Annotated in this window: 103 protein-coding genes and 3 pseudogenes; 32 read left to right on the forward strand and 74 right to left on the reverse strand. The window is 73.3% G+C overall.

The window, feature by feature from the left end; all coding sequences use genetic code 11:
• The 4 genes and pseudogenes from CFP66_RS30510 to CFP66_RS47405 all read left to right on the forward strand — a co-directional run.
• Positions 1–349, forward strand: a pseudogene (locus CFP66_RS30510) (Asp/Glu racemase); the annotation flags it as partial.
• Between the two features lie 221 nt (positions 350–570).
• Positions 571–754: pseudogene (locus tag CFP66_RS49395) on the forward strand (Asp/Glu racemase); the annotation flags it as partial.
• A 991-nt stretch (positions 755–1,745) separates the two neighbouring features.
• Positions 1,746–2,093: a DUF4288 domain-containing protein gene (locus CFP66_RS30520; RefSeq protein ID WP_158228273.1), complete on the forward strand. Its 348-nt coding sequence runs from the start codon at positions 1,746–1,748 to the stop codon at positions 2,091–2,093.
• A gap of 578 nt (positions 2,094–2,671) precedes the next feature.
• Positions 2,672–3,346: a hypothetical protein gene (locus CFP66_RS47405; RefSeq protein WP_143517425.1), complete on the forward strand. Its 675-nt coding sequence runs from the start codon at positions 2,672–2,674 to the stop codon at positions 3,344–3,346.
• A 1,171-nt stretch (positions 3,347–4,517) separates the two neighbouring features.
• Here the strand turns inward: CFP66_RS47405 and CFP66_RS30535 are convergent.
• On the reverse strand, positions 4,518–5,810 hold the full coding sequence (locus tag CFP66_RS30535; RefSeq protein ID WP_094928683.1) for an RIP metalloprotease: 1,293 nt from the start codon (positions 5,808–5,810) through the stop codon (positions 4,518–4,520).
• A complete protein-coding gene (gene dxr / locus CFP66_RS30540; RefSeq protein ID WP_094928684.1) occupies positions 5,807–6,979 on the reverse strand; it encodes a 1-deoxy-D-xylulose-5-phosphate reductoisomerase in 1,173 nt (390 codons plus the stop codon). Before dxr ends, CFP66_RS30535 begins: the two co-directional genes overlap by 4 nt.
• A gap of 70 nt (positions 6,980–7,049) precedes the next feature.
• Between dxr and CFP66_RS30545 the strand changes: the two genes are divergently transcribed.
• Both CFP66_RS30545 and CFP66_RS30550 read left to right on the forward strand, forming a co-directional pair.
• Positions 7,050–7,310, forward strand: coding sequence for a DUF2631 domain-containing protein (locus tag CFP66_RS30545; protein WP_094928685.1), 261 nt, complete (start codon positions 7,050–7,052; stop codon positions 7,308–7,310).
• Between the two features lie 7 nt (positions 7,311–7,317).
• Positions 7,318–8,289 carry a DNA polymerase domain-containing protein gene (locus CFP66_RS30550; protein ID WP_094928686.1) on the forward strand — a complete coding sequence of 324 codons (972 nt, stop codon included), beginning with the start codon at positions 7,318–7,320 and terminating at the stop codon, positions 8,287–8,289.
• Between the two features lie 130 nt (positions 8,290–8,419).
• Here CFP66_RS30550 and mug read toward each other — a convergent pair whose 3' ends face one another.
• The 4 genes from mug to CFP66_RS30570 all read right to left on the reverse strand — a co-directional run bounded on the left by mug (position 8,420) and on the right by CFP66_RS30570 (position 10,579).
• Entirely contained in the window at positions 8,420–8,974 is a 555-nt protein-coding gene (gene mug / locus CFP66_RS30555; RefSeq protein WP_094928687.1) for a G/U mismatch-specific DNA glycosylase, read from the reverse strand.
• A complete protein-coding gene (locus tag CFP66_RS30560) occupies positions 8,975–9,262 on the reverse strand; it encodes a helix-turn-helix domain-containing protein (protein ID WP_094928688.1) in 288 nt (95 codons plus the stop codon).
• A 113-nt stretch (positions 9,263–9,375) separates the two neighbouring features.
• Entirely contained in the window at positions 9,376–9,804 is a 429-nt protein-coding gene (locus CFP66_RS30565; RefSeq protein ID WP_094928689.1) for a hypothetical protein, read from the reverse strand.
• Positions 9,805–10,051: 247 nt separating this feature from the next.
• Positions 10,052–10,579, reverse strand: coding sequence for a MarR family winged helix-turn-helix transcriptional regulator (locus tag CFP66_RS30570; RefSeq protein ID WP_094928690.1), 528 nt, complete (start codon positions 10,577–10,579; stop codon positions 10,052–10,054).
• A 49-nt stretch (positions 10,580–10,628) separates the two neighbouring features.
• On the opposite strand from CFP66_RS30570, the gene CFP66_RS30575 reads away from it, so the two are divergent.
• Both CFP66_RS30575 and CFP66_RS30580 read left to right on the forward strand, forming a co-directional pair.
• The gene (locus CFP66_RS30575) at positions 10,629–11,696 is read left to right on the forward strand and encodes an ATP-dependent DNA ligase (RefSeq protein WP_094928691.1); all 1,068 of its coding nucleotides are present in this window, start codon (positions 10,629–10,631) and stop codon (positions 11,694–11,696) included.
• 15 nt (positions 11,697–11,711) lie between these two features.
• Positions 11,712–12,761, forward strand: coding sequence for a tellurite resistance/C4-dicarboxylate transporter family protein (locus CFP66_RS30580; protein WP_198961773.1), 1,050 nt, complete (start codon positions 11,712–11,714; stop codon positions 12,759–12,761).
• Here CFP66_RS30580 and rlmN read toward each other — a convergent pair whose 3' ends face one another.
• Together rlmN and CFP66_RS30590 are read right to left on the reverse strand one after the other, a co-directional pair.
• Positions 12,762–13,868: a 23S rRNA (adenine(2503)-C(2))-methyltransferase RlmN gene (gene rlmN, locus CFP66_RS30585; protein ID WP_094928693.1), complete on the reverse strand. Its 1,107-nt coding sequence runs from the start codon at positions 13,866–13,868 to the stop codon at positions 12,762–12,764.
• Positions 13,865–15,091, reverse strand: coding sequence for a hypothetical protein (locus CFP66_RS30590; protein WP_094928694.1), 1,227 nt, complete (start codon positions 15,089–15,091; stop codon positions 13,865–13,867). The genes rlmN and CFP66_RS30590 overlap by 4 nt, the downstream gene beginning before the upstream one ends.
• A 240-nt stretch (positions 15,092–15,331) precedes the next feature.
• On the opposite strand from CFP66_RS30590, the gene rph reads away from it, so the two are divergent.
• On the forward strand, positions 15,332–17,956 hold the full coding sequence (gene rph / locus CFP66_RS30595; RefSeq protein ID WP_233159847.1) for a rifamycin-inactivating phosphotransferase: 2,625 nt from the start codon (positions 15,332–15,334) through the stop codon (positions 17,954–17,956).
• Between the two features lie 24 nt (positions 17,957–17,980).
• On the opposite strand, the gene CFP66_RS30600 is transcribed toward rph, so the two are convergent.
• The gene (locus CFP66_RS30600) at positions 17,981–18,511 is read right to left on the reverse strand and encodes a hypothetical protein (RefSeq protein WP_094928695.1); all 531 of its coding nucleotides are present in this window, start codon (positions 18,509–18,511) and stop codon (positions 17,981–17,983) included.
• Between the two features lie 113 nt (positions 18,512–18,624).
• Here CFP66_RS30600 and CFP66_RS30605 point away from each other — a divergent pair, with 113 nt between their 5' ends.
• Positions 18,625–19,041 (forward strand): ubiquinol-cytochrome c reductase iron-sulfur subunit, encoded by a 417-nt coding sequence (locus tag CFP66_RS30605; protein WP_094928696.1) that lies wholly within the window; start codon positions 18,625–18,627, stop codon positions 19,039–19,041.
• Here CFP66_RS30605 and CFP66_RS30610 read toward each other — a convergent pair.
• The 6 genes from CFP66_RS30610 to rpsB form a co-directional block, all read right to left on the reverse strand.
• Positions 19,028–19,762, reverse strand: a complete 735-nt coding sequence (locus CFP66_RS30610) for a class I SAM-dependent methyltransferase (protein ID WP_233159848.1) — start codon at positions 19,760–19,762, stop codon at positions 19,028–19,030. The genes CFP66_RS30605 and CFP66_RS30610 overlap by 14 nt on opposite strands.
• On the reverse strand, positions 19,759–20,592 hold the full coding sequence (locus CFP66_RS30615) for a phosphatidate cytidylyltransferase (RefSeq protein ID WP_094928813.1): 834 nt from the start codon (positions 20,590–20,592) through the stop codon (positions 19,759–19,761). Before CFP66_RS30615 ends, CFP66_RS30610 begins: the two co-directional genes overlap by 4 nt.
• Before the next feature lie 35 nt (positions 20,593–20,627).
• Positions 20,628–21,185 carry a ribosome recycling factor gene (frr, locus tag CFP66_RS30620; protein ID WP_094928697.1) on the reverse strand — a complete coding sequence of 186 codons (558 nt, stop codon included), beginning with the start codon at positions 21,183–21,185 and terminating at the stop codon, positions 20,628–20,630.
• Positions 21,182–21,970: a UMP kinase gene (gene pyrH, locus CFP66_RS30625; protein WP_094928698.1), complete on the reverse strand. Its 789-nt coding sequence runs from the start codon at positions 21,968–21,970 to the stop codon at positions 21,182–21,184. The genes frr and pyrH overlap by 4 nt, the downstream gene beginning before the upstream one ends.
• Before the next feature lie 31 nt (positions 21,971–22,001).
• Positions 22,002–22,820: a translation elongation factor Ts gene (gene tsf, locus CFP66_RS30630; protein WP_094928699.1), complete on the reverse strand. Its 819-nt coding sequence runs from the start codon at positions 22,818–22,820 to the stop codon at positions 22,002–22,004.
• A gap of 89 nt (positions 22,821–22,909) precedes the next feature.
• The gene (gene rpsB / locus CFP66_RS30635; protein WP_094928700.1) at positions 22,910–23,812 is read right to left on the reverse strand and encodes a 30S ribosomal protein S2; all 903 of its coding nucleotides are present in this window, start codon (positions 23,810–23,812) and stop codon (positions 22,910–22,912) included.
• 322 nt (positions 23,813–24,134) lie between these two features.
• Here rpsB and CFP66_RS49400 point away from each other — a divergent pair, with 322 nt between their 5' ends.
• The gene (locus tag CFP66_RS49400; RefSeq protein WP_233159849.1) at positions 24,135–24,743 is read left to right on the forward strand and encodes a M23 family metallopeptidase; all 609 of its coding nucleotides are present in this window, start codon (positions 24,135–24,137) and stop codon (positions 24,741–24,743) included.
• 9 nt (positions 24,744–24,752) lie between these two features.
• Here the strand turns inward: CFP66_RS49400 and CFP66_RS30645 are convergent, their stop codons facing one another.
• The 12 genes from CFP66_RS30645 to CFP66_RS30700 form a co-directional block, all read right to left on the reverse strand.
• Positions 24,753–25,592 carry a FliA/WhiG family RNA polymerase sigma factor gene (locus CFP66_RS30645; RefSeq protein WP_094928702.1) on the reverse strand — a complete coding sequence of 280 codons (840 nt, stop codon included), beginning with the start codon at positions 25,590–25,592 and terminating at the stop codon, positions 24,753–24,755.
• Positions 25,567–26,481 (reverse strand): tyrosine-type recombinase/integrase, encoded by a 915-nt coding sequence (locus CFP66_RS30650; RefSeq protein ID WP_094928703.1) that lies wholly within the window; start codon positions 26,479–26,481, stop codon positions 25,567–25,569. Before CFP66_RS30650 ends, CFP66_RS30645 begins: the two co-directional genes overlap by 26 nt.
• Before the next feature lie 31 nt (positions 26,482–26,512).
• Positions 26,513–27,667, reverse strand: a complete 1,155-nt coding sequence (gene dprA / locus CFP66_RS30655; protein WP_094928704.1) for a DNA-processing protein DprA — start codon at positions 27,665–27,667, stop codon at positions 26,513–26,515.
• Positions 27,664–29,172 (reverse strand): YifB family Mg chelatase-like AAA ATPase, encoded by a 1,509-nt coding sequence (locus tag CFP66_RS30660; RefSeq protein ID WP_094928705.1) that lies wholly within the window; start codon positions 29,170–29,172, stop codon positions 27,664–27,666. The genes dprA and CFP66_RS30660 overlap by 4 nt, the downstream gene beginning before the upstream one ends.
• Positions 29,172–29,528 carry a YraN family protein gene (locus tag CFP66_RS30665; protein WP_094928706.1) on the reverse strand — a complete coding sequence of 119 codons (357 nt, stop codon included), beginning with the start codon at positions 29,526–29,528 and terminating at the stop codon, positions 29,172–29,174. Before CFP66_RS30665 ends, CFP66_RS30660 begins: the two co-directional genes overlap by 1 nt.
• A 112-nt stretch (positions 29,529–29,640) precedes the next feature.
• Positions 29,641–29,964: a DUF2469 domain-containing protein gene (locus CFP66_RS30670; protein WP_094928707.1), complete on the reverse strand. Its 324-nt coding sequence runs from the start codon at positions 29,962–29,964 to the stop codon at positions 29,641–29,643.
• Complete coding sequence (locus tag CFP66_RS30675) at positions 29,961–30,830, reverse strand: ribonuclease HII (RefSeq protein WP_094928708.1); 870 nt, start codon at positions 30,828–30,830, stop codon at positions 29,961–29,963. Before CFP66_RS30675 ends, CFP66_RS30670 begins: the two co-directional genes overlap by 4 nt.
• A 39-nt stretch (positions 30,831–30,869) precedes the next feature.
• Entirely contained in the window at positions 30,870–31,787 is a 918-nt protein-coding gene (gene lepB / locus CFP66_RS30680; RefSeq protein ID WP_369805214.1) for a signal peptidase I, read from the reverse strand.
• Positions 31,788–32,087: 300 nt separating this feature from the next.
• Entirely contained in the window at positions 32,088–32,447 is a 360-nt protein-coding gene (rplS, locus tag CFP66_RS30685) for a 50S ribosomal protein L19 (RefSeq protein ID WP_094928709.1), read from the reverse strand.
• A 134-nt stretch (positions 32,448–32,581) separates the two neighbouring features.
• Positions 32,582–33,334, reverse strand: a complete 753-nt coding sequence (gene trmD, locus CFP66_RS30690) for a tRNA (guanosine(37)-N1)-methyltransferase TrmD (protein WP_094928710.1) — start codon at positions 33,332–33,334, stop codon at positions 32,582–32,584.
• A gap of 158 nt (positions 33,335–33,492) precedes the next feature.
• Entirely contained in the window at positions 33,493–34,065 is a 573-nt protein-coding gene (locus CFP66_RS30695) for a Clp protease N-terminal domain-containing protein (RefSeq protein WP_094928711.1), read from the reverse strand.
• An 11-nt stretch (positions 34,066–34,076) separates the two neighbouring features.
• On the reverse strand, positions 34,077–34,292 hold the full coding sequence (locus tag CFP66_RS30700) for a helix-turn-helix domain-containing protein (RefSeq protein WP_094928712.1): 216 nt from the start codon (positions 34,290–34,292) through the stop codon (positions 34,077–34,079).
• 138 nt (positions 34,293–34,430) lie between these two features.
• On the opposite strand from CFP66_RS30700, the gene CFP66_RS30705 reads away from it, so the two are divergent.
• Together CFP66_RS30705 and CFP66_RS30710 are read left to right on the forward strand one after the other, a co-directional pair.
• Positions 34,431–37,526, forward strand: coding sequence for an AAA family ATPase (locus CFP66_RS30705; RefSeq protein WP_094928713.1), 3,096 nt, complete (start codon positions 34,431–34,433; stop codon positions 37,524–37,526).
• A gap of 93 nt (positions 37,527–37,619) precedes the next feature.
• Positions 37,620–38,990 (forward strand): FAD-binding oxidoreductase, encoded by a 1,371-nt coding sequence (locus CFP66_RS30710; protein ID WP_094928714.1) that lies wholly within the window; start codon positions 37,620–37,622, stop codon positions 38,988–38,990.
• Here the strand turns inward: CFP66_RS30710 and CFP66_RS30715 are convergent.
• Positions 38,962–39,687 (reverse strand): TetR/AcrR family transcriptional regulator C-terminal domain-containing protein, encoded by a 726-nt coding sequence (locus tag CFP66_RS30715; protein ID WP_094928715.1) that lies wholly within the window; start codon positions 39,685–39,687, stop codon positions 38,962–38,964. The two genes, CFP66_RS30710 and CFP66_RS30715, sit on opposite strands and share 29 nt — an antisense overlap.
• Positions 39,688–39,722: 35 nt before the next feature.
• Between CFP66_RS30715 and CFP66_RS30720 the strand changes: the two genes are divergently transcribed.
• Positions 39,723–41,189, forward strand: coding sequence for an FAD-dependent monooxygenase (locus CFP66_RS30720; protein WP_094928716.1), 1,467 nt, complete (start codon positions 39,723–39,725; stop codon positions 41,187–41,189).
• A gap of 319 nt (positions 41,190–41,508) precedes the next feature.
• Here CFP66_RS30720 and rimM read toward each other — a convergent pair whose 3' ends face one another.
• The 7 genes from rimM to CFP66_RS30755 all read right to left on the reverse strand — a co-directional run bounded on the left by rimM (position 41,509) and on the right by CFP66_RS30755 (position 47,590).
• Entirely contained in the window at positions 41,509–42,057 is a 549-nt protein-coding gene (gene rimM, locus CFP66_RS30725) for a ribosome maturation factor RimM (RefSeq protein WP_094928717.1), read from the reverse strand.
• Positions 42,035–42,274 carry an RNA-binding protein gene (locus tag CFP66_RS30730; protein WP_094928718.1) on the reverse strand — a complete coding sequence of 80 codons (240 nt, stop codon included), beginning with the start codon at positions 42,272–42,274 and terminating at the stop codon, positions 42,035–42,037. The genes rimM and CFP66_RS30730 overlap by 23 nt, the downstream gene beginning before the upstream one ends.
• On the reverse strand, positions 42,271–42,717 hold the full coding sequence (rpsP, locus tag CFP66_RS30735) for a 30S ribosomal protein S16 (protein ID WP_094928719.1): 447 nt from the start codon (positions 42,715–42,717) through the stop codon (positions 42,271–42,273). Before rpsP ends, CFP66_RS30730 begins: the two co-directional genes overlap by 4 nt.
• A 190-nt stretch (positions 42,718–42,907) precedes the next feature.
• Complete coding sequence (locus CFP66_RS30740; RefSeq protein WP_233159850.1) at positions 42,908–43,981, reverse strand: CPBP family intramembrane glutamic endopeptidase; 1,074 nt, start codon at positions 43,979–43,981, stop codon at positions 42,908–42,910.
• A gap of 137 nt (positions 43,982–44,118) precedes the next feature.
• A complete protein-coding gene (locus CFP66_RS30745; protein WP_094928720.1) occupies positions 44,119–45,195 on the reverse strand; it encodes an amidohydrolase family protein in 1,077 nt (358 codons plus the stop codon).
• Positions 45,196–46,761: a signal recognition particle protein gene (gene ffh, locus CFP66_RS30750; protein WP_094928816.1), complete on the reverse strand. Its 1,566-nt coding sequence runs from the start codon at positions 46,759–46,761 to the stop codon at positions 45,196–45,198.
• 10 nt (positions 46,762–46,771) lie between these two features.
• Complete coding sequence (locus CFP66_RS30755; RefSeq protein ID WP_233159851.1) at positions 46,772–47,590, reverse strand: helix-turn-helix domain-containing protein; 819 nt, start codon at positions 47,588–47,590, stop codon at positions 46,772–46,774.
• A gap of 103 nt (positions 47,591–47,693) precedes the next feature.
• Here CFP66_RS30755 and CFP66_RS30760 point away from each other — a divergent pair, with 103 nt between their 5' ends.
• Positions 47,694–48,455, forward strand: a complete 762-nt coding sequence (locus CFP66_RS30760) for an SDR family oxidoreductase (protein ID WP_233159852.1) — start codon at positions 47,694–47,696, stop codon at positions 48,453–48,455.
• Positions 48,456–48,464: 9 nt separating this feature from the next.
• On the opposite strand, the gene CFP66_RS30765 is transcribed toward CFP66_RS30760, so the two are convergent.
• From CFP66_RS30765 to CFP66_RS30800, 8 genes are all read right to left on the reverse strand, one after another.
• Complete coding sequence (locus tag CFP66_RS30765) at positions 48,465–49,076, reverse strand: AAA family ATPase (RefSeq protein ID WP_158228274.1); 612 nt, start codon at positions 49,074–49,076, stop codon at positions 48,465–48,467.
• 73 nt (positions 49,077–49,149) lie between these two features.
• The gene (locus CFP66_RS30770; protein ID WP_094928724.1) at positions 49,150–49,488 is read right to left on the reverse strand and encodes a P-II family nitrogen regulator; all 339 of its coding nucleotides are present in this window, start codon (positions 49,486–49,488) and stop codon (positions 49,150–49,152) included.
• A gap of 2 nt (positions 49,489–49,490) precedes the next feature.
• On the reverse strand, positions 49,491–51,845 hold the full coding sequence (locus CFP66_RS30775) for a [protein-PII] uridylyltransferase (RefSeq protein WP_233159853.1): 2,355 nt from the start codon (positions 51,843–51,845) through the stop codon (positions 49,491–49,493).
• Positions 51,846–51,923: 78 nt separating this feature from the next.
• Entirely contained in the window at positions 51,924–52,262 is a 339-nt protein-coding gene (locus CFP66_RS30780) for a P-II family nitrogen regulator (protein WP_094928726.1), read from the reverse strand.
• Positions 52,263–52,264: 2 nt separating this feature from the next.
• Positions 52,265–53,611, reverse strand: a complete 1,347-nt coding sequence (locus tag CFP66_RS30785) for an ammonium transporter (RefSeq protein ID WP_094928817.1) — start codon at positions 53,609–53,611, stop codon at positions 52,265–52,267.
• Between the two features lie 381 nt (positions 53,612–53,992).
• Positions 53,993–55,741, reverse strand: coding sequence for a signal recognition particle-docking protein FtsY (ftsY, locus tag CFP66_RS30790; protein ID WP_094928727.1), 1,749 nt, complete (start codon positions 55,739–55,741; stop codon positions 53,993–53,995).
• Between the two features lie 433 nt (positions 55,742–56,174).
• Positions 56,175–59,768, reverse strand: a complete 3,594-nt coding sequence (gene smc / locus CFP66_RS30795) for a chromosome segregation protein SMC (RefSeq protein WP_094928728.1) — start codon at positions 59,766–59,768, stop codon at positions 56,175–56,177.
• 44 nt (positions 59,769–59,812) lie between these two features.
• Positions 59,813–60,103, reverse strand: coding sequence for an acylphosphatase (locus CFP66_RS30800; protein ID WP_369805209.1), 291 nt, complete (start codon positions 60,101–60,103; stop codon positions 59,813–59,815).
• Positions 60,104–60,202: 99 nt separating this feature from the next.
• On the opposite strand from CFP66_RS30800, the gene CFP66_RS30805 reads away from it, so the two are divergent.
• Positions 60,203–60,820 carry a CAP domain-containing protein gene (locus CFP66_RS30805; RefSeq protein ID WP_143517426.1) on the forward strand — a complete coding sequence of 206 codons (618 nt, stop codon included), beginning with the start codon at positions 60,203–60,205 and terminating at the stop codon, positions 60,818–60,820.
• Between the two features lies 1 nt (position 60,821).
• On the opposite strand, the gene CFP66_RS30810 is transcribed toward CFP66_RS30805, so the two are convergent.
• From CFP66_RS30810 to CFP66_RS30825, 4 genes are all read right to left on the reverse strand, one after another.
• Positions 60,822–61,511: a response regulator gene (locus tag CFP66_RS30810; RefSeq protein WP_094928730.1), complete on the reverse strand. Its 690-nt coding sequence runs from the start codon at positions 61,509–61,511 to the stop codon at positions 60,822–60,824.
• Positions 61,508–64,024 carry a DUF4118 domain-containing protein gene (locus CFP66_RS30815; protein ID WP_233159854.1) on the reverse strand — a complete coding sequence of 839 codons (2,517 nt, stop codon included), beginning with the start codon at positions 64,022–64,024 and terminating at the stop codon, positions 61,508–61,510. Before CFP66_RS30815 ends, CFP66_RS30810 begins: the two co-directional genes overlap by 4 nt.
• A gap of 172 nt (positions 64,025–64,196) precedes the next feature.
• On the reverse strand, positions 64,197–65,507 hold the full coding sequence (locus CFP66_RS30820) for a hypothetical protein (RefSeq protein WP_094928731.1): 1,311 nt from the start codon (positions 65,505–65,507) through the stop codon (positions 64,197–64,199).
• Positions 65,504–65,824: a PadR family transcriptional regulator gene (locus tag CFP66_RS30825; protein WP_094928732.1), complete on the reverse strand. Its 321-nt coding sequence runs from the start codon at positions 65,822–65,824 to the stop codon at positions 65,504–65,506. The genes CFP66_RS30820 and CFP66_RS30825 overlap by 4 nt, the downstream gene beginning before the upstream one ends.
• Positions 65,825–65,932: 108 nt before the next feature.
• On the opposite strand from CFP66_RS30825, the gene corA reads away from it, so the two are divergent.
• From corA to CFP66_RS30865, 8 genes are all read left to right on the forward strand, one after another.
• The gene (corA, locus tag CFP66_RS30830; RefSeq protein ID WP_094928733.1) at positions 65,933–66,967 is read left to right on the forward strand and encodes a magnesium/cobalt transporter CorA; all 1,035 of its coding nucleotides are present in this window, start codon (positions 65,933–65,935) and stop codon (positions 66,965–66,967) included.
• A gap of 166 nt (positions 66,968–67,133) precedes the next feature.
• On the forward strand, positions 67,134–68,303 hold the full coding sequence (locus CFP66_RS30835) for an ROK family protein (RefSeq protein ID WP_094928734.1): 1,170 nt from the start codon (positions 67,134–67,136) through the stop codon (positions 68,301–68,303).
• Positions 68,300–69,604 carry a sugar ABC transporter substrate-binding protein gene (locus CFP66_RS30840; protein ID WP_094928735.1) on the forward strand — a complete coding sequence of 435 codons (1,305 nt, stop codon included), beginning with the start codon at positions 68,300–68,302 and terminating at the stop codon, positions 69,602–69,604. Before CFP66_RS30835 ends, CFP66_RS30840 begins: the two co-directional genes overlap by 4 nt.
• Positions 69,601–70,539: a carbohydrate ABC transporter permease gene (locus CFP66_RS30845; RefSeq protein ID WP_094928736.1), complete on the forward strand. Its 939-nt coding sequence runs from the start codon at positions 69,601–69,603 to the stop codon at positions 70,537–70,539. Before CFP66_RS30840 ends, CFP66_RS30845 begins: the two co-directional genes overlap by 4 nt.
• Complete coding sequence (locus tag CFP66_RS30850) at positions 70,532–71,368, forward strand: carbohydrate ABC transporter permease (protein WP_094928737.1); 837 nt, start codon at positions 70,532–70,534, stop codon at positions 71,366–71,368. Before CFP66_RS30845 ends, CFP66_RS30850 begins: the two co-directional genes overlap by 8 nt.
• Positions 71,365–72,381, forward strand: coding sequence for a Gfo/Idh/MocA family protein (locus CFP66_RS30855; RefSeq protein WP_233159855.1), 1,017 nt, complete (start codon positions 71,365–71,367; stop codon positions 72,379–72,381). Before CFP66_RS30850 ends, CFP66_RS30855 begins: the two co-directional genes overlap by 4 nt.
• On the forward strand, positions 72,378–73,385 hold the full coding sequence (locus CFP66_RS30860) for a Gfo/Idh/MocA family protein (RefSeq protein WP_198961775.1): 1,008 nt from the start codon (positions 72,378–72,380) through the stop codon (positions 73,383–73,385). Before CFP66_RS30855 ends, CFP66_RS30860 begins: the two co-directional genes overlap by 4 nt.
• Positions 73,382–74,557, forward strand: coding sequence for a Gfo/Idh/MocA family protein (locus CFP66_RS30865; RefSeq protein ID WP_094928739.1), 1,176 nt, complete (start codon positions 73,382–73,384; stop codon positions 74,555–74,557). Before CFP66_RS30860 ends, CFP66_RS30865 begins: the two co-directional genes overlap by 4 nt.
• A gap of 571 nt (positions 74,558–75,128) precedes the next feature.
• On the opposite strand, the gene CFP66_RS30870 is transcribed toward CFP66_RS30865, so the two are convergent.
• A complete protein-coding gene (locus CFP66_RS30870) occupies positions 75,129–75,374 on the reverse strand; it encodes a hypothetical protein (protein ID WP_094928740.1) in 246 nt (81 codons plus the stop codon).
• A gap of 143 nt (positions 75,375–75,517) precedes the next feature.
• On the opposite strand from CFP66_RS30870, the gene CFP66_RS30875 reads away from it, so the two are divergent.
• Entirely contained in the window at positions 75,518–75,721 is a 204-nt protein-coding gene (locus tag CFP66_RS30875; RefSeq protein ID WP_198961776.1) for a helix-turn-helix domain-containing protein, read from the forward strand.
• A gap of 101 nt (positions 75,722–75,822) precedes the next feature.
• On the opposite strand, the gene mutM is transcribed toward CFP66_RS30875, so the two are convergent.
• Genes mutM through CFP66_RS30905 form a run of 6 tightly spaced genes read right to left on the reverse strand, consistent with a single transcriptional unit; the run spans position 75,823 to position 79,773 of the window.
• Positions 75,823–76,704 (reverse strand): bifunctional DNA-formamidopyrimidine glycosylase/DNA-(apurinic or apyrimidinic site) lyase, encoded by an 882-nt coding sequence (gene mutM, locus CFP66_RS30880; protein ID WP_094928742.1) that lies wholly within the window; start codon positions 76,702–76,704, stop codon positions 75,823–75,825.
• Between the two features lie 4 nt (positions 76,705–76,708).
• The gene (gene rnc, locus CFP66_RS30885; protein WP_094928743.1) at positions 76,709–77,449 is read right to left on the reverse strand and encodes a ribonuclease III; all 741 of its coding nucleotides are present in this window, start codon (positions 77,447–77,449) and stop codon (positions 76,709–76,711) included.
• 13 nt (positions 77,450–77,462) lie between these two features.
• On the reverse strand, positions 77,463–77,645 hold the full coding sequence (gene rpmF / locus CFP66_RS30890) for a 50S ribosomal protein L32 (RefSeq protein ID WP_094928744.1): 183 nt from the start codon (positions 77,643–77,645) through the stop codon (positions 77,463–77,465).
• A 27-nt stretch (positions 77,646–77,672) separates the two neighbouring features.
• Positions 77,673–78,248 (reverse strand): DUF177 domain-containing protein, encoded by a 576-nt coding sequence (locus CFP66_RS30895; protein ID WP_233159856.1) that lies wholly within the window; start codon positions 78,246–78,248, stop codon positions 77,673–77,675.
• Entirely contained in the window at positions 78,245–79,381 is a 1,137-nt protein-coding gene (locus CFP66_RS30900; RefSeq protein ID WP_143517427.1) for a DUF1648 domain-containing protein, read from the reverse strand. The genes CFP66_RS30895 and CFP66_RS30900 overlap by 4 nt, the downstream gene beginning before the upstream one ends.
• A complete protein-coding gene (locus CFP66_RS30905) occupies positions 79,378–79,773 on the reverse strand; it encodes a GntR family transcriptional regulator (protein WP_094928746.1) in 396 nt (131 codons plus the stop codon). Before CFP66_RS30905 ends, CFP66_RS30900 begins: the two co-directional genes overlap by 4 nt.
• Positions 79,774–79,828: 55 nt before the next feature.
• Between CFP66_RS30905 and CFP66_RS30910 the strand changes: the two genes are divergently transcribed.
• Together CFP66_RS30910 and CFP66_RS49410 are read left to right on the forward strand one after the other, a co-directional pair.
• A complete protein-coding gene (locus tag CFP66_RS30910; protein ID WP_094928747.1) occupies positions 79,829–80,185 on the forward strand; it encodes a hypothetical protein in 357 nt (118 codons plus the stop codon).
• 271 nt (positions 80,186–80,456) lie between these two features.
• Positions 80,457–80,765: pseudogene (locus CFP66_RS49410) on the forward strand (class I SAM-dependent methyltransferase); the annotation flags it as partial.
• A 359-nt stretch (positions 80,766–81,124) separates the two neighbouring features.
• On the opposite strand, the gene CFP66_RS30920 reads toward CFP66_RS49410, so the two are convergent.
• The 5 genes from CFP66_RS30920 to CFP66_RS30940 all read right to left on the reverse strand — a co-directional run bounded on the left by CFP66_RS30920 (position 81,125) and on the right by CFP66_RS30940 (position 88,442).
• Positions 81,125–83,566: a glycoside hydrolase family 65 protein gene (locus CFP66_RS30920; RefSeq protein WP_094928748.1), complete on the reverse strand. Its 2,442-nt coding sequence runs from the start codon at positions 83,564–83,566 to the stop codon at positions 81,125–81,127.
• A gap of 142 nt (positions 83,567–83,708) precedes the next feature.
• Positions 83,709–84,650 carry a carbohydrate ABC transporter permease gene (locus tag CFP66_RS30925; RefSeq protein WP_094928749.1) on the reverse strand — a complete coding sequence of 314 codons (942 nt, stop codon included), beginning with the start codon at positions 84,648–84,650 and terminating at the stop codon, positions 83,709–83,711.
• Positions 84,647–85,948: an ABC transporter permease subunit gene (locus CFP66_RS30930; RefSeq protein WP_233159857.1), complete on the reverse strand. Its 1,302-nt coding sequence runs from the start codon at positions 85,946–85,948 to the stop codon at positions 84,647–84,649. The genes CFP66_RS30925 and CFP66_RS30930 overlap by 4 nt, the downstream gene beginning before the upstream one ends.
• A complete protein-coding gene (locus CFP66_RS30935; RefSeq protein ID WP_158228275.1) occupies positions 85,945–87,249 on the reverse strand; it encodes an ABC transporter substrate-binding protein in 1,305 nt (434 codons plus the stop codon). Before CFP66_RS30935 ends, CFP66_RS30930 begins: the two co-directional genes overlap by 4 nt.
• A gap of 5 nt (positions 87,250–87,254) precedes the next feature.
• The gene (locus CFP66_RS30940; RefSeq protein WP_094928751.1) at positions 87,255–88,442 is read right to left on the reverse strand and encodes an ABC transporter ATP-binding protein; all 1,188 of its coding nucleotides are present in this window, start codon (positions 88,440–88,442) and stop codon (positions 87,255–87,257) included.
• Positions 88,443–88,596: 154 nt separating this feature from the next.
• Here CFP66_RS30940 and CFP66_RS30945 point away from each other — a divergent pair, with 154 nt between their 5' ends.
• Positions 88,597–89,301: a response regulator transcription factor gene (locus CFP66_RS30945; RefSeq protein WP_094928822.1), complete on the forward strand. Its 705-nt coding sequence runs from the start codon at positions 88,597–88,599 to the stop codon at positions 89,299–89,301.
• Between the two features lie 15 nt (positions 89,302–89,316).
• On the forward strand, positions 89,317–90,624 hold the full coding sequence (locus CFP66_RS30950; protein WP_094928752.1) for a sensor histidine kinase KdpD: 1,308 nt from the start codon (positions 89,317–89,319) through the stop codon (positions 90,622–90,624).
• A gap of 899 nt (positions 90,625–91,523) precedes the next feature.
• On the opposite strand, the gene CFP66_RS30955 is transcribed toward CFP66_RS30950, so the two are convergent.
• From CFP66_RS30955 to CFP66_RS30970, 4 genes are all read right to left on the reverse strand, one after another.
• On the reverse strand, positions 91,524–92,762 hold the full coding sequence (locus CFP66_RS30955; RefSeq protein WP_233159858.1) for a MinD/ParA family protein: 1,239 nt from the start codon (positions 92,760–92,762) through the stop codon (positions 91,524–91,526).
• A 90-nt stretch (positions 92,763–92,852) separates the two neighbouring features.
• Positions 92,853–93,287 carry a hypothetical protein gene (locus CFP66_RS30960; protein ID WP_143517428.1) on the reverse strand — a complete coding sequence of 145 codons (435 nt, stop codon included), beginning with the start codon at positions 93,285–93,287 and terminating at the stop codon, positions 92,853–92,855.
• Positions 93,288–93,307: 20 nt separating this feature from the next.
• Complete coding sequence (locus CFP66_RS30965) at positions 93,308–94,390, reverse strand: MinD/ParA family protein (protein ID WP_233159859.1); 1,083 nt, start codon at positions 94,388–94,390, stop codon at positions 93,308–93,310.
• A 232-nt stretch (positions 94,391–94,622) separates the two neighbouring features.
• Complete coding sequence (locus tag CFP66_RS30970) at positions 94,623–95,330, reverse strand: GntR family transcriptional regulator (protein WP_094928754.1); 708 nt, start codon at positions 95,328–95,330, stop codon at positions 94,623–94,625.
• Between the two features lie 429 nt (positions 95,331–95,759).
• Here CFP66_RS30970 and CFP66_RS30975 point away from each other — a divergent pair, with 429 nt between their 5' ends.
• Positions 95,760–98,072 carry a hypothetical protein gene (locus CFP66_RS30975; protein WP_094928755.1) on the forward strand — a complete coding sequence of 771 codons (2,313 nt, stop codon included), beginning with the start codon at positions 95,760–95,762 and terminating at the stop codon, positions 98,070–98,072.
• 80 nt (positions 98,073–98,152) lie between these two features.
• Here CFP66_RS30975 and CFP66_RS30980 read toward each other — a convergent pair whose 3' ends face one another.
• The 6 genes from CFP66_RS30980 to CFP66_RS31005 form a co-directional block, all read right to left on the reverse strand.
• Positions 98,153–99,124, reverse strand: coding sequence for a MinD/ParA family protein (locus CFP66_RS30980; protein WP_094928756.1), 972 nt, complete (start codon positions 99,122–99,124; stop codon positions 98,153–98,155).
• Between the two features lie 13 nt (positions 99,125–99,137).
• Positions 99,138–99,989 (reverse strand): MinD/ParA family protein, encoded by an 852-nt coding sequence (locus CFP66_RS30985; RefSeq protein WP_094928757.1) that lies wholly within the window; start codon positions 99,987–99,989, stop codon positions 99,138–99,140.
• 291 nt (positions 99,990–100,280) lie between these two features.
• On the reverse strand, positions 100,281–101,030 hold the full coding sequence (locus CFP66_RS30990) for a DivIVA domain-containing protein (protein ID WP_094928758.1): 750 nt from the start codon (positions 101,028–101,030) through the stop codon (positions 100,281–100,283).
• Between the two features lie 77 nt (positions 101,031–101,107).
• Positions 101,108–101,593, reverse strand: a complete 486-nt coding sequence (gene coaD, locus CFP66_RS30995) for a pantetheine-phosphate adenylyltransferase (protein WP_094928759.1) — start codon at positions 101,591–101,593, stop codon at positions 101,108–101,110.
• Positions 101,590–102,156, reverse strand: a complete 567-nt coding sequence (gene rsmD, locus CFP66_RS31000) for a 16S rRNA (guanine(966)-N(2))-methyltransferase RsmD (protein WP_094928760.1) — start codon at positions 102,154–102,156, stop codon at positions 101,590–101,592. Before rsmD ends, coaD begins: the two co-directional genes overlap by 4 nt.
• Positions 102,157–102,235: 79 nt before the next feature.
• Entirely contained in the window at positions 102,236–105,613 is a 3,378-nt protein-coding gene (locus CFP66_RS31005) for a pyruvate carboxylase (RefSeq protein ID WP_094928761.1), read from the reverse strand.
• A gap of 181 nt (positions 105,614–105,794) precedes the next feature.
• Between CFP66_RS31005 and CFP66_RS31010 the strand changes: the two genes are divergently transcribed.
• Positions 105,795–106,691, forward strand: a complete 897-nt coding sequence (locus tag CFP66_RS31010) for a hypothetical protein (protein WP_143517429.1) — start codon at positions 105,795–105,797, stop codon at positions 106,689–106,691.
• A gap of 584 nt (positions 106,692–107,275) precedes the next feature.
• On the opposite strand, the gene CFP66_RS31015 is transcribed toward CFP66_RS31010, so the two are convergent.
• Genes CFP66_RS31015 through CFP66_RS31025 form a run of 3 tightly spaced genes read right to left on the reverse strand, consistent with a single transcriptional unit; the run spans position 107,276 to position 111,930 of the window.
• The gene (locus CFP66_RS31015; RefSeq protein WP_094928763.1) at positions 107,276–108,070 is read right to left on the reverse strand and encodes an SAM-dependent methyltransferase; all 795 of its coding nucleotides are present in this window, start codon (positions 108,068–108,070) and stop codon (positions 107,276–107,278) included.
• Positions 108,071–108,121: 51 nt separating this feature from the next.
• Complete coding sequence (gene recG, locus CFP66_RS31020) at positions 108,122–110,311, reverse strand: ATP-dependent DNA helicase RecG (protein WP_094928764.1); 2,190 nt, start codon at positions 110,309–110,311, stop codon at positions 108,122–108,124.
• Complete coding sequence (locus tag CFP66_RS31025) at positions 110,308–111,930, reverse strand: DAK2 domain-containing protein (RefSeq protein ID WP_094928765.1); 1,623 nt, start codon at positions 111,928–111,930, stop codon at positions 110,308–110,310. Before CFP66_RS31025 ends, recG begins: the two co-directional genes overlap by 4 nt.
• Before the next feature lie 128 nt (positions 111,931–112,058).
• Here CFP66_RS31025 and rpmB point away from each other — a divergent pair, with 128 nt between their 5' ends.
• A complete protein-coding gene (gene rpmB, locus CFP66_RS31030; RefSeq protein ID WP_094928825.1) occupies positions 112,059–112,250 on the forward strand; it encodes a 50S ribosomal protein L28 in 192 nt (63 codons plus the stop codon).
• 117 nt (positions 112,251–112,367) lie between these two features.
• On the opposite strand, the gene CFP66_RS31035 is transcribed toward rpmB, so the two are convergent.
• Both CFP66_RS31035 and CFP66_RS31040 read right to left on the reverse strand, forming a co-directional pair.
• Positions 112,368–113,387 carry an NAD(P)/FAD-dependent oxidoreductase gene (locus CFP66_RS31035; RefSeq protein ID WP_094928766.1) on the reverse strand — a complete coding sequence of 340 codons (1,020 nt, stop codon included), beginning with the start codon at positions 113,385–113,387 and terminating at the stop codon, positions 112,368–112,370.
• A gap of 84 nt (positions 113,388–113,471) precedes the next feature.
• Positions 113,472–114,323 carry a polysaccharide lyase family 7 protein gene (locus CFP66_RS31040; RefSeq protein ID WP_158228276.1) on the reverse strand — a complete coding sequence of 284 codons (852 nt, stop codon included), beginning with the start codon at positions 114,321–114,323 and terminating at the stop codon, positions 113,472–113,474.
• Positions 114,324–114,472: the final 149 nt, after the last annotated feature.

Below are 114,472 nucleotides of genomic sequence, written 5' to 3' on the forward strand. Positions count from 1 at the left end.
CTACCTGAAACCACTCACCCAACTCGTGGTCGACTACCTCGAAGACGCCGGCATCGAAGTCGTCGACGCCCTGTCCCTCGAAGTCCCCGACAACCTCGCCGTCGCCCACCTCGACCCCACCGACCTACGCGAACACTGGCGCAAACTCGACCTCACCGGCGCCGACGCCCTCGTGCTGTCGGCGTGCGTGCAGATGCCATCCCTCGAATCGATCCAGGCCGTCGAGGACGAGGTCGGCATCCCGGTGCTGTCCGCGGCCACGGCCACAACGCACCGGATCCTCACCGAACTCGGACTGGAACCCCACGTCCCCGGAGCGGGCCGGCTGCTCGCCGCCCCACGAGGGTAACCCCGCGACGCCACCGCCATCGGGCGCTTCGGCTCCGGGCACAAGATCGGCCCCAGACGCACAGGAGCGCTGCCGTGACAACCCTGGTGTGCTGCTCGGCGATCGCTACCTCGTGATCGCGCCGATCCGTACACCGGGGCGGCGCGCTTCGTGCTGATGTGCGGGTCACAACGACCACGGGTGTGGCGTGTCGTCACCCGACGTCAGGGCGGGGTCGGGCGGTCGCCGTGGCCCGGCTTGACCCGACCTACCTGAGCGAGCACTGACGCAGGCTCGACCTCGCCGGCGCCAACGCGCTCGTGCTCGGCGTGCATGCAGATGCCCTCGTTGGCGTCGATCCAGGCAGTCGAGGACGGGGCAGGCATCGCGGTGCTGACTGCCGCGACGGCGACCACGTCTCGCATCGCCGTGCGCACGCCACGGGTGCTCCGCTCCGCCACGATGGGCCTCGGCGGCGGCCACGAGCTCACCCTCGATTCCGACATCCCCGCCGCGGCCAGACCAACCTCGAGCAGCTACCGCCAACAGGTCATCAGGCAGCGGCACGAGTCAGGTCCGACGAAAACGGCCCAGGCCGTCCTCGTCGCTCTCGACACCGCAGGTATCGCAACTAGGTGCAAGCGTTCACGATAGCAAACGTTTCCTTGACATGACTAGATGAACTGCGCAACGATCGATCTGCAAAACCGGACGATGATGGCCCAAGTGCCCAGAACTGGTGCAGTTGGCGACCATTGCATCTAAGTCAGCAGGTCCGCATCCACGAGTACTAGATTCTATACGCCCAGAAGTATCCTCCGAGCCATGGACCCATTCTTGCATTCCTGACAATTGCTCCGCCAGGCACTGAAGCACCGCTGCAGTCAGTTCCGTCATCGACATGGCGAGCGCAGGCGCCTACCGACGCTGCCCGCCGACTGAGGTCGATATGAAATTCAGGCTCGAGAACCTGCCGGCGAGAGGCGACAACTTTCACCCACAGGCGAATCACGCAGCTAGACCCCGTAACCGAATCTCGATCGGAGACCCGTAGACATGCGACAAGCTAAAGCTCACGACCTGGCCAGACTCTCGACCTGCCGAGTTGTCGTGATGACAGTATTTGCGTCCGCGCTATTCGCCTCCACAGGCCCAATGGCTGCGGCACACGCGAGCCCACCCGCGAGCAATCACGTGGCCACCAACTGTGAGGCGAATGAAAATCTATTCGCGATTGCAGACTTATTCATTATGACATGTCGCAACGGCTCAATTCGTCGAATATTCCCATCGCAGCACCTCTTTGATACACTAGGCCAGATCAAGGACGGAAAGACAAAGAGTCACCGCACAGCGTGGAAGTTGCTCAACGATGGACGGTTCAAAAAGCCGCACAAGTCATGAGTGGTGGTCAGTTGTGAGTCCGGAAAACGCGAGAGTGAACATGTATGTTGCCTTACTTGTGTATGAGTACTCCAGTTCGGCACCTGGATTTGAGCCACTCTACGAGGAGACCGTGACAATCATAGAGGCGAATTCAAAGGAGAATGCCACAGAGAGAGCTCGCAACTTCGCCCGTTCTCGTCAGAGTGACTACGAGAACGAAGCAGGCGAGACGATCCGATACCACATCAAGCACCTCGTCGACGTCGTCGAAATTAACGATAAACTATGCGACCAGGCAGAAATCTATACCCGACACTTCCGCAACTACGATGCGTACCGCACCTTCGAACCAATGCTCTCCGGGGAGATTGAGAGCTGACTTACCCGCCCAGCAGATGTTGGGATTTGACACATAAGAGTCGCGCAAAACACAGATTTGAGCCAGGGTCGTCGACGCACCCCGCAGCCCATGCCCGATTTCGCGAGGTGCTCCAGTACGCCGACGAAGGGCGAGACGCCACAACCACCACTATTCGGGTCGAACACCTGCTTCTACTCAGAATGCTGAACGACGTACTGTCCGTGGCCACGGCCGCAATTGCGTCGTTGATCGACCTGTCGACGGTCTGCACCTAGTTCGCGGCTCGTTACATCTGAGTTCTACGCCAGGAGCGATCCCGCGCCGCCGCCGACTCGCTCCCGCACCGACGACGTAGCGATCCGAAAGTGTGCCGGTGGCCCTGGTACGCGACGACGAGCGGCAGCGGGCGGTGATCCACTGGTGGTGGATGGCACGCGGCCCCGAAGGGGCATACTCCAGAGGAGCCGGAGTGGTCCGTCCGGCCATTTGAGGTCAACGTACGTGTCGACGACGCCTCTGAGCCGGGCCTACTCGCCGGTACTTATGACGTAGACGCTCGGCCCATCCCATGTCGTGTTGCAGCCCGCTGGAGAGGCGTGCCCCTGGATCGCGACGAACCAGTGTCGCGGATCCTGCTGCTCGCGGGGCCCGGACGGGTGCCTCAAACAGGTGATGGTTCGCCGAACCCGTCCGCGCCGAGTCTCGCCCGCGGTTCCTCGCTTCCAGAGACCTGTGAAGCGGCAGACACGACGTCGACCCGCGAGATCGAAACGCCGAGACGCCCGTTCACTATCGCAAATCAAATCTTGACAAGCTCGCCTGGCAACCGCAACCATCGAGGTCTGCGGAACAAGGACAGCCATCCGATCATGTCGACTCTGTCTTTATCAAGCGCCACCATTGAAAGCTTACAGGAGGAGATCGGCGTGCCGCGAACGAGCCTGACTCGAGCACTGAACCGTGTAGCAGCAGTAGTGTCCATGGCGCTCGTCGCGCTGATACTCGCCAGCGGAACGGCCAGCGCCGCGGTGACCCACCAACAACCCCCACAGCCGAACTCTTCGGAAGTCTCGATCGCCTCCGCCGGCGACGCTACCGCCGCCACAGTCGATCATCTCACCCAAACCGGATGGGAACTGTGGAGCGTGTTTGTGGATGTGGGAGCATGCGAAGAGGCGGGACGCATCGGATTTGAAAACAGCGTATGGAGCGGCTGGGAGTGCCAACCGGCACCAGTGGGCGCTTACCTGTATGTCTTCCGCGTCATTTGACTGCACGGAGGACCGCTGATGGCTCACGGAGCAGCATCGACACCATTGCGCGTCCCCTCGCCACACCGTTACGATACGTTGAAGCGGCGTAGATCTCCTGAAGGGTGGCCCGACCTTGCCGAAGTCTTACATTTGGCACTCCTCATTGAGATCATCGATAGCATTTCACCAGGCGAACATCGAACTCTACGCATCCCTGCGGGCCGCATCAGACATATCCGCCATTGATCCTCAATGGTGGACGTTGCACATCACGAATGCCACGATGATAAATGACTCCGACGTCGTCAACGTTCTGCCCACTTTGCCCAATGAGCAGGAGAGCTTCATAATCGAGCTCGCTCCGATCACGGTCACCTTCTGGGCACCCGCCATAACAATGGGCATGCTGGTGCTACTGCCCCTCGGGGCGACCGACCCGCTCGACAGGCTGCGCTGCGAACTCAGCCAGTACGGGGGCAACGCAGGGGCGTCAGCGGAGCAAGGAGATCCTGCTCAGCTGGACCTACCACATGTCCGCTTGGCGACAGGCGCCCCCGATGCATTGGTTGCGCACGCCGTCAATCTACTGACTACTCGAAAGCTTCGGGCCCCGATCACTGTGGAAGAGATCTCTCTTGGAGTTCTCCGGCCAGATCGCCCGGCTGCAACTACGATCTGGAGCCTACGGCTGTCCAACTAGCGCCTCGTCATGCAAGGTTCCGTAGATAGTCGGGTCTGCAGATCCCGGGCTCGAGGCCGAGGCGGCGCTTTGGCGGGGCGTGGCAGTTTGCCCAGCGGATGTAGCCAGCGATCGCGGCCCTTTGCGCGGTGTGGGCGGGGTAGTCGCTGCCATCGAGGATGAAGTAGCGCAGCCCGGCGAACATGGAGGGCTACACTGATCAAGTCAGCCGGTTACCTCCGAGGTGACCGGCGTGCTCGGCGACGCTCCAGCAGTTCCTCCGCGAGAGGTCGGCCTGCAGGCCGAACAGGAACCAACCGGCCTGGCGGCGGGTCGCTACTCGGGAAACCTGGCAGCTATCAGGTACGGGAGCTTGTCGGCCTCAGCTCTCCACCGGTCGGGCCCTGCTCCCTGGCCCACGGCCACCCTTGATCGCCAGATGCCGACACACCGACGAGGACCACGCGGTGGCTGTGGACGCCGACAAGATCACGACCTACGGCTGAGGTATCAGAACGGCAACTGGATCGGATTTACCACGTCGGCTACCAGCAAGATCGCACTCCACCCGATGAACACGAGTGCTACCACGTAGGCGACCGGCAGCAGCTTGGCCGCATCCACCGGCCCGGGGTCGGGCTTGCCCCGCAGCCGCGCGATCCGCTTCTTCACGGCCTCCCACACTGCCGGGAAGATCTGGCCGCCGTCCAGGGGCGGGAGCGGCAGGATATTGAAGAGGCAGAGCGAGACGTTGACCATGGCCAGCAGGTTGAGCACGAACAGCGCCTCGGCCGCCAGCGGCAAGTCCCGGGACAAGTACTCGCCACCGATCCGCGAGACCCCGACGATGCCGACCGGCCCCTCCTGGTCGCGCTCCGCCCCGAGGAAGGCGGAACCGAACAGGTTCGGCAACCGCTCGGGGAGGTTGATGATCGCGTGACCCACGGCGACGACGATGTCGCCGACGTGCTGGACCACGTACACCGGACCCTGCCGGATGTAGTCCTGCTGCAGCGAGACGCCGAGGAAGCTCGCCTGCACGGTGCGGTCGGGGTCGTCAAGATCCTGCGCCTCGGTCTGGATCAACGTCGGCCTCAGTTCGATCCGCTGACCGGCGCGTTCGACCGTCACGGCCATCGTGCCCGACGAGGTACGGATCGTGTCCTGCATCGCGCGGCCCTGCAAGTTCTCGAAGGGCGTACCGTTTACTTCGACGATCACGTCGCCAGGCCGGAACCCGGCTGCGGCGGCAGGGGTTGGCGGGGCGTCCGCAGGGCACTCGGTCAGCTCGCCCGCACTCACCGGCACAACGCACTCGTTGACGGCCGCGACGGTCGTTGTAGCCCCCACCACCCCGATCCCCATGATCGCGATCGCGAACAGCACGACCGCCAGGATCAGGTTCTGGAACGGCCCCGCCGCCATCACGATGATCCGCTTCCACGGCGCGCGGGTGTAGAACTGCTTGTCGGCGTCCTCCGGCATGACGTCCTGTGCCGATTGCTGCCGGGCGTCGTCGATCAGCCCCTGGAACGGGCCGGTGCGCCGGCTGCGGCCCAGTACCCCGCCCTTGGCGGGCGGCAGCATGCCGATCATGCGGACGTAGCCGCCCAGCGGAATGGCCTTGATGCCGAACTCGGTGTCGCCGACCTTGCGCGACCAGACCGTCTTGCCGAAGCCGACGAAGAACTCCGGCACCTTGATGCCGAACTTGCGGGCCGCGAGGAAGTGCCCCAGCTCGTGCCAGCCCACCGAGATCATGATCCCGACGAACAGCAGCAGGATGCCCAGCACGAACATCATGAGAGGGACCCCTCCCTCGACGCGGCGAGCTCACCCGCACGCGCCCTCGCCCAGTCCTCCGCCGCCAGCACGTCGGCAACGGTAGCGGGGTCGCCCGTCCACCCGTCGGCGGCGTCGAGCACCCGCTCCAGCAGGTCGCAGATCCCGAGGAACGACAGCCTGCCCGCCACGAAGGCGGCGACCGCCTCCTCGTTGGCCGCGTTGAACACGGCCGGCACGCATCCGCCCGCCGCGCCGGCGGCCCGCGCCAGGCGCACGCCGGGCAGGGCGTCGTCGTCGAGCGGCTCGAACGTCCAGGCCTGGTGCGCGTCCCAGCGGGACGGGCGCGCGACGCCGGGCAGCCGGTCGGGCCAGGCCAGGCCGAGCGCGATCGGCAGCTTCATGTCGGGCGGGCTGGCCTGCGCCAGCGTGGAGCCGTCCACGAAGGTGACCATCGAGTGCACGATCGACTGCGGGTGCACCGCCACCTCGATCCGCTCGTACGGCACGCCGAACAGCAGGTGCGCCTCGATGAGCTCGAGGCCCTTGTTCACCAGGGTCGCCGAGTTGATCGTGACGACCGGGCCCATGTCCCACGTCGGGTGGGCGAGCGCCTCCGCCACCGTGACGCCGGCCAGCTCGGCGCGCCCGCGGCCGCGGAACGGCCCGCCGGACGCGGTGAGCACCAGCCGGTCCACCTCCTCGGCGCGGCCGCCGCGCAGGCACTGGGCCAGGGCGGAGTGCTCCGAGTCGACCGGCACGATCTGCCCGGGCGCGGCCGCGCCCGTGACCAGCGCACCGCCTGCCACCAGCGACTCCTTGTTGGCCAGCGCGAGGGCGGCTCCGGACGCGAGCGCGGCCAGCGTCGGCCCGAGCCCGACCGAGCCGGTGATCGCGTTGAGCACCGTGTGGACGTCCGCGGTGGCAGTGAGCTCCGTGGCGGCGTCCGGGCCGGCCAGCACCTCGACGCCGGGGAGCCGCTCGCGCAGCTCGGCGGCGACGCCCGCGCTCGCGACGGCCACGCGGGGCACGTGGTGCGCGCGGACCTGCTGCACCAGCAGGTCGGTGTCGCGGCCGCCGGCGGCCAGCCCCGCGACCGTGAAGCGGTCCGGGTGTGCGGCGACGACGTCGAGGGCCTGGGTGCCCACCGAGCCGGTGGAGCCCAGCACGAGGACGGAGCGTGTGGTCATCACCGTCCATCATCCTCGTCGGCGTGTTGTGCGACGATGAGGTACCCAACCGGCGATCAGGAGGACCACGGTGGCGAGGAACACCCGAGAGCTGGCGCAGCGGCCCGCGGTCGACCCGCAGGACGAGCCGTCGGCGGAGTGGGGCTGGCACGGCGGCTTCCCGAAGGGGATGGTGATCGCGGGCTGGGTCAGCGTCTTCATCCTCCTGGCGATGATCATCGGCAACCACACCGGCCGCGTCGAGAACCTGTGGCTCATCGGCATCGCGCTCGTCATGGCGCTCGGGCTCGTGCTGCACTCGGTCCGCAAGCGCACCGCCTGGCGGCGCTGAGTCCGCCATGGCGGGTTCCGCCGTCGAGCTGGAGGTAGGCGACCGGGTCGTCCGGCTGAGCAGCCCCGACCGGGTGTACTTCCCGGCGCGCGGGGAGACCAAGCTCGACCTGGCGCGGTACTACCTCGCGGTGTCCGACGGCATCGTGCGCGCCCTGCGCGACCGGCCGTGCATGCTGCACCGCTTCCCCACCGGCGTCACCGGCGAGAAGGTGCACCAGAAGCGGCTGCCCAAGGGTGCGCCCGACTGGGTGCAGACCGTGCGCATCCACTTCCCTCGCTGGAACCGCACCGCCGACGAGCTGTGCGTGCAGCACCCGGCCGACGTGGTGTGGGCGGTGCAGATGTCCACGGTCGAGTTCCACCCGTGGAACTCCCGGCGCGCCGACACCGAGAAGCCCGACGAGTGGCGCATCGACCTGGACCCGATGCCCGATGCCGGCTACGCCGACGTCCGGCGCGTCGCACACGTCGCCCACGAGGTGCTCGACGAGCTCGGGGCCACCGGTTGGCCGAAGACGTCCGGCGGCAAGGGCATGCACATCTACGTGCGGATCCCGCCCGACCACGGCTTCGCCGACGTCCGGCGCGCCGCGCACGCGTTCGCGCGCGAGGTGGGCCGCCGCTGTGACCTGGTCGATCTGACGTGGTGGCGCAAGGACCGCGACCCGAAGTCGATCTTCGTCGACTACAACCAGAACGCCCGCGACCACACGATCCGCAGCGCCTACTCGGTGCGCGGCGTGCCCGAGGCGATCGTCTCCACCCCGATCCGCTGGGACGAGGTCGACGACGCCGACCCGCGCGACTTCACGATCGCCACCGTCCCGGCGCGTTTCGCCGAGCTCGGCGACCTGCACGCCGGCATCGACGAGCACGTGTTCCTGATCGACGAGCTGCTCGAGTGGGCCGACCGCGACGCCCGCGAGGGCGCCGAGGGCCCGCCCGACGCCGAGGAAGCCCAGGACCTGGACGCCTGACGGGGAGCCCGCAACGCGACACACGCGCACGCAGACCGCGACTCGCGGGCGGGGCGGAGCCCCACCCTCCCGCGAGTCGCGCTCTCAGCGCACGCGTGTCGCGCTCAGCCCACGCCCACGGCCAGCTGCGTCATGCGGCGGCGGCGCGCAGGCGAGCGTACTCGGCCGTCATCGCCGGTAGCTGCCAGTGCGCGTTGAGGCCGCTCGGGTTGGGCAGCACCCACACCGCGGTGTCCCCCAGCCGCTCCTCCTGCGGCCCGACGGAGGCGCGGGGCGCGTCGAACGCGGCGCGGTAGGCCGTGACGCCCACGACCGCGAGCCAGCTCGGCCGGTGTGTCGCCACCAGGCCGCGCAGCCGCTCCCCGCCCGCCGCCAGCTCGGCAGGCGTCAGCTCGTCGGCGCGGGCCGTCGCGCGCGGGGCCATGTTCGTGATGCCCAGTCCGAGGGCACGCAGCTCACCCTGCTCGGCCGGCCGCAGCAGCCGGGGCGTGAATCCTGCGCCGTGCAGCGCCGGCCAGAAGCGGTTGCCGGGGCGCGCGAAATGGTGCCCGGTCGCCGCGGACACGAGGCCCGGATTGATGCCGCAGAACAGCACGCGCAGCGGCGGGTCGTCAGGACCGGGCAGCACATCCTCGATCACACGCTCGCGCGCCGCCTCCAGCTCGGCGCGGGTGAAGCCGGCCACTCAGCTCGCGGTCGCTTCGCGCCGCAAGCCGTCGGCGCCCCACCTCGCCCGGCCGGAGCCGGCCGAGCTGATGCCGAAGGCGACGGCGGTGAACGCCGCCAGCTCGGACTCGGTGAGATCGAGGGCTCCCGCGAGCAGCCGCACCGTCACCGGCCGTGGCCGCACGGTCTCGCCCGACTCGAGCTTCCCGAGCGCCCGCACGCTCAGGCCCGCCTGTTCGGCCAGCTCTTCCTGCGTGCGGGCCGCCCGAAGCCGATGATCTCGAAGCAGATCCCCGAAGATGGTCATTCGCCCCCCACTCTCGTGCTCCCCCTATGAGGACAGCGCGAGGGTGGGGGCGAGCATTACACGATCTTGTCAGGAACGGCCGTTCGGAGTAGTCCGTGCCGCCGATCGCGCTACTACTCGGCGGTGACGCCGGTGTGGACGTGCTGCTGGTCGTCCACCCAGCTGGCGTTCGCGCGGTAGTAGCCGGTCCCGCGGCCGTAGCGCTGGTCGGCGTGGAGCTCCTCGACGCCCTTCCCGGTCGACACCCCGACCGACTGGCAGTCGGGGCTGCACGCCTCGATGACGACCATCGCGCCCGCCAGCGTGCGGCCTTCCCCGGCCCGCACCGAGGCCCGCACGATCGACTTGTCGGGCGTCTCACCCTTGATGAAGACGTAGCAGACGGTGACCCCGTCGACCGGGTCGCTGCACCGTTCCTCGGTGGACTCCGGCGCCGGCGCTGCCGGTTCGGCGACGGCCGGGGCGGCGAGGCCGAGCCCGGCCGCCCCCGCCACGAGCAGGACGATCCCGGCGCGCTGTACCCGACGTGCAAGCTTTCGCATTTCCGCACTCCTGTTTCCGGTCCTCGCGATCGGATTCGCGACGAATTCCGTACCGCTGACCCAACAGGAGTGCGCTGCGTCGGAACAGGAACACCGGTGGCACTTGGCCGGAACTCCGCGGTGGGCTAGACGAATGTGGGGATTCCGCGAGAACACGACGAGCGGCACCCGTCGAAGGGTGCCGACCGCTCGCTGAGACCACGGCCGCGGGCGCGAGCCGCCGCGGCAGGCACCCAGCGCGAGGGCCTCACCCGTCGGCCCGTTCCCGCTCGGCCTGCCCCACCGGGCAGATGGCGCCGGCCTCGGTGCAGGTGGGGCGGTCGCAGAGCCGGCACACCCGCTCGGAGCTGCCGACCTCGGAGTAGACCGCGCGCAGCAGCCGGTCCAGCACCTGGGCGAGCGCCTCCTGCTCGGCGGGCGCGAGGGTGTCGACGAGCGCGGTGAGCCGGCCGCCGCGCGCGTCCAGCAGGTCCGCCGACGCAGCGCGCCCGGCGGCCGTGGGGTGCACGGCCACCCACTTGCCCAGCGTCGGGCGCCGCTCGACGAGCCCCCGCGCCTCGAGCGCATCGACCATCCGGGCGGCGGCCGACTGCGTCAGCCCGACCCGCTTACCGAGCTCGGTGACGCTGATCCCCGGATCCGCGGCCAGCACGACCAGGGCCGCCGCGCCGCTCCCGCTGGTACCGGCAGCCGCGGTGGCACCGCCCAGGACGAGGTCCGTGACGGCCAGAGCGGCCGCGCCGAGCAGGTTCGCGGTTCTCGCGCTGTCATGCATGCGTCATGCATACCCGCGCGATCGGTGAGTCATGCGGCACACTTGGCGTGTGCGCCTCCCCGTGATGCCGCCCGTCTCGCCGATGCTGGCCAAGCCGATCGGTGACATCCCCGCGGGCCAGTTGTACGAGCCGAAGTGGGACGGGTTCCGCTCGATCGTCTTCCGCGACGGCGACGAGGTGGAGATCGGCAGTCGCAACGAGCGGCCGATGACCCGCTACTTCCCCGAGGTCGTCGCGGCGATCAAGGCCAACTTCCCCGAGCGGGCCGTCGTCGACGGGGAGATCGTGGTGGCCGACACCGCCCGCAACACGCTCGACTTCGACGCCCTGCAACAGCGCATCCACCCGGCCGTGAGCCGGGTGAACCTGCTGTCCGAGCAGACGCCGGCGAGCTTCATCGCCTTCGACCTGCTCGCGCTCGGCGACGACGACCTCACCGACCGGCCGCTCGAGCAGCGCCGCGCCCTGCTGGAGGAGGCGTTGGCGCACGCGCAGCCGCCGATCCACCTGACGCCGGTCACCCGCGATCTCGACACCGCGCGGCAGTGGTTCGAGCAGTTCGAGGGCGCCGGCCTGGACGGGCTCATCGCCAAGAAGCTCGACCTGCGCTACCAGCCCGACAAGCGGGTGATGAGCAAGATCAAGCACGAGCGCACGGCCGACTGCGTGGTGGCCGGCTACCGGGTGCACAAGTCCGGCCCGGACGCGCTCGGCTCGCTGCTGCTGGGCCTGCACGACGAGCGCGGCGTGCTCAACTCGGTCGGCGTGGTCGGCGCGTTCCCGATGGCCACCCGCAGGGCCCTGCTCACCGAACTGCAGCCGCTCGTCACCACCTTCGAGGGCCACCCGTGGAACTGGGCGGCCCACGAGGGAGGCGAACGCACCCCCCGCAAGAACGAGACGAGCCGCTGGAACGCGGGCAAGGACCTGTCGTTCGTCCCGCTGCGCCCGGAGCGCGTGGTCGAGGTCCGCTACGACTACATGGAGGGTGACCGGTTCCGCCACACGGCGCAGTTCGTGCGCTGGCGCCCGGACCGCGAGCCGCAGTCGTGCACCTACGAGCAGCTGGAGCGACCGGTCAAGTTCGACCTGGCCGACGTGCTCGACGTCAAGTAGGCGACGATCGGGTACGTGACGTCTGGCCTGCGGATCCGTCTCCAGCACGCCGTCCACGGCCTGACGCCGGGCTACTTCGCGCTGGTGATGGCCAGCGGCATCATCTCCGTCGGCATGCACCTCGCCGGACGCTCCGCGCTGTCCGCAGTGCTGCTGGTGGTGTGCGCGACCTCGTTCGTGGTGCTGGTCGCCCTGACCGGCTGGCGGATCGTGGCCTACCGCGCCGCGGTCGTGGACGACTTCACCGACCCGGGGCGCGGCTTCGGCTTCTTCACCTTCATCGCGGGCGCCAACGTCCTGGGGGTGCGCCTGGGCATGGACGGGCACCACGCACTGGCCACCGGCCTGCTGGCCGTCGCCGGTGCCACCTGGCTCGTGCTGGGCTACGTCATCCCGTGGACGGCCGTCCTGGGCAGGGCCCAACGGCGCCCGGTCGTCGCGACCGCGAACGGAACCTGGTTCATCTGGGTCGTCGCGAGCCAGTCCGTGGCGGTGGCCGCGGCGTCCCTCGAGCCGGTGCTCGCGACGTTCCGCGACGGGCTGGCCGCGCTCGCGGTCTTCTCCTGGTCGGTCGGTGTCTTCCTGTACGCGGCCGCGGGTGTCTTCGTCGCCGCGCGGCTGATGATGTACGACCTGCGCCCGGTCGACCTGACCCCGCCCTACTGGGTGGCGATGGGCGCCGGCGCCATCACGGTGCTGGCCGGGGCGCGCATCGTGGAGATGGCCGATGCCCCGATGGTGCACGCCACGCGCGGTCTCGTCGCCGGCGCCTCGGTGGCGTTCTGGGCGTTCGCCACCTGGCTCGTCCCGGCGCTGGTGGCGGCGGGGTGGTGGCGCCACCGCACGCACCGCGTGCCGCTGGCCTACGAGGCCTCGCAGTGGGGCATCGTCTTCCCACTCGGGATGTACGCCGTGGCCGGGATCTACCTCGGCCGGGCGGACGACCTGCCGGTGGTCGGCGCGATCGGCGCCGCCGGGCTCTGGGTCGCGTTCGCCGCCTGGCTGCTGGCCCTGGTGGCGATGGTCAGGCACGTGTTCCGCACCGTGGTGCGGGGTGCGCGGTGACTACTGCTCCGACGCCGCCAGCTGACCACAGGCGGCGGCGATCTCGCGCCCGCGCGTGTCGCGCACGGTGCAGGCGACGCCCGCGGCCTGCACCCGCGCGACGAACTCGTCCTGCACCCGCCGCGGCGACGCGTCCCACTGGCTGCCCGGCGTGGGGTTGAGCGGGATGAGGTTGACGTGCACGCGGGAGGTGCCGATGTGCTGGCGCAACACCTTCCCCAGCAGGTCGGCGCGCCACGGCTGGTCGTTCACGTCGCGGATCAACGCGTACTCGATCGACACCCGCCGCCCGGTGGTCGTCGCGTAACGGCGCGCGGCGTCGAGCACCTCGCCGACCTTCCAGCGGTTGTTCACCGGGACGAGCGTGTCGCGCAGCTCGTCGTCGGGGGTGTGCAGCGACACCGCGAGCGTGACCGGCAGGCCTTCCGCGGTGAGCCGGTCGATCGCCGGCACCAGCCCGACCGTGGACACGGTGACGCCGCGCGCGGAGATCCCGAGCCCGTCCGGCGACGGCGAGGTGATGCGCCGGACGGCCGCGATCACGCGCTTGTAGTTGGCGAGCGGCTCGCCCATGCCCATGAACACGACGTTGGACAGGCGGGCCGGCGCACCCAGCGCGCCGTCCCGGGCCGCGGCGGCAGCCTGCCGGACCTGCTCCACGATCTCCCCGGTGGAGAGGTTGCGCTGCAGCCCGCCCTGCCCGGTGGCGCAGAACGGGCAGGCCATCCCGCAGCCGGCCTGGCTGGACACGCAGACCGTGGCGCGGTCCGGATAGCCCATCAGCACCGACTCGGCGCGGGTGCCGTCGTGGCCCTTCCAGAGCGTCTTGCGGGTGGCCCCGCCGTCGCACTCCTGCTCGAGCACCGGTGTGACCAGCGGCGGCAGCAGCTCGCGCAGGGTGTCGCGCGCCGCTTCGGGCAGATCGGTCATCGCGTCGACGTCGGCGGTGAACCGGCCGAAGTAGTGGCGCGCGAGCTGGTCGGCGCGGAAGCCGGGCAGGCCGAGCTCGCCGATCGCGGCCCGACGGTCGGCAGGGTCGAGATCGGCGAGGTGGCGCGGGGGTTGGGCGCGCCGCGGCGCGTCGAACACGAGCGGGAGGGAAGTCATGACCCCTCGATTGTGCCAGGTCGCACCGACTCCCCCCGACGCCGCAGCACGTAGCCCAGCACGGCCAGTCCCAGGGCGGGCCCCCACACCGGGAACGGGAACACCAGCAGCCCCCACAGCGCGCCCTGGCGGACCGACATCAGGATCATCGGCACCGCCGCCACCGTGAACAGCGCTGCCACTAGCGTGCCGGGCACAACGGCCGCCGCGAGTGGGACGCGCCGTCCCCGCACCACCGGCATCCAACGAGGCCAGACCTCGCCCCAGCGCGCGACCAGGCCGCTGGTCAGCACCGCGCCCGCCAGCGCGGCGAGCCCGAGGAGCAGCCCGTGCAACCGCATCTCCGGCTGGGCGGCCAGCGCCGCGGCATCCATGCCTAGTGGCCGCGGGGTGAGCCAGGTCAGCCGGTGCAGGCCGTAGGGCAGGGCGCACACCACGGCGACGACCACGGCGGCCCTCCCCCAGCGCGCCGCGGCCTCCGGGCGGGTCCACGCCGGCGCCTGCTCTGCGCCGCCCTGCACCGACCGCGCGCCGAGCACCGCCCAGACCAGGGCGCCGACGAGGAAGAACAGCATGATCGCGGACGGCGCGGCCTTCTCGACGGTGCTGGTGATCACGGCCCCGTACCGGACGAGCACCTCGGCGTCGGCCAACCCCGTGGTCCAGGCGACCACACCCGCCAGCACGAACACCGCGACCGCCGCCGGTCCCCCGCGCCACCGCCACGCACCGGCGAGCACGGTGGCGAACAGCACGGGCGGGCCGAGCATCGCCATCGCGTAGCCGATGAGCGTCAGCGGCTGCAGCCCCGGTACCGCGAGCCCGAAGACCAGCACCCACCCGACCGCGGTGCCCCCGACGACGCCGCGGGCGCGACCGGTCCCCGCGAGCGCGGCGACCCCCATGCCGGCGAGCCCGGCCCCGACGAGTACCGGCGGCACAGCGGACGCGGGCACCACGTCGAGCAGCGTCCCGCTCGGCTCGCCTGCCACCGGCGCGAACGGGTAGCTCCCGGGCCGCAGCCACCACCACAGGCCGAGTGCCAGCGTGACGGCGGACCAGACGGCGGCGAGGGCCGGGACCGGGAAGCGGCGGCGCTCCGGCCGGAGGGTCACCTGCCCGGTGCGGCCCGCCCTGGCGGCGTCCGTCCTACCTGCCTCCGTGTCGGAGAATTCCGTCCCTGCGATGTCCCTCCGGGTGCCGCCCCGGCTCGTGATCCCCATGCCGGGAACGATCCGCCGATCGGGGCCGGCACTCCTCCCGGTGCCGGGGGAAGCTCCTCCCCCGGCGGGGGGATCGCGCTGCGGGGGACGCCCATTCGGGCCCCTCCCATTTTCAACGTATAGCGCGCGGTGGGGCTTGCGGCAAGCCCCGGGTCGTGCCGCATCATCTCCGTCCGGCGACGGGACCTGCGAAAACGGGAATCGTGGCGGCCACATTCGTCGTGAACGGGAGAAGCAGTGGTGGATGTCGACAGCGGTGTGGCGACGACCGTCCCGCTCGGTCGCCTCGTGCTGGAGTTCGAGGAGATCGATCGGAGCCGGATCGCAGGCGTCGGCGGCAAGGGCGCGCACCTGGGAGAGCTCTCGCGGATCGCGGGCGTCCACGTGCCGGCAGGCTTCTGCGTGACGACCGAGGCGTTCGGTCGGGTCCTGGCGGGGTTACCGTCCCTCGAGGATCGCCTCGAACGGCTGTCGGACCTCGACCCCGACGACCGGGACGCGATCGGTGCGATCAGCGCGGAGATCCGCGATGCCATCGGCGGGTTCCCCCTCCCCGATGATCTGGCAACGGTGATCACGCGATCGCTCGCCCGCGTGGGCGAGAGCGCCGCGTACGCCGTGCGATCCAGTGCGACGGCCGAGGACCTGCCCACCGCCTCCTTCGCGGGCCAGCAGGACACGTACCTGAACGTCGTGGGTCCTGAGGCGGTCCTCGATCACGTCAGGTCGTGCTGGGCCTCGCTGTTCACCGAACGGGCGGTGACCTACCGCCTGCGCCACGGGGTCGACCACCGCACGGCCCGCATGGCCGTGGTCGTGCAGCAGATGGTGACGCCGGACGCGTCGGGCGTCCTGTTCACGGCCGACCCCGTGACGTCGAACCGGAAGGTCACGAGCGTGGAGGCCGTGCTCGGCCTCGGAGAGGCGCTGGTCTCCGGGCTGGTGAACGCGGACAGCTACACGGTGCGCGACGGTGCCGTCGTCGACCGGACGGTCGCGGTCAAGGACCGGGCCGTCCGCGCCGCCCCCGGTGGCGGCACGCGGGAGCAGCCGGTCGAGGAGGAGCAGCAGCGTCGGCCGGCGCTGACCGACGCGCAGGCGGTGCGCCTCGCGGCCCTGGGACGGCGGATCGAGGCGCACTTCGGCTGTCCGCAGGACATCGAGTGGTGCCTGGTCGACGGCGAGTTCCGGATCGTCCAGAGCCGGCCGATCACGACGCTGTTCCCCGCGCCGGTGGCCGACGACGGGGACGGCCACGTCTACCTCTCGGTCGGTCACCAGCAGATGATGACCGACGCGATGACGCCACTGGGCCTGTCCGTGTGGCAGATGACCACGCCGCGGCCCATGTCCGAGGCCGGCGGGAGGCTGTTCGTCGACGTCACCCCGATCCTGGCATCGCCTGGCCGCGACGGCTTCCTGGACGCCGTGGGCCGGTCCGACCCGCTGACCCGGGACGCGCTGCAGACGGTCATCGACCGCGGCGACGTCGTCCCGGCACCGTCGGGCGCGGAGGCCGACGTGCCGCCCGCAGGTGGCGCGCCGACGCCGCTCGACGCCGACCCGGCGCTCGTCGAGGAGCTGATCTCGGCCGGCCGGGCATCCCTCGCCGCGCTCGCACGCGACATCCGGGCCCATCAGGGCCCGGACCTGCTCGACTTCATCGTGGAGGACTTCAAGGAGCTGAGGCGGCTGCTGTTCGACCCGCGCAGCCACCGCGTGTTCACCACGGCGATGGACGCCGCGTGGTGGCTGGGCGAGCACATGCGCGCCTGGCTGGGCGAGGAGGACGCGACCGACGCGCTCACGCAGTCCGTGCCGCACAACGTCACGTCGGAGATGGGGCTCGCCCTCCTGGACGTGGCCGACGTGATCCGCCCGCATCCGGAGGTGGTGGCCTTCCTGCGCGGCGTCGAGGACGACGACCTGGACGGTCTGCCCGCGGTGCCGGGCGGCCGCGAGGCGCACGACGCGCTGCGCGCCTATCTCGACAGCTACGGCATGCGCTGCGTCGGGGAGATCGACATCGGCAGGCCGCGGTGGAGCGAGCGCCCCGCCGCCCTCGTCCCCCTGATCCTCGGACACGTCGAGAACTTCGGACCCGGCGCCGGCCCACGGCGTTTCGCACGAGGCCGGCAGGTCGCGCGGGAGAAGCAGCAGGAGCTGCTGGAACGCCTGCGCACGCTGCCCGACGGGGAACGGAAAGCCGACGAGACCACGGCGATGATCGATCGCCTCAGGACCTTCATCGGGTACCGGGAGTACCCCAAGTTCTCCATGGTCAGCCGCTACGCCCTCTACAAGGCGGCCCTGTGGGGCGAGGCCGAGCGCCTCGTGCGCGACGGTGTGCTCCGCGACCGGCAGGACATCCTCTTCCTCCGGTTCGACGAGCTGCACGACGTCGTCCGTACCAGGCAGGTCGACGATCAGCTGATCCGCGAACGCGAGGAGGCGTTCGTCGGGTACCAGGCGCTGACACCTCCCCGCGTGCTCACCTCGGACGGCGAGGCCCTCGCCGGGGCCTACCGGCGCGACGGCATCCCCACCGACGCCCTGGTCGGGCTGGCGGTGTCCCGGGGAACCGTCGAGGGGCGCGCCCGCGTCGTCCTGGACATGTCCGAGGCCGATCTCGAACCGGGCGACATCCTCGTCACGGCCTTCACCGACCCCAGCTGGTCGCCCGTCTTCGTCACGATCGAGGCCCTGGTGACGGAAGTGGGCGCCATGATGACCCACGGTGCCGTGGTCGCCAGGGAGTACGGCCTGCCGGCCGTCGTGGGTGTCGAGGGCGCCACCCGGCTGATCCGGGACCGGCAGCGGATCCGCGTGGACGGCACGAACGGGTACGTCGAGATCCTCGCGTAGCGGACCGGTGGCCTCGTGCGGTGGTCAGCGGCGGACGCGGTGGCGCGCCTCGGCCAGCAATCCGGTGCGATGCGCGCTCGTCAGCCAGAACAACGCACCTGCGACGAGCCCGACGAGACCCTGCGGGTAGAGCTTTCCCGCCGAGTCGAGCGCGAGCAACGCGCCCGCCGCACCGAGCACCATCAGCGCACCGCCGAGCGCGACCAGCGATCGCTCGTCCAGCTGCGAGGACAGCATCATCAGCGCGGCACCCACGAGGGCCGCCGCCGCCGGGACCGCGAGCTCGCCCCACGACAGGCTGCTCAGCACCGTGCCTGCGACCGCGACCAGCGCCGCGGTGATGCCCAGCAGCCGCAGGAAGCGGCCCCGTCCGCGGTGCGGGAGGGGCTCGCCCGCGCCGTGCCGGCCGCGCAGGGCCATCACCAGCAGGGCGGTGAGCCCGAGGCCCGCGGCGAGCACGACGGTGCCCGGGCCGCCGTCCAGGGCGGCGGCACCGACCGTCCACCACACCGCGCCGACGATCGGCTCGAGGTAGGGCACCCGGGTCGCGCGCATGTCCTCCACGGTAGCGAGAAGCGTCCCGCCCGATCCCCACGCCCGCCCCACGCCGGTTCTGCGAGGGTCTGCGAAGATCCCCCGCTCCCGCCCACCACCACGAGGAGTCCCCGATGGCCGAGCCCGCTCCCCTGACCCGTCGCACCGTCGTGACCGGCGCCGGTGCCGCCGCCGTCGGGGCCGGCCTGCTCGTGACCGGCTGCTCCACCGCGCCGCCGCCCGCAGCGCCCGCCGACGCGAGCGCGGGCACGCCGGTCGGCCCGGCCGCCGACGTCCCGGTGGGCAGCGCCCAGATCTTCGACGCCGCCGGGGTGGTGGTCTCCCAGCCCAGCGCGGGCAGCTATGCGGCGTTCTCCACGGCATGCCCGCACCAGGGCTGCGCGGTGTCGTCGGTGGAGGGCACCAGCATCGTGTGCCCGTGCCACGGCAGCACGTTCGGCCTGGACGGCAGCGTGCTGCAGGGTCCGGCGGAGGCACCGCTCGAGAGCCGCGACATCACCGTGACGAACGGCGAGATCACTCTGGCGTGATCGGGTCCTTGCGCCGCACGTGCAGGCGGTAGCGCACCGGGAACTCGACCCCGGTGGTCTCGGCGATGGCCCGCTCCGCCACACCGCGGGAGAACTCGATCCGCAGCACGGCCTCGAGCGTGGCCCGGTCCGGGAAGCGCCAGATCGTGGGCACCCGGCGCATCGAGAAGCCCGCCCGCTCGAAGAAGGCCTCCACGCGGGCGGGGTCGTAGCGTGGCAGATCCGCGCGCATCCAGCGGCCGTACGGCGGCGCGGTGGCGTCCAGGTCGACGATCGCGAGCGCACCACCGGGGCGCAGCACGCGCTGCGCCTCCGCCAGCCCCGGCTCGCACCCCGGGCCGAAGAAGTACGCGGTGCGCGCGTGCACCAGATCCGCGCTGGCGTCCGGCAGCGGCAGGGCGGCGGCCCCGCCCCGGAACACCCGCGCCTGCCCGTCCACCCGCGCGCGGGCCCGCTCGACGAGCGGCGCATGCGGCTCCACCCCGGTGACCGACGCCGCACCGGCCGCGAACACCGGCAGGTGGAAGCCGTCGCCGCAGCCCACGTCCAGCACGTCGAGCCCATCCCACGGCACGACCTCGCGCAACGCGGCCCAGATCGCACCCTCGGCGTCCTGCGCACGGTTCTCGCGCTCGTAGACGTCGGGCCACTTCCAGATGTTGGGGCTGGGGATCGCCGGGTCCGGCTCGGCCGCCACGACGCGGCGGAACGCGTCGATCACGGGACGATGATGCTGAGCAGGGCCCACGCGACCACCGCGGTGGGCAGCAGCGAATCCAGCCGGTCCAGCAGGCCCCCGTGGCCGGGCAGCAGCGTGCTCATGTCCTTGATGCCGAGGTCGCGCTTGACCATCGACTCGATCAGGTCGCCCAGCGTGGCGCAGGTGACCAGCAGGGCGCCCGTGAGCGCACCCGCCCACCACGCGCCGCCGAGCAGGAAGTGCACGCACAACGCCCCCGCGACCATGCCGACCAGCTGCGACCCGCCGAAGCCCTCCCACGACTTCTTCGGGCTGATCGTCGGCGCCATCGGGTGCCGGCCCAACAGGACGCCCGCCGCGTAGCCACCGACGTCCGAAGCCACGCCGCACAGCATGAACGTGAGCACCCGACCGAGCCCGTCGTCGGCCACGAGCATCAGCACCGCGAACGAGCAGAACAACGGGACGTACGTGGCCGTGAACAGGCCTGCGGTGACGTCCCGGACGTAGTGCGCGGCTCCCGCGCGCATCCGCCACAGCAGCACCGCGAGCGCGGTGAGGGCGAACGCGGCCCCGAGACCGTACAAGCCGAACGGCCAGGACGACCAGATCATCGCCTGGCCGCCGAGGAGCAGGATCGGCAGCGGCACCGCGATCCCGGCACCGCGGCGCAGGGCACCGGCGAGCTCCCACGTGGCGACGGCGGTGGAGATCGCCAGCACGCCGACGAAGAAGTGCCTCTCGATCAGCAACGACGACAGGATGACGACACCCAGCCCCACGCCGACGGCGATCGCCGCGGCCAGATCGCGCCCGGCACGAGACGGGCGGCGGGCCGGAGGGGGCACCATCGCCGCGGCGTGCGGGGAGGACGAGGCGGTCACCGTCAGACTTCGAGCAGCTCGGTTTCCTTGTGCTTCACCAGGTCGTCGACCTGGTGGACGTAGCGGTCGGTGGCGCTCTGCAGTTCCTTCTCGGCGCGCCCGACCTCGTCCTCACCCGCCTCGCCGTCACGGACGATGCGGTGCAGCTCGTCCATCGCCTTGCGGCGGATGCTGCGGATGGTGACGCGCGCGTCCTCACCCTTGGCGCGCGCCAGCTTCACCATCTCGCGGCGCCGCTCCTCGGACAGCTGCGGGATGACGATGCGGATGATCTGCCCGTCGTTGCTCGGGTTGAGCCCGAGGTCGGAGTTGCGGATCGCGGTCTCCAGCGCCTTGAGCTGGCTCGCGTCGTAGGGCTTGATGACAGCCATCCGCGCCTCGGGCACGTTGATGGACGCGAGCTGGTTGATCGGGGTCATCGCGCCGTAGTACTCGACCGCCACGCGGGAGAACATGTTGGGCGTTGCGCGCCCGGTGCGCACGGAGGCCAGGTCGTCCTTGGCGACGGCGACCGCCTTCTCCATCTTCTCCTCGGCGTCGAAGAGCGTCTCGTCGATCACGGCCTGTCCCTGCCTTCCTGCCCAGATCCATGTTCCCAGCCCGGGGTGCTGACCAGGGTGCCGATCCTCTCACCCCGCACGGCGCGGGCGATGTTGCCCTCCGCGAGCAGGTTGAACACGATGATCGGCATCTTGTTGTCCATGCAGAGGCTGAACGCGGTGGCATCGGCCACCTTCAACCCCTGCTCCAGCACCTCGCGGTGGGTGATCTCGTCGTACAGCTTGGCGTCGGGATCGATCTTGGGGTCGGCGGTGAAGACCCCGTCGACGCCCTTCGCCATCAGCACGACCTCGGCCCCGATCTCCAACGCCCGCTGCGCCCCTGCGGTGTCGGTGGAGAAGTACGGCATGCCGACGCCGGCGCCGAAGATCACGACGCGGCCCTTCTCCAGGTGCCGGATCGCGCGGCGGGGGATGTAGGCCTCCGCGACCTGCCCCATCGTGATGGCGGTCTGGACGCGGGTGTCGACGTGGTGCTCGCGCTCGAGGAAGTCCTGCAGCGCGAGGCAGTTCATGACGGTGCCGAGCATCCCGATGTAATCCGCGCGGGCGCGGTCCATGCCGCGCTGCTGCAGCTCCGAACCGCGGAAGAAGTTGCCCCCGCCGATCACCACGGCGACCTGCGCGCCGGTGGCGACGACCTCGGCGATCTGGCGGGCGATGGTCTCGACCACCCCCGGATCGACCCCGACCGCCCCGCCGCCGAACATCTCGCCGCCGAGCTTGAGCAGTACGCGGCGGAAGCCGGGGCCGGAGCCGTCGAAGCCGATCCGTGGTGAGGTCATCGTGTCCCGTCAGTCGTGGGTGTCGCGCCGATCAGGCGTGGCCGACCTCGAAGCGGGCGAACCGCGTGACGGTGATGCCCGCCTCGTCGAGGAGCTGCTTCACCGTCTTCTTGGACTCGTCGAGCACCGAGACCTGCTCGAGCAGGACCGAGTCGCTGTAGAACTTCTTGACCTTGCCCTCGACGATGCGCGGAACGATCGCCTCCGGCTTGCCCTCTTCCTTGGCCGCGACCTCCGCCTCCCGGCGCGTGGCGTCGAGCACCTCCGCCGGCACCTCCTCGCGGGTGGTGAACTGCGGCCCCGCGGCGGCGATGTGCATCGCCACGCTGCGCGCGGCGTCGACATCCGAACCGTCGTACGCGACGAGCGTGCCGATCGCCGGCGGCAGGTCGGTGGAGCGGCGGTGCAGGTAGAGGACCACCGGCCCGTCGATGTGCACGTACTGCTTGATCTGGAGCTTCTCGCCGATCCGGCCGGCGAGCGACTGCACCGCGTCGGCCACCGTGCCGCCGTCGAGCGGCGCGGCCTTCAGCGCCTCCAGGTCTGCGGGCTTCTGCTCGAGCGCCACCTGCAGGACGGCGTCGGCGAGCTTCTGGAAGTCGGGGCTCTTCGCCACGAAGTCGGTCTCGCTGTTGAGCTCGATCATCGTGCCACCGGATGCTGCGACCAGACCGTTGGTCGTGGTGCGCTCGGTACGCTTGTCGACCGACTTCGCGCTCTTCTCGCGCAGCGCCTCGACAGCCTCCTCGATGTTGCCGTCCGACGCCTCGAGCGCCTTCTTGCAGTCCATCATCCCGGCGCCGGTGAGCTCCCGGAGGTTCTTGATGTCGGCGGCGGTGTAGTTCGCCATGATGGTGCCTTTTCGTCCGTTTCTCGTGGGCGGGGCGGAGGTCGGGCTCCGCCGCAGGGCCGGTGCGCCCGGCCCTGCGGCGGCAGCGATCAGCTCGCGGTCTGCTGCGTGCCGTTGCTGGTGGAGGCCGGTGCGGCCTCGACGGCCGGGCTGGGCGACTCCGCGGCCTGGCCGGCGGCGGTGAGGCTGGCGCCGTCGGACCCGGCACCCTCGGTGAGCAGGTTCTGCTCCCACTCGGCCAGCGGCTCGTCGGTGCCGACGCCCGCCTCCGGCTTGTCCTCCGCGTCGCCGCCGCGGGCCCGCGCCGAACGCGCCATGAGGCCGTCGGCGGCAGCACGCGCGATCACCTTGGTGAGCAGCGCGGCCGAGCGGATCGCGTCGTCGTTGCCCGGGATCGGGAAGTCGACCTCGTCGGGGTCGCAGTTGGTGTCCAGGATGGAGACCACCGGGATGCCCAGCTTGCGGGCCTCGCCGACGGCGATGTGCTCCTTCTTGGTGTCCACGATCCACACCGCGCTCGGCACCTTGGTCATGTCGCGGATGCCGCCGAGGGTCTTCTCGAGCTTGGTCTTCTCGCGGGTCAGCATGAGGATCTCCTTCTTGGTGCGACCCTCGAAGCCCCCCGTCTGCTCCATCGACTCGAGCTCCTTCATCCGCTGAAGGCGCTTGTGCACGGTCTGGAAGTTGGTGAGCATGCCGCCCAGCCAGCGCTGGTTGACATACGGCATGTTGACCCGGCCCGCCTCGTCGGCGATGGCCTCCTGCGCCTGCTTCTTCGTGCCGACGAACATGACCGTGCCGCCGTGGGCGACGGTCTCGCGGACGAACTCGTAGGCCCGGTCGATGTACGACAGGGTCTGCTGCAGGTCGATGATGTAGATGCCGTTGCGCTCGGTGAGGATGTAGCGCTTCATCTTCGGGTTCCAGCGCCGGGTCTGGTGCCCGAAGTGCACGCCGGAATCCAGCAACTGCTTCATGGTGACGACGGCCACGGCCGGTACTCACCCTCTCGTCGGGCGCGACCGCTGTGCGGTCCCGCATGCGGTTTCGCGGAGCGCCGGTCGGCGGCACCGCCCTGGCGTGGCGCCGGTGGCCGGACCCGGGAGGCCCGGGACCGCCCGTCCACCGCTCCCGCTCGAGGCGGGTGCGCGCACGCGCGAAGTCACCCCGACCCAGTCGAGGTGCAGGTCGAGTGTACGCCGCGGGCCCGGTCGCCCCGACGCCGCATCCCGCGGCCGTCCACCTCGGCGCGGCGCCGTCCACAGGCGACGGGCACGGGCACCACGGCGCGTCCGGACGGGAGAGGCTGCGGGCGTGGACGGACGGGTGCGGCGCGGAGCCGTCCTCCTCGTGCGGCTCGCCGTCGTGGCCCTCCTCGCCGCCACCGGGACCGGGGCCACGCAGGCCCCCGCGCCCGGGCAGGCGCCGCCCGCGGGCCCGCCCGGTGCGGGAGTGCCCGCCCCGGGCGCACGCTATGCGTGGCCGCTGCTGCCACCGCCCGAGGTCGCCGCGCCCTTCCGGGCTCCCGGGCACCGGTACGGGCCGGGGCACCGCGGCGCCGACCTCACCGGCGCCGCCGGGCAGGCCGTGCTCGCCGCCCGCGCGGGCACCGTGGTGTTCGCCGGGCCGGTGGCCGGTCGCGCCGTGGTGTCCGTCCAGCACGACGACGGGCTGCGCACGACCTACGAGCCGGTGCGCCCGCTCGTGGCCGCGGGCGCCGTCGTGCGGGCGGGCGACGTCCTCGGGCGGCTCGAACCCGGCCATCCCGGCTGCGCGCCCGCCACCTGCCTCCACTGGGGTGTGCGGCGCGGGCGGCTGGACTACCTCGACCCGCTCGTGCTGCTGCGCCCGCCGCACGTGCGGTTGCTGCCGGTGCCGACGCCGTGGCCCGCGGTCGCGCTCGTCGCGGGTGTCCTGCCGTGAGGCGGTGGCTCAGCCGGCCGCCAGTTCCTCGAGCCGCCCGCGCAGGCGCCCGACCAGCCGGGTGTGCAGCTGGCAGACCCGCGACTCGGTCACGCCGAGCAGCCGGCCGATCTCGGCGAGCGTGCGGTTCTCGAGGTAGTACAGCCGCACCACGGCCCGGTCGCGCTCACCCAGCTGCGCGACCGCCTGGGCGAGCTGGCGCAGGGTCTCGGTGGTCTGCACGACGGTCATCGGGTCAGGGGCGGCCTCGTCGGCCAGCACCTCCGACACGCCACTGCTGTTCTCGTCCAGCGCCTCCACGCTGATCAGCTGCACCTGGCGGCTGCCCGAACGCAGCTCGTGGACGCCGACGCCGACCTCCGCGGCGAGCTCACCGTCGGTGGGCGCCCGCAGCAGGCGCGCCTCGAGGCGTTCCTGCGCACGGTCCAGCTCGCGGGCCCGCCCCCGGACGGTGCGCGGCACCCAGTCCTGCGCGCGCAGCTCGTCGATGATCGCTCCGCGGATGCGCGGGACCGCGTAGCTCTCGAAGCGGGGGCAGCGCTCGGGGTCGAAGCGCTCGATGGCATCGATCAGGCCGAAGACCCCGCACTGCACCAGGTCACCGACCTCGACGTAGGAGGGCAACGCGCTCCCCAGCCGGTGCGCGACGGCCCGCAGGAGCGGCGAGTAGTGCACGACGAGACGGTCACGCAACGCACGGCTGGGCTCGGCCAGGAACTCCTCCCACAGCTCGTCGACCGATGCCGGGGCGGCCGGCCGCACCGCCACCTGCACGACCGGGCCGGGTAGCGCTCTGAGCTGCGCCGAAGGGGCCTGTACGACGTTATGCCCTCGGGTGCGCCTGCTCATGAACCACCTTCAGCCGCTCGACCGTCACCTGCGTGTAGAGCTGAGTGGTTGCTAGCTTAGCGTGACCGAGTAACTCCTGTACGTAACGGAGGTCCGCGCCGCCCTCGAGCATGTGCGTTGCCGCAGCGTGGCGCAGGCCATGGGGCCCCACATCCGGCGCGCCGGGCACCGCGGACAGCGCCCCGTGCACGATCCCGCGCGCGACCCGCGTGTCGAGCCTGCCGCCCCGCACACCGAGCAGCAGCGCGCGCGGCGATCCGGGCCGCGCCAGCGCCCCGCGGCCCCGCGCCAGCCACCGTCGCAGCGCGTCGGAGGCGGGGACACCGTAGACGACGGTGCGCTCCCGGTCGCCCTTCCCGACGACCCGCAGCGCGCGCCGTTCACCGTCGACGTCGTCCAGGTCGAGGGCGCACAGCTCGGCGACGCGCACCCCGGTGGCGTAGAGCATCTCCAGCACCAGCAGGTCGCGCAGTGCCACCGGTTCGTCCTCCGCCGCCCCGCTGCCGGCGGCGTGGAGCACGGCGGCGGCCTCCTCGGCGGTGGGGACCTCGGGGACCGCGTGCCGTGGTCGGGGTGACACGAGCCGCGCACCGGAGTCGGAGGGCAGCCGTCCGGTGCGGTGCGCCCACGCGCTGAAGGTGCGGGCGGCCGCCGCGCGCCGGGCCAGCGTGGCCCGGCCGAGCCCCGCCGCGTGCCCGGCGGCCAACCAGCGGCGCAGCAGGGGCAGATCGACCTCGTGCAGGTGGCCGACGCCCGCGAGCAGACCCGCGAGATCGCTGCGGTAAGCCCGCACGGTGTGCGCCGAGCGACCCTGCTCCAGCGCCAGGTGCCTCAGGAACGCGTCCAGTGCTGCCGCCGGCTCGGGCGCGATCTCCAGCGAGGGCGACATCGCCCGACCGTGCGCGCACCCGGACCCGTGGTCAAGCACCGGCCGCGCGTGTCGAGGCCGCCTGCGCTGCGGGGCAGCGGCGCCAGCGGCCGTCCCGATGCTCCACGAGCCCCCGGCGCTCCAGCGCGACGAGGGCCGACCGCACCGCGCCGATCGGCACCCCGGACTCGAGCGCGAGCCAGCGCGAATCGCGGGCGACGCGCGCCGGCAGCGCGTCGTGGACGCGGGCGGCCGCCGCGTCGAGCCCGTCGGTGACGCGGGCGGCTCCGGCCTCCAGCGGCTCGGCGAGGTGCACCCCCATCGGCGCCACTGCCTCCAGCACCTCCTCGGTGCGCGTGACCAGCAGCGCACCGTCCCGGACGAGACGGTGACAGCCGGCCGACAGGCCCGATGTGACCGCACCGGGCACGGCCATCACCGGCCGGCCGAGCGAGGCGGCGTCGGAGGCGGTGCGTTGCGCACCGCTGCGCAGCGCCGCCTCGACGACCACGGTGCCCCCGGCGAGGCCCGCGATGATCCGGTTGCGCACGAGGAAGCGGTGCCGCGCAGGCACGCTGCCCGGTGGGTACTCGCTCACGACGAGCCCACCGGCGGCGATCCGCTCCAGGAGCAGCTGGTGCGACGCGGGATAGGGGCGCTCGACGCCGCAGGCGAGCACCGCCGTGGTGGGCCCATCGACGGCGAGGGCACCCCGGTGCGCGGCGCCGTCGACACCGATGGCGGCACCGGAGACGACCGTGTAACCACGGTCGGCGAGCCCGGCGCCCAGCTCGCCCGCCACGTGGAGGCCGTAGCTCGTGGCCGCGCGCGCCCCCACGACGGCCACCGCCCGCCCGCTGAGCGTGCGGAGCACGCCGCTCCCGCGCACCCAGAGCGCGAGCGGCGGCGCCAGCTCCGCCACCCCGGCCGCATCGAAGGCCTCGAACGCATCGGCGGGCCACTCGTCGTGCTCCGGAACTAGCAAGCGCGCCCCGGCCGCGGCGGCGGCCGCGAGATCCGCGTCCTCGCGGTGCACCGCCCGGCGCACCCCGGTCTCCCCCGCCACCTGCTCACCGACCCGGCCGGCGTGCACCCACTCCGCCGCCTCCACGGGCCCCACCTCGGCCACGAGCTCGGCCAGCGCGGGGGCGGGCGGCTCGGCGACCCGGGACAGGTACGCCCGCGCGCGCAGGAGCCGCACGTTCATGCCGCCCTCCGGTCCCGGAAGTACAGCGCGGTCTCGATCAGGTCCTCGTCGGGCCGATCGCGCCCGCCCAGGTCGGCCAAGGTCCAGGCCACCCGCAGCGCGCGATCGGCCCCCCGCGCGGTGAGCTCCCCCGCGCGCAGCCCGGCGTCGAGCGGGCGCACGACCGGCCGGGGCAGCGCGAACCGCGTGCGCAGGACCGGACCCGGCACCTCCGCGTTGGTGCGCCAGCCGAACGCCGACCAGCGCTGCGCGGCGGCAGCCCGGGCGGCATGCACGCGGGCCCGGACCGTGGCGGTGTCCTCGCCCTCTCCGGACGCCGCGGAGAGCGCCGTGACCGGGAACATCCGGGCGCGCAGGTCGACGCGGTCGAGCAGCGGACCCGACAGCCGGCCCAGGTAGCGCCGCCGCACCAGCGACGGGCAGACGCAGTCGCGGTCGTGTGCCGGCGCGCAGGGGCACGGGTTGGCCGCCAGCACGAGCTGGAACCGCGCCGGGTAGGCAACGGTGCCCTCGGCCCGGGCCAGCCGCACCTCGCCCTCCTCCAGCGGGGTGCGCAGGGCATCGAGCATGGCCGCTCCCCACTCCGGCGCCTCGTCCATGAACAGGACGCCGAGGTGGGCCAGCGACACCGCGCCGGGCCGGGCGAGCCCGCTGCCCCCGCCCACGAGCGCGGCCATCGAGCTGGAGTGGTGGGGCGCCACGAAAGGCGGGACCGTGCTCAGCGCGTCGCCTCCGGGCAGCCGACCCGCGACCGACCGGACGGCCGCGAGCGCGAGCGCCTCCTCCGCACCCAGCCGCGGCAGCAGACCGACGAAGCGCTGCGCGAGCATGGTCTTCCCGGTGCCCGGCGGCCCCACCAGCAGCACGTGGTGACCGCCGGCCGCGGCGATCTCCATGGCGTGCCGCGCGTCGTCCTGGCCCACGACGTCGGCGAGGTCGAGCGGCTGCACCACCTCGTCGTGGACGACCGGACCCGGCCTGTGCAGGGCGTGGCCGTGCTGCAGGAACGCCAGCACCGCGTCGAGGCCGGCCGCCCCGTGCACCTCGATGCCCTCCACGAGGGCGGCCTCGGTCAGTGCGGACTCGGGCACCACGGCCCGCTCCATCCCGGCCGCGCGCGCCGCGAGCAGGCACGGCAGCACGCCGCGGACGGGCCGCAGCCTGCCGTCGAGCGCCAGCTCCCCGAGCAGGACGGTGCGATCGAGCGCGGCCTGCGGCAGGACCTCCTTCGCGCCGAGCACGGCACAGGCGAGCGCCAAGTCGAATGCGCTGCCCGCCTTGCGCAACGTGGCCGGTGAGAGAGCCAGCACGATCCGCTGGTTGGGCCATTTCTGATCGCTGTTGACGATGGCCGCGCGGACGCGGTCCTTCGACTCGTGCAACGCGGCGTCGGGCAAGCCGACCAGGTGGAACCCCGGCAGCCCGTCCCCGACGTCGGCCTCGATCTCGACCACGTGCCCGTCGACGCCGAGCAGGGCCACCGAATGCGCGCGTGCGAGCGGCATCAGAACGCCGCCTCGTAGTGCTGGACCGCGACCGGCGCGCCGGGCTCGGCCACCACGGCGAGCACGTCGAACCGGATCTCGCACCAGCGGACCCGGTGTGCCGCGAGCCAGGCCTGGGTGATCAGCCGGATGCGGGCCGCCTTGCGCCGGTCGACCGCTTCGGCCGGCGCCCCGAACCGCGTGCTCGAGCGCGTCTTGACCTCGCACACGACCAGCCGGGCGGAATCGGTGGCGACCAGGTCGAGCTCGCCGTGGCGGCACCGCCAATTGCGGGACAGGACCACCAGTCCCTGCTGCTCGAGGTACTTCGCCGCGAGGTCCTCACCGCGGCGCCCGAGCTCGTCCTTCGCTGCCATACCGACAACGATCGGCCAGGTGGGCGGCGCGGGACAGCCCGATCGGAGAACTGTGGACAGCCGGGAGGCGAGGTGGACAACTCGCCCCGGCCGACGCGGAACCGTCGCAGGCCTACGGGCCGAACTGGTCGCCCTCCGGGAGCCGCAGGTCCGGCTTGTCCAGCTCCTCCACGTTGACGTCCTTGAACGTCAGTACCCGGACGTTCTTCACGAACCGCGCGGGCCGGTACATGTCCCACACCCACGCGTCGGACATCCGCACCTCGAAATAGATCTCCCCGTCGGCGTTGCGCGCGGCAACGTCGACCGAGTTGGCCAGGTAGAAGCGACGCTCCGTCTCCACGACGTAGGAGAACTGGGCGACGATGTCCCGGTACTCCTTGTAGAGCGTGAGCTCCATCTCGGTCTCGTACTTCTCGAGATCCTCGGCGCTCACGGTGCTACCCCTCCTCCGACACCGTCGGACGTCCCGACGACGAGCGCCCCATTGTGGACCAGACCCTCCGCGAGGTCCTCGGCGAGCCCCGACTCGATGGTGTCGTCCCCCATCTGGTCCAGGATCTCCTCGTCCGACGGCGCGGCGGGCGGCCGCAGCCCGTCGCGGGCCGCGCGGACGTTGACGAACGAGTAGCGGTGCACCCGGCTCGGGCCGTGCACGAGCATGGCCTCGTCGTGCACCGGCGTGCAGTAGCCCTTGTGCTCGGCGAAACCGTACTCGGGGAACTCCGCGTCGAGCCCAACCATGATCCGGTCCCGGGTGACCTTCGCCAACACCGACGCGGCCGCCACGCACGCCGCGACCTGGTCGCCCTTCTGCACCGCCAGCGCGGGGCTGCCGAACCCCCGTACCGCGAACCCGTCGGTCAGGACGTAGCCCGGCCGGTCGCTCAACCCGGCGACGGCCCGGCGCATCCCCTCGATGTTCGCCACGTGCACACCGCGGCGGTCGACCTCCTCGGGCGGGATGACGACCACGGCCGCATCCTGCGCACGGCGGGTGATCAGCGCGTAGTACTCCTCGCGCGCCGCCGCCGTGAGCAGCTTGGAGTCGGTCAGCCCCTCCAGCCGCTTGGCGTCGCCCGGCCGCAGGACGCAGGCGGCCACCACCAGCGGGCCGGCGCATGCGCCCCGCCCGGCCTCGTCGACGCCCGCGACCGGCCCCAGACCGTGCCGGTGCAGGGTGCTCTGCAGGGTCCAGCTGCCCGACCGGCGCACCACGGCGCGGGTCGGGCGCAGTTCGGGCGGCAGGGTGGGGCGCACAAGGCGGCGCGGGCGCCTGCGGGCTACGGGTCGTGCGGCCATCGGGAAGCAGTGTCCGCCAGGTGTCCGGGAGGCACGCGCTCAGGGTCGCCGGTGCGGGAGGAACTCCGGGTCTGCCGCCTGCCGGCGACGGCGGGCCACGGCCGGCGGCAGCGTGCCGACCAACCCGAGGGCGATCGGAGCGCCGGCCCCCGCACCCATGCCGACGGCCGTGGACTGCGGGTCGTCCGCCGCGATCCACCCGAACCGGTCGAACGGCAGCACGACCAGCCGGGCCAGCCCGATGACGTTCTCCACCGGCACGGCGCCGTGGTCGGGCACCCGCGAGTCGGCCGAGTTGTTGCGGCTGTCGCCCATCATCCACAGGTGCCCCTCGGGGACCGTGACGGGCCCGAACGGTGCCTGCTTGGGCGGGCCGGCCTCGGGGAGGTAGTAGACGTAGGGCTCGTCGAGCTGTTCGCCGTCCACCATGACCTGGCCGCGCGCGTCGCAGCACTGCACGGTCTGGCCGCCGACGGCGATGATCCGCTTGACGAAGTCCTTCTCGTCCGGCGGGGCGAGCCCGATCAGGGACCCGAACAGCTGCAGGCCCTGCACCACGGCGTTGCCCGGCTCCGCGACGTCGACCTCGCTGCTCCAGCTCTCCGGGCCGCGGAACACCACGACGTCACCCGGAGCGGGGTCGGTGAACCGGTAGGTGATCTTGTCGACGAGCACGCGGTCGTTGTTGCACCCGGTGCAGCCGTGCAGCGTGGTCTCCATCGACCCGGACGGGATCACGTAGACCTTCGCGAGGAACGTCTGGATCAGGAACGTGAGCACCAGCGCCGTGACGATGAGGATCGGCAGTTCTTTCCAGAACGTGGGGCGCCGCCGCCGGCCGGGGCGGACCTTGCGGCCACTCGCCTCCACCTGCTCGCGGTACTCCGACGCCGGCCGCCCCTCCGGGGACGCGCCCGCACGACGGCGGTGCCGCCCCGGTGCCTCCGCATCGCCCAGCAGGTCACCGTGGACGATGGTGGGCTCGTCGTCAGCGGGATCGGGGCGCCCGGACCCGAGCTGCGGCGCCGGGTGAGCACCGTTCGGTCCCGGTGGCGGCGCGCCGTTCAGCGGGCGTGCACCACCGACCGGCCCGCCGGGAGGCATCCCGTTCGGAGCCCCCGGCCGCGGACCGGAGCGTCCCGCCGGTGGGTAGGGGTGGCGACCCTCGCCGGGCTCGAACCGAGGGGGCACCCGACGGTCGTCGGGGAGCTCGGGGAGGGCCACGCCCACGAGGCTACGGCAACCGCTGTAGCGCGGTCAGGACGCGGACGGGGTCTCGCGCTTCTCCTTGATCTTCGCGGCCTTGCCGCGCAGATCACGCAGGTAGTAGAGCTTGGCGCGGCGCACGTCGCCGCGGGTGAACAGCTCGATCTTGTCGATGTTCGGGGAGTGCACCGGGAAGGTGCGCTCGACGCCGACACCGAACGAGACCTTGCGAACGGTGAAGGTCTCGCGGGCCCCGGCCCCCTGGCGCCGGATGACGACGCCCTGGAAGACCTGGATGCGGGAGCGGCTGCCCTCGATGACCTTCACGTGCACCTTGAGCGTGTCGCCCGGCCGGAAAGCGGGGATGTCGGAGCGCAGCAGCTGTGCGTCCAGTGCGTCCAGGGTGTTCATCGCGAAGATCCGTCCTCGGTGATAGCGGTCGTGCAGGGGCGCCGTTCGTACCGTTGAGCCTCGAGGCGCCGGGCAGGGCCCGTCGGGCGCGGGCAACCAGTCCATGATGCCAGACGCGGGATCGGCCGGTGAAATCACCCGTCCTGCAGTGACGCGAGGAAGGCCAGGTCGGCCTTGTCGAGGGCGCCCTCGGGCAGGGCGGCGAGCAGGTCGGGCCGTCGCAGCGCGGTGCGTTCCAGGGCACGGTCGCGTCGCCACCGGGCGATCGCCGCGTGGTTGCCGCTGCGCAGCACCTGCGGGACGGCGAGGCCGCGCCACGTCTCGGGCCGGGTGTAGGCCGGGCCCTCCAGGAGCCCGTCGGAGAACGAGTCCTGCTCCGCAGAGGCCGGGTTGCCGAGCACGCCGGGCAGCAGCCGCACGACGGCCTCCACCATGACCAGCACGGCCGCCTCGCCGCCGACGAGCACGTAGTCGCCGATGCTCACCTCGTCGACCGGGAGGCCGCGGCCGCGTGCGTCGTCGACGACGCGCTGGTCGATGCCCTCGTAGCGCCCGCACGCGAACAGCAGCCGCTCCTCGCCGGCCCACTCCTGCGCGGTGGCCTGGGTGAACGGCCGCCCCGCGGGCGTGGGGACGACGATCCGCGGCGCCCGCCGGTCCCGGGCGAGCACCGCGTCGAGGGCCTCGCCCCACACCTGCGGGCGCATCACCATGCCGGGGCCGCCGCCGTAGGGCGCATCGTCCACGGCCTGGTGGACGTCGTGGGTCCAGTCCCGCAGGTCGTGCACGTCCAGGTCGACGAGCCCGCCCGCGATCGCCCGCCCCAGCAGCGCCTCGCGCAACGGGGTCAGGTAGCCGGGGAAGATGGTGACCACGTCGATCCGCACGCACGGATGCTCCCAGCAGCCCCGACCCCGGCCGCGATACCCCTCCGACCGCGACATGCCCACGCCCACACCCCAACTCGCGGGAGGTGCGCCCCGACTCGCGGGGTGGGTCGCCCCACTCCCGCGAGTCGGGGCCTGGGTGCGGGGGTGTCGCGGTGTCAGCCGGCCTTCCGGTTGCGCACCAGCCGCTCCACGATCGCGCGGGCCGGTTCCAGCCGCACCCCTCGCGCGGCCAGGACGTGGTGGGCGGCCCCGCCCTCGGTGTGGATCAGCCCGAGCAGGATGTGCGCGGCGCCGATGCGGTCGTGCCGCAGGTGGACCGCCTCGCGCAGCGCGAGCTCGAGCGCCTTCTTTGCCTGGCCCTCGAAGGGGATGTGGCCGAGGAGGCGACCTGGACTCCCGCCTGCGGCGGCCCGCGTGCGGTCGAGCGCGCCCGGTCCGAACGCCTCCTCGACCTGGCGGCGCACCTCGTCGAGGTCGATCCCGATCGCGGACAGCGCATCGGCGTCGAGCGCCGGGGCCGTGCCGGGGCGGAGCCGGTCGATGTCGCGCAGCACGTCGGCCTCGTCGACGCCGAGCTCGTCGAGCACGGCGAGCGCCAGGTCGTCCCGCACCATGTAGATCGCGGCGAGCAGGTGCTCGGTGCGGATCTCGTCCGCCGCCCGCGTCCGCGCCTCTTCCTGGGCATCGACGACGACCTTGCGGGCCTCGCCGGTGAACCGTTCGAACATCTTCGTCCCCCTCAGAACCCGTACCGGCGGTACTTCTTGTGCACGGCCTGGCGGCTCACGTGCAGCGCTTCCGCGATCTGTTGCCAGGACCAGCCCTGGGACCGCGCGTTCGAGACCTGCAGCTCCTCCAGCGACTCCAGCAGTCCCCGCAGGGACGCCACCGCCGCCAACCCGACGGCCGGGTCCCTGCTGGACGCCGCCGCCGCGACCTTCGTGGCATCGCTCATGCCGTCAACCTACGTTGACACTTCGCATCCGTCAACCTGAGTTGACGCCCTCGGCCGCTGCGCCGAACGGCCGTTGCCCGTCCGCCGGTTCAGCGGTGCACTTGACCGCCAGCCACCCGCCCACCGCCGAGGACCACCGTGCCCGCACCGAACGCCACCCGCGCGACCCGCCGCCGGACCCCGTCCGGCGTCAGCCACGCGCGCCTGGTGCTCCGCTGCCTCGGCGAGGCGAGCGCCACCCTCGACGGGCGGACGGTGCCGGAGCTCACCGCGCCGCGCATGCAGCGCCTGATCGCGCGGGTGGCGCTCGCCCGGGACGCGGGCGTGCCCCGCGACCGCCTGGCGGGCGAGCTCTGGCCGGACTCGACCGCCGCCCAGGCCCGGACCAACCTGCGCAAGCTGCTCCACGACCTCCGCCGCGCCCTCCCCGCACCGGGCGCGGTCGTCGACGCCGACGCGCGCACGGTCCGCTGGTGCGCCGACCGCTCCGCGTGGCTCGACGTCCTGGCGTTCGACGCCGCCGCCACCGGCGGGGACCCGGCGGCGGCGGTGCGCTGCTACGGCGGTGACCTGCTGCCGGCGTGCGACGACGAGTGGGTGGTCGCCGAGCGGGAGCGGCTGCGTCTCCTGGCCGTCGACGCCTGCGCCGGGCTCGCGGTCCACGCCGACGCCGAGCACCGCGACGCCGACGTCGTGACCTATTCGCGCCTGCTGCTCGGGATCGACGCCCTGCACGAGCCCACCTGCCGGCTGCTGATGCGCACACTGGCTCGGCGCGGCGAGCGGAGCGAGGCGCTGCGCGTGTACCAACGCCTCGCCGAGACGCTGGCCGGCGAGCTGGGCGTCGCGCCGGAGCCCGCGACGGCCGCGGTCGCCGCGCGGCTGCGCGCGACGGCCCCGACGGCCCCCGCCGGACCGGACCTGGTGGGTCGAGCGGCCGAGTGGCGGGCGGTCCGCGACACGTGGGGCGTCGCCGCGGCGGGCAGCGCCCGCCTGCTGCTGGTCACCGGCGAGGCGGGCATCGGCAAGTCGCGCCTCGTCGAGGAGTTGGCGCGGCGCGCGGCCGCGGAGGGTCATGCGGTGGCAGGCGGCCGGGCCTACGAGGCCGGTGGTCGCCCGCCGTGGGGCCCGGTGGTCGACTGGCTGCGGTCCGAGCCCGTGCGGGCCGGCCTCGACGCGCTCGGCGATGTCTGGCTGGCCGAGCTCGCGCGGTTGCTCCCCGAGCTCCGTCCGGCGCACCCGCAGCTGCCGGACGGGCCACCGGCCACCGACGTCGGTCGCCGCCACCACCTGCTCGACGCCGTCCGCCGCGGCCTCCTCGCCACGGGCCGGCCCCTGCTGCTCGTCGTCGACGACCTGCAGTGGTGCGACGCGGACACGATCGACCTGTGCGGCTACCTCGTCCGCTGCGCGCCGTCGGCTCCGCTGCTGGTGGCGGGCACGGCACGCGACGACGACGACGCGGGCGCGCACGCCGTGGCGCGCCTGCGCCGCCACCTCGCCCCGGCCGGCGCCGTCACGACGATCCCCCTCGGGCCCCTCGGCGCCGTGGCGGTCGCCGAGATGGCGACCCAGGCCGGCCGGCGCCTGCGTCCGGACGCGGTCGCCCGGCTCTGGCGGGAGACCGAGGGCAACCCGCTGTTCGTCCTCGAGGCCGTGCGGGCCGGGTTCGGCACCGGTCCGGCCGCGCGGGTCGCGCTGACACCGACCGTGCACGCCGTGATCACGGCCCGCCTGGACCGCCTCTCGCCGGGAGCCCGGGCACTCGCCGAGATCGCGGCGACGATCGGCCGCGAGTTCACCACGGCGGTCCTCGCCACCGCGGCCGGGCGGAGCGAGGACGAGCTGACCGGCGACCTGGACGAGCTCTGGCAGCACCACGTCATCCGCGAGCGCGGCCAGGCGTTCGACTTCAGCCACGACCGCCTCCGCGAGGTCGCGCTGCAGCTGATCAGCCCCGCCCGCAGGCGGCGGCTGCACCGCCGGGTCGCCGAGGCCGTCGAGCTGCACCACGCGGCCGACCTCGATCCGGTCAGCGCCCGCCTCGCGATCCACTGGACCTGCGCGGGGCTCGCCTCCCGCGCCGTCACGGCCTACGAGCAGGCGGCGCGCCACGCCCACCGGGTCTTCGCCCTCGACGACTGCATCGACCTGCTGGAGCGCGCGCTGCGGCTGCTCGACGAGTCGGCGCGTGGCGCGGGCCGCGACGAGGTGGAGCTGCGGCTGCGCTCGGCGCTCGGGGTGCCGCTGGTGGCCCGTCGCGGCTACGGCGCGCCGGAGGCCCTGCGCTGCTACGAGCGCGCGCTCACCCTGCACCGCAAGCTCGGCCGCCGTCCGGGGCCCGCGGTGCTGCGCGGCCTCGCGCTGCACGCCGTGGCCACCCTCTCGTTCGACCGGGCGCAGGAGAAGGGCCGGGAGCTCCTCGCCGCGGACGCCACCGACTCGACCGCGCGCACCGAAGGCGAGTACGTGCTCGGTGTCACCGCCTTCTGGCGGGGCGAGTTCGCCGCCGCGGAGCACCACCTCCGGGCCGCCATCGGCTCCTACCGCATCGAGGACGCCCCGCTGCACGTGGCGCGCTACGCCCAGGACCCGCTGGGGGTGTGCTCGTCCCGGCTGGCCCTCACCCAGCTCTTCCGCGGCCGGCCGGCGGACGCGGCCGCGTCGATGCAGGAGGCCCTGCGGGTCGCTGCGGAACTGGACGATCCCATGACCACGGGATACGTCCGCGCATTCGACGCGATCCTCGTCGCGCTCGAGCCCCGGGGACGGGACCTGCGCGCCGCCGTCGACGCGCTGGACACCGCCACGCACGCCATGCACATCGGCTACTTCGCGATCGTCGCGCAGTTCCTGCGGGGATGGTGCGACGTCCTCGACGGGGACCTCGGTGGCGTCGACGTGATCCGCAGGGCCACCGACCGGCTCCGGCAGGACCAGCCGCTGCACCTGACCCTCGGGCTGAGCCTGCTGGCCCGCGCCCACCTGCGCGCAGGCGACCCGCGCGCCGGGTCGGCGGTCGTCGCCGAGGCCGTGGCGCGCACCACCGCGAGCGGCCAGCGCTACCTGCTCGCCGAGCTCCTCCGCATCGACGCGGAGCTGCGGGCGGCCACGGGCGACCGGGCCGGCGCGCGGCGCAGCGCCCGCGGCGCGATCGACGAGGCCGTGGCCGCGGACGCGCCGTGGTTGCGCGACCGCGCCGCCGCGACCGCCCGGCTGGTCGGGGACGGCTGATCGGGGACGGCTGATCGGGAACGGCTGATCGGGAACGCTGCGGGAACGCACCGTCGGGCATCGTCTCGCCTCCAGCCGACCGCAGGAGGGGACATGACCACCATCGCCGAGCTGCGCGAACAGGTGCGCGGGCCCGTGATCGAGCCGGACGACGACGGCTACGACGAGCACCGCCGCGTCCACAACGGCGTGCACGACCGGCGCCCCGCGCTCATCGTCCGGGCCGCGGCGACCGCCGACGCCGTCGCGACCGTGAACTACGCCCGCGACGCAGGCCTGGATCTCGCGGTGCGCGGCGGCGGGCACAGCGCACCCGGGTACGGGACGTGCGACGGCGGCGTCGTGCTCGACCTGTCCCTGATCAACAACGTGTTCGTGGACCGGCTGAAGAGGACCGCCCGCACCGGCGGCGGCGCCACGTGGGGCGACTTCAACCACGCCACCCACGCCTTCGGCCTCGCCACCACCGGGGGCATCATCTCGACCACCGGCGTGAGCGGCCTGACGCTGGGCGGCGGGGTCGGGTACCTCGCCCGCGGCTGCGGGCTGTCGTGCGACAACCTCGTCGGCGCCGAGGTGGTCACCGCCGACGGTCGCATCCTCGTCGCGAGCGAGCACGAGAACGAGGACCTGCTCTGGGCGCTGCGCGGCGGTGGGGGCAACTTCGGCGTCGTCACGTCGATGGAGCTCGCCCTGCACGACGTCGCGACGATCTACGGCGGCCCCATGCTGTTCGAGGTCGAGGACGCACCGGCGGTGATGCGCGCCTACGACGAGTACATCCAGGAGGCACCCGAGCAGCTCGGGGCGTTCTTCGGCTGGCAGATGGCCCCGCCGTTGCCGTTCATCCCGCAGGACCGGCACGGGGACATGTTCTGCGTGGTCGTCACGTGCTGGAGCGGCCGGCCGGAGCAGGGCGAGCAGGCGATCAAGCCGTTCCGCGACGCCGCGCAGGTCAAGGCCGAACACGTCGGCCCGATGCCCTACCCCGCTCTCAACTCGGCGTTCGACGGGCTGTTCTACAAGGGGATGCGCCAGTACTGGAAGGCCGACTTCGTCCGGGACCTCCCCGACGAGGCCATCGCGGCCCACGCCCAGCACGGGCCGCCGACACCGACCCTCACCTCGACGATGCACCTCTACTCGATCAACGGCGCCCCGTCCCGGGTCGGTCCCGAGGAGACGGCTTTCGGGCACCGCGACGCGCGGTACGTGATGGTCATCGGCGCGTTCTACGACACGCCGGCCGAGGACGAGGGCGCCGTCCGGTGGGCCCGGGACTACTACGACGCGGTCCACCCCTACGCCGGGACGGAAGGGGGGTACGTCAACATGCTGTCGGAGGACGAGGGCCGCGTGCCGCAGAACTACGGGCGCAACTACGACCGGTTGCGGCGCATCAAGGCCGCCTACGACCCGGACAACCTCTTCCACCTCAACCAGAACATCGCGCCGATGGCGTGATCTCGCCGGCGATCCCGTCGAGCAGCCAGCCGAGGATCCGCTCGAACGACTGCGGTGCCGGTTCGAGGTGGGCGGGGTCGTTGGCCCAGCGGATGAAGTGCGGGTGGCGCCCCTCCTCGGTGATCCGCTGCAGGTAGGGCCGGGCGGCCGCGGCGAGGTCCGCCTCGCCGGGCAGCCCGGCCCGCTCGCGCATCGCCCGCTCCTCGAGCAGCGCGAGCCCGGAACCGAACACGTGACCCAGGACCGTGTTGATCGCGCCCATCCGTTCCGCCGCGCCGAGGTCGAACTCCTCCAGCGCGGCGAGGGCGGTGTCGTAGACGGCGAGCGCGTGGGGGCCCAGCGGCGGGCGGCTGAACGCGAGCCGGGCGAACCACGGGTGGCGCTGCACGGCCTCCCAACCGGAGGTGCCGAGCCCGTGCAGGCGCTCGCGCCAGCCGCCCGGCGGGACCGAGATCTCGCCGTACACCTCGTCGACCATGAGGTCGGTCAGGCCCTCCTTGCTGCCGACGTAGCGGTAGAGCGACATCGGGGTGCGGGAGCCGACCAGGGCTGCCACCGCGCGCATCGTCACCTCGCCGCGGAGGTCGGCGTCGGCCAGCGCGATCGCGGCGGCCACGATCCGCTCCCGGCTGAGCTGCTCTCCGCGCGGGGGATCCGGCTCGTCGAACCACACGAGGCCACCGGGTCGGGGGGTCATTGCGGCATCCTACCGGCGCGTGTACAACGTACACTGTGAATGTACACCGTACACGCGAGACGGACGTGCTCGTCGTCGGCGGCGGGCTGGTCGGGCTCACCACCGCGCTGGTCCTGCGCCACCACGGCGCGGCCGTCACGCTCGTCGAGACGCGGTCGACGACCTCGGCCCAGCCGAAGGCCCGCCGCTTCCACGTCCGGAGCATGGAGGTCTTCCGCGAGCTCGGGCTCGCCCCGACCGTGCACGAGGCCGCCCGCGACCTGGCGGGCCACGACCACATGGCGCTCGGGCGGACCCTCGCCGAGGCCGAGCAGCAGCCCCTGTGGCGGCCGGGCGGCGCCGACGGTGTCGACGTGAGCCCGGAGCCGCCCTGCCTCCTCGCCCAGGACGCACTCGAACCGGTGCTCCGCGACGCCGCCGCCGACGCGGGCGCCGACATCCGGTTCGGCACGGCCCTCACCGGGTTCGACCAGGACGGCAGCGGCGTGCGGGCGGACCTGCAGGGGCGCCCGCTGCGGGCGCGCCACCTCGTGGCCGCGGACGGGGCGCGCAGCAGCGTGCGCGCGGCGCTCGGGATCGGGCGCTCGGGACGCGGCGCGATCGGGGATCCGAGCGTGAGCGTCTACTTCCGCGCCGACCTCGCCGACGTCGTGCGCGGACGCGAGTTCAACCTCTGCCGGATCGAGCACCCGGACGCCCCCGGCGCGCTCGCCTCCGTCGACGGGCGGTCCCGCTGGGTGTTGCTGACGGCGGGGACGCGCACCGATCGGGACTGGCCCGCCTTCCTGCGCACCGCTCTCGGCGTACCCGCCGCGGACCTGGAGGTGCTGAGCGTGCTGCCGTGGCAGGCGGAGATGCTCGTGGCCGACCGCTACTCCGCGGGCCGGGTGCACCTCGCGGGCGACGCGGCCCACGTGATGCCGCCCTTCGCGGCGATGGGCGCCAACACCGGAATCTCCGATGTCCACGAGCTCGGCTGGAAGCTCGCGGCCGTGCTCCGCGGCGACGCGGCGCCCGCACTCCTGGACAGCTACGACGCCGAACGCAGGCCGGCCGGCTGGTTCACCGCGGACCAGTCCACCCGGCGGGCGACCGACCCGGGCGCCGCGGACCTCGCGCACCCGTTCGTGCTGGCGGCGGGCGGCTACCAGTACCGGGACGGCGCCCTGCACCGCTCCCCCGGCGACGCGCACGACGTCGAGCCGGTCCACGAGTTCGCGCCGGCCGGCCGGGTGGGGACGCGGGTGCCGCACAGGTGGCTGGACGAGGCGCACACGCGCTCGACGGTCGACCTCGCCGGTCCCGGGTGGGCGCTGCTCGTGGCCGGCGACCCGCAATCGTGGGCCGCGGCCGCCCCGCTCCCCGTGCACCGCCTCGACGCCGACTTCCTGCCGTCCGGGCAGGCCCTGTTGCTGCGACCCGACGACGTGGTGGCGTGGCGCGGCACCGACGTCACCGCGCCACGACGGGTCCTGGAGGACCTGCTGCACCCGAGCGCCTGAGGCCCACACACCGACATCTGCGCTGCCACACCGACTGCAGTCGGTGCGCCAGCACCGGAGTCGATGCGCGAGCACCGGAGTCGGTGCGCGAGCACCGGAGTCGGTGCGCGAGCACCGGAGTCGGTGCGCGAGCACCGGAGTCGGTGCGCGAGCACCGGAGTCGGTGCGCGAGCACGAAATCGGTGTGCGACCTGCCGACCGGCGCCGGAACGGCGAGCGAGCGCTCACACACCGACATGCGCGCTCGCACACCGACTGCAGTCGATGCGCGAGCACCGAAGTCGGTGTGCGAGCTCGGTTCGCGGCCCGGCGCCGGGGGTCAGGCCGGGTCCAGGAGGCCTTCGGGCGGCGTCAGGACCAGCCGGCCGCCCGCCAGGTCGACGGTGGGGACGATGGCCTGCACGAACGGGACGAGCGCGTCCGTGCCGTCCGGGCGGGCCAGGACGAGCAGCTCCCCGCCCGGCCCGTGCACGACCTCGCGGACCGTGCCGGCGACGGTGCCGTCCTCCAGCTCGGCCCGCAGGCCCTCCAGCTGGTGGACGTGGAACTCCTCGTCGTCGGCGGGCGGCGCGATGGCGTCGGCCGCGACGAGGAGACGGGTGCCCCGCAGCGCATCGGCCGCGTCGCGGTCGGGCGCCTCGACGAACCGGACGATCAGGCGCCCGGAGTGCGGCCGGGCCGACTCGACGGTCAGCGTTCCGGCCGGCGCACCCGGCCGCTGCGCGATGAGGGACTCCCCGGCGGCGAACCGCTCGTCCGGGGAGTCCGTGTGCACGTCCACGACGAGCTCGCCGCGCAGGCCATGGGCCCGCACGGCGATCCCGACGAGGTACTCGGTGCCGCTGCTACCGGTCTGTGTCGACGACATCCACCCGCACACCCCGGCCACCGATACCGCCGACGACCGTACGCAGCGCGGTGGCGGTGCGACCGCCGCGCCCGATCACCTTGCCGAGGTCCTCGGGATGCACCCGGACCTCGAGGGTGCGACCGCGGCGCGTGGTGACGAGCTCCACCTGCACGTCGTCCGGGTGGTCCACGATGCCCCGGACGAGGTGCTCCAGAGCGTCCGCCAGGACAGTCACGATTCGGCGGGAGCCTCGGCGGCAGCGTCGGCGCTGTCGCCCTTCGCCCGGCGGTCGCTGCCCTTCTTGCGCGGCGTGGTGGCCTCGTTGGTGGGCGCCTCACCGGCGGCGGCGAGCGCGGCCTGGAAGCGGGCGAGCTTGTCGACCTTCTCCGGCTGCGGCTTGAGCGTGCCCTCGGCACCGGGCAGGCCCTTGAACTTCTGCCAGTCACCGGTGATCTTCAGCAGGTTCTCGACGGGCTCGGTGGGCTGTGCGCCCACGCCCAGCCAGTACTGCGCCCGCTCCGAGTCGACCTCGATCAGGCTCGGCTCGTTCTTCGGGTGGTACTTGCCGATGGTCTCGATCGCCCGGCCACTGCGGCGGTTGCGGGCGTCGGCGACGACGATGCGGTAGTACGGCTGGCGGATCTTGCCCAGCCTCATCAGCTTGATCTTGACGGCCACGCTGGTCGGTGCTCCTCGAGGATCGTGTGCTTCGGGTGGGTCCGCGCTGCTCGCGTGGGGGTACGGGCGGCGCGGTCCTCGCGTGTGTGGTGCGTCCGCGGCACGGATAGAGGGCCAGCCGCGGGGCCGATCGGCCATTCTGCCAGACCGCACCGCGATGCGCTCCGGCGCGTACCTCCGGGCTCGCGCACTAGAACGCGATGTTGCCGGTCATGGCGAGGAAGAGCACGACTCCCGGGAGGAAGTTGTTGATCTGGTGCGCGATGATGCTCGCGAGCAGGCGGCCGGTGTAGAGCCGCGCCAGCCCGATCGGGATCGAGATCACGAGCAGCAGCGGGGCGCGCTCGAGCTCGAAGTGGAACAGGGCGAACACCAGCGTGGTGACGCCGAAGCACATCCAGCGGTTGGCGCCGATCCGCTCCAGCGCACCCCACAGCAGGCCGCGGTAGAGGATCTCCTCGCACAGCGGCGCGACGATCACGACGAGCAGCGCGATACCCAGGGCGGCGGGCCACGCCGCACGCTGGCCGTCGAACGCCGTGCCGACGGCCGAGTTGACATCCGGGCCGACGATCGACACCCACACCATCGCCGCGACGGTCGTGACGAACAACCCACCGAGCCCGAAGGCGACCCCGGCGCCGACGTCGCGCCACGACCAGACGAGCCGCAGATCCTTCACCGGGCCGTTGCCCCGCAGGCGCGTGGCGGCGATCGCGACACCCGCGGCGACGAGGGTCGGCACGGCCACGGCGATGCCCAGCTGCGAGACGGACGGCGCCTCCGGGTCGATCAGGAGCACGCCGACGAGGAAGGAGCAGGCGAGGAACGCCAGCTCGGCGAGCGCGAACGCTCCGAGCCCCCACCGGTGGGTCCGGCGCGGCGCCGCCGGAGCGGGCTGCGGCGGAGACATCGGGGGCGGGCCGGCGCGGAAGCCGGGGGGCGGCATCGCTGCGCCGGTGGTCGGCGGGAACGGCGGCTGCTGCGGCATCGCAGCCTGCGGGAACGGCGGCTGCTGCGGCGGCGCAGCCTGCGGGAACGGCGGCATCGGCGGCCGGCCCTGCGGCCCGGCACCCGATGGCGCGTGGCCCACCGCCTGCGCGTCGGCGGGCCAGGGATCCGGATGGTGCCGGTGCCCGTTCACCTCGGCGTGCCCGTGCGCAGGGTCCGCGAGCCGCTCGACCGGGGCGCCTTCGGGTCGCGCGGGATCCGTGCCTTCCGGTTCCTCCGCACGTGATCGACCGTCACCCTGCACCGCTCCCACGCCCCCGACGCTACCGGCCGGTCAGGAACGCCGCCGCTCCCAGGCCCGACGGCCCGGGGCCCGCACACCGACTTCCGTCCTCCCACACCGACTGCAGTCGGTGTGCCGGCGCAGGATTCGGTGTGCGAGGCGGTCGGTCAGGTGCCGGCGTGCACCGGGCGGCCGCGGAGCACCACCAGGGCCGGTTCGTGCAGGACCGTCAGGTCGATGCGGGGATCGCGGCGGTAGACCACCAGGTCGGCGCGGGCGCCGGGTTCGAGACCGGGCCGGCCCAGCCATTCCCGCGCGTTCCAGCTCGCGGCGCCCAGCGCCTCCGTGGCGGGCAGGCCCGCGCGGTGCAGGGCGATGACCTCGTCGGCGAGGCGGCCGTGGGCGATGCCACCGCCTGCGTCGGTACCCGCGTAGACCGGCACCCCCGCCTCCACCGCCCGGCGGACGACCTCCGCCGCGCCGGCGTGCAGCCGCCGCATGTGGGCGGCGTAGGCGGGATAACGGACGGCTGCGTCGGCGATGCCCGGGAACGTCTCGACGTTGATCAGCGTGGGCACCAGCGCCGTGCCGCGCGCGGCCATCTCCGCGATCACGTCGTCGGTGAGCCCGGTGCCGTGCTCGATGCAGTCGATGCCGGCACGGACGAGCCCGGGGATCGACTCGGCGCCGAACACGTGCGCCGTGACGCGGGCGCCGGCCCTGTGGGCAGTGTCGATGGCCGTCGCAAGCACGTCGTCGGGCCAGAGCGGGGCGAGGTCGCCCGCGCCGCGGTCGATCCAGTCGCCGACGAGCTTGACCCAGCCGTCGCCCGCGGCCGCCTGCTCCGCGACGGCGTCGGGCAGCAGCGCCGGGTCGTCCAGCTCCTGGGCCACGCCCGCGATGTAGCGCTTGGGCCGGGCGACGTGCCGCCCCGCCCGGATGATCTCCGGGAGGTCGTCGCGCGCCTGCAGCGGTGAGGTGTCGATCGGCGAGCCGCAGTCGCGCACGAGCAGCGTGCCGGCGTCGCGGTCCACGCGGGCCTGCGCGTCGGCCTCCTCGAGGTCCACGCCGCCGCCGGAGCCGAGCCCGATGTGGCAGTGCGCGTCGACCAGACCCGGGACGATGAAACCACCGTCGACCAACGTCTCGGCGCCCCGCAACGGCTCACTCAGCCGCCCGGCACCGTCGATCCACAGCTCGACGGTCTCCTCACCGGGCAGCAGGACCCCGCGCAGCCGATACATCTACTTCCCCTTCGGGAACCTCAACTTGCTCGGGTCGAACCCGGGCGGCAGCTGGTCGAGCCCGGGGGGCATGTCGCGCAGCGACGCCGGGAGGCCCGAGAGGTCCGGCATGCCACCGCCGCCGGGGAGGCCTGCGGGGGCGCGCGGCGGCGTCGGACGGCTCTTGCCCTTCGACTTCTTGCCCTTGCGCCCCTTCGCCTGCTTCTTGGTGGCGCTGCGACTGCCGAAGCCGAACTGGCCCGCCATCTGCTTCATCATCTTCTTCGCCTCGAAGAAGCGGTTGACGACGTCGTTGACCTCGCTGACCGCGACGCCGGAGCCGTTGGCGATGCGCAGCCGCCGGGACCCGTTGATGATCTTCGGGTCGGCGCGCTCGGCGGGCGTCATGCCGCGGATGATCGCCTGCAGCCGGTCGAGCTGCGAGTCGTCGACCTGCGCCAGCGCGTCCTTCATCTGGCCCGCGCCGGGCAGCATGCCGAGGATGTTGCCGATCGGGCCCATCTTGCGGACCGCGAGCATCTGCTCGAGGAAGTCCTCCAGCGTGAGCTCGCCGCTGGAGATCTTGGCGGCGGTCTTGGCCGTCTGCTCCTGATCGAAGTGCTGCTCGGCCTGCTCGATGAGCGTGAGCAGGTCGCCCATCCCGAGGATGCGGCTGGCCATCCGGTCGGGGTGGAAGACGTCGAAGTCGGCGAGCTTCTCGCCGTTGGACGCGAAGAGGATCGGCTGGCCGGTGACCTCCCGGACCGACAGCGCGGCACCACCGCGGGCGTCACCGTCGAGCTTGGTGAGCACCACGCCGCTGAAACCGACGCCGTCGCGGAACGCCTCGGCCGTGGCCACGGCGTCCTGGCCGATCATGGCGTCGACCACGAACAGGGTCTCGTCGGGCTGCACGGCATCGCGGATGTCGGCGGCCTGGCGCATCAGCTCCTCGTCGACGCCGAGGCGGCCCGCGGTGTCGACGATGACGATGTCGTAGTGCTTGTCGCGGGCGTGCGCGACACCGCGGCGGGCGACGTCGACCGGGTCGCCGACGCCGTTGCCGGGCTGCGCTGTCTGACCGGTCGCTGACGCGCCCGGATGCGGGGCGAACGTCGTGGCGCCCGCGCGCTCCCCGACGATCTGCAGCTGGTTGACCGCGTTGGGTCGCTGCAGGTCGCACGCCACCAGCAGCGGGGTGTGGCCCTGGTTCTTCAGCCAGTGCGCGAGCTTGCCCGCGAGGGTGGTCTTGCCGGAGCCCTGCAGGCCGGCGAGCATGATCACGCTCGGCGGCTCCTTGGCCAGCCGGATGCGCCGGGTCTCGCCACCCAGGACCGCCACCAGCTCGTCGTTGACGACCTTGACGACCTGCTGGGCCGGGTTCAGCGCACCGGAGACCTCCGCGCCCTTCGCCCGCTCCTTGACCCGCGTGATGAACCCGCGGACCACCGGCAGCGCGACGTCGGCCTCCAGCAGCGCGATGCGGATCTCGCGCGCGGTCGCGTCGATGTCGGCGTCGGAGAGGCGCCCCTTGCCCCGGAGGTTGGCGAGGGTGCCGCTGAGGCGCTCGGAGAGGGTGTCGAACACCCCGCCCACCCTACTGGCGTGCCGCGAGCTCCTGCAGGCGTGCCAGTGCCGCGGCCGACGGCGAGCCCGGCTCGGCGAAGTAGGTGACCACCAGCTGGCCCGGCGCGCTCGCCACGGCGAGCGACTCCCAGCTCAGCGTCACCTCCCCGACGGTGGGCGAGACGAGCCGCTTGCGGCCCGCCGCCTTGGCGCGCACGTCGTGGCGCGCCCACAGCCTGCGGAACTCGTCGCTGCGCACCGAGAGCTCCCCGACCAGGGTGACCAGCCGCGGGTCGTCCGCGGCGGCCGCGGCGCAGGCGCGCAGCGCGGCGACGGTCTCCTCCGCCACGTCCGACCAGTCCGGGTAGAACTCGCGGGCGGCCGGGTCGAGGAACACGTGCCGCACGATGTTGCCGTCCCCGGGGACCGCGCCGCACAGCAGCTCGCACAGCCGGTTGCCCGCCAGCACGTCCATGCACCGCCCCAGCACGAACGCCGGCACGCCCGCCATCGACTCCAGCAGCCGGACGATCTCGGGCGCGGCGCGCTCCGGCTCCCGGCGGCCGCGCCGCGGCACCCGGGGCGCGGGCGTGGCGAGCGAGGCGAGGTAGCCGGTCGACTCGGCGTCGAGCTCGAGCACGCGGGCCAACGCCTCCACCACCTGCGTCGACGGGTGGCGGTCGCGCCCGCGCTCCAGGCGCAGATAGTAGTCGGCGCTGATGCCGGCGAGCATCGCGACCTCCTCGCGCCGCAACCCGGGCACCCGCCTGCGCCCGACGGGCAGGCCGTGGTCCTCGGGTCGGGTCAGCTCGCGGCGGGCGCGGAGGAACTCGCCCAAGAGGTTCGGCACGGACCTCACGGTAGGGCGCGCCCGCGGACAAGGGGTGGTCCTGCGACTACCCCCCTTCGCGGGACCTCCCCGGCTCGTCCGCGCCGCCCGCAGGCTCGATGGCATGACACAGATGACGCAGAACATCCACGACCTCACCGGACGCATCGCGGTCGTCACCGGGGCCAGCAGCGGGATCGGCGCCGCCACCGCTCGGGCTCTCGCCGCCGGCGGCGCCCGCGTGGCCGTCCTCGCCCGGCGCGCCGACCGCATCGAGGCGCTCGCGAAGGAGATCGACGGGCTCGCAGTGCCCGCCGACGTCACCGATCCGGCGAGCCTCGCCCGCGCGGCCGCCACCGTCCGCGCCTCGCTCGGCGCACCCGACCTCGTCGTCGCCAACGCCGGTGTCATGCTCGGCGCCCCGTTCGCCACGGCCGAGCCCGCGGAGTGGCACGCGATGGTGGACACCAACGTCACGGGCCTGCTGCACACCGGCAAGGCGTTCGTCGACGACCTCCTCGCGGCCGCCGCCGACGGCAGGCCCGCCGACCTCGTGCACGTCGGCTCGATCGCGAGCCACGCCGTCTTCCCGGCCTACGCCGTGTACAGCGCGACGAAGGCCGGCGTGGCGGCGCTGACGCGCGGGCTGCGGGTGGAGCTCGGGCCGCGCGGGGTGCGGGTGCGCGCGGTGGAGCCGGGCATGACCGAGAGCGAGCTCGGCGAGACGATGCTCGACAGCGCGGGCCGCGACGCGCTCGAGGAGTTCCGGCGGACGGTCGGACCGATCCCGGCCGGCGCCATCGCGGAGGCCATCGCGTGGTCGGCGGCCGCGCCGCCCCGCGTCAACGTGGCGGAGCTGGTCGTGCTGCCCACCGCTCAGGGCTGACCGGCGCTCTCAGCTCACCGTCGTGGGCTCCTGCGCGGCGGGCGCACGGACGAGCACGGCCCTCGTCGGTTCGGTGTCCAGCCGCAAGCCGCCCTCGGCGGCGGCCCGGTCGAGGACAGTGATGCTCCGCCAGCCGGGGGGCGGGTGCCCGAGCAGGTCGGCCGCGGCGCCCTCGGCCCGCCGCGCGTGCGCGCTGAACGAGCCCTCCGGCACCACGCGCCCGCGCTCGCGCTGGCCCCGACGCGCGTCCTCCACGCCGACCTGCAGCCAGAGCAGGTGCGCCGACCGGCGGGTGGCCGCGGCCAGGCGCGCGACCGCAGCGCGGGTGCCGGGCTGCGTGGCAGGCAGGTGCACCACGACGGTGGGCGTGCGTGACGCGGCCGCGGCGACCACCGCCGAGCGGTGCACGAGGTGCACGACCGGGCGCTGCCACCCGTAGGGCACGCCGCGGGCCACCAGGCGCAGGGCCGCACGTTGCGAATCCGAGTCGAGCACGACGACCCCGTCGGCAGCGGGCAGGCTCGCGAGCAGTGTGGACTTGCCCGCACCGGGCATTCCGGCCACCAGCAGCAGGCTGCGGCCGGGCAGGGCGAGGCGCACCGGCCGTGTCGCGGTCGTCACGCCGTGTTCAACGCACGGTTCGGGCGTTTCGTTCCGTTCCGGGCCACGACCGAGCGTGACGATCATCATCCGCTCACAGTGCGTCGGGCCCTCGCTCCCCCGTGCGGACGCGGACGACCGTGCCGACGGGCGTCGTCCACACCTTCCCATCACCGATCTTGCCGGTGCGCGCGGCCGCCACGATCGCGTCGACGACCCGCTCGGCCACCTCGTCGTCCACGACGACCTCGATCCGGACCTTCGGGACGAGGTCGACGCTGTACTCCGCGCCCCGGTAGACCTCGGTGTGCCCCCGCTGCCGCCCGTACCCCTGCACCTCGGACACGGTCATCCCGAGCACGCCGAGCCGCTCGAGCGCCGCCTTCACGTCACCGAGCACGAAGGGCTTCACGACGGCGGTCACGAGGATCACGGTCAGCCACGGTAGGGCAGTGCCCCGCGGGCCGCCGCCAGCACCGCCTTCTCGATCCCCCTGCGCCCGCTGCGCCCGAGCGTGCCGCCCCCCAGCCCGAACGCGTCGACGACCGAGGCGCCCAACGTCGACGCACGGACCCAGCGCACGTCCGCGCCGCACTCCTCCAGCGCCGCGGCCACCCGGTGCAACAGCCCGATCCGGTCGGTGCCCCGCAGCTCGAGCACCACCGCGCCGGTCGCCTCGTCGTCGAACCACAGCGCTCGCGGGGGCGCGAGCGGCTCCGGGGCCACGGCGATCGGTGCGTAGTCGCGTTCCTTGCGGGCCAGGGCCTCGGCCAGTGCGAGCCCGCCGTCGAGCACGCGGGTCAGGTCCGAGCGCAGCAGGGCGGGGTCGGGCAGGCCGCCGAAGCGCGGCGACACCGTGAACGTGAACACCGCGACGCCGCCGAGCGTGGCCGACTCCGCGGCGTGCACCTCCAGCGAGTGCAGGGCGAGCACGCCCGCGGCCGCCGCGAGCATCCCCATCCGGTCCGGAACGGCGACGACGACGGTGGCCGGGTCGCCCGCATCCAGCCCGATCTGCGGGCGCGCGTCGGCCTCGACGGCCCGGGCGAGCGCGGCCGCCGCCTCGTCCGGAGGGGTGGGGCCGGGCAGCGCCTCGCCGGCCAGCAGGGCGCGGCAGCGCTGGGCGAGGTCGTGGAGCAGCACCCTCTTCCACGGGCTCCAGACGCCGGGACCGGTGGCCAGCGCGTCGGCCTCGGCGAGCGCCTCGAGCAGGTCGAGCAGCAGGCCGTTGCCGCCGAGGGTCTCCACGACCCGCGTGACGGTGGCCGGGTCGTCCAGGTCGCGACGGGTGGCGGTGTGGGGCAGCAACAGGTGGTGGCGCACCATCCCGCTGAGCACCGCGACGTCCGCGGCACCGAACCCGATCCGGCGCCCCACCTGCCCGGCCAGCGACTCCCCGACCTCGGAGTGGTCGCCGCCGCGTCCCTTGCCGATGTCGTGCAGCAGGGCGCCGACCAGCAACAGGTCCGGCCGGGCCACCCGGGTGGTGAGCCGCGCCGCCTGGGCGCAGGCCTCGACCAGGTGCCGGTCGACGGTCCAGACGTGCGCGCGGTCGCGCGGCGGCAGATCGCGCACGGCGCCCCACTCCGGCAGCAACCGGCCCCACAGCCCGGTGCGGTCCAGGGACTCCACGACGTCCACCAGCGGCGGGCCCGTCCCCAGGAGCCCCAGCAGCTCGCCCCGCACCGACGCCGGCCACGGCTCCCGCAGCTCGGGGGCGGTGTCGGCGAGCCGGTGCAGGGTGCCTGCGGCGATCGGCATGCCGGTGCGCGCGGCGGTGGCGGCCACGCGCAGCACCAGACCCGGATCGCGGGCCGCGCCGGCGTCGCGCGCCAGTGTCACCTCCCCCGCGTGCTCGACGACGCCACTGTCGAGCGGGCGCCGCACCGGCGGACGCCGCAGGGCCGCCAGCCCGCGGCGGGGCAGCGCCGCGCGAGCCGAGCGCAGCCCGACCTCGGCCGCGAACGCCACCGACCGGGCCGCCCCGGACAGGGCGCGTGCCAGCTCGAACCGGTCGGCGATCTCCAGGGCCGCGGCCACCTCGTCGGCGTCCTGCGCGCGCAGGACGTCGCGGGCCCGACCGGCGAGCCGGTGCAGCTCGGTGCGGACGTCCAGCAGCAGGGCGCGCGCGGCGACCACGTCCGCGGCGGGCCGGTCGACGAGCTGGGCGGCGGCGAGCGCGTCGACGAGCTGGATGTCCCGCAGCCCGCCGTGGCCGTTCTTGAGGTCCGGCTCCACCCGGTGCGCGACGTCACCGACCTTGCGCCAGCGCTCGTGCGCGGCGTCGGCGAGCTCGTCGAAGCGGCCGCGGATGCCGGCCCGCCACGCCTGTCGCACCGCGGCCCGCACGGTGTCCGACAGCGCCGGGTCCCCCGCGATGTGCCGCGCCTCGAGCAGCCCCAGCGCCGCGCGCAGATCCGTGGCAGCCACCTGCACGGCCTGGCCGGGGGTGCGGACCGAGTGGTCGAGGCCGATCCCGGCGTCCCACAGCGGGTACCAGAGCTCGTCGGCGAGGCGCTCCACGTCCTTGCGCCCGTCGTGCAGCAGGACGAGGTCGAGGTCGGACCACGGTGCCAGCTCGCGACGCCCCAGCGCCCCGACCGCGACGAGCGCGGCGCGGTCGGAGAGCCCGATGGTGGCCGCCCGCGAGGACAGCCAGAAGTCGTGCAGATCGACCAGCGCCGTGCGCAACGCCTCCGGACCGAGCCGCCGCTTGCCGGAGCCCTGCGCCAGCAGCACCGCCTTCGCCCGGGCCAGGTCCTCCGCGTCCCCCCACGCCACGGTTCCCACTACGCGGTCCCCTTCCGAGAACGCGGTGGCCGTGCCCCGCTGACGGAGCACGGCCACCGCGCCGTGTGCAACGGACCCTCAGATGGCGTCGGCGCCGCGCTCACCGGTGCGGACCCGCACCACGCTCTCCACCGGGGTGACCCAGACCTTGCCGTCGCCGATCTTCCCCGTACGCGCGCTCTCGACGACCGCGTCCACCACCTTGTCGGCGAGGGTGTCGTCGGCGACGACCTCCACCCGCACCTTCGGCACGAAGTCCACGGAGTACTCCGCACCCCGGTAGACCTCGGTGTGGCCCTTCTGCCTGCCGTAGCCCTGCACCTCGCTGACCGTCATGCCGAGGACGCCGATCTGCTCGAGCGCCCCCTTCACGTCCTCGAGGACGAACGGCTTCACGATCGCGGTGATCAGCTTCATGATCAGGCCTCCTTGCCGGCGGTCGCCGGTACGTGCGACCCGGCCGCGGTCGTGGCCGCATCCGGGCGCGGGGAACCGAGGCCGGAGATGCTGCGGTGGCTGGAGAAGTCGTAGCCGGTCTCCGCGTGCTCGGTCTCGTCGATGCCGGTGGCCTCCTCCTCCGGGGTGAGCCGCAGGCCCATGACCGCCTTGACGAGGTAGGCGAGCGCCAGCGAGACCACGAACGAGTAGGCCAGCACCGCCCCCGCGCCGACGATCTGGCGCCACAGCTGGTCGACGCCGCCGCCGTAGAACAGGCCGGCGACCGCGGCGGGCGAGCCCGGGTCGGCGAAGAGGCCGATGAGGATCGTGCCGGCCAGGCCGCCGACCAGGTGGACGCCGACCACGTCGAGCGAGTCGTCGAAGCCGAAGCGGAACTTCAGCCCGACCGCCAGCGCGCACAGCACACCGGCGATGAGGCCGATCGCGATGCCGCCCATCGGCGAGACCGACGAGCAGGCCGGGGTGATCGCCACGAGGCCCGCGACGATGCCGGACGCGGCACCCAGGCTCGTCGGCTTCCCGTCCCGGACGCGCTCGGTGAGCAGCCAGCCCAGCATCGCGGCGCACGTCGCCAGGATCGTGTTGACCATCGCGAACGCCGCGGTGCCGTTGGCGCCCAACGCCGAACCGGCGTTGAAGCCGAACCAGCCGAACCACAGCAGCGCGGCGCCGAGCATCACGAGCGTGAGGTTGTGCGGGCGCATCGGCTCGCGCGGCCACCCGGCGCGCTTGCCGACGACGATCGCCAGCGCGAGCGCGGCGGCACCGGCGTTGATGTGCACTGCGGTGCCACCGGCGAAGTCGATGGCCGCGAGGTCGTTGGCGATCCAGCCGCCCACCACGCCGGACTCCTCGTCGCTGAACGCGAACACCCAGTGCGCCACCGGGAAGTAGACGATGGTTGCCCACAGCCCGGCGAACACCAGCCAGGGGCCGAAGCGCAGCCGGTCGGCCACCGCGCCGGAGATCAGGGCGGTCGTGATGATCGCGAACGTCGCCTGGAAACCCACGAACACGAGCGCCGGGATCGTGCCCGACATCGGGAACATCGCCGGGTCGGCGCCGTAGTCGCCGGCGAACAGGCCCGCGAGCCCGAAGTACTCGCCCGGGTTGCCGAGCAGGCCGCCGCCGACGTCGTTGCCGAACGCGATCGAGTAGCCGTACAGCGCCCACAGGATGCCGACGAGGCCGACGGAGCCGAGGCTCATCATCATCATGTTGAGCACGCTCTTGCTGCGGACCATGCCGCCGTAGAACAGTGCGAGGCCGGGCGTCATGAGCAGCACGAGCGCGGTGCTGGCCAGCATCCAGGCGGTATCGCCGGTGTCGAGCACGTCAACTCCTTCCCGAAGTGGTGACGGGAACTATCGGATCGACGTGTTGCGGGCGTCCTCCACCGCTGTTTCCGCACTGTGAACGAGCGGACCGGCGGTGTTACATCCGCGTGACGTGCCACTGATCGCGTCGAGCAGCACACCCGCGTACGGCTCGGACCGATCAAGCGCCACTGATCGCGCCGAGTCGCACACCAGCGCTCCCGAAAACACTCCCAGGTACTGCTCAGACCGATCACCGGCATCGGTCAGACCGACCCGCACGGCGTCGCCGGCAGAACCCCACGTACTTCTCGGACCGATCAAGCGCCGCTGATCGAAGCGAGCAGCACACCGGCGTCGCCGGTAGGGCGCTCACTGGTGCAGCAGGGCCTCCACGAACGCCGACGGCTCGAACGGCGCCAGGTCGTCGGCGCCCTCGCCGAGGCCCACGAGCTTCACCGGGACGCCCAGCTCGCGTTGCACGCGGAAGACGATGCCGCCCTTCGCGGTGCCGTCCAGCTTGGTCAGGGCGATGCCCGTGACCTTGACGACGTCGCCGAAGACCCGGGCCTGGGTGAGCCCGTTCTGGCCGGTGGTGGCGTCGAGGACGAGCAGCACCTCGTCCACCTCGGCCTGCCGCTCCACCACCCGCTTGACCTTGCCCAGCTCGTCCATCAGGCCGGTCTTGGTGTGCAGCCGCCCCGCGGTGTCGAGCAGGACGGCGTCGGCGCCCTCCTCGGTGCCCTGCTTCACGGCGTCGAACGCGACGCTGGCCGGGTCGGCGCCCTCCGGCCCGCGCACGACGGTGGCCCCGGCGCGCTCGCCCCAGGTGGCCAGCTGCTCGGCGGCGGCGGCTCGGAAGGTGTCGGCGGCGCCGAGCACCACGTGGCGTCCACCCGCCACCAGCACGCGGGCCAGCTTGCCGGTGGTGGTGGTCTTGCCGGTGCCGTTGACGCCGACGACCAGCAGTACCGCCGGCCGGCCGCCGTGCGGCAGCGCGCGGATGGAGCGGTCCAGGTCGATCCGCAGCGCGTCGGTCAGGACGTCGCGCAGCATCTGGCGCGCCTGCTCCGGGGTGCGGACCGCGCGGCGGGCCAGCTCGGTGCGCATCGTCTCGACCAGCTCGAGGGTCATCTCGGGGCCGAGGTCTGCCTGCAGGAGCGTGGCCTCGACGTCCTCCCACGACTCCTCGTCCAGCTCACCCGCGCCGAGGAGGCCGAGCAGACCCTGACCGAGCCCGGACCGCGATCGGGAGAGCCGGCCGCGCAGCCGCTCCAGCCGGCCCTCGGCGGGGGCGATCTCGGGCGGCGCGAGAGCCGCCTCGGCGGGCGGCGCCGGGGCGGGCGTGCGCTCGGCCGGGGCCGCGGGCGGCGGGGTGGTCGACGGCGGCGTGGTCGACGGCGGCGTGGTCGACGGCGGCGCGGTCGACGGCGGCGTGGTCGACGGCGGCGTGGTCGACGGCGGCGCGGTCGACGGCGGCGTGCTCGTCGGCGCGCTCGACGGGGTGCCGTTCGGTGACGCCGGAGGCGCGGAACGCTCGGTCGGAGCTTCCGGGGGCGCGGCCGGTGCAGCCCCGTTCGCCGTCGGTGGGGCCGGCTCGGCGGGGGCCTCGGGTGACGGCGGTGGGGTGACCGGCGGACCGGTGCGCTCGGCCGGGGCCTCGGGAGGGGCGCCGTTCCCGCGGTCCGGAGCGGCCGGCGGCGCAGCGGCGACGCCGTTCGCCGAGGCCGCCGGCGGCTCGGCCTCGGCCGCCGGCGCGGTGTCGGTGGCCGGGGGCTCGTCGGCGCGCGGGCGCTGCTCGGGCGCGGGAGCGGCGGGGGACACGAACGGCGGGCCGTCGACGTCCGGCGCGGGAGCCGAGGGCGGTTCCGCGCCGGGCGCGGGCGCCGGGGGCGGCTCGGCCTCGGTCGGGGCGCCCGACGAGAAGGAGAATCCCCCGCCTGCCTGGTAGCTGCCCCCGCGGCGGGGTGGTGCGGTGCCGGTGTCGCTGCTGCGCTCGACCTGCTCGGGCTCGCGCAGGCTGATCCTCCGCCTGCGGCGCAGCACGAGGCCCAGCACGACGGCGATGATCAGGATCGCCGCCGCGATCGCGATGACGATCCAGAGGGTCTCCGTAGTCACGCCTCCACGATGTCATGCCCGTTCCCCCGCGGTTGCACGAGCGGGCTCCGCCCCACGTCCCCTCCACTCCCCCGTGATCGCCATACGGGTGCGGAAACGGCAGCATGTGGCCGCCACTGCGCCGGAACGGCGATCATGCTCCGCGACGACGGGTCCGCACCCTTGATCGTCGAATCGGCGCAAGCCCGGCGACATCTCGCCGCCGACGCACCCGTCCGGTGATCATGGGACGTCGCCCCACGCCGCCGGGACCCGTGATCACCGGCTCGGCGCAGGAACGGCAGCATCTCGCCGCTATTGCACCCATCCGACGATCACGAGCCATCGCCCCACGCTTCCAGGACCCGTGATCATCAGCCCGGCGCAAGAACGGCAGCATCTCGCCGCTGTCGCACCCATCAGGCGATCACTCGCCCGGACCGGGCCGGGAGGGTCAGCTCACCGCGCGGAGGCGCTGGCTGATCACGGTGGTGATGCCGTCGCCGCGCATGGAGACGCCGTACAGGGCGTCGGCGACCTCCATCGTCGGCTTCTGGTGCGTGATGACGATGAGCTGGCTGGTCTCGCGCAGCTCCTCCATCAACGAGATCAGCCGGCGGAGGTTGACGTCGTCGAGGGCGGCCTCGATCTCGTCGAGGATGTAGAACGGCGAGGGGCGGGCGCGGAAGATCGCCACCAGCAGCGCCATCGCGGTGAGGGAGCGCTCGCCGCCCGACAGCAGCGACAGGCGCTTGACCTTCTTGCCCGGCGGGCGTGCCTCCACCTCGATGCCGGTGGTGAGCATGTCGTCGGGGTCGGTGAGCACGAGCCGGCCCTCGCCACCGGGGAACAGGGTGTCGAAGACGATCTCGAACTCGCGGGCCACGTCGGCGTAGGCCGTGGTGAACACCTCAAGGATCTTGTCGTCGACCTCGCGGACGACCGTGAGCAGGTCGCGGCGGGTGTTCTTGAGGTCCTCCAGCTGCGTGGAGAGGAAGCGGTAGCGCTCCTCCAGCGCGGCGAACTCCTCGAGCGCGAGCGGGTTCACCTTGCCGAGCAGGGCGAGGTCCTTCTCCGCCCGCTTGGCCCGCCGCTCCTGGCTGCCGCGGTCGTAGGGCATCGACGGGGGTTCGGTGACCTCCTCGCCGCGCTCCTTCGCCGCCTCGTACTCGGCCATCTCGGCGGCCGAGGGCGGCACGAGGACATCCGGGCCGTACTCGCCGACCAGGTCCTCCACGCCGAGGCCGTGATCGTCGAGCGCCTTCTCGGTGAGCTGCTCCAGGCGCAGCCGGTTCTGCGCGCGCAGCACCTCGTCGCGGTGGACGGCGTCGGTGAGCTTGTCCATCAGCCCGGAGAGCCGCTGCGTGGTGAGCCGGGCCTCGCCGAGGGCGCGCTCGCGCGAGTCGCGGGCGGCTGCGGCGGCGTCGCGCTCCTGCGCGGCGGCGGCGAGCGAGACGGCGATCCGCTCCGACGCGGTCTCCCCCGCAGCGACGACATGGTGGGCGATCGCGGCGCTGCGCTCCCGGGCTTCCTGCGCGGCGGCCGCCCGCGCCCGGGACTGCCGCTCCGACGCCGCCTGGCGGCGCAGCGACTCGGCACGTCCCGCGATCGCCCGGGCGCGCTCCTCGGCGGTGCGCAGCGCGAGCCGCGACTCCACTTCCTCGGCGCGGGCGGTGGCCAGCGACTCGGCGGCGGCGTCGCGGACCTCGGTGTCGGGCTCGTCGTCCACCGGCTCGTCCTCGGCCACGGCGAGCTGCTGCTCGGCGGCCTCCAGCGCGAGCAGCGAATCGGACCGCCGCGACTCCACGGCATCGCGGCGCTCGCGCAGCCGCTGCGCCTCCGCCGTGGCCGAGCGGACCGTCTCCTCCAGCCGGCCCAGCTGCGCCGACGCCGCGGACCGGCGGGCCTCGGCGGCGTTCTGCACCTGCTGCGCCGCCTGGACGTCGACCAGCCGCGCGGCCTCCTCGGCCCGGGCCCCGTCCAGCGCGGGCCGCAGCCGGGCCAGTTCCTCCTCGACGGCCTCGCGCCGCTCGAGCGCCTCGTTGACGGCGGCCTGGACGTCGAGCGCGCTGGACGCCGAACCGGACCCGCCTGATGCCCGGGCGGCCCCGAGCACGTCGCCGTCACGGGTGACGGCGGTGAGCTCCGGATGGTCGGCGACGACGGCACGCGCGGCGGCGAGGTCGTCGACGACGAGGACGCCGGAGAGCAACAGGGCCACGGCCGGGGCGACGACGGGCCGAGCGGTGACGAACGAGAGCGCCCACCGCCCGCGAGGGGCCTCCCCGAGTTCAGGAAAGCCACATTCATGTCCTGGCGGTTCATGAATGTGGCTTTCCTGAACCTCCGGGGCGACCACGAGGCTCGCTCGGCCTGCGTCCTTCGTGCGCAGCAGCTGTAGGGAGGTCACCGCGGCCTCGGGGGACTCCACCGCCAGGGCGTCGGCCAGCTCGCCCAACGCCGCGGCCACGGCCGCGCGGGCCTCCGGCTCCACCGTCAGCAGGCCGGACAGGGGGCCGAGCACGCCGTCGGTGCCCACGAGCTCGCCGGAGCCGTCGCGGCGGGCGAGGCTCACCGAGAGGGCGTCGACGCGGGCCCTCCAGTGCGCCCGCTGCTGCTCCAGCTCGCGCTCGCGGGAGACCAGCTCGGCCACGCGGGCCCGGGTGGCCTCGTGGGCGTCGGCGGCCTGGGTGCGGCGCTCGTCCAGCCCGCTGTCGCCCTCGTCGAAGGTGCCCAGCTCGTCGCGGGCGTGCTCCAGCTCGGTCTCGGCGACGGCGGTGCGTTCCTGCGCCTCGGCGAGCGCCTCGGACAGGCGCTCGATCTCGTCGGCGGTGGCCGCTGCCCCGCTGCGCAGCGCCTCGGCGCGCCCGGCGAGGGTGGCGAGCCCGGTCTTGCGGTCGGCGAGCGCCCGGACCGCGGCCATGTGCGCGCGCTCGGCGGCGGCGAGCATCTTCTCGTGCTCGCCGCGCTCCTCCAGGACGTCGGAGAGCCGGCGGCGGGCCTCGGCGACAGCCTCGACGAGCTCCTCCTCCTGCTCGGCGATGGCGTCGGCCTCGGCGTCGAGCTCGTCGGGGTCGCGGCCGGGGGTGCGCTCCTGGGGGTCGGCGAGGTGGCGGGTGCGCTCCTGCGCGAGCCGGACGGTGCCCGCGATGCGCTCGGCGAGCGCGGAGAGCCGGTACCAGGTGTCCTGCGCCGCGGCCAGGCGCGGGGCGTCCTGGGCGAGCGCGGTCTCGAGGCGTTCCTGCTCGACGCGCGCGACGGACAGCTGCTCCTCCACCTCCGCGCGCCGGGCCCGGGCGCTCGCCTCGTCGGCCTCCTCGCGGGCCAGCTGGTCGCGCACGGTGACGATGTCGTCGGCGGCGAGCCGCAGGCGGGCGTCGCGCAGCTCGGACTGCACGGACTGCGCCCGCCGCGCGATCTCGGCCTGCCTGCCCAGCGGCTTGAGCTGGCGGCGCAGCTCCGCGGTGAGGTCGGTGAGCCGGGTGAGGTTGGCCTGCATCGCGTCGAGCTTGCGGAGGGCCTTCTCCTTGCGCTTGCGGTGCTTGAGGACGCCTGCGGCCTCCTCGATGTAGGCGCGCCGGTCCTCGGGCTTGGACTGCAGCACGGAGTCGAGCTGGCCCTGCCCGACGATGACGTGCATCTCGCGGCCGATGCCGGAGTCCGACAGCAGCTCCTGCACGTCCAGCAGCCGGCAGGACGAGCCGTTGATCTCGTACTCGCCCGCGCCGTCGCGGAACATCCGGCGGGTGATCGACACCTCGGAGTAGTCGATGGGCAGGGCGGCGTCGGAGTTGTCGATCGTCAGCGTGACCTCGGCGCGACCCAGGGGTGCGCGCCCGGAGGTGCCGGCGAAGATGACGTCCTCCATCTTCCCGCCGCGCAGCGCCTTCGCCCCCTGCTCGCCGAGCACCCAGCTGATCGCGTCGACCACGTTGGACTTGCCCGACCCGTTCGGACCCACCACGCACGTGATCCCGGGCTCCAGGCGGAGCGTCGTGGCCGAGGCGAAGGACTTGAAGCCCTTCAGCGTCAGGCTCTTCAGGTGCACGGGCGGGGTCTCCAGAGCTGCAGGTGGTCGAGGAAGATTACTGGTTAGGCCTCGCGGAACCCCGCAAGGCCACCGCGCGCCGGGCCCCACTGCTCCACCACGCCGTCGACACGCCCCGGAGTCGATTCGCCACGCAGCGCGATGAGGAGTAACTCACAAGAGTGACGTGGGCCTTCGACGACGACGGCGACGCGGCCGTCCGAGAGGTTCGTGGCGTGGCCGACGAGGCCCAGTGCCAGCGCCCGGGAACGGGTCCACCAGCGGAAACCGACACCCTGGACCCGGCCCTGGACCCACGCTGTGAGCCGAACCACCTCGTCGCTGCCCGTGATCACGAGCTGCTAGCTTACCGCCTCGTGCTCCCCAACCGGCCTAGAGCCGGTGCGCAGACGCTCGCTCTCGCGACCGCTGTCCTTCTGGTCGCCGGTGTCACGGTGGCGGCCTTCCCGGAGGTCGTGCCCGTCGACTTGCGCATCGCGCCGGTCGCCCAGGCGACCTCCCCGTTCGCGGCGGCCGACGTGCTGCCGCGGGCCGCGCTGGTCGACGACCCGCCCGACGACCCGCCCCCGACCGAGATCTCCACCCTGCACGCCTTCGCCACCGCGGCCGGAGCCACGGCGTCCGGGGAACAGGCCGAGCCCGAGCCCGAGAAGCCTCCCGAGCCCGAGGCGCGGGCGCCGGTGAGCGTCTCCGGGACCGAGGGAGAGGTCATCGAGCTGACCAACCAGGAGCGCAACGAGCACGGCTGCGGCTCGCTCACGCCGGACTCGCGGTTGGCGCGAGCCGCGCGGGCGCACGCCGAGGACATGTCGGAGAACGGCTACTTCTCCCACGTCAGCCGCGACGGCCGGCGCTTCGAGCACCGGGTGCGCGCCGCGGGCTACCCGCGGCCCGGAGCGGAGAACATCGGGAAGGGCCAGACCAGCGCAGCCCAGATCGTGCGGGAGTGGATGGCGTCGCCGTCACACCGCTCCGCGCTCCTGACCTGCGGGTTCACCACGATCGGTGTGGCCCGCGCGGGGAACTACTGGGTGCAGGAGTTCGGGAAGTGAGTCAGAGCTCGAACCGGTAGCCCATCCCCGCCTCCGTGATCAGGTGGACCGGGCGCGCGGGGTCCGGCTCGAGCTTGCGCCGCAGCTGAGCGAGGTAGACGCGCAGGTAGTGGCTCTCCGTGCCGTAGTTCGGGCCCCAGACCGCGCGCAGCAGCTCGCGCTGCCCCACGAGCCTGCCGCGGTGGCGCACCAGCAGCTCCAGCACGCCCCACTCGGTGGGGGTGAGGTGCACATCGGCGCCGTCGGCGCGCACGACGCGCTTGTCCGCCAGGTCCACCCGGAAGTCGCGGGCGTCCACGACGGGCTCGCCCTCCACGGTGGTGGCGGCAGCCCGGCGCACCGCGGCGCGCAGCCGGGCGAGCAGCTCGGCCATCCCGAAGGGCTTGGTGACGTAGTCGTCCGCACCCGCGTCCAGCGCGCGCACGGTCTCCGCCCCGCCGGTGCGCGCGGTGAGGACGATGATCGGGACGCTCGTCCAGCCGCGCAGGCCCTCGATCACCTCGACGCCGTCCAGGTCGGGCAGCCCGAGGTCGAGCAGCACGACGTCGGGACGGCCGTCCGCGGCCGCGCGCAGGGCCGCGGCGCCGTCGGGAGCGAGCAGGACGTCGTACCCGTGCGCGGCGAGGTTGATCCGCAACGCGCGCAGGATCTGCGGGTCGTCGTCGACGACCAGCACCCGCCGGCCCGTCACCGCGGCACCTCCGGCAACGAGACGACGACGGTGAGGCCGCCGCCCGGCGTGTCCTCCGCGGTGAGCGTGCCGCCCATGGCCTCGGTGAACCCGCGGGCCACCGAGAGCCCGAGGCCCACGCCCGTGGCGCCGTCGCGGTCGCTGGGCCCGCCGCCGATCCGCTCGAACGGCGCGAACAGCGCTTCCCGCGACCGCCGCGGCGCCCCCGGCCCGGAGTCGACCACCCGCAGCTCCACGCGCCCGGCGTAGGCGCTGGCCCGCAGCACGACCGGCGCGCCGCGCGCGTGCCGCAGGGCGTTGTCGACGACGTTCGCGACGACGCGCTCGAGCAGGCCGCCATCGGCGAGGACGTCGGGCAGCGCCTCGTCGATCTCGACCGCGACCCGGCAGGCGTCCGGCATCCCGACGAGCGCGCGCAGGGCCACCTCGTCGTACCCGGTGGGCGCGAGCAGCGGGGTGACCGCGCCGGCCGCGAGCCGCGAGGAGTCGAGCAGGTTGTCCACCAGCGCGGTGAGCCGGTCGGCGGACTCCTCGATGGTGGCGGTCAGCTCGTCCCGATCGGCCACCGGCAGGTCCAGGTACGGGTCGCGCAGGCTCCCGGCCGCCGCCTTGATCGACGTGAGCGGGCTGCGCAGGTCGTGCCCCACGGCCGAGAGCAGCGCGCTGCGGGTCTCGGTGACGGCCGCCCGCTTGCGCGCGCGCACGGCGTCCGCCGCGGACCGCTGGCTGCGCAGGGCGAGCAACGCCTGCCCGCCCACCACCTCCAGCAGCCGCCGGTCCGCGGCGGGCAGGGCGCGCCCGTCGCCCACGAGGTGCAGGTCCTCCTCGATCGCGACGTCCACCGCCGCATCCTCGGGCGCGCGGCAGCCCTGCGGCCCGGACGACGCGAGGCACTCCCAGGAATCGGGGCCTCCACGGCGCTCGAGCAGCGCCACCGAACGCAGGGCGAAGGCCTCGCGCACCTTCTCGAGCAGCCGCGGGAGCGGGTCGGTCCGGGTCAGGACGGTGCGCGCGAACGACGCGAGCAGCGCGGCCTCGGCGTTGGCGCGCGCGGCCTGCTGGGCGCGCCGGGCCGCCCGGTCCACGACGAGCGCGACGAGCACCCCGACCACCACCATCGCCGCGAGCGTGACGACGTTCTCGGGGGCCGCGATCGTGAGCGAGTACAGCGGCGGGGTGAGGAAGAAGTTCAGCAGCACCCCGCCCGCGAGCGCGGCCAGCAGCGCCGGGCCCAGCCCGCCGACCAGCGCCGCGACCACCGTCACGAGGACGTAGAGCACCACGTCGGTGGACGTGTCGATCACCGTGGCGAGCGAGGTGCCCACGGCGGTGGCCGCGACCGGCAACGCGGCCGCGAGCACCCACCCGGCGAGGCGGCGGACGGCGGGCAGGCCGCTGCGCAGTGCCGGCAACCGCACCCCGCGCCCGGCCTCGGTGTGGGTGACCATGTGCACGTCGATCGGCCCGGAGCGCTGCACCACGCGCGCGGCGATGCCCTCGTCGAACAGCCGCGCCGTGCGGGAGCGGCGGGACGTGCCGAGCACCAGCTGGGTGGCGTTGACGCCGCGGGCGAAGTCGAGCAGCGCGGCGGGCACGTCCTCGGTGTCCGAGCCGACGACCGTGTGGAAGCTCGCGCCCACGTCCTCGGCGAGCACGCGGAGCCGGGACACCGCCCCCGCAGGCGGGCCGGCGAGGCCGTCGCCGCGCAGCACGTGCACCGCGAGCAGGTCGGCCGCGTTCGCGCGCTTCGCGATCCGGGCGGCGCGGCGCAGCACGGTCTCGCTCTCGGAGTCGCCGGTGAGCGCCACGACCACCCGCTCGCGGGTCTCCCAGACCTCCTCGACGCGGCCCGCGCTGCGGTGGCGCTGCAGGGCGACGTCCACCTCGTCGGCCACCCACAGCAGCGCCAGCTCCCGCAGCGCGGTGAGGTTGCCCGGCCGGAACCAGTTGGCCAGCGCCGCGTCCACCTTCTCCGCCGCGTAGACGTTGCCGTGCGCGAGCCGGCGGCGCAGCGCCTCGGGCGTGATGTCGACCAGCTCGATCTGCTCGGCCCGGCGCACCACCTCGTCGGGCACGGTCTCGTGCTGGCGCACCCCGGTGATCCGCTCCACCACGTCGTTGAGCGACTCGAGGTGCTGCACGTTCACCGTGGTGAGGACGTCGATCCCGGCCTCGAGCAGCTCCTCGATGTCCTGCCAGCGCTTGTGGTGGCGGGACCCGGGCGCGTTGGTGTGGGCCAGTTCGTCGACGAGCACGACCGCGGGGCGCCGGGCGAGCACGGCGTCGACGTCGAGCTCGCCGGGGCCTGGCAGGCCGGGCACCGGCCGGCGCGCGACGACCTCGAGGCCGTCGCACAGCTCCGTGGTCCTGGCCCGCCCGTGCGTCTCCACCAACCCGACGACGACGTCGGTGCCGCGGGCGAGCCTGCGGTGCGCCTCGCCGAGCATGGCGAAGGTCTTGCCCACTCCCGGCGCGGCACCGAGGTGGATCCGCAGCTCACCCCGCGCACTCACGCCACCATTCTCCCCGCTCGACCTCCCCGTCCGACGCAACGCCGGGCAGATCTTGATGCCGTATTGACGCGCCGACCCGTGCCGGCGGCAACACACCCGCCGGCACGGGTCTGGACGGGCCCGCCCGCGCCGCTGCTCCCCGTGCACGGCGCGGACGGGCCAGGACCGCGGGCTACCCGGTGGGCACCGCCGGAGCGGGCGACACGGGCGGTGGCACCGAGGTCGACGGGGACGCCGCGGACGGGGACACCGGGGCCGGGGGCAGCACCGACGCCGAGGGCGGCACCGCAGCTCCGGGTGCCGGCACGGTGCTCGCAGGGGCCGGTTCCGCCCCGGGAGCCGGCACCGTCACGGTGGTCGGGGCCACCGGCGCCGTGGGGGCGGGGGCCGCTGTGGCGGAGGGGACGGCGACCACGAGCGGAGCCGGTGGCGTGAGCACGCACGCGTCGGTGCGGGAGTCGTAGTCCCAGGTGCCACGCGGGTAGGGACGACCGGCCTCGGCCGCGTCCTGGTCGAACCGGGTGGCGCCGGTGGGCGCGCACGCCCGGCCACCCGAGGTGTCGATCGGGCGCCCGTCCTGGTCGAACAGGTACACCCCGGTGAGCGGCGTGCCGGACGCGTCGACGGGGCGGATGTCCTGGATCTCGCGTTCCGAGTCCTGCCACAGCCCGGGCTGGAAGGAGGCGGAGCTGCTCTGCACCGTCGGGCCGCCGGGCGCGCCCTCGACGAGCACGACGAGCAGCACCACCGCCGCGAGCGCGTTCAGCGGCGCCACCATCCACAGCCAGCGGCGGTCACGGCGGGTGCGGTGGCCGAGCCAGACCGAGACGGGCGCACCGACCAGCCCGACGAGCAGGATGGGCATGACCTCACCGCCGTCCAGCACGCCGACGAGCACCACCGCCGCCGCGAACGACCGCGCGACCCACCAGGCCGGCTGCAGGCTCGCGAGGAAGTCGAGCACCGTGCGCCCGGTCGTGCCGACGGCGGGCCGCTCGGTCAGGCGCCGCACCTCGGGCAGCGCCATGACGCTCGGCACGCGCGGCCCCTCGCGCAGCAGCAGCGGCAGCGCGGGTGCGGCGAGGAGCAGTCCGAAGAAGATCACGCCGGGTTCGCCCTGGAGCAGGCCCGCTCCGACGACCAGCGCCGCGACCACCGCGGCGGCGACCGCGAGGCGCGCCAGCCCGAGGTGCGGGCCCTGCGCCGGCTCCGGCACGGGCGAGTACCCGGCGGCGGCGCGCAGCTCCGCCGCGTAGGTCCCGGGCGGGCCGAGCCGCTCGGTCAGGGTCGGCGCATCGGCGTCGCCGCCGAGCTCGACGGCCAGGTCGGACAGGTGCGCCCGGACGTCGTCGAGGATCTCGGCCACCTCCGGGGCCGGGAGGTCGGCCAGCGCTGCGCGCACGCCGTCGAGGTACTCCTCGACCGCGGGGCTCGCCAGCTGCACCGTGGGCGTCCCGCCCTGCGTCGTCCCGTCGTCCTTCATGCCGCGCCCACCAACCCTTCCATCGTCTCCGCGAACGCCCGCCACGTCTTCGCCGTCTCCCGCAGGCGATCCCGGCCCGGGGCGTTGAGGCTGTAGTACTTGCGGTGGGGACCCTCTTCGCTCGGCACCACGTACGACGTCAGCAGCCCTGCGTTGTAGAGCCGGCGCAGCGTGCCGTACACCGACGCGTCGCCCACCTCCTGCAGCCCGGCGGCGCGCAGGCCGCGCACCACGTCGTAGCCGTAGCCGTCCCCCCGTTCCAACACCGCGAGCACGGCGAGGTCGAGCACACCCTTGAGCAGCTGGCTCGTGTCCACGCCTGCCCCCGTTCTCTGCGATGCTGTTCTCTGCGATGCACGGTACTACGCATCGCGCAGTAGTGCGTGTCGGGGGCCTCGACCCTCCGCGCGGGCTAGTCTCACCGCATGCCGCTGGTCGACAACGCGATCTACGTCGACGGCAGGCGTGCCGCGGCACCGGGATCCCTGGACCGCACCTTCGAGGAGCTGCGCCAGTGCTCCGACCAGGGCCGCAGCTTCTGCTGGATCGGCCTGCTGCGCCCCACGACCGAGGAGATCCGGTCGGTCGCCGAGGAGTTCTCGCTGCACGGCCTCGCGGTCGAGGACACGATCACCGCCCACCAGCGGCCCAAGCTGGAGCGCTACGGCGACGTCCTGTTCGTGGTGCTGCGCCCCGCGCGCTACGTCGACCGGGACGAGGCCGTGGAGATCGGCGAGGTGCACCTGTTCCTCGGGCCCGACTTCGTGATCACCGTCCGGCACGCCGAGGAGCCCGACCTCGGGCAGGTGCGCCAGCGGCTGGAGCACGAGCCCGCGCTGCTCGACGACGGCCCCTACGCCGTGCTCTACGCCGTGCTCGACAAGATCGTGGACGACTACGGCCCGGTCCTCGACGGCCTGCAGGACGACATCGACGAGATCGAGGTGCAGGTCTTCGGCGGTGATCCCGGGGTCTCCAAGCGGATCTACCAGCTCTCCCGCGAGGTCATCGAGTTCCAGCGTGCGGTCGAGCCGCTGGCCGACGTGTTCGACAACCTGCGCGCGAAGCTGAAGGAGCAGGCCGGCGAGTCCGACCTCGAGCTGCGGCGCGCCCTGCGCGACGTCGCCGACCACGCCACCCGGGTCCTGGAGCGCATCGAGGCGTTCCGCCAGCTGCTCACCAACATCCTGCAGGTCAACGCGGCCCTGGTCGGGCAGCGGCAGAACGAGGAGATGGCCCGCATGACGCAGGCGGGCTTCGACCAGAACGAGCAGGTCAAGCGCATCTCGTCGTGGGCTGCGATCTTCTTCGCCCCCAGCCTGGTCGCCTCGATCTACGGCATGAACTTCGACCACATGCCGGAGCTGCACTGGGCGCTGGGCTACCCGTTCGCCGTCCTGCTGATGGTGCTCGGGATGCTGGCGCTCTACCTCGTGTTCAAGCGCCGCGGCTGGCTGTAGCACCGGGCGGCCGAGGCCAACGCTCGTACGAGCGGCACCCTCGTCCGATAGAGCTGAACGAAAGTGCCACTCGTACAACTCGGACGCGCGCCAGACCCTTGCGGTATTTATGCAACCTCCCTAGCGTAATGCCCCGATCGGGTCCGACCGGCAGGACGGGGCAGCGATGGCATCCGACTCCTCCGCGGAGAGGCACGCCAACACCGTCGGGGTGCTCACCGCGCTGCGGGTCGACGCGGGCCGCAGGCTCGCCGAGCTCGCGCAGGCCACCGGCCTGTCCCGCCCCACCGTCGATTCGATCCTCACCGAGCTCGGCCGGCTCGGGTGGGTCGAACAGCGCGAGCCCACCGACCGGTCCGACGGCACCCGGCAGGCGGGCAGGCCGGCCCGGACCTACCGGCTCAACCCGGACGCGGGCTTCGTCGTGGGCGTGGACGTCGGGGTGAACCTCCTGACGGCCGTGGTCGCCGACATCACCGGCACGACCCGACACACCGCCACCCGCCCCATCAGCCGGGCGACGTCCGGCGCGGACCGCCGCACCGCGGTGCAGTCGCTCGTCGCCGACACCGTGGCCGAGCTCGGGATCGAGCCGGGCGAGACGCTGGCGCTGAGCCTCGGCGTCCCCGGCATCGTCGACCCGTCCGGGCGCGTCACGCTGAGCACCGTCATCCCGGACTGGACCGGCTTCCACGTCGAGAAGCACTTCGGCCGCTGGGCGGGCGTGCCCGTCACCGTGGCCAACGACGCCAACATGGCCACCCTGGCCGAGCACTGGATGGGGGCGGCCCGCCTCGTCGACGACGTCGTCTACGTCCTCGCCGGGCGCCGCACCCGCGCCGGCATCATCGTCGACGGCCGGCTGCACACCGGCCGCCACGGCGCCGCCGGGGAGATCGGGAGCATCCCGGAGCTGTACTTCGACACCGAGGAGCTCCTCGCCACTCCGGGCAGCGACCCGGACGCGATCGGCGCCGTCTTCCGCGCCGCCCGGGGCGGCGACGCGCGCGCCGCGGCGCTGGTGGAGGAGTTCTACCTTCGCCTCGGACGGGTCGTGGAGTTCCTGGTCAAGACGTTCGACCCGGACATGGTGGTGCTCGGCGGCGGGCTCTCCCTCGCCGGCACCCCGCTCGTCGAGGGCGTCGAACGCCACGTCGAGCGCCCCGCCTTCCGCACGATGCCGCTCGTGCTGTCCCAGCTCGGCCCCGAGGCCGTCGCGCTGGGCGCCGTGCGCTCCGCGCTCCAGCTCGCCGTCCGACGCTCCCCCCTCATCGCGGCGCTCGTCACGCCGCCACTGCACGTGCCCACCCCCACCGCCACTGGAGGCCAGCGATGACGCCGGTTCCCCGACCACCCACGCAGGTGCCGCGGCGCACCCTGCTCCGCTCGCTCGCCGCGCTCCCCCTCGCCGGCGGCATCGCCGGGTGCGCCGGCACCTCCGGGCCCGCGTTCGTGCCCGACGGCGGGCGCGTCAGCATCGGCTACGGGGTCTGGGACGCCGACCAGGTGCCGGCCATGCAGGAGGTCATCGCCGCGTTCCGCGCGGAGCACCCGGACATCGACGTCGCGCTCCAGCTCACGCCGTTCACGACCTACTGGACGCGGATCCAGACCTCGATCGTCGGCGGCGGCGCCCCGGACGTGTTCTGGATGAACGCGCCCAACATCGCCATGTTCGCCCGGCACGCCACCCTGCTGCCGCTCACGGACCGGCTGGCGCGCGACGGGATCACCCTCGCCGAGCACCCCCCGAACCTGGTGGAGCTGTACCAGCGCGACGGCGAGCAGTACGGCGTGCCGAAGGACTACGACACGATCAGCCTCTTCTACAACCGGGAGCTCTTCGACCGGGCCGGTGTGCCCTACCCGGACGAGCGCTGGACCTGGCAGCACGTCCTCGACGCCGCCGCGGAGATCCGCGACCCGGCGGCGGGGGTGTACGGCTTCTCCGCGGGGCTGGACCGGCAGCGCAACCTCTACCCCACGATCTTTCAGAGCGGGGGGTGGGTGCTGCGGGGCGCCCGGTCCGGATTCGACGACGAGGCCACGATCGGCGGCCTGCGGTTCCTCACCGGCGCGATCGACCGCGACCTCGCGCCCAACGCGATGGCCGAGTCCGACACCCGGGCACGGGAGCAGTTCCAGGGCGGGAAGATCGCGATGTACAACGGCCTGCCCAACGACTCGAACGCGACGTACGAGGACCCGCAGGTCCGCGCGCGCACCGGGATCGCCGTGCTCCCCCGCGGCGCGCGGCGGGGCAACGTCATCCACGGGCTCGCGAACGTGATCAACGCGCGTACGCCCTACCCCGACGCCTGCTACGAGTTCGTGAAGTTCATGGCGGGGCGCACCACCGGGGAGATCCAGGGCCGCTCGGGGACGATCCTGCCCAGCTACGCGGGCACCGAGGCGGCGTTCCTGGACGCCAAGCCCGAGTTCCGGATGCAGTCCTACATCGAGCAGGTGCCCGACGCGACCGCCTACCCGGCCTCGGTCACGACCATGACGTGGGAGCGCATGCAGCTGCAGATCCTCGGCCCGTCCTGGATCGGCGCCGGCGCCAGGCCCGTCGAGGAGTCGGCCCGGTCGCTCGCCGACGAGATGAACGTCGTCCTCGCCAAGGAGGCGGTATGACCCAGCTCGCCACGGCGCCCGCGGCGCGCGTCGAACGCCCCGTACCCGCGCGGGCGCCCCGGCGCCGCCAGCACAGCGCCTACCTGTTCATCGCGCCGGTCGGCCTGGGCCTGGGCCTGCTCTACCTCTACCCCGCCGTCTCGACGTTCGTGCTCAGCTTCACCGAGTGGGGGCCGTTCGGCGGGCACACGTTCACGGGGTTCACGAACTACCTCACCGTCTTCCGGTTCGAGACGTTCTGGACCGCACTGGGCAACACGCTGCTCTACATGGTGATCGGCCTGCTCACGCTGCCCGTGGCGATCTTCTTCGCGGTGCTGCTCAACCGCGACGGGCTGCGTGGCGTGACGGTCTACCGGACGCTGTTCTTCATCCCGTTCGTCACGCTGCCGGTCGCCTCCGGGATGGTCTGGCGGTGGCTCTACAACGGGGACTTCGGCCTGATCAACCAGTTCCTGTCGGTCTTCGGGATCCCCGGCACCTACTGGGTGTCCAACCCGGCCACCGCGCTGTTCGCGATCGGGGTGGTCCAGGTGTGGTCGCAGGTCGGCTACTACCTGGTGATCTTCATCGCCGGCCTCAAGGCGATCCCGAAGGAGTACACCGAGGCCGCCGAGATCGACGGGGCGAGCGCGTTCCGGCGGTTCTGGCACATCACGCTGCCGCTGCTGTCCCCGAGCATCTTCTTCTGCACGGTCATCAACGTCATCGCGACCCTGCAGATCTTCGACCTGGTGTACGTGATGAGCGCGTCGCCCACGGTCAACCCCGCCTTCGCGTCGTCGCAGTCGATCGTGCAGCTGTTCTACGAGAAGGCCTTCGTCGAGTCCGACAAGGGCACGGCCACCGCGCTGGCCTTCCTGCTGATGCTGCTGATCGCGGCACTCACGTTCGTCCAGTTCCGGCTCCAGCGCAGGTGGGTGAACTATGTCTGAGTCCGCGCGCGGCACCCGCACCGGTTCCGTCCTCACCCACGCGGCGCTGGTCCTCGGCGCCGCGGCCATGATCGGCCCGTTCGTCTGGCAACTGCTCACCGCGTTCAAGTCGCTGCCGGAGACCACGACGGTGCCGCCGCCCCTGCTGCCGCAGGAGTGGCAGTGGTCGAACTTCACCGACGTGTTCGAGGCGCTGCCCTTCGGCCAGCAGCTGGTGAACTCGCTGATCGTGGCGGTCGCCGTGACGGTGGGCCAGCTCGCGTTCTGCTCGCTGGGCGCCTACGCCTTCGCCCGCCTGGAGTTCCGCGGGCGGGAGCTGATCTTCGCGCTGTTCCTGTCGGTGCTGATGGTGCCCAAGCAGCTGCTGATCCTGCCGCAGTACCAGATCATGTCCGACCTCGGGCTGCTCAACACCCTCACCGCGCTGATCCTGCCCGGGCTCTTCTCCGCGTTCGGCACGTTCCTGCTGCGCCAGTTCTTCGCCACGATCCCGAAGGACCTGGAGGAGGCCGCGCTGCTGGACGGGGCCGGCCGCTTCCGCATCTTCTTCTCGATCATGCTCCCGCTGGTGAAACCCGCGCTCGCGGCGCTGGCGGTGATCACCGTGATGCACTCCTGGAACGACCTGCTGTGGCCGTTGGTGGTCAACACCGCCCCCGCGACGATGCCGATCAGCGCGGGGCTCACCAGCCTGCAGGGCCAGGAGTGGACCGACTACCCCGTTCTCATGGCCGGGGCGCTCATGGCCTCGGTCCCGATGCTGCTCGCCTACCTGGCACTGCAGCGGCAGTTCGTGCAGGGAATCGCCCTGTCCGGAACGAAAGGGTGAACGACTTGGGTGGCACACCCGGACCACTGCGCGTCGGCATGGTCGGCGCGGGCGGTATCGCGAACGCGCACCTACCGGCCTGGCTCCACCTGGACGCCCAGGTGGTGGTGCACTCGATCCACGGCGCCCCGGAGCTGGTCGCCCGCCACGGCGGCGGCCGCGTCGTCGACTCGCTCGATGCGCTGCTCGCCGAGGTGGACGTCGTGGACGTCTGCACGCCGACCTTCACCCACCCCGAGATCGTGCTCGCCGCCGCGGCGGCGGGGAAGCACGTCCTGTGCGAGAAGCCGCTCGCCCTCGAGGCCGCCACGGCGGAGTCGATGGTGAAGGCCTGCGCGGCCGCCGGGGTGCAGCTCTACCCCGGGCACGTCGTGCGCTACTTCGCCGAGTACGCCGCCCTGCACCGGGCCGTGACGGCCGGGGCGATCGGCACACCCGCCGTGCTGCGCTTCCACCGCTGCGGCGCCCGGCCCCGCGCCGGCTGGTTCGCCGACCCGGCGCTCTCGGGCGGCATCATCATGGACCAGATGATCCACGACCTCGACTTCGCCCGATGGCTCGGCGGGGAGGTCGATTCGGTGCACGCGCGGCTGGCCGACAGCGCGCCGGGCACCACCACCGGCGTGGTGTCCGCGCACGTCGTCGCCCGGCACCGCGGCGGCGCGCTCAGCAGCGTCACCGGCACCTGGGCCCGGCCGGGCACCCGGTTCCGCTACGGCTTCCACGCCGCGGGCACCGACGGGATGCTGTCCTACGACTCGGCCACCGACCCGTCCCTGCGCACCGACACCGGCGCCGCCGACGACGGCGGCGGTGAGCGCCTGCTCCCCGACGTCTCGCTGGTGGAGAGCCCGTTCGTCACCGAGATCCGCGAGTTCGCGACCGCGTTCGCCGGCGGCCCGGCGCCGCGGGTGAGCGCGGACGACGGGCTGGCCGCCGTCCGGCTCGCCGCGGCGGCGAACGTCTCGCTCGCCACCGGGCGCCCCGCGAGCATCGAGGAGGTCACGCCGTGAGGCCGCTGCGCATCGGTGTCCTGTCCCTGGCCCACCTGCACGCCGCGGGCTACCTCGCGCTGCTCTCCGGGCGGCCCGACGTGGAGGTCGCGGTCAGCGACCCCGACGCGGCCACCCGCCCGGCCGGCGAGTCCGGCGGCCGGGAGTTCGCGGAGCAGCTGGGCGTGGGCCGCTACTTCGACACCCACCAGGAGCTGCTCGACTGGGGGCCGGACGGGGTGATCGTCTGCTCCGAGAACTCCCGCCACCGCGAGCTCACCGAGCTGGCCGCCGCGGCCGGCGCCCACGTGCTGTGCGAGAAGCCGATGGCCACCACCGTGGCCGACGGCGAGGCGATGATCGCGGCCTGCGCCGCAGCCGGGGTGCACCTCATGGTGGCCTACCCGGTGCGGTTCTCCCGCCAGTTCCGCGCGCTGCAGGCCACCCTGCCCGCGCTGGGCCGGGTCGTGGCCGCCGCGGGCACGAACAACGGCCAGCTGCCCGGGGGCCGGTCGTGGTTCTCCGACGCCGAGCTCGCCGGCGGCGGCGCCGTCATGGACCACACCGTGCACCTCGCCGACCTGCTCGACTGCCTGTTGTCCGGCGCCGAGGCGGAGTCGGTGCACGCGGTGACCAACCGGATGATCCGCGGCGACGACGTCGAGGTGGAGACCGGCGGCCTGGTGTCGCTGAGCTACCCCGGCGGGCTGATCGCCACGATCGACTGCAGCTGGTCGGTGCCGCAGCACTACCCGACGTGGGGCGGGCTGACGCTGCGGCTGTTCGGCGAGGACGGCATCGCCGACATGGACGCGTTCGGCCAGGCCGTGCACGGGTTCCGGGCCTCGACGCGCGGGCCGCTGCGGTTCGACTTCGGCGAGGGCGGCGACGGGCCGATGCTCGAGGAGTTCGTCACCGCGATCCGGGAGGGACGGCGCCCGCAGCCGGACGGCGAGTCGGGCCTGCGCTCGCTGCGCGTCGTCGAGCGGGCGTACGAGTCCGCGCGCACCGGCGTCCCGGCATGACCGACGTGCTGGGCATCGGTGTGGTGGGAGCCGGTTTCCGCTCCGGCCTCGCCCTGGCCGCCGAGCGGCCCGGCACGTCACGGGTGGTGGCGGTGGCCGACCTCGACGAGGAGGCCGCGCGACGGGCGGTGCGCGAGCGGCACCCGGACGCCGACGCGCTCACCGAGCCCCGCGCACTGTTCGACCGCGCCGACGTCGACGCCGTCCTGCTGATCACCCCCGACCACACGCACGCCGACCTCGCCTGCGCCGCGTTGCAGGCGGGCAAGGCGGTGTTCGTCGAGAAGCCGCTCGCGATCACCGTCGAGGACTGCGACCGGGTGCTGCGCACTGCGCGGGAGACCGGCAGCCGGCTCTACGTCGGGCACAACATGCGGCACATGCCCGTGGTGCGCACGATGCGGGAGATCATCGAGCGCGGGGACGTCGGCGCGGTGCAGTCGGTGTGGGTGCGCCACTTCGTCGGCAACGGCGGCGACTTCTACTTCAAGGACTGGCACGCCGAACGCCGCTGCACCACCTCGCTGCTGCTGCAGAAGGCGGCGCATGACTTCGACGTGGTGCACTGGCTCGCCGGCGCCTACACCGAGCGGGTGTCCGCGTTCGGCGCCCTGCGCGTCTACGGCGACGGGCACCGGCGCGCCCCCGGCACGCCGAAGACCGACGACTGGCTGGACCCGGACCGGCACTGGCCGCCCCGCAGCCAGCGCGACCTCAACCCGGTGATCGACGTCGAGGACCTGTCCCTGGTGAACCTGCAGCTCGACGGCGGCGTGCTGGCCGCCTACCAGCAGTGCCACTTCACCCCGGACTACTGGCGCAACTACACGGTGATCGGCGACGCCGGCCGGCTCGAGAACGTCGGCGACGGCTCGGGCGCGGTGGTCAAGGTGTGGAACCGGCGACGCGCGGGCCACGCCCCCGACGCCGACACCGAGTACCGGCTGCCGCCGACCACGGAGGTCCACTCCGGCGCGGACCCGTTGCTCATGGCGGAGTTCCTGCGGTTCGCCCGCGACGGCGGGGCCACCGACACCTCCCCGGTGGCCGCCCGGATGAGCGTGGCCGCAGGCGTGCAGGCCACGGCGTCGCTGCGGGCGGCGGGGGAACCGCAGGACATCCCGCCGCTGGATCCGGAGCTCGTCGCGTACTTCGAGCGGGGGCAGTGCTAGGAAGCTGATCCGGTGGCGGCGCTCGGCGTCGCGTGATCGGCCCGAGTCGCACGTCAGCATCCGCGCGACCGCGCTGGGGTGCTTCTCGCAGGTCGGCTCGCCGCGGTGAGCGGCAAGAGTGGTGTCGGGCGACAGACCGTCCTTCGTGAGCCGCAGCCGTGCGGGCTCCCTCGGGACAGGCTTGGAACGTCGCCGTGACCGCCTTCACGGGGAACCCCGAGGGCTGTGTGGGGCCCGGTTCTGCGGGTGAACGGGGCTCAGGGCGACGGCGCGCGGTGATCGATCTGATCAGTGCCTGGGGGCGGGCGTTGCGACAGTGGCGTACTGCTCGGAGTGATCACGGCCCGGTGACCGATCCGAGCAGTACGTCAACGCTGCCGCAGCGACATGGCGTACTTCTCGCACCAACCACGGCCCGGTGATCGACCCGAGCAGTACGTCAGCGCTGCCGCAGCGATGTCAGGTACTTCTCGCAGCGATCACCATTCGGAATCCGACCGCCCGATCCGGCAGCACTCAGACCTGCCGCTTCGGCATCACTTCCGGCGACCGCCGGCCCGCCGGGCGCCACTCAGGTCGGCAACCCGAACCTCCCGCGCGGGTGGCGGGACCGGACGCCCCGGTCCGGACGCCGGAGCGCCTCCTGGACGAACCACCAGGCCTCCTCGCGCGTCTCGGCGAACCCGTGCGAGGACTTCCCCCCGTCCAGCACGACCGTCCAGCGGTACCGGCCGGTGTGCTCGTTGAACGTCACCGACCCCCGCTGCTGCGACTCGATCATCGATCGCGCCGCTGCCTCGTCCGCAGCCTCGCCCATCGCGAACCCACCTCCCGGTAGCTCAGTCATCCAGAACGCCACGGCACGACAATATCGGACATCTGCTTGTATTAGCTATCAGCTGATGTGATTCGCTACGATCCGGCTGGAAACGACGGGGTACCCGGCAGACCATGCGGGTCGTGGGCCGTCCCGAGGATCAGCCGCTCCTCACGACCGCGGAGCTGTCCCGCCGGCTGAACGTCACCGCGGGCACCGTGCAGCGGTGGGTGAGGACCGGCAGGATCCGCCCGACTCTCGTGACGCCCGGCGGCCAGTACCGGTTCTCCCTGGACGACGTGCGGGACCAGCTGGGACAGCCGAGACGGCGCCCGGACGCCGACTGACCCGGGCCCGCAACCGGACGGACGCACGGACGCGGGCACCCTGCGCGCGAGATGAACACCATGGCGATCCGCGGGCGCTGCGATCGCCCGCGCGATGCGCTTCAGGGGTGGGCGTTGCGCGGGCGGGGCTGGCAGCGGGGGCAGGTGAAGGAGCTGCGGTTCATGAACGGGTCGCGCCGGATCGGGGTGCCACAACGGGGACAGGGCCGGTCTGCCTGGCCGTAGACCGCGAGCGAGCGGTCGAAGTAGCCCGAGGCGCCGTTGACGTTGACGTACAGCGCGTCGAACGAGGTGCCGCCTGCGGCCAGCGCCTCGGCCATGACCTCGGTGGCCGCCTCGAGCGCGGCGCGGGCCTGGGCCCGGGTGAGGCGGTCGGTGGGCCGGGCACCGTGCAGGCGGGCGCGCCAGAGGGCCTCGTCCGCGTAGATGTTGCCGATGCCGGAGACGACGGTCTGGTCGAGCAGGGCGCGCTTGAGCGCGGTGCGCCGCCGGCGGATCCCCGCGACGGCGGCGTCGAGGTCGAAGGCCGGGTCCATCGGGTCCCGGGCGATGTGGGCCACCGGCGCGGGCAGCAGCCCACCACCTGCGGCCGGCACCAGCGGGTGCACCGAGAGGCCGCCGAACGTGCGCTGGTCGACGAACCGCAGCTCGGGCCCGCCGTCGGCGAACCGCGTGCGGACGCGCAGGTGCGTCTCGTCGGGACGGTCGGCGTCGGCCACGAGCATCTGCCCGCTCATGCCGAGGTGCGCGAGGACGGCGTCCTCGCCCTCGGTGCCGCCGTCGAGGTCGAGCCAGAGGTACTTGCCCCGGCGGCGAGCCGCGCTGATCACGCGGCCGGCCAGGCGGGCGGAGAAGTCGGCGGCACCTTCGACGTGGCGGCGGACGGCCCGCGGGTGCGCGACGGTGACCCGCTCGATCGTGCGGTCGAGCACGTGGTCGGCGAGACCCCGCCGGACGACCTCGACCTCGGGGAGCTCGGGCACCGGGCTAACGCCCCCCGGAGCCGCCTGCGGCCTCGGCCGTGAGCGTGCGCCAGGCCAGCTCGGCCGCCTTCTGCTCGGCTTCCTTCTTGGTGCGCCCCACGCCCGAGCCCAGGTCGCGACCGGCGACGACCGCGGTGGCGGTGAACTCCTTGAGGTGGTCCGGCCCGTCCTCGGTGATGCGGTACTCGGGCACGCCGAGGTCGGCGGAGGCGGTGAGCTCCTGCAGGCTGGTCTTCCAGTCGAGGCCGGCGCCGAGCAGCGGCGCACCCTGCAGCAACGAGTCGAACAGCCGATGCACCAGCTCGCGGGCGGTGTCGAGACCGTGCTCGATGTACACCGCGCCGATCAGGGCCTCGGTGGCGTCGGCGAGGATGCTCGCCTTCGTGCGGCCGCCGGTGAGCTCCTCACCGCGGCCCAGGTAGAGGTGCGCGCCGAGCCCGTCGTCGCCGAGGGTGGTGGCCACCCCGGCGAGGGCGTGCATGTTGACGACGCTCGCGCGCAGCTTGGCCAGCTGCCCTTCGGGCAGATCCGGGTGGTCGCGGTAGAGCCGCTCGGTGACCACGATGGACAGCACCGAATCGCCCAGGAACTCCAGGCGCTCGTTGGTGGGCAGCCCGCCGTTCTCGTACGCGTACGAGCGGTGGGTGAGAGCGAGGGTGAGGAGGTCGTTCTCGACCTTCACCCCGAGCGAGGCGAGAAGGGGCCCGCGATCGTCCACGGGCCCCTGCGGCACGCGCTCTCCCATCCGCCAGGCGTGATCAGGCCGGGGTGACGACGGGGCGGCCGTCGTACGTGCCACAGGTGGGGCACGCCATGTGCGGGGGCTTGGTGGCCCGGCAGGCACGGTTCGAACAAGCGACGAGCGTGGGGGCAGCGGCCTTCCACTGCGCCCGGCGCGAGCGCGTGTTCGACCGCGACATCCGGCGCTTCGGAACAGCCACGTGAGATCTCCTAGCAGTCTGTGCGGGTCATTCGGCGGACAGACGCTCACGCAGAGCGGCCCACCGAGGATCTAGTGTCTCATGCCCGTGGTCGGGCTCGAGGTCGGCCCGCTTCTCGCCGCACTCGGGGCACAGACCAGGGCAGTCGTCCCGGCAGAGCGGGGCCATCGGCAGGGCGAGGACCACGGCGTCGCGCACGGTCTGCTCGACGTCGAGCATCTCGTCGACGACGCGTGGCACCTCGTCCTCGTCGGTGGTCTCGTCGGTGACGCTGTCGGGGTAGGCGAACAGCTCCGACAGCTCGACGTCGACCTCGTCGGTGAGCTCGTCGAGGCAGCGCGAGCACTCGCCGGACACCGGCGCGTGCACGCTGCCCGAGACGTAGACGCCTTCGGTGACCGACTCCAGACGCACGTCGAGTTCGATGGGCGCACCGGCAGGCACCGAGATCGCGTCCACCCCGAGCGGGATGGGACCCGCCGGGGCGTCGATGCGGCGCGTGTAGGTGCGCATGCTCCCCGGATGCCTGCCGAGCTCGCGGGTGGAGAAGACCCACGGGCTCGCCGGGTCGGGGTGACCGGGGGTGGGGCGATGCGTACTCACGGCTCCAGGGTAGGCCCGCCGCGCGCGGGCAGGTCGATCACGCCGGTCATCGCGAGCCCGGCCAGCACGACGAGGCCCGCCAGGGCCGCCCACGCGACCGGGTGCCCGAGGTTGAGCGTCCACCCCATGCCGATGCGCTTGTGCACCAGCAGCGCGGGGTCGGCGCGGTTGCCGTAGACGAGACCGGCGAGGTACCAGTGGCGGTCGTCGTCGCGCTGCACGAGCCGGCGCTGCACGAGCCGGGTCGACGCTGCGCCGCCCGGCAACCGGTGCCCTGCCTCCCCCACCCGCACCGCGAACACGACCCAGGCCAGCGTCGCGACGGCGAGCGGCACCACCATGGCCGCGGTGGCGAGCGGACCGGGCGTCGCGAGCTCCCAGAGCAGCGCGGCGACGACGGCGAGGCTCAGGTTCCCCAGCGCCGCCGTGCCGAGCAGCAGCACGGCCAGGCCACGCAGGTAGACCCGGTACCGAGCGGCGCTGCCGGCCGGGTCCGCCGCGTCGAGGTCCGGGCGGGCCCGCAGCGAGACGGCGACCACGGCGGGCATCAGCACCGTCAGCACCGCCTGCTGGACGACGGGCGCGAAGGCCGCGCCGACCGTGGTGGGCACCCGCACGTCCGGCCGCACGCCCGTGCCCCCGAGGAGCGGCAGCGTGGCCGGCAGGTCCGGGTAGCGCAGCACGCCGGCCACGCCGGTGGCCAGCAGCACGACGACGGCGGGCACGAGCACCGCCCATGGCGCCCGGACGGGGTCGGCGCGCAGCGAGGTGTCGGCGGTGACACCCTGGCGCGTCCCGGCGTACCAGTCCCCCGCCCGCTTCGCCGCGCCCAGGGCCCGCGAGGCGACCACGAGGAACACGAGGTCCGCGGCGCCGAGCGCGGCGACGGCGAACGTCCCCGCCCGGGCCGGGGCCGCGCACAGCGCGAGCACGACGACCACGACCGCACCGAGCGCCCCGGCCTCGTCGACCCAGCGCCCGTACCGGTGCCGCTCCTGGCGCACGGCGGGGTCGTCGACGCGCGCGGGCGGCACGCGCACCCCGAAGGGCAGCGTCGGGCGCGCGAGCGCGGGCAGCGCCCGGAACGCCACGGTGACGAGCGCGACGGCCACCAGGTCGGACGCGAGGGTCACACCCGGTCCCCCGCCCGGAACGACGCGAGCACCCCGTCGCAGCGCTCCCGGACGGCCCCGGGCGCCACGCCGTGCGCCACCGCTTCGGCGAGCAGCGTGCGCAGGCGCTGCTCCCAGTCCTCGACGAACCCGGGCTCCGGCGGCCCGGACGCGGCGTCGCGCCGGACCACCGCACCGCTCTTGCGGTTGATCCGGATCACCGACTGCCGGCGCAGCAGGTCGTAGGCCTTGTTGACGGTGTGGAAGTTGATCCCGAGATCGGCCGCGAGCTGCCGGGTGGACGGCAGCGCCGAACCCTCCGCGAGCTCACCGCCGGCGATCGCCTCCACCACCTGGTCGCGGAGCTGGAGGTAGATCGGCACCTCGCTGTCGAGGTCCAGGGTCAGGTGCACGAGGTGAGCCTATCTGATATACATCTACTAGAACAGATCAACCGAGGAGGTAGGCGTGGCTCGGATCGAGGAACGCGGCGCGGGCGTGGTGGTGCGGTTCGAGGGGTGGGAACCGCTGTTCACGCGTCGGTCGCAGCTGGAGGTGCCCTTCGGCGCGATCCGGGAGATCGAGGTCGTCGAGAACGGGCTGCGCGGCACGCGGGGTGGGCGCGTCGGGCTGCACGTCACCGGGGTGCGCAAGATCGGCCGCTGGGGCCTCGGCGTCGGGCTGAGGCAGCTCGTCAGCGTCCGGCGCGGCCAGCCGGCCCTGCGCCTGCGGCTCGACCGCGAGGCCACCGGCTACGACGAGGTCCTCGTGGGCCTTCCGGACGCGGCGGCGGTCGCGACGGGCCTGCGCGCCGCGCGGTCCTGAGCCGCACCGGCAAATCCGGTCGACCCCTGCCAAGGCCGCTCGTAGCGTCGCTGTCGTGATCTACGAGCATCCGCTGGCCTACGTGCTCGGCATCGAGGGCATCGCCCTGCTGCGGGGGTTCACCGGGGAGCACGACCGCGCGTTCGTCGAGGCGCGCCTCGACGAGGTGCGCAGGCTGCTCGACGACGAGTCGTTGGCGGGCGCGGGGGTGGAGGTCGCAGCGGTCGGCACCGTCGAGGGCTACCGCATCTGGTCACGCACCTACGGCGGCATGAACACGGCCTTCGACCTCGACGAACCGGCCGTCGGCGAGATCCTCGACACTCTGCCCGCCGGCGTCGCGCTCGACGCCGCGTGCGGCACCGGCCGATGGTCCGCGGCGCTGGTCGCGCGCGGGAACCGCGTCGTCGGCGTCGACAGCTCCCCGGAGATGCTGGCCCGAGCCCGCGCCGAGGTGCCCGGGGCCGAGTTCCGGCTCGGCGAGCTGACCCGGTTGCCGGTCGAGGACGGCGCCGTGGACCTGGTGGTCTGCGCGCTGGCGCTGGCGCACGTCCCCGACCTGGAGCCGGTGCTGGCCGAGTTCGCGCGCGTGCTGCGGCCCGGTGGGCACCTGGTGATCTCCGACATGCACCCGGAGGTCGTCGCGCGCGGCTCGAACCAACCGGTGCGCGACGCCGAGGGCCGCCCCGGCCGGCTGGTGTCGCACCGCCACCTGGTCGGCGACTACCTGCGCGCCGCCCTGCCGGCCGGGTTGCAGGTGCGCCGCTGCGAGGAGCCGCAGATGCCCGTGCCGCACACCACGCCGGAGGTCCCGCCGCGCGAGGTGCCGGGTCCGTGGGAGGTCTGGCCGTGGGCGCTCAACGCCCTCGTGCCGGACGCGGCGCGCGCGGCGAGCGCCGGCGTGCCCGGCCTGCTCGTCTGGCACTTCCAACAGCGGGCTCAGCCCGTCTCGCGCATGTCGCCCGTCGGCGCCCACGGCTCCGGGTGGGGGGCAGCGCGGCGGGTCGTCGCGGCGGTCCAGGCCGGGCCTGCGGGGTGGCGGGGGCGGGGAGCGCGGCCGTGCGGCTGCTCCACCGGCTCCACCGCGTCGAGCACCGGGATCTCGCGCACCTGCGGCTCGCCCTCGCTGAGCGCGAGGGGCTCACCGTGGTGGCGCAACCGCATCGGCGGGCCCGACACCAGCCGGTACTCCACCTCCTCGGGCCGGATCTCCACCCGCAGCTGCCGGCCCTGCCAGCGCAGCCCGAACGAGATCCGCGGCAGCGCGGCGGGCAGCCGGGGGGCGAACGCGATCCCGGCGTCGTCCATCTGCATGCCGCCGAAGCCGGAGACCACCGCGGTCCAGGTGCCCGCCATCGACGCGATGTGCACGCCGTGGTCGGAGTTGCCCGCGAGGTCGTCCAGGTCCACCAGCGCGGCCTCGCCGAGGTAGTCGTAGGCCAGGTCGAGGTGCCCGGTGCGCGCGGCCACCACGCTCTGCGTGCACGCCGACAGCGAGGAGTCCCGCACCGTCAGCGACTCGTAGTAGGCGAAGTTGCGGCGTGTCTGCTCGAGGCTGAACACGTCCGGGCGCAGCTGCATCGCCAGCACCAGGTCCGCCTGCTTGATCACCTGCTTGCGGTACAGGTCGAAGTAGGGGACGTTCAGCAGCAGCGGGTACTTCTGCGGCGGGGTGCCCTCGAAATCCCACACCGCGTGCGAGGTGAAGCCCTCGGCCTGCGGGTGCACGCCCAGCACGTCGTCGAACGGGATGCGCATCGACTTCGCCGCGTCCCGCCAGCTCGCCATCTCCTCGGCGTCGACGTTCAGGCGGGCGGCGGCGCGGCCGTGGCGGGCCGCGACCTCGGCGGCGTAGCGCAGGTTCTGCTGCGCCATCAGGTTGGTGTAGACGTTGTTGTCCACGATCGCGGTGTACTCGTCCGGGCCCGTCACGCCGTCGATGCGGAACTGCCCCGACGAGTCGTGGTGCCCCAGCGAACGCCACAACCGCGCCGTGGCCACCACCAGCTCCAGGCCGACCTCGCGCTCGAACACCTCGTCACCGGTGGCCGCCACGTGGCGGCGCACCGCGTCGGCGATGTCGGCGTTGATGTGGAACGCCGCCGTGCCCGCGGGCCAGTACCCCGAACACTCCTGCCCGCGGATCGTCCGCCACGGGAACGCCGCCCCACCCAGCCCCAGCTGCTCCGCGCGCTCGTAGGCCTGCGGCAGGATCGACTGGCGCCAGCGCAGCGCGTCGGCGGCCGCGTGCGGGGCCAGGTGCGAGAGCACCGGGAGGCAGAACGTCTCGGTGTCCCAGAACGTGTGACCGTCGTAGCCCTCGCCGGTCAGCCCCTTCGCCCCGATCGCGCGACGCTCGGCCCGCGCCCCGGCCTGCAGCACGTGGAAGGTCGCCAACCGCACCGCCTGCTGCAGCTCCGCGTCCCCGTCGATCTCGACGTCCGCGGTCTCCCAGAACTCGTCCAGGTAGGCCCGCTGCTCGGCCACCAGCCCGTCCCAGCCCGTGTAGCGCGCGGCCGCCAGCGCGGCGCGGACCTGGTCGTGCAGCGCGGGCAACGACCGGCGCGACGACCACCCGTAGGCCAGGTACTTCACCAGCCGCAGTGGCTTGCCGGGCTCGAGCCGGGCGATGACCGTGGTGCGACCGGTGTCCTCGGCCGCCTCGGAGCTGACCTCGGCCGTCTCCGGGCCGTGCACCTCGTGGTCCATCGCCGCGGCCACGTGCAGGCCGGAGCGGCGGGTGCCGTGGATCAGGTAGGCGCCCGCGCCGTGGCAGCCGTGCTGCTCGGCCACGAGCGGGTCGGTGAGCGCCGCCTCGACGCGCGGGTCGGCCTCGTCGCGGCCCGGCAGCTGCTCGTTGGCCACCAGCTCGGACTGCAGCACCACCAGCGCGGGCGCGTCGACGACCTCGACCTCGTAGCAGATCGCCGCGATCGCGCGCTGCGTCAGCGACACCATCCGGGTGGACCGGACGCGCACGACCCGGCCGGCGGGCGACTCCCACTCGACGTCGCGGGCGAGGGTGCCGGCCTGCATGTCCAGCACCCGCTCGTGGCGGCGCAGCCGCCCGTAGCGCAGGTCGAAGGGCTCGTCCTCCACCAGCAACCGGATCAGCTTGCCGTTGGTGACGTTGATGATCGTCTGCCCCGACTCCGGGTAGCCGTAGCCACCCTCGGCATACGGCAGCGGGCGGCGCTCGTAGAACGAGTTGAGGTACGTGCCCGGCATCGCGTGCGGCTCACCCTCGTCGAGGTTGGCCCGCATCCCGATGTGCCCGTTGGACAGCGCGAACACCGATTCGACCTGGCCCATCCGGTCCAGGTCCAACCGCGGCTCCCGCACCACCCACGGCTCCACGGCGAACGCGCGACCGGACGACATCAGACAACCTCCATGGATCGGGACAGTACGGATCGGGCCTCGTCGCCCGGGACAGGTGGGTGACGGCGGCCGGAACCGGGTCTCGCACGCTCCCACACCCGAATGGCGGTAGCGTCACGGGCCACCCGGACGGGCGGCGCCCTCATCTGGTCGACCCCGCGAGGACGCCTTGCACGAAATGCCGCTGGAAGGCGAAGAACACCACGAGCGGCACGATCATCGACAGGAACGCTCCGCTGGCCAGCACGTCGACGTTACCTCCGAACTGGCGCAGCTGGCTGCGCAACGCAACGGTGATCGGCGCCGAGCCCTCGTCGGCGAACACCAGCCCGACGAGCAGGTCGTTCCACACCCACAGGAACTGGAAGATCGCCAGCGACGCGACGGCCGGCAGCGAGATCGGCAGCACCAGCCGCCAGAAGATCCGCAGTTCCCGCCCGCCGTCCATCCGGGCGGCCTCCAGCAGGTCCCGCGGGATGCCCGCGAAGAAGTTGTGCAGCAGGAACACCGCGAACGGCAGGCCGAACGCCACGTGGAACAGCACGACCCCCGGGATGGAACCGTAGAGCCCGATGCCGCCCAGCAGCCGCGCCACCGGGATGAGCGCCACCTGGACCGGGACCACCAGCAGGGCGACGACGCCGATCAGCACCCAGTCGCGGCCGGGGAACTCGATCCAGGCCAGCGCGTAGGCCGCGAGAGCCCCGATCGCGACCACGAGCACCGTGGACGGCACGGCGATCAGCACCGTGTTCCACAGCGACCCGAGCACGACGCGGTCGGCGAGCAACGTGGCGTAGTTGGCCAGGGTGAGCTGCGCCGGCGCGGTGAACACCGTCCACCACCCGCTGCGGGCGCCGGCCTCCTCGGGCCGCAGGGAGGCCACCAGCAGCCCGAGCACCGGCAGCAGCCAGAAGACCGCGACGGCGATCAGCACGATCCGCACCACCGGGCCGCCCAGCCGCGCGACCAGCCGCGCGGCGATCCGGCGGCGCGGCACCGCATCCACGGGATCGTCACCGGGACCGTGTGGCGCACCCGCGACCGGCGCACCCCGCGCCGTCGCCCCGAGCACCGACGTCATGACCGGTCCCCCTTGAACCGCCGGATGTTGAACACCATGGCCGGCACCACGAGCAGGAACAGCAGCACCGCCAGCGCGCTGCCGAGCCCCTGGTCGCCCCCGCCGGCCCCGAACGAGACCTGCCACATCTGCAGCGCCAGCACGTTCGCCTCTTCCTGCACCGACCCGGGTGCGGTGACGAAGACCAGGTCGAACACCTTCAGCACGTTGATCACCAGTGTCACGACCACGACCAGCAGCACCGGCGAGAGCAGCGGCACCGTCACCCGGCGGAACACCTGCCACTCGGTGGCGCCGTCCACCCGCGCCGCCTCGAGCGCGTCGCGCGGGATCGCCGCGAGGCCCGCCGCGATCAGCGTCATCGCGAACCCGGACATGATCCACAGCCACGCCGAGATCACCACCGGTGTCACCAGGACGGGCCCGAGCCAGGTCACGCCGCGGAACGGCTCGGCGAAGCTCTCCGCCGGCAGCCGGACCGCGTAGCCGCCCCCTGCCAGGTCGGGCACCGTGAACCGCCCGTCGTCGCCGGTGGTCGCGGTGGCCACGACCCGGTCCCCGGTCACGACCTCGATCTCGATGCCGGGCACGCCGCGCTCGCCCTCGTCGACCACCCCGGTCCGGTCCGCGGCGCTGCCGACGTCCAGCCACACCAGCCCGCGCAGTCCCGGCCCGGGCTCGGCGAGGGCCGCCGCGTCCGCCGTCGGCGGCAGCGCGGCGGGGTCGTAGCCGGTGATCGGCAGCGCGAGCGCGTCCTGGGCGCCGACCGGCGCCGACGTGACGAGCGCGCCGTCCCGGGCGACGACGAGACCACCGCCCTCGCGGGGCCGCGCCCCCGGGTAGGGCGCCGACTCGGTGAACGCGTCGTGCACGGAGATGATCACCGCGTTCACCAGGCCGCTGTCCGGGTCCTCGTCGTAGACCAGCCGGAAGATGATCCCGGAGGCGACCAGCGAGATCGCCAGCGGCATGAACATCACCAGCCGGAACGCCGCCGCCCACCGGATCCGCTCGGTCAGCACGGCGAGCACCAGCCCGATCGCGGTCACCAGCGTGGGCGCCACCAGGACCCAGATCGCGCTGTTGCGCAGCGCCACGAGCGTCCGGTCGTCGGTGAAGGCGGTGCGGTAGTTGTCCCACCCGACGAACTGCGTGCCGCGGGCGTCGAAGAGGCTCCGCACCACCGAGTAGACCGTCGGGTAGACGAGGAAGACGACCATCAGCGCCAGTGCGGGCGCGAGGAACGCCACCGCCATCCACCGCCCGCCGCGGCCCGGTGCGCCCGCGCGACGCGTCACGAGGCGCCGCCCTCGTACGCCGCGTCGACCTCGGCCTCGAGGTCGGCGAGGATCTCGTCGATGCGCGTCGGGTCGGCCAGGTAGTCCTGCATCGCCCGCCAGAACCCGTCGCCGCGGATGCCCCCCAGCGCCGTCGGCATCAGGTCGGACATGTCGAACCGCACGTTCTCGGCGCTCACCAGCTCGTCGGCGATCTGCCGCGTGGTGTCGTCGGGGTAGTCGCCCAGCTCCACCTGCCGGTTCGGGGACACGAACCCGCCGTGCTGCGCCCAGATCGACGCGGCCTCCGACGAGGCGAGGAACCGCATCAGCTCGGCGGTGCCCGGGTCGTCGGTCAGCGCCACGAGCGTGTCGCCGCCGCTGACCACCGAGCTGGCGGGCCCGATCCGGGGGAACGGGAAGACGCGCGCGTCGCGCCCCACGGTGGCCGAGGTGCTCTGCGCGATCGCCCCGGCGACGAAGTCCGCCTCGTAGACGATCGAGGCTTCCGGGTCGCTGCCGAAGACGTCCACGACCGACTCGGTGAACTCGGTATGCAGGGCTCCGGAGGCCCCGCCGGGCAGGTACTCGGGGCGGAAGGCCCGGCCGAGCGTCTGCAGCGCGGTGCGCACCGACGGGTGCGTCCACGGGATCTCGTGGTCGGCGAGCCGGTCGTACATCTGCCCGCCCGCCGTCTGCAGGTAGACGTTCTCGAACCAGTCGGTGAGGACCCAGCCGTCCGCGCCACCGACCGAGAGCGGGGTGGCGCCGGTGTCGGAGAGCTTGCGCAGCGTCTCGATGAACGCGTCCCACGTCCGCGGCGGGGTGAAGCCGGGGCCGAGCTGCCCGGCGTCGTACCAGACCGTGGACTTGTTCGCGGCCTTGAACACGAGCCCGAACAGCTCCCCGTCGACGGTGCCGAGCTCCTTCCACACCGGGGCGAACTGGGCGTCGATCACGGACTCGGTGGCGCCGTCGAGCGGGACGAGGGACCCGCCACGCGCCAGGGTGCGCACGAGCGCGGGTTGCGAGATGCCCGCGACGTCCGGCGGGGAGCCACCCGCCAGCCGCGTGGCGAGCAGGGTGGGCACCTCGTCGCCACCGGAGACGTAGGTGACGGTGGTTCCCGTCCGCCGCTCGAAGACGTCCAGCACCCGTTCGAAGGCCGCCTGCTCCTCGTCCGACCACACGGCGAGGACCTCGATCGTCCGCCCGGTCAGCCCCGGCCCGTCGCCACCCGGCTGCGGGCCGGCGCACCCGGCCGCGACCACCGCGGCGGCCACCAGCACCGGGAGGCACCTGCGCAGCGGTGCGCCCTTCATCGTCTTCAGGCCCATATGGAACGGCCGGTGTCGAGGTCGAAGAAGTGCAGGCCCTCGGTGTCGACGCGCACCGTCACCGGCTGGCCCTCGAAGACGCGCGTGCGCGGGCTGAACCGGCCCACCAGGACGCTGCCGCCGCCCGCCGTGCCCACGCGCCCCGACTCGCGGTCGAGGCGCTCCCGGTCCTCGGTGCGCACCGGTGCGGCGTCCACCGGGAAGTGCACCATCACGTCCGATCCCATCGCCTCGACCAGGTCGGCGACCGAGGTCAGCGTGGCGCCCGGGACCGGGCCGACGGATCCCGCGTCCTGCATGTCCTCGGGCCGGATTCCGACGGCGACGCGGCGCCCGTCGTAGCGCTCGAGCGCCGGCCGCTCGCGCAGCACGCCCCCGGGCACGGCCAGCCGGTGACCGCCGAAGGCCACCCAGGCCTGCCCGTCCGCGTCGAACGTCAGGTCGGCCGTGATCATGTTCATGCCCGGGGAGCCGATGAAGCCCGCCACGAACATGTTGACCGGCTGGTCGTAGAGCTCCTGCGGCGAGGCGATCTGCTGCAGCACGCCGCCGCGCATCACCGCCACCCGGTCCCCGAGCGTCATCGCCTCGGTCTGGTCGTGCGTGACGTAGACGGTGGTGACACCCAGGTCCCGCTGGATCCGCGCGATCTGGGCGCGCATCTGCACGCGCAGCGTGGCGTCGAGGTTCGACAGCGGCTCGTCCATGAGGAACGCGCGCGGCTCGCGCACGATGGCCCGGCCCATGGCGACGCGCTGACGCTGACCACCCGAGAGGTGGCGCGGCTTGCGCGCGAGGTGCGGGCCGAGCTCCAGCACGTCCGCGACCTCCCGCACCCGGCTCTCGACCTGCTTGCGCGGCACCTTGCGCAGCGTCAGACCGAACGCGATGTTGTCGTAGACGCTCAGGTGCGGGTAGAGCGCGTAGGACTGGAACACCATCGCCAGGTCGCGGTCCCGGGAGGGCACCGCGTTGACCACCCGCCCCCCGATCCGCACCTCGCCCTCGCTGATCTCCTCCAGCCCGGCGACCATGCGCAGCGCCGTGGTCTTGCCACAGCCCGACGGCCCGACGAGCACGAGCAGCTCGCCGTCCATGACGTCGATGCTCAGGTCGGTGACCGCACGCGTTCCGTCGGCGTAGACCTTGCCGACGCGGTCCAACTCGATCCCCGCCACGATGCTCCCGTCGACGTCGCCGAGCGGCCCCGGACGCAGAATCGTAGGAAAGCGCGCCCGAAGGCGACCTTAAGGAGCCTCCAGATCCCGATGAATGTCGGGATCGCGCGGAGGGCGGTTCCCGAACGTGATGTCCAACATCTACGGTTCGACCATGGCGTTGGTGCTACTGGTCGAGGACGACCACGCCGTCCGCACGGCGATGACGGCGGCGCTGCGCGAGGCCGGGCACGTCGTCCAGCCCGTCGGCAGTGCGCTGGACGCGCTGCGCGCCGTCACCGACGACCACGTCGACCTCGTGGTGCTCGACCTCGGGCTGCCCGACCTCGACGGGTTCGAGGCCCTGCGGTTGCTGCGCGGAGTCAGCGACGTCCCGGTGATCATCGCGACCGCGCGCACCGACGAGCCGACGATCGTGCGGCTGCTCAACGCGGGGGCCGACGACTACGTCACCAAGCCCTTCTCCAGCGACCACCTCGCCGCCCGCGTGGGCGCGGTCCTACGGCGCTCCAAGGCCGCGGCACCGGCGGACGACGGCCGGATCGAGGTCGGCGACCTGGTCGTGGACCCGGCCACCCGGGAGGCGAGCGTCGGCGCCACCGCGCTCACGCTCACCCGCCGCGAGTTCGACCTGCTCGCCTACCTCGCGGCGCGCAGCGGGAAGGTCGTGTCGAAGTCGGAGCTGTGCCGGGAGGTCTGGCGCCAACCCAACCTGCACCTCGACCAGACGATCGACGTGCACCTGTCGTGGCTGCGCCGCAAGCTCGGCGAGACCGCCGCCGACCCGCGGTTCCTGCACACGGTCCGCGGTGTCGGGATCAAGCTCGTCGACCCCTGCGGGACGTCCTCCCCCGCCTGACACGAGAGTGGACCCGTGCGGCACCTCGTCCTCCGTCTGATCGTCGCCACCGCGATCGCCGCCGTCGCCGCCGTCACCGCGGTCGCGCTGCTCGTGCAGTCGGCCGGCGAGCGCGACCGCCTGCGCAGCGGGTCGGAGGCCGACCTCGCCGCGCTCGTCAGCCTGGCCGAGGCGACCTCGGACGGCGAGGCCCTGCGGCGCGGCATCGCCCGCGCCCCGGCCGGTCGCGAGGGCCGGCTCGCGGTGCACGTCGCCGGCGCGACGGTCGGCACCTCCCGGCTGGGAGGCGACGCCGAGGCACCCGCGGAGGTCCCGATCGCCGGCGGCACCGTGCTGGTCCGCGCTGCCGGCCCGGCCGTCGTGGAGGTGTTCGTACCGGACCGGGCCCCGGGCAGCGCCGAGCTCGGGCTCGCCGCGCTGCTGCTCGGCACCGGTGCGCTGGTCGCCGGCGGCGGTGTGGCGGTGGCCGCGCGGCGGCTGCGGCCGGTGGTCGCCGACCTCACCACCCTCGCCACGGAGGCCGCCGCGATCGGCAGGGAGGACGCGCCCGCGCCCGCCCGCCGGATGCACGTCCCGGAGACCGCGGCGCTCGCCCGGGCCCTCGCCGCGGTGACCGCACGCTTCGCCGAGGCCCGCGCCCTCGAACGGCGCCTGGCCGCCGACCTGTCCCACCGGCTGCGGACCCCGCTCACCGCGCTCGCCCTCGACGCCGACGCGATCGACGACGGCCCTGCGGCCGAGCGGGTGCGCCGGACCATCGCCTCCCTCGACGGCGACATCGACGCCCTCATCCGCTCCACCCCCGGCCCCGACGCGGCCCCTGCCCGCTGCGACGTGGTGGCGGTGGTGCAGCGCCGTATGGCGTTCTGGTCCGCGCTCGCCCAGCACAGCAGGCGCTCCTGCGAGGTCCGCACCGCACCACCGCCCGCCACGATCGCGCTCGCCGAGGACGACCTCGCCGCGGTCGTCGACGCGCTGCTGGGCAACGTCTTCCGCTACACGCCCGAGGGCACGGGCTTCGCCGTCGCCGTGGTGTCGCACGCCGGCTGGATCAGCCTCGTCGTCGACGACGCGGGACCGGGTGTCGCCGACCCCGCGGCCGCGCTGAGCCGCGGCGTCAGCTCCGGGGGCGGCACCGGCCTCGGGCTCGACATCGCCCGCGACGCCGTGGAGGCCACCGGCGGCACGATCCACGTCGAGCGGGCGGCGCTGGGAGGCGCGCGCGTCCGGCTGCGCTTCGCCGACGCGGAGCACGACGCGCCCCACGTGCCGCGCGCACGGCGGCTGTCGCGGCGCCCGGCGACGGAGCCGGCGAAGATCTGAAGTATCGGTTGCTCATCGCAGTGGCAGCAGCAATGGACAACCGATACTGCGTGGCCTCTACCCGCAGTGGGCCCGGTGCCGAGCCCGACCTCCGCGCCGACACCGCGGGCGCTGCGTGGTCGGGACGCGGTACGCGGTGATCGATCTGATCAGTACCTGGGTGCGGGTGTTGCGACGGTGGCGCACTTGTCGAAGTGATCAAGGCCGGGTGATCGGTCCGAGCAGTGCGTGGGTGCTGTCGCGGCGACGTCCAGTGCTTCTCGCAGCGATCACCATCCGGCATCCGCGGGCCGATTCGGCAACGCCCTCCCGGTGCACCGCAGGTCCCGATCCCGCCGATCATGAGGGCGAACACGTCTCCGACCTGCCCAATGATCACCGGTAAGGGGTGCAACGGGACCACCGCACGGTGCGCACGCACCCAACAGGCGCGGTCTCGTCCCGAACAGGCCTGGGCCCGCGCCGGGAACGGCCGCCCACCAAGCCCCAATACTCGGTAGTTCTACCAACACGGCCACCCCGCCGACGGACAGGGTCAGGGGAACCCGGCCGACTGCGCCGCAGACCCGGGCCGGGCGTGAGGCAGTGGCCGCGAGCCGGGAACGGCGCGCCCACAGGAGATTTCATGACCATATAGACGTGATGGGGGTTGGATCTTTCCCGAATCCCGCTCACGTCTATCTGATCATGAAAAGGGCGTTCCGCGGAACGCGAGGCGGCCATGATCAGCGAGAGTGGTGCCAGAGCGGCGGATCTGCGGCTCTGGCACCACTCCTGGCGATCATGACCGCGAGCCGGCCCGCGAGACGCACGTCAGCGCGGCCGTGAGGGCCATGGCGTGCGGCTCACACCGCTCGCCGCCGGTGATCAGGGCCGGCGACCGTATGCGGGCCAAGCCTCTAGCCGGCCGGCGGCAGGGCCTCCACCCGGTGGCGCACCAGATCGGCGCCGACGCCCACCGGCGTGGCGTCGAACCGGTCTGCCAGGTGCGCGGCGAGCGCGCGGAACGCGTCGTGGGTGGCCGGGCGGATCCGGTCCAGCTCGATCCGGGCGCCGGTGGCGAGGTGGGGGTCGTAGGGCACCTCGACCACCGCGCGGCAGCGGTTCTCGAAGTGGCGCCGCACCCGCGCCGTGTCGACGTGTTTGCCGGCCCGATCGCAGGTCAGCACGAGGACGGCGTCGGCGACGCGGTCGGCGTGCCCCCGAACCGTCAACCAGTCGAGGGTCTTGGTCACCCGGCTCGCGCCGTCCGCGGTGGGCGACCCGACGACCACGAGGTTGTCCGCCAGGGCCAGCGTGCCGGCGATCGCCGAGTGCACGAGCCCGCTGCCCGAGTCGGTGATGACCACGTCGTAGAAGCGGCGCAGGACGGTGCACACCCGCTCGTACTCGTCGCGCTCGAACGCCGCGCTCATCGCCGGGTCCTGCTCGGAGGCCAACACCTGCAGCCGCCCGGCGAGGCTGGTGTAGCGGGCGACGTCGGCGAGGGAGCGCAGCGTCTCGATCTGGCCGACCATCTCCCGCACGGTCATCGACGCGTCGCCGGTGAGCCGGTCGGCGAGCGTGCCCGCGTTCGGGTTGGCGTCGACCGCGACGATGCGATCGCCCCGGTTCTCCGCGAGGACCAGGCCCACGCAGGCGGCCACGGTGGTCTTCCCCACGCCGCCGTTGATCGAGCTGACGGCGATCTGGTGCGCGCTGCCGAGCGGCCTCCGGATGCGCCGCACCTGCTCGCGGCGCGCGTGCTCGGCAGGCCCGACACCGGGGTTGAGCCGGCCGCCGGTAGCGGTGAAGAGCAGGCCGCGCCAGCCGTCGGTCGGCCGGTCGACGCGCCGCCGGACGATCGTTTCGGAGGTGAGGCCGTCCGCGTCCGGGCCACCCGCAGGCGCGGCCACCTCCGCCCGGCGAGGCGGCGCGGGGGCCCCGGAACCGGCCACGATGTCAACGGGCGCGGTGTCACCGAGCGCGGTGTCATCGGGCGCTGTGTCACCGGGCGCTGTGGGCGCCGGCGCCTCCTCGGTCCGCCGACGCCGACGCTGGGAGCGGCTGGGGCGCGGTGGCGCCCCACCGCGGTCCTCGGCCGACGGCGCACCGACCCCGTCGGCCTGCTCGTCGCTACCGCCCCCCGGGCCGCTCACCCGACCACCCCGTTCCCCGACCGTGGTTGTGCCTCGATGATCTCGCCGGGAGGCTACCGGGTGCCGGAACACCCGGAGGACCCCACGAGCTCAGCCGCTGGGCTCGACCTGGAACTCGGCCGCGCCCCCGTCGACGCTCCCGACCGAGATCTCGTACGGGCCCACCGCGGCGGCAGAGCCCGGCGCCACCGTGGCGGTGGCGCCGTCGGCGGAGAACGTCACGCCCGAGCCGTCGATCGACTCGATCGCGATCAGCGGGCCCGAACCGCAGGAGAAGGACGTCCGCCCGTTCGTCGTCACGGTGCGCCCGCCGGCTCCGGAACTGCTGATGGAGCCCGTCGAGGAGGCGCGGACCTCGCAACCCTGCGCCGACGGCTCGGAATCGGGTGCAGGCACGGCCCGAGAGGTCTGCGGGCCGGCGCCCGGGGTCGCTTCGCCGGGAACGGTGGTGGCGCAGGCCGAGGTCAGCAGCGCGGCCGCTGCGGCACCGGCGAGCAGGCGGGGCAACGCAGGCAAGATCTTCACAGTCGGCATGGTGCCGCCGATCACGCGCCGTGGCCAGGGCGGTCGTGATCGGTGCCGGTGGCGGCGCCCACGAAGTGGTCGGCGGCAGAATCACCGACAGCGGAATCGTCCGCAGCGAAATCGTCGACGGCGAAATCGTCGGCGACGAGCGCCGCGATCTCGAGGAACGCGTCCGCCGTGGCGGGGCGCAGGGCGTCGAGCTCGATCCGCCCGCCGGTGGCGAGGTGCGGATCGTGCGGCACCACGACCACCGCGCGGCAGCGCGCGGAGAAGTACCCGATGAGCAACTCGGTGTCGATCTCCTTGCTCGTCCGGTCGCGGGACAGGACCACCACCGCGCGCTCGACCACCCGCCCGTGGCCGTGCGCGACGAGCCAGTCCAGCGTCTTGGCGGCCCGGCTGGCACCGTCGACCGTGAGCGATCCGACGACCACGAGCCCGTTCGTGAGCGCCAGCGTGCCGTCCATCGCCGAATGCACCATGCCGGTGCCCGAGTCGGTGACGACGACGTTGTAGAACCGGGCGAGGACCGCGCACACCCGCTCGTACTCGGCCCGGTCGAACGCCTCGCTGCGGGCGGGGTCCTGCTCCGATGCGAGCACCTGGAGCCGGCCTGCGAGGGTGGTGTACCGCGCCACGTCGCTGAGCGAGGCCACGTCCTCGACCCCGTCGAGCAGGTCCCGGACGGTCGAATCGGTCTTCCCCGTGAGGCGGTCGGCGAGCGTGCCGGCATCGGGGTTGGCGTCGAGCGCGACGATCCGGTCGCCGCGGTGCTCGGCGAGCATCAGGCCCAACAGGGCCGTCACCGTCGTCTTCCCCACGCCACCCTTCATTGACACCACGGCGATCTGGCGCGGGCCGGGAAGCGGCCGGCGCACCCTCAGCGCCAGCTCCTGGCGACGGTGCTCGGCCGGCCCGATCCCCGGGTTGACCAGGCCACCGCTGAGCAGGTGGACGGCGCGGCGCCAGCCCGAACCCGGCCGGTCGGAGCGGCGCCGGACGATCGTGTACTCGCTCAGGGCCGAGGAGTCACCGATGTGCCCGGCGGCGGGGCGGGGCGACGCCGGAGCGGGCGGTGCCGCGGCCCGCGGTTGCGGTGGCACGGGCTGTGGGAGTGAGGGCTGCGGGGGTGGGGCGGGCGGCGGCACGGGAGGTGCGACGGGCTGCGGCGGCTCCGTCGCGGACGCCTCCGGGCCCGGGTCGCGCGAGTCCCCCGGTGCGAACGATCGCTTCGGCACGTCCCTCCCCCCTCACGGTGATCACGCGAGGACGGATCCTACGCAGAACGCCCCCCGCGGGGCGATGAGTGAGTGGCGCAGATCGGCCGCAGCGCACTCACCCGCCGGCTGTTGCCTGCATCTGCGCGTAGGCCGCCACGAGCTGTTCCTCCGCATCGTGCAGGTAGTCCTCGAGGTCCTCCGCCGCACCCGGACCGTCCCCGCCCTGCAGCCGGTGCAGGATCCCGCGGTTCCGCTCGAGGTAGGGCTCGTGGAAGCGCTGGGGGTCGGCCATGACGTGGAAGACGAGCCGGAGCTCGGCGAGGATGCCGCTCATCAGCTCGTCCGACCGCGGGCTCCCGGCCAGCGCCACGAGGGCCCGGTGGAACGAGATGTTGGCCGTACCGAGCGCCTGCCACTCGCTGCCGCGAAGGGCTTCCTCCCCGTCGGCGACGGCGGCGGCCACTGCGGGCAGACCCGGGTGCGGGCCGGCGACGGTGCGGACGACGCCGCACTCGACGATCCGGCGCACCCGGTACAGATCGACGACGTCGTCGACGGTGAGCGTGCGGACGAACATGCCGCGGTTGAGCTCATGGGTGAGCAGTCGCTCGTGCGACAGCAACCGGAACGCCTCCCGCAGCGTGTTCCGGGAGACCCCGAGCGCCGTGCCGATGCCGTCCTCGGCCAGCCGGGTGCCCGGCGGGAACCAGCCCTCGATGATCCGGCTGCGCAGGATGCCGGCGACCCGCTCCGCGGTGCTCGTCCGCGAGAGGAGGGCGCGGTCCGCCACCAGGCCGTGGATGGCAGGCCCGTCGGTGGTCACGTCGCCTCCCCGCCTCGACAGATGTTCGACTGAAGGATCGTACAACGATCGAACGCGGTGCTCCGGCGACACCTGCGCGCGATGTCCGGTTCATCCGGAATCTCACCGCCCACTACTCACCGTGTGCCACGTCGCCCTCACGGGGAGCACACGCGCGCCACGCGCCCCCTTGGAGATCGAACCGCCATCGATCTGGCAGGAGGACGGCAGTAGGCTGCTGCACAATCGAGTGACGGTCTGCTGGAACGCGAGGACGGAGGCAGCAGCGTGGTGGAGCACGGTCACCTCGCCGCGACGTCCGATTCGGGTCCTCCGGCACACGGATCGTCGTTCGACGGGGCCGGTCCACAAGGTGGGCCGGCTCTCGCCGTGTGGTGAGGCCCGCCGTGACGAGGAGACGGCGGCAGTGATCTGTCCTGGGGGGACGACATGACCGACGGGCCACAGCAGTGCGCCCTGCCCGGATGCACCGAGAACGTCGTGCAGCCGGACGACGGCGGCCCGCGCCGGTTGTACTGCTCGCCGGCGCACCGCGCCACGGCGCGCAAGATGCGCCACGCGGCTCGCGCGGAGACCGAGGCCGCCGCACCCGACACCACCGCAGCACCCGAACCGCTCGCCGTTCCCCGGGATCCGGAGCCCGCCCCAGCGGCGGCCCTGAGCGATCCGCCGGAACGCGAGTGGAGCCCCGCTGCGTCCTGGACGATCTCCGAGACCCCGCTCCCGCCGGTCCACGCCGGGCGCACCGTACGGACGATCACCTCGAAGCGGGTGAAGAAGGCCAAGCCGAGCCGCACCATGGCGGAGCGCAAGGCGGCCGCCACCTCCATGCGGCGCCGCGCCGTGGCGAGCGTCGCCGTCGCGAGCCTGGTGGCGGGTGGCACCAGCTACTACGTCACCGAGAACCTCCAGACCACCCCCACCGTCGTCCCGCCGCCGCAAGCCGCGCCGGAGCCCGCCGTCGAGGCCGACGTGTGGGCGAGCCAGGCCGAGGTCGTCCTCGCGTCGATCAACAGCCAGCTGGACACGGTCACCCAGACGGAAGCCAGCTGGCAGCAGGCGCCCGTGGCGGACCCGAACCAGCCTCACGAAGCGGTGCAGGCGCTGCGCGACCGCAAGGCCCAGCTCGAGCAGCAGCGCGCCACGCTCGCCTCGCAGCTCGCCGCGCTGCGCACCTTGCCGGAGCTCAACAGCGAGCTCGCCGCGGCGCAGGTCCAGCTGGACGCGGTCGAGCAGACGCTCGCCGAGAACGAGGCCGCCACCGCCTCTGCCGACCACGCCGAAGCGGTCCGGCAGCTCGAGCAGCAGCGCGAGGAGCACCGCAAGCAGCGCGACCGCACCATCGAGGCGATCGACGAGGCGCGCTCCGGCGTCGAGGAGGCCCTGCGCCGCCCGCTGCGTGACGAGGCCGACCGCACCCGGCCGATCGTCCAACGCGTCAACGCGCTCATGGGCAAGGACTCCGACGAGGATTCCACCGAGGACGGCAGCGAGGACTCCGGCCAGGACGGCAGCGACGACGCCGACCAGGGCGGCAGCGAGGACGGAGCCAAGGCCTCCGGCGCCGCCGGATCGGAGCCCGCCGGCAACGAGCACGGCGACACCGGCGGCACCCCGTCAGGGGACGGCAGCACGGCGGGCAGCGGTGGCGGCAGCGCGCCCTCGGCCTCGGACCGCCCGGACTTGTCCGTGCTGGCCGGCGGGGACAACGGCTCGGCGTCCGACGGGAGCGGGTCGCAGGAGCGCGGATCGGAGTCGCGCTCCGGCGACGACGAGAGCGAAGGACCGGTGCGGGGGATCACGGCTGCACTGTCCGACAGCGTGGACGGTGTCCTGCCCGGCCGCGACGAGGACTCGGATTCCGAGCGCTCCGGCCGCGACGACGACCGCAGCGATCGTTGGGGCGGCGAGCGGGGCGACGACGACGACCGCGGCAACAGCCGCGACGACGACCGCGACGACGACGACCGCGAGTGGGGCGATCACCGCAACGATCGCGACGACGACGGGGACGACGGGGACGACGACGACCGAGGCTCGGTCAGCGACGTCGTCCGCGGAGTCGCCGGCGGCCTGCTGGGTGACTCGGACGACGACCGGGACGAGGACCGCGACCGCGACGAAGACGGCGACCGCGACGAGGACGGCGACCGCGACGAGGACGGCGACGAGGACGGCGACCGCCACAGCGACCGCGGGGACGACGACGGTGACGGGGACTACGACGGGGACGACGACTCCGCCTCCGAACACCGCAACCGCCCCATCGGCAAGGCCGAGCGCAACCGCTGGAACGACTCCGATGAGCGCTCGCAGGACCGCGACGAGGACCGCGCAGACCGCGACAGCAGCGACGACGACGACAACGACCGCGGCGACCGCGCGGATCGCGACGACGACGATCGCAAGCGCCCGAGCGGCAAGGCCGAGCGCGAGCGCAAGCGCTCCGAGGACCGCGATCGCGGCGAGGACTCGAACAAGGAGAGCTCGGAGAAGGAGGAGTCGGACAAGAAGGACTCCGACGACTCGGACTCGGACAAGAAGGACTCCGACTCCGACAAGGACTCGGACGACAAGGACTCGGACGACAAGGACGACTCCGACGACAAGTCCGAGAAGGACTCCGATTCGGATGACTCCGATTCCGATGACTCCGACGACTCCGATTCGGATGACTCCGACTCCGACGACTCGGATTCGGGCGACTCGGATTCGGGCGACTCGGGCGACTCCGACGACTGATCTTCCCAGCGACACCTCGGGCCCTGCCGCGATCCTGCGGCAGGGCCCGAGGCCGTTGCGTGGGTCGACCCACGGTGGTGTCAGCCCGTGCTCGGCGCCTGCCGTGTCGGTGACGCGACCGGCCGCCCACCGAAGCCGTCGGCGAGGAGGGCGGCGAGGGCCACGAAGGCGTCCACGGTGGCGGGCCGCATCCGGTCGAGTTCGATGAAGCCGCCGGTGGCGAGGTGGGGGTCGTGGGGCACCTCGACCACAGCCCGGCAACGGGCTTCGAAGTGCTCGCGCACGCGTGCGGAATCGACCTCGGTGCTGGTGCGGTCGCAGGACAGCACGACCACCGCGTGCGCGACCTGGGCTGCGTGGCCGTGCGCGATGAGCCAGTCGAGGGTCTTGCTGGCCCTGCTGGCGCCGTCGACCGTCGGGGCACCGACCACGACGAGGCTGTCGGCGAGCGCCAGCGTCCCCTCCATCGCGGAGTGCACCAGTCCGGTGCCGGAGTCGGTGATCACGATGTTGTAGAAGCGGGCGAGCACAGCGCACACGCGCTCGTACTCTTCCCGGTTGAAGGCCTCGCTCATCGCGGGGTCCTGCTCGGACGCCAGCACCTGGAGGCGTCCGGCCAGGCTGGTGTAGCGGGCGACCTCGGCGAGGGTGCGAGCGGACCCGATGTTCTCCAGCATGTGCCGCACGGTCACCGAGGTGTCGCCGGTGAGCCGGTCGGCGAGCGTGCCCGCGTCCGGGTTGGCGTCGAGGGCGATGATCCGGTCCCCCCGGTGCTCGGCCAGCACCAGCCCGAGGCACGCCGACACCGTGGTCTTGCCCACCCCGCCCTTGATCGAGCTGACGGCGATCTGGTGCGTGCCCGGCAGCGCGCGGGCGATGCGCCGCAGCCGGTCGCGGCGCTCCCGCTCGGCCTCGCCCAGGCCGGGGTTCAGCAGCCCGCCGCTCGCCTTGTACAGCGCACCGCGCCAGCCGCGCTCGGGGCGCTCGCCGCGGAAGCGGACGATCGCGTCCTCGCTGAGCTCGTCGGGCCGCCCCAGGTCGTGCCCGCTCACGCTGCCTCCTCGCTCACGTGACGAAGCGGTCGGCCATGAGCGCCGAGAGTTCGTAGGCGGCGTCGCGGGTGGCGGGCCGGAGGTGGGCGAGCTCGACCCGCCCGCCGGTGGCCAGGTGCGGGTCGTGCGGGATCTCGACGACGGCACGGCTGCGGGCCTCGAAGTGCTTGCGGATCCGGTCCTGGTCGACCTCCGCGCTCGTGCGGTCGCAGGACAGCACGACGATGGCCTCCGTGGCGAGCGCGGAGTGCCCGTGCGCGAGCAGCCAGTCGAGCGTCTTGCTCGCGCGGCCCGCGCCGTCCACGGTGGGAGCGCCGACGACGATCAGGCTGTCGGCCAGCTTGAGCGTGCCCTCCATGGCCGAGTGCACGAGCCCGGTGCCGGAGTCGGTGATGATGATGTTGAAGAAGCGGTCGAGGAGCGCGCAGATGTGCTGGTACTCCTCGCGGCTGAACGCCTCGCTGGACGCCGGGTCCTGCTCCGAGGCGAGGACCTGCAGCCGCCCGGCGAGGCTCGTGTAGCGCGACACCTCGGTCCAGGAGTGGATCCGGTCGAGGTCGCGCAGCAGCTCGCGGACCGTCACCGACGACTCACCGGTGAGCCGGTCGGCGAGGGTGCCGGCGTCGGGGTTGGCGTCGAGCACGATCACGCGGTCGCCGCGGTTCTCCGCCATCACGAGCCCGAGCAGGGTGGACACCGTGGTCTTGCCGACCCCGCCCTTGATCGAGCTGACGGCGATGCGGTGCGACTGCACCAGCGGCCTGCGGATCCGGTGCACCACATCGCGCCAGTGCACCTCGGCGGCGCTCGGTCCCGGGTTCACCAGCCCTCCGGTGGCCCGGAGCACGGCCCGACGCCATCCCATGGACGGCTCGTCGGGCCGGGCCCGCAGGATCGCGTCGGCGTCCAGCGCCGTAGCGGTCGTCGCGTCGTCCTCACGTGGAGGACCGAGCGGAGAAACGGGCCCCTGCGAACTCACTGCACCCCCTGGCTGTTGCGGCACTTCCGGCACCGGATCGGTGTGCCGCAGCGGTTCCAACCGATGGCCGTACCGCTCCCACCAGATCGAGGGGTCCGGTTCGACCCGACGGCGCACCACGGGGTGACCCTATCGTCCCGACGGGGTGATTTCGCCAGCCCTGTGATCCAGAGCGGATCAGTCGATGAGATCCATCCCGGTGCCCGACCGGCCGTTCATCGCGGGGCCGGGCTGCGCGCCGTTCTGCGGCCCGCCGCGCCACAAGTTGCTCCGCCCACGCGACACGGTGCGGAGCGCTTTCGTGAGGCTGTCCTCGAATTCGGCGAGCTTCGCGTCGACGTAGCCGTCGCACTCGTGACGCAGACGCTCCGCCTCGCCTTCCGCCGCGTCCACGATGCGCATGGCCTCGGCGTGCGCTGCGCGCGCCACCTCGCTCTGGGCCACCAGCCGAGCCTGTTCGGCCTGACCGTCGGCCACGAACCGGTCGTGGGCGGCCCGGCCGGCGTGCGCGATCCGGTCGGCCTCCGCCTGGGCGCGGTCGGTGAGCTCCGCGTACTGACGGCGCCCTTCCCCCACCGCGCGCTCGGCCTCGTGCCGGGCGTGGGCCACCGTCTGCTCGGCCTCCGCCCGCGCCTCCGCGACCAGCCGCTCCGCCTCGGCCTGCGCGTCGGCCACCAACTGCTGGGCCTCGGCCTGCGCGCCGGTGCGGGTCTGCTCGGCCTCCGCCGTGGCGTCGTCGATCAGCTCGTCGCGCCGGTCGAGGACGTCCTGGGCGTCGTCCACCTCGCCCGGGAGCGCCTCGCGGACGTCGTCGAGCAGGTCGAGCACGTCACCGCGCGGAACCACGCAGTTCGAGGTCATCGGGACGCCCCGAGCCTCCTCGACGACCGTGACCAGCGCGTCGAGCGATTCGAAGACCCGGTACACGCTGGGCATCCTCTCATCGCGATGAGGCGCGGCCCCGCATTGACCGGCGTCCGCGTGTCAAGTTCCGAACGGGTGACTCATGTTTGGCGTTCGGCGATCCGTTCCTGCAACCGGCCGTACACGCTCTCGGGAAGCAGGTGCGCGACGTCGCCGCCGTACGTCGCGACCTCCTTGACCAGCGAGCTGGAGACGAAGCTGTACTCCGGGTTCGTGGACATGAACAGCGTGTCCACCCCGGCGAGTCTCCGATTCATCTGCGCCATCTGGAGCTCGTAGTCGAAGTCGCTGACCGCCCGCAGGCCCTTGACGATGGCCTGGATGGCGTGGTCGCGGCAGTAGTCGACGAGCAGGCCGTGGAACGAGTCGACCCGGACGTTCGGGTACGGCGCGGCGACCTCGGCGAGCATCGCGATGCGCTCCTCCACGGTGAACATGCCGGTCTTCTTCTTGTTCACCAGCACCGCGACGACGACCTCGTCGAACAGGGCAGCGGTGCGCCCGATGACGTCGAGGTGCCCGCTGGTGGGCGGGTCGAACGATCCAGGACAGACTGCGCGCCTCACAGCCCGGGACCGTACCGGAGCGCGACGTGCAAGGTCGTCTCCCCGTAGCGACGCTCACGCACCGGGCGCAGTGGCGCGGGCCACGGGAACGGCCCGTCGCGCCCCGCCCGCTCGACGACCACGGTGGCGTCCTCGGCCAGCCACCCGTGCTCTTCCGCGCTGCCCAGCCACCCGGCCACCTCCGCGGCGGGCACGTCGTAGGGCGGGTCGACGAGCACCACGTCGTACGCGCGCTCGGCGGGGGCGGCGAGCACCGTCGCCGCCGGGGCCACGCGGACGACGGCGCCGGGCACGCCGAGCGCGTCGACGTTGCGGCGCAGCACGCCGGCCGCCCGCCGGTCCGACTCGACGAACAGCGCGTGCGCCGCCCCCCGCGACAGCGCCTCCAGCCCCAACGCCCCGGACCCCGCGCACAGATCGAGCACGGCGGCGCCGGAAAGCCCCGGATCGGCGGCGAGAGCGGAGAAGAGGGCCTCCCGCACCCGATCGGAGGTAGGCCGAGTACCCCGAGGCGGAACGGCGATCCGCCGCCCCCCGGCGACGCCGGCGATGATCCGGGTCACACCCCGACTCCACCGCAGCGAACGGCACTTTCGTCGCTTCCTAGCCGACGAGAGTGCCGTTCGTTGCGTGGCGGCGTGTTCACTCCAGGACCAGGAGCAGGTCGCCGCCCTCGACCTGCTGCACCTTCCCGATCGCTCGCCGCCCGACCGTGCCAGCCCGGTGCGCGGTGATCGAGGCCTCCATCTTCATCGCCTCGATCGTGGCGACCGTCTGGCCGTCGTCCACCTGGTCACCCTCGTCGACCTGCAGCGTGACGACCCCGGCGAACGGGGCGGCGACGTGGCGCGAGTCGGACCGGTCGGCCTTCTCCGCGGCCTTCACGTCGCTGGCGATCGAGTGGTCGCGCACCGACAGCGGGCGCAGCTGGCCGTTGAGGGTGGCGAGCACCGTGCGGTACCCGCGCTCGTCCGGCTCCGAGATCGCCTCGAGCTCGATGATCAGCGTGACGCCCGGCTCGAGCTCGGCGGTGTGCTCGAGCTCGGGCTCCAGCCCGTAGAGGAAGTCCTTGGTCGACAGCACCGAGGTGTTGCCGTAGGACTCCTGGTGCGCGAGGTACTCCCGGGTCGGGCCGGGGAACAGCAGCCGGTTCAGCGTGGCCCGGGGGTCGTCGCGCAGGCCGGCCCGGTCCTCGTCGGTCAGGTCGGCGTCCTCCGCGCGCGGCGGGCGGCCTTCCAGCGCGCGCGTGCGGAACGGCTCCGGCCAGCCGCCGGGCGGGTCGCCCAGCTCCCCGCGCAGGAACCCGATCACCGAGTCGGGCACGTCGAACTGGCCCGGGTCGGCCTCGAAGTCCTTGGCCTCCACGCCGGCGCCGACGAGGTGCAGCGCCAGGTCACCGACCACCTTGGACGACGGGGTCACCTTGACCAGGCGCCCGAGCATCCGGTCGGCGGCCGCGTAGCAGTCCTCGATCAGCTCGAACCGGTCGCCGAGCCCGAGCGCGATCGCCTGCTGGCGCAGGTTCGACAGCTGCCCGCCGGGGATCTCGTGGTGGTAGACGCGACCGGTCGGCGAGGGCAGCGCCGCCTCGAACGGCGCGTACACCTTGCGCACCGCCTCCCAGTACGGCTCCAGGTCACCGACGGCCTGCAGGGACAGGCCGGTGGCCCGCTCGGTGTGGTCGGTCGCTGCGACCAGCGCGGAGAGCGACGGCTGGCTCGTCGTGCCGGCCATCGACGCCACGGCGGCGTCCACCGCGTCCACCCCGGCGTCGATCGCGGCCACCAGAGTGGCCAGCTGCCCGCCCGCGGTGTCGTGGGTGTGCAGGTGCACCGGCAGGTCGAACCGCTCGCGCAGCGCCGTCACGAGCCTGCGCGCCGCGGGCGGGCGCAGCAGCCCGGCCATGTCCTTGATCGCCAGCACGTGCGCCCCGGCCTCGACGCTCTGCTCGGCGAGGCGCAGGTAGTAGTCGAGGGTGTAGAGCTCCTCGGCCGGGTCGGAGAGGTCGGCGGTGTAGCAGAGGCACACCTCCGCGACCGCCGTGCCGGTGGCGCGCACCGCCTCGATCGCCGGGCGCATCTGCTCGATGTCGTTGAGCGCGTCGAAGATCCGGAAGATGTCCATCCCGGTGCGCGCCGCCTCCTGCACGAAGGCGTCGGTCACCTCCACCGGGTAGGGCGTGTAGCCCACGGTGTTGCGCCCGCGCAGCAGCATCTGCGTGCAGATGTTCGGGGCCGCCTCGCTGAGCGCGGCCAGCCGCTCCCACGGGTCCTCGGCCAGGAACCGCAGCGCCACGTCGTAGGTGGCCCCGCCCCAGCACTCCAGGCTGAGCAACTCGGGCGTGGTCCGGGCGACGTGCGGTGCGACGGCCAGCAGGTCACGGGTGCGCACCCGCGTGGCCAGCAGCGACTGGTGCGCGTCGCGGAAGGTCGTATCGGTGACCGCCACCGCCGTCTGCTCCCGCAACCGGCGCGCGAAGCCCTCCGGGCCGAGCTCGCGCAGCAGCTGGCGCGACCCGTCCGGCGCCGCGGCGTCCAGATCGCAGCGGGGCAGCTTGTCCACGGGCTCGACGACGTTGCGGCGCTTGCCGTTCGGCGTGTTGACGGTGGTCTCGGCCAGGTAGGTGAGCACGCGGGTGCCGCGGTCGGCGGGCTGGCGCGCGGTGAACAGCTGCGGGCGCTCCTCGATGAAGCTCGTGGTGACGCGCCCGTCCGCGAAGTCCGGGTCGTCGAGCACCGCGGCGAGGAACGGCAGGTTGGTGGACACGCCCCGGATCCGGAACTCCGCGATCGCCCGCCGCGCCCGGCGCACCGCGTTGGGGAAGTCGTGCCCGTAGCAGGTGAGCTTCACCAGCATCGAGTCGAAGTGGGCGCTGACCTCGGCGCCCATGTGGGTCGTGCCGCCGTCGAGCCGCACGCCCGGCCCGCCCGGCGAGCGGTAGGCGCTGATCGTGCCGGTGTCGGGGCGGAAGCCGTTCTGCGGATCCTCGGTGGTCACGCGGCACTGCAGCGCCGCGCCGGACAGCGTGATCTGGTCCTGGGTGAGCCGCAGCTGCGGCAGCGTCATCCCGGACGCGATGCGCAGCTGGGCGATCACGAGGTCCCGGTCGGTGACCTGTTCGGTGACCGTGTGCTCCACCTGGATGCGCGGGTTCATCTCGATGAACACGTGGTTGCCGCGCTCGTCGAGCAGGAACTCGACGGTGCCGGCGTTGCGGTAGCCGATGTGGCGCGCGAACGCCACGGCGTCGTTGCAGATCCGCTCCCGCAGCTCGGGATCGAGGTTGGGGGCCGGTGCGATCTCGACGACCTTCTGGTGGCGCCGCTGCACCGAGCAGTCCCGCTCGTAGAGGTGCGACACGTTGCCCTCGGCGTCGGCCAGGATCTGCACCTCGATGTGGCGCGGGTTCACCACGGCCTGCTCGAGGAACACCGTGGCGTCACCGAACGCCGACTCGGCCTCCCGCATCGCGGCCTCGACCGCGTCGCGCAGCGCGCCGGGCTCCTGGACGCGGCGCATCCCGCGCCCGCCACCACCGGCCACCGCCTTCACGAAGATCGGGAAGCCGACGTCGTCGGCCGCGGCCAGCAGCGTCTCCACGTCGTCGGAGGGCTCCGACGAGGCCAGCACGGCCACACCCGCATCCCGGGCGGCGGCGACCGCGCGGGCCTTGTTGCCCGTCAGGTGCAGCACGTCGGTGGGCGGGCCGACGAAGGTGATGCCCTCGCGCTCGCACGCCTCGGCGAGGTCGGGGTTCTCCGACAGGAACCCGTAGCCGGGATAGATCGCGTCCGCACCGGCCTTCTTCGCGGCCTTGACGACCTCCTCGACGGAGAGGTAGGCCCGCACGGGGTGGCCGGGCTCGCCGATCTGGTACGACTCGTCGGCCTTCGCCCGGTGCAGCGAGTTGCGGTCCTCGTGCGGGAAGACCGCCACCGTCGATACGCCCAGCTCATAGGCGGCGCGGAACGCCCGGATGGCGATCTCTCCGCGGTTCGCGACCAGCACCTTGCGGAACATCGAGCTCCCTCCCTGTGGACCGGTGCCCCGGTCGAGGCGAGCAAACCGTACCTGCGGCACTCGTTCGGACCCGTGCGAAGAACGCCACGTTTCCGGTAACAAGGAGTTGTGCGAGACGCTACGGCGCCGCGTGCGCACGGCGTGCGTGCCGGCCGCCGGACGAACCGAGGGGTGGCCCGCCATGCGTCCTGACCCACGGACGGCGCACGGCGCCGCGTTCACCCACGGCCGGCGCCTGCGCGAGATGGCCCAGCACCGCCGCTCGCACCGCGAGGCGCACCGTACCCGCGTCGAGGCCCACCGGGCCCGGATCGCCGCGCACCACGCCCGCCGTTTCGCAGGCCGCCGGCACCGCAGGCACTCACCCGGCTGGCTGTTGCTGGCCCTCCTGCTCGCCTCCGCGGCCGCAGGCACGGTCGCCCTGATCGTGGTCTCGATCTTCGCGGCGGCCGTGGCCGTCACCGCGATGGCGCTCCCGGCGCTGGTGGTGGGCGGCACCGCCATCGCGCTGGCCCGGCACGGCAGGCGCCGTGCCCTCGCGGCCGGCACCGCCCCCCTCCCGGCCCGCCCGGCCGCGCCACCCCGCCCGGAGGCCGTGTGGGCGCGGGCCCGGGACCGCTTCTCCGCCCTGCGCGCGGAGTACGCCGCGTTCGAGTGCGACCCGATGCAGGTGCTGCACCGCCCCGCGCTCGCCGACGTGTCGGTGCCCAGCACCGCGCGGTTCGTCGACGCGTTCGCCGAGGCCCAGGCCCTCGAGACCGACGCGTACCCGCCTGCCGAGCACGGCGCCTCGTTCGTGTCCGCCGTCGACCGCGCCGAACGCGCCTGGCGCGCCGGCGTGGAGGCCGCCGACCGCATCCGCCTCTCCGGCCTCTCCCCCGCCGAGCGCGGCGCCGTCGAGCGGGTGATCAAGCTGCTCACCACGGCCCGCGACTCCGACAACGACCCCGAGCGCCTCGCCGCCTACTCCCTCGCCCGCGCGGAGCTCACGAAGCTCGACCGCGCCGGCGTGGTGCACCTCCCCCGCATGGCCGCAGCCGCCCTGGACGAGGCCGCGCGCGGCGCACTGCCCGCCTGACCACGCCCGGCGCGCCACCACGCGCGAATCGCGCCCTCCCACCCGCGAGTCGCGCCCTCCCACCCGCGAATCGCGCTCCCCGCGGCGTGATCATCGATTCGGTGCGCCGGCGGCCAGATATTGCCGCGGATGCACCCGAACGGTGATCAGTACCGCGCCTCGGCCGCTCATGCGCTCCCCCGGCCCGGGCTCGCGGCGACACTCGCACGCCTAGGACGCGACTCGCGCACGTCCAGCGCGTGACGCGTGGGACGGCAGGAATGATGTGATTGCGGCCGCCCCCCGGCGCCTCATGCGCACGTCCACACCGCGACTCGCGGGTGGCAAGGCCGCGACTCGCGGCGGCCAAGGTGCGACTCGGGTGCAGGGGCGCGACTCGCCGACCATCAGCCTCTGCCTCGCAAGAGCCCAGCTCGCGAGCACCAGGACGCGACTCGCGGACGGCAGGACACGACTCGCGGCGGCCGCGGCGGCCGCTCGGAGCTGGCCGAGCTCGACCGCGCCGGCGTCGTGCACCTCCCCCACACGGCTGCGGCCGCGCTCGATGAGGCCGCGCGCGGCGCACTGCCGGCCTGACACCCCCCTCAGGGCTTGCGCGCCACCCCGCCGGTGGTCTCGCGCAAGGGCGCCACCTCGCCGATGTCCGTCGGTTCCGGCCGCCATTCCGTGACGGACACCAGGCCGGGTTCGACCATCTCCAACCCGGAGAAGTAGCCGCGGATGTGCTCCACGGGTTGCTGGATGTAGGGCACGCCCCCGGACTTCGCGTAGTTCTCGGCGAGCGTGTTGAGATCGGCGTTCGTGTCGTTGCCGTCCCACAGGGCCAGATAGCTGCCCGACGGCACCGCGTCCAGCACCCGCCCGACCACCGCGTGCGAGGCCTCGAAGCTCCTCGCGTGGCCGAGCACGCCCATGAACATGACCGCGACGGGCTGCGTGAAGTCGAGGATGCGCCGCGCGTGGTCGATGATCCGGTCCGGGTCGTGGTAGTCGGCCTCGACGTAGTCGGTGACGCCCTCGGACGTCGTGTTCCTGAGCAGCACCCGCGCGTGCGCCAGCACGATCGGGTCGCTGTCCACGTACGCGATCCGGGACTCCGGGGCGATCGCCTGGGCGATCTCGTGCGTGTTCTGCATCGTGGGCAGGCCCGTGCCGATGTCGAGGAACTGCCGGATGCCGGCGTCCTCGGCCAGGAACCGCACCACGCGGCTGAGGAACTGCCGCGACTGCTGGGCGAACGTGGCCATGTCGTAGAACTGCAATGCGGCCTCGGCCGCCATCCGGTCGGCCTGGTAGTTGTCCTTGCCGCCCAGCCAGTAGTTCCAGATGCGGGCCGCGCCCGGCACGCTGGTGTCGATGTCGCGGCTCTGCTCCGTCACGCCCTGCTCACTCCTTCGGGTGGGGATCACCACACTAGAGCGGCGGGTGGGTCACACCTTGTCGAGGTAGGCCGCGCGCTCCTCGTCGCCCACCGTCTCGCCGACGAGCGCGGCGAGGCCGGGGTGGCGGCGCAGGCCCGGGTCGTCGGCCACGACGTGCTGCGCGTACACCTGCGCCTTGGAGATGACCTCCTCGTGGCGCAGCAGCGACAGCAGCCGCAGGCCGGAGCGGCGGCCGGACTGCAGGGCGCCCAGCACGTCACCCTCGCGGCGCAGCTCGAGGTCGAGGCGGGCCAGCTCGAAGCCGTCGGTGGTGCCGGCCACGGCGTCGAGGCGCTCGCGGGCGGTGGTGGCGGCGGGCATGTCGGTGACCAGGAGGCACACCCCGGGCGCTGAACCGCGGCCGACGCGCCCGCGCAGCTGGTGGAGCTGGGAGAGCCCGAAGCGGTCGGCGTCGAGGATGACCATGCACGTGGAGTTGGGCACGTCGACACCGACCTCGATGACGGTGGTGGCCACCAGCACGTCGAGCTCGCCGCGCTCGAAGGCCCGCATCACCGCGTCCTTCTCGTCGGGCGGCAGCTTGCCGTGCAGCACGCCGATCCGCAGACCGTGCAACGGGCCGTCGTCGAGCTTGGGCGCAACCTCCAGCACGGCCATCGGCGGGCGTTTGGCCTGCCCGTCGTCGCTGTCGGCACCGATGTCGGGGTCGTCGGTGTCGACGAGCTCCGCATCGGCTTCCGTGGCCCCGACGCGGGGGCAGACCACGTAGGCCTGGTGCCCGGCCGCGACCTCCTCGCGCACGCGCCGCCACACACGCTCGAACCACGAGGGCTTCTCCGCCAGCGGCACGACGGTGGTGCCGATGGGCGAGCGGCCCTTCGGCAGCTCGCGCAGCGCCGAGACCTCGAGATCGCCGTAGACGGTCATCGCCACGGTGCGCGGGATCGGCGTGGCCGTCATGACGAGCATGTGCGGAGCCAGCTCGCCGCGGCTGCGCAGCGCGTCGCGCTGCTCCACCCCGAACCGGTGCTGCTCGTCGACGACCACGAGACCGAGGTCGGCGAACCCCACGTGCTCCTGGATGAGCGCGTGGGTGCCCACGACGATGCCGGCGGCGCCGGACTGCGCGTCCAGCAGCGCCTGCCGGCGCGCCTTGGCCCCCAACGACCCGGTGAGCAGCGTGACGTTCGTGGCCTGCTCGGCACCGCCCAGCTCGCCCGCCTTCCCGAGCGGGCCGAGCAGCGTGCGCAGCGACCGCGCGTGCTGCGCGGCGAGGACCTCGGTGGGGGCCAGCAGGGCTGCCTGCCGGCCGCCGTCGACGACCTGCAGCATCGCCCGCAACGCGATGACGGTCTTGCCGGCGCCGACGTCGCCCTGCACGAGACGGTTCATCGGGTGTTCGCGGGCGAGGTCGGCGGCGACCTCGGTGCCCACGGCGTGCTGGCCTGCGGTGAGCGTGAACGGCAGCGCGGCGTCGAACGCGTCGAGCAGGCCGCCGGGCACCGGCGGGCACGCGGCGGCCGGGCGCGTGGCGGTGGCCTGGCGGCGTAGCGCCAGCGCGAGCTGCACGCCCATCGCCTCGTCCCAGACGAGCCGGTGGCGCGCGGCGTGGATGTCGGCCTCGGCCTCCGGCACGTGGATGCGCCGCAGCGCCCGCCCCAGGTCGGTGAGCTTCTCCCGGCCCCGCACCAGCTCGGGCAGCGGGTCGGTGGGGTCGTCGAGCACGTCGAGGACCTGCCGGACGCAGCGCGCCACCTGCTGCGAGGTGATCTTGCCGTTGGCCGGGTAGACGGACAGGAACGGGCGGATCTCGTCGGCCTCGTCGAACGGCTCGAACTGGGGGTGCGTGAGCTGCAGCTTCCCGTTGAAGACGCCGACCTTGCCCGAGAACACCGCGCGCACCCCGGCGTGGATGACGTGTTGCACCTTGTGGCCGTTGAAGAAGGTGCAGTCGATCGTGGCGCCCTTCTCGTCGCGGATGACGACGCTGAGCAGCTTCCCGCGCCGGGAGCGCATGTCGCGCAGCGCGGACTTCTCCACCTGCGCCACGAGGGTGGCCTGCTCGCCGATCTCGAGCCCCGCGATGTCGGTGAGCTTGCCGCGGTCGACGTAGCGGCGCGGGTAGTGCCGCACCAGCTCGCCGACGGTGGCGATGTCGAGCGACTCCAGCGCCACGGCCGTGCGCTTGCCGACCAGCGGCTCCAGCGCGCTGGCCATGTCGATCCCGGTCCCGGTCATTCCACCCCCAGTACGAGCGGGTAGTCGCTCTGCCCCCCGCGGTGCACCACGACGTCGACCTCGGGGTGGGTGCGGCGCAGGTCGGCCGCCAGGCCCTCCCCCAGCGCCGCGTCGGCCGCCTCCCCGAGGAGCACGGTGACGATCTCACCACCCGCCGTGAGCATGCGGTGAGCCAACCACAGCCCCCCGACAGCCAGGTCGGGGGCGATCAAGACCACCTCGCCGTCGGTGATGCCGAGGACGTCGCCGGGCTCGCAGCGCCCCACCCACGTGAGCGCCTCGGACTCGGCCACCTGCAGCCCGCCCGTCCGGGTGCCCGCGGCCGCCTCGGCCATCGCGACGACGTCGTCCCCTGCGCGGCGCGCCGGGTCGTACACCGCGAGCGCGGACAGCCCTTGCAGCACCGACGCCGTGGGCACGACCAGCACCTCCTGCCCGTCGCCGCGCACCGTGGCCGCCGCACGCTCGGCGGTGGCGGTGAGGTCGGCGTCGGCCGGCAGGAGCACGACGTGCCGCGCACGGGTGCCGGCGAGCGCCGCCACCAGCTCCTCCTCGCCGGGGCTGCGGTCCGGCGACCGTTCGAGCACGGCGGCACCCGCGGACCGCGCCAGGTCGGCCACGTCCGGGCCGGGAACGACCATCAGCACCGCCCGCTCGCGCACGAACCGCCCGGGTGCCTCGCGCGGCGTGTCGTCGAAGCGCACCACGGTGATCCGGTGGGGCCGCCCGGCCGCGATGCCGGCCTCGACCGCGGCGCCGATGTCCGTGCAGTGCACGTGGACGTTCCACAGGCCCTCGCCGCCGTCGGCCACCACCACGGAGTCGCCGACGGCGCCCAGCCGGGCCCGCAGCGCGTCGACCCGGGACCCGTCGCTGCCGTCCAGCAGGTACATGACCTCGTAGTCGTGCTCGGCCGAACCGATCTCCCGTTGCGCCACCAGCACCTCCCGGCTGCGGGCCGGCAACGCACCGGCGCGCGGCAGATCGCCGCCGACGCGCCCGGTCACCAGGCAGGCGAGCGCGTCCAGCACGAGGTACAGGCCGAGCCCGCCGGCGTCGACCACGCCTGCCCGTGCGAGCTCCGGCAGTTGACCCGTGGTCGCCTGAACGGCGGTGGCGGCCGCCTCGGCCGCGGCGACCGCGACGTCGTCGAGCCGGTCCGAGCCTGCCGCGGCAGCCGCGCCGGCCGCCGCCGCGAGCACCGAGAGCACCGTGCCCTCTCGGGGTGAGCTGACGGCGGCGGTCGCGAAGCGGTGGGCCCGCTGCAACGCGTCGGCGAGCACGGCACCCGCCGGGGCCGGACCCGCTACCTTCGCGATGGCCTCCGCGACACCGCGCAGCACCTGCGAGAGGATCACCCCGGAGTTGCCGCGGGCACCGAGCAGGGCCCCGCGGGCGAGCGCTCCGGCCACCGCGGCGGACCCGCGCCCGTTCTCCCGCACCGCCCGGCGCACGGCGTCGGCCGCGGCACGCATCGTGAGCAGCAGGTTCGTGCCCGTGTCGCCGTCCGGCACCGGGAAGACGTTGATCCGGTCGATTTCCGCGCGGTGCCGCTCGAGCGCGGACGTGGCGGCGCGCGTCCACCGGGTGAGCAGCGCGTCGTCCAGCGTCGGGGGCACCTGACCGAGCCTAGGCCGCACCGGGTGCAGGGGGTCTGCAGGGCGCTGCGAGGGCGCGCGTATCGTAGGTGCTCGCGACCGGGGCCAACCCGGCAATCTCTCTATCGTCTACCCGAGGAGTGTTCGACGTGGCTGCCGTCTGCGACGTCTGCGGCAAGGGTCCGGGCTTCGGCATGTCCGTCTCGCACTCTCACCGCCGTACCCACCGCCGCTGGAACCCCAACATCCAGACGGTGCGTGCCCGCTTGAACGGCGGCAACCGCCGCCGACTGAACGTGTGCACCTCCTGCCTGAAGGCGGGCAAGGTCGCGCGCGCCTGACCAACAGCACAGCGCAACACCAACGGCACTTCCGTCCACCTGGTGGACCGAAGTGCCGTTGGTATGTGCGCGGCGATCACGACGGGTACACGCGATCCGCCCTACGCGTCCGGTCGCTCAGAGGCCGTGGCCGCGGTCGGCTGCCACCAGTCCGGCCACTCGCGCCTCGGCCACCGCGGAGAACGGCACCCGGTAGGCGGCCACCGCGTCGCGGGTCTCCTCCGCCATCAGGTCGGCGTTGATCTGAGCCGCGGCGAGCGCCCCGGCCGCCGCAGCCGCGCCGACCTGCGCCGACGGGTCGGTGACGTTGCCCGCGGCCCACACACCGGGCACGTCGGTGCGCCCGGCCGCGTCGGTCGGTACGTGCTCCCCCGCCCCGGACGGGTGTTCCACCGCGCGCAACCCGAGCCCGGCCACCGCGTCGGCGCGCGCCACCATCCGCGCCGCCACCACCAGCGCCGTCCGGCGGATCAGCGTGCCGTCGGCGAGGCGCACGCCCTCGAGGCGGTCGTCGACGATCTCCAGGCCGGTCACCTCGCCGTCCACCACCGCGATGCCGCGGGCCGCGAACTGCTCCCACTGCTCGTCGGTGAGGTCCGGACGGGTGTGGGTGAAGAACGTGACGTCGGCGCTCCACTGCCGGAACAGCAGCGCCTGGTGCACCGACATCGGGCCGCTCGCCAGCACGCCGATCGGCCGGTCCCGCACCTCCCACCCGTGGCAGTACGGGCAGTGCAGCACGTCGCGGCCCCACCGTTCGCGCAGCCCCGGCACGTCCGGCAGCTTGTCGACCAGCCCGGTGGTCACCAGCAGCCGGCGCGCCCGGACGGACCCGCCGCCCGCCAGTGCCACGACGAACCCCGGACCGTCCCGGTCCACCCCGGTCACCGCGTCGGCCACCAGCTGCCCGCCGTAGGAGCGGACCTCGCCCCGGCCGCGCTCCAGCAGCTCGGCCGGGGGCATCCCGTCCCGGGCGAGCAGCCCGTGCACGCCGTCGGCCGGGGCGTTGCGCGGCTCCCCCGCGTCGACGACGACCACCGAGCGTCGGGCGCGGGCCAGTACCAGCGCCCCGCTCAGGCCGGCGGCCCCGCCGCCGACCACCACCACATCGCAGCCGTACTCCAGCTGATCGGTCATGTCGACCACCTCCGCGACCAGGGTGCGGCGGGACGGCGCGATGCTGCAAACTTCCTTGCTGGTCCGGCAACTGCGCGATGAGCGTCAGTCGGTGTGCTCGATCGAGAGCGAGTACACGACGACCTCGCCCACGGCGTCGGGGTCGTCGCCGCGCTCCGGGTTGGACTGCGTGTACGCGCCGACCTTCCAGTACCAGCTGCTGCCACTGCGCTCGATCTCGGCACGCTGCTCGCCGTTGTAGAACACCACGATCCGGCTGTCGGCGGCCACGATCCGCAGGTCGTACGGGGTGCCGAGCACGTAGTCGGGATCGATCACGATCTGTTCCTCGCCGTCGGCGTACTGCGCGGCGAGCGTGGACCCCTCCAACCGGATCTGCATGACGTCGTCGCCGCCGTCGTGGATCTGCGTGGCCGACACCTCGGGCTTCGCCGGCGGCACCTTCGTGATCGCCTGCCGGCTCTCGAGCGTGTGCACGCCCTCCGTGTTCGACCAGGCGGCCTTCTCCTCGCCGTTCATCTCCCGCAGCTCCGACCGCGGGTACTTGCTGTTCTTCGTGGTCACGCCGCCCGCGGGCGCCCGGAAGACGACGCCGGTCCCGTCGGAGGTCAGGTCGAACCACTCGCTGCTGTAGTCCAGCAACTCGGGCTGGTCGATGGAATCGGGATCGCCCGCCGGGCCGATGGGGAGGGTGAGGAACCAGCTGTCGAGGGAGAGCAGGTCCCCCGGCTTGTCGGCGCTGCCCTGCGCGTCCGGCGGAGCGATCTCGGGCAGGGCGGGCGGGAGCGGGCACGAGGGCGGCGCGACGGACACCGCGACGATGGCGCACGGGTCGATCGCGGCCCGCTCCAGGTGGGTGGGACCCGGGCCGGTCAGCGCGGGGACGGCCAGGACGGCAGCCACGGCCACCGCCACGGGGGCGAGGAGATCCGGCACGGTGCTCACCTCCCCCGCTGCGGTCGGTGACCGGGGTCGGGAACGGGGGGCAGGACGGCCTCGGGCATGGCTTCTCCCGTCGTGGGACGCGCAGGGCGGACCCCGGGCAGGGGCACAGGACCGAGCGGGCGGCCAGGCCGCTCGTGGCG

It is taken from the genome of Pseudonocardia sp. MH-G8 (assembly GCF_002262885.1).
Classification (GTDB): Bacteria; Actinomycetota; Actinomycetes; order Mycobacteriales; family Pseudonocardiaceae; genus Pseudonocardia.

What these genes read in the sequence shown, in the direction of transcription:
- CFP66_RS30820 (WP_094928731.1), bottom strand. Translation starts at nt 65,507, where the DNA reads ATGAAGGACGACGGGACGACGCAGGGCGGGACGCCCACGGTGCAGCTG.
- CFP66_RS30615 (WP_094928813.1), bottom strand. Translation starts at nt 20,592, where the DNA reads ATGGTGCCCCCTCCGGCCCGCCGCCCGTCTCGTGCCGGGCGCGATCTG.
- rplS (WP_094928709.1), bottom strand. Translation starts at nt 32,447, where the DNA reads ATGAACACCCTGGACGCACTGGACGCACAGCTGCTGCGCTCCGACATC.
- recG (WP_094928764.1), bottom strand. Translation starts at nt 110,311, where the DNA reads ATGACCGGGACCGGGATCGACATGGCCAGCGCGCTGGAGCCGCTGGTC.
- CFP66_RS30865 (WP_094928739.1), top strand. Translation starts at nt 73,382, where the DNA reads ATGACCGACGTGCTGGGCATCGGTGTGGTGGGAGCCGGTTTCCGCTCC.
- CFP66_RS30835 (WP_094928734.1), top strand. Translation starts at nt 67,134, where the DNA reads ATGGCATCCGACTCCTCCGCGGAGAGGCACGCCAACACCGTCGGGGTG.
- CFP66_RS30605 (WP_094928696.1), top strand. Translation starts at nt 18,625, where the DNA reads ATGGCCGAGCCCGCTCCCCTGACCCGTCGCACCGTCGTGACCGGCGCC.
- CFP66_RS30935 (WP_158228275.1), bottom strand. Translation starts at nt 87,249, where the DNA reads ATGAAGGGCGCACCGCTGCGCAGGTGCCTCCCGGTGCTGGTGGCCGCC.
- corA (WP_094928733.1), top strand. Translation starts at nt 65,933, where the DNA reads ATGCCGCTGGTCGACAACGCGATCTACGTCGACGGCAGGCGTGCCGCG.
- CFP66_RS30780 (WP_094928726.1), bottom strand. Translation starts at nt 52,262, where the DNA reads ATGAAGCTGATCACCGCGATCGTGAAGCCGTTCGTCCTCGAGGACGTG.
- CFP66_RS30565 (WP_094928689.1), bottom strand. Translation starts at nt 9,804, where the DNA reads ATGCGAAAGCTTGCACGTCGGGTACAGCGCGCCGGGATCGTCCTGCTC.
- tsf (WP_094928699.1), bottom strand. Translation starts at nt 22,820, where the DNA reads ATGGCGAACTACACCGCCGCCGACATCAAGAACCTCCGGGAGCTCACC.
- rimM (WP_094928717.1), bottom strand. Translation starts at nt 42,057, where the DNA reads ATGTCGTCGACACAGACCGGTAGCAGCGGCACCGAGTACCTCGTCGGG.
- CFP66_RS31010 (WP_143517429.1), top strand. Translation starts at nt 105,795, where the DNA reads ATGCGTCCTGACCCACGGACGGCGCACGGCGCCGCGTTCACCCACGGC.
- CFP66_RS30715 (WP_094928715.1), bottom strand. Translation starts at nt 39,687, where the DNA reads ATGACCCCCCGACCCGGTGGCCTCGTGTGGTTCGACGAGCCGGATCCC.
- CFP66_RS30785 (WP_094928817.1), bottom strand. Translation starts at nt 53,611, where the DNA reads ATGCTGGCCAGCACCGCGCTCGTGCTGCTCATGACGCCCGGCCTCGCA.
- CFP66_RS30845 (WP_094928736.1), top strand. Translation starts at nt 69,601, where the DNA reads ATGACCCAGCTCGCCACGGCGCCCGCGGCGCGCGTCGAACGCCCCGTA.
- CFP66_RS30700 (WP_094928712.1), bottom strand. Translation starts at nt 34,292, where the DNA reads ATGAGCGATGCCACGAAGGTCGCGGCGGCGGCGTCCAGCAGGGACCCG.
- CFP66_RS30645 (WP_094928702.1), bottom strand. Translation starts at nt 25,592, where the DNA reads ATGAGCAGGCGCACCCGAGGGCATAACGTCGTACAGGCCCCTTCGGCG.
- CFP66_RS30535 (WP_094928683.1), bottom strand. Translation starts at nt 5,810, where the DNA reads ATGATGTTCGTGCTGGGCATCCTGCTGCTGTTCGTCGGGATCATGATC.
- CFP66_RS30745 (WP_094928720.1), bottom strand. Translation starts at nt 45,195, where the DNA reads ATGTATCGGCTGCGCGGGGTCCTGCTGCCCGGTGAGGAGACCGTCGAG.
- CFP66_RS30570 (WP_094928690.1), bottom strand. Translation starts at nt 10,579, where the DNA reads ATGCATGACAGCGCGAGAACCGCGAACCTGCTCGGCGCGGCCGCTCTG.
- CFP66_RS30985 (WP_094928757.1), bottom strand. Translation starts at nt 99,989, where the DNA reads ATGGGATGGCGTCGGGCCGTGCTCCGGGCCACCGGAGGGCTGGTGAAC.
- rlmN (WP_094928693.1), bottom strand. Translation starts at nt 13,868, where the DNA reads ATGACTTCCCTCCCGCTCGTGTTCGACGCGCCGCGGCGCGCCCAACCC.
- CFP66_RS30850 (WP_094928737.1), top strand. Translation starts at nt 70,532, where the DNA reads ATGTCTGAGTCCGCGCGCGGCACCCGCACCGGTTCCGTCCTCACCCAC.
- CFP66_RS30920 (WP_094928748.1), bottom strand. Translation starts at nt 83,566, where the DNA reads ATGTCGTCCGGTCGCGCGTTCGCCGTGGAGCCGTGGGTGGTGCGGGAG.
- dprA (WP_094928704.1), bottom strand. Translation starts at nt 27,667, where the DNA reads ATGAACGTGCGGCTCCTGCGCGCGCGGGCGTACCTGTCCCGGGTCGCC.
- CFP66_RS30650 (WP_094928703.1), bottom strand. Translation starts at nt 26,481, where the DNA reads ATGTCGCCCTCGCTGGAGATCGCGCCCGAGCCGGCGGCAGCACTGGAC.
- CFP66_RS30550 (WP_094928686.1), top strand. Translation starts at nt 7,318, where the DNA reads ATGGCGGGTTCCGCCGTCGAGCTGGAGGTAGGCGACCGGGTCGTCCGG.
- CFP66_RS30590 (WP_094928694.1), bottom strand. Translation starts at nt 15,091, where the DNA reads ATGGGGATCACGAGCCGGGGCGGCACCCGGAGGGACATCGCAGGGACG.
- CFP66_RS31005 (WP_094928761.1), bottom strand. Translation starts at nt 105,613, where the DNA reads ATGTTCCGCAAGGTGCTGGTCGCGAACCGCGGAGAGATCGCCATCCGG.
- CFP66_RS30675 (WP_094928708.1), bottom strand. Translation starts at nt 30,830, where the DNA reads ATGGCCGCACGACCCGTAGCCCGCAGGCGCCCGCGCCGCCTTGTGCGC.
- CFP66_RS30925 (WP_094928749.1), bottom strand. Translation starts at nt 84,650, where the DNA reads ATGACGTCGGTGCTCGGGGCGACGGCGCGGGGTGCGCCGGTCGCGGGT.
- CFP66_RS30560 (WP_094928688.1), bottom strand. Translation starts at nt 9,262, where the DNA reads ATGACCATCTTCGGGGATCTGCTTCGAGATCATCGGCTTCGGGCGGCC.
- CFP66_RS30710 (WP_094928714.1), top strand. Translation starts at nt 37,620, where the DNA reads ATGACCACCATCGCCGAGCTGCGCGAACAGGTGCGCGGGCCCGTGATC.
- CFP66_RS30975 (WP_094928755.1), top strand. Translation starts at nt 95,760, where the DNA reads ATGACCGACGGGCCACAGCAGTGCGCCCTGCCCGGATGCACCGAGAAC.
- CFP66_RS30600 (WP_094928695.1), bottom strand. Translation starts at nt 18,511, where the DNA reads ATGCGCGCGACCCGGGTGCCCTACCTCGAGCCGATCGTCGGCGCGGTG.
- CFP66_RS30870 (WP_094928740.1), bottom strand. Translation starts at nt 75,374, where the DNA reads ATGGGCGAGGCTGCGGACGAGGCAGCGGCGCGATCGATGATCGAGTCG.
- rnc (WP_094928743.1), bottom strand. Translation starts at nt 77,449, where the DNA reads ATGGGAGAGCGCGTGCCGCAGGGGCCCGTGGACGATCGCGGGCCCCTT.
- dxr (WP_094928684.1), bottom strand. Translation starts at nt 6,979, where the DNA reads ATGACCACACGCTCCGTCCTCGTGCTGGGCTCCACCGGCTCGGTGGGC.
- CFP66_RS30660 (WP_094928705.1), bottom strand. Translation starts at nt 29,172, where the DNA reads ATGCCGCTCGCACGCGCGCATTCGGTGGCCCTGCTCGGCGTCGACGGG.
- pyrH (WP_094928698.1), bottom strand. Translation starts at nt 21,970, where the DNA reads ATGACCTCACCACGGATCGGCTTCGACGGCTCCGGCCCCGGCTTCCGC.
- CFP66_RS30760 (WP_233159852.1), top strand. Translation starts at nt 47,694, where the DNA reads ATGACACAGATGACGCAGAACATCCACGACCTCACCGGACGCATCGCG.
- CFP66_RS30665 (WP_094928706.1), bottom strand. Translation starts at nt 29,528, where the DNA reads ATGGCAGCGAAGGACGAGCTCGGGCGCCGCGGTGAGGACCTCGCGGCG.
- CFP66_RS30945 (WP_094928822.1), top strand. Translation starts at nt 88,597, where the DNA reads ATGGCGTTGGTGCTACTGGTCGAGGACGACCACGCCGTCCGCACGGCG.
- CFP66_RS30840 (WP_094928735.1), top strand. Translation starts at nt 68,300, where the DNA reads ATGACGCCGGTTCCCCGACCACCCACGCAGGTGCCGCGGCGCACCCTG.
- CFP66_RS30695 (WP_094928711.1), bottom strand. Translation starts at nt 34,065, where the DNA reads ATGTTCGAACGGTTCACCGGCGAGGCCCGCAAGGTCGTCGTCGATGCC.
- CFP66_RS31035 (WP_094928766.1), bottom strand. Translation starts at nt 113,387, where the DNA reads ATGACCGATCAGCTGGAGTACGGCTGCGATGTGGTGGTGGTCGGCGGC.